Annotated in this window: 95 protein-coding genes, 10 tRNA genes and 4 pseudogenes (1 of these 109 running past the window's edge); 40 read left to right on the forward strand and 69 right to left on the reverse strand. The window is 59.5% G+C overall.

Annotated elements, in window-relative coordinates; all coding sequences use genetic code 11:
* The 3 genes from CAG47_RS00245 to CAG47_RS00255 form a co-directional block, all read right to left on the reverse strand.
* Positions 1-1,114 carry the 5' portion of a DUF1538 domain-containing protein gene (locus CAG47_RS00245; RefSeq protein WP_085722940.1) on the reverse strand. Its footprint begins 671 nt before the window's first position, so 1,114 of the gene's 1,785 nt are visible here — the first part of the coding sequence; its start codon is at positions 1,112-1,114; its stop codon lies beyond the left edge, outside the window.
* Positions 1,115-1,247: 133 nt separating this feature from the next.
* Positions 1,248-1,637 (reverse strand): antiterminator Q family protein, encoded by a 390-nt coding sequence (locus CAG47_RS00250; RefSeq protein ID WP_085722941.1) that lies wholly within the window; start codon positions 1,635-1,637, stop codon positions 1,248-1,250.
* 4 nt (positions 1,638-1,641) lie between these two features.
* Positions 1,642-1,962, reverse strand: coding sequence for a hypothetical protein (locus CAG47_RS00255; RefSeq protein ID WP_085722942.1), 321 nt, complete (start codon positions 1,960-1,962; stop codon positions 1,642-1,644).
* A 107-nt stretch (positions 1,963-2,069) separates the two neighbouring features.
* Between CAG47_RS00255 and CAG47_RS00260 the strand changes: the two are divergent.
* Positions 2,070-2,561: pseudogene (locus CAG47_RS00260) on the forward strand (major capsid protein); the annotation flags it as partial.
* 43 nt (positions 2,562-2,604) lie between these two features.
* A pseudogene (locus CAG47_RS00265) lies at positions 2,605-2,781 on the forward strand (site-specific integrase); the annotation flags it as partial.
* A 79-nt stretch (positions 2,782-2,860) separates the two neighbouring features.
* Here the strand turns inward: CAG47_RS00265 and CAG47_RS00270 are convergent.
* From CAG47_RS00270 to thrS, 9 genes are all read right to left on the reverse strand, one after another.
* Positions 2,861-2,937, reverse strand: a tRNA-Pro gene (locus CAG47_RS00270).
* 89 nt (positions 2,938-3,026) lie between these two features.
* On the reverse strand, positions 3,027-3,383 hold the full coding sequence (locus CAG47_RS00275; protein ID WP_085722944.1) for a MerR family transcriptional regulator: 357 nt from the start codon (positions 3,381-3,383) through the stop codon (positions 3,027-3,029).
* Complete coding sequence (gene ihfA, locus CAG47_RS00280) at positions 3,364-3,666, reverse strand: integration host factor subunit alpha (RefSeq protein WP_002553164.1); 303 nt, start codon at positions 3,664-3,666, stop codon at positions 3,364-3,366. The genes CAG47_RS00275 and ihfA overlap by 20 nt, the downstream gene beginning before the upstream one ends.
* 3 nt (positions 3,667-3,669) lie before the next feature.
* Positions 3,670-6,048: a phenylalanine--tRNA ligase subunit beta gene (gene pheT, locus CAG47_RS00285; RefSeq protein ID WP_085722945.1), complete on the reverse strand. Its 2,379-nt coding sequence runs from the start codon at positions 6,046-6,048 to the stop codon at positions 3,670-3,672.
* Positions 6,049-6,074: 26 nt separating this feature from the next.
* Positions 6,075-7,091, reverse strand: coding sequence for a phenylalanine--tRNA ligase subunit alpha (pheS, locus tag CAG47_RS00290; protein ID WP_007992477.1), 1,017 nt, complete (start codon positions 7,089-7,091; stop codon positions 6,075-6,077).
* Between the two features lie 109 nt (positions 7,092-7,200).
* Positions 7,201-7,557, reverse strand: coding sequence for a 50S ribosomal protein L20 (gene rplT, locus CAG47_RS00295; protein ID WP_007905879.1), 357 nt, complete (start codon positions 7,555-7,557; stop codon positions 7,201-7,203).
* Positions 7,558-7,585: 28 nt separating this feature from the next.
* Positions 7,586-7,780 (reverse strand): 50S ribosomal protein L35, encoded by a 195-nt coding sequence (gene rpmI / locus CAG47_RS00300; RefSeq protein ID WP_002553160.1) that lies wholly within the window; start codon positions 7,778-7,780, stop codon positions 7,586-7,588.
* Positions 7,781-7,840: 60 nt separating this feature from the next.
* Positions 7,841-8,392, reverse strand: coding sequence for a translation initiation factor IF-3 (gene infC, locus CAG47_RS00305; RefSeq protein WP_175377598.1), 552 nt, complete (start codon positions 8,390-8,392; stop codon positions 7,841-7,843).
* Complete coding sequence (gene thrS, locus CAG47_RS00310; RefSeq protein WP_085722947.1) at positions 8,392-10,314, reverse strand: threonine--tRNA ligase; 1,923 nt, start codon at positions 10,312-10,314, stop codon at positions 8,392-8,394. Before thrS ends, infC begins: the two co-directional genes overlap by 1 nt.
* Before the next feature lie 383 nt (positions 10,315-10,697).
* Here thrS and CAG47_RS00315 point away from each other — a divergent pair, with 383 nt between their 5' ends.
* Positions 10,698-10,997 (forward strand): hypothetical protein, encoded by a 300-nt coding sequence (locus CAG47_RS00315; protein WP_085722948.1) that lies wholly within the window; start codon positions 10,698-10,700, stop codon positions 10,995-10,997.
* Positions 10,998-11,289: 292 nt separating this feature from the next.
* Entirely contained in the window at positions 11,290-11,502 is a 213-nt protein-coding gene (locus tag CAG47_RS00320; RefSeq protein WP_003179963.1) for a cold-shock protein, read from the forward strand.
* Between the two features lie 69 nt (positions 11,503-11,571).
* Here CAG47_RS00320 and CAG47_RS00325 read toward each other — a convergent pair whose 3' ends face one another.
* Together CAG47_RS00325 and CAG47_RS00330 are read right to left on the reverse strand one after the other, a co-directional pair.
* Complete coding sequence (locus CAG47_RS00325) at positions 11,572-11,892, reverse strand: I78 family peptidase inhibitor (RefSeq protein WP_085722949.1); 321 nt, start codon at positions 11,890-11,892, stop codon at positions 11,572-11,574.
* Between the two features lie 166 nt (positions 11,893-12,058).
* A complete protein-coding gene (locus CAG47_RS00330) occupies positions 12,059-12,364 on the reverse strand; it encodes a hypothetical protein (RefSeq protein ID WP_085722950.1) in 306 nt (101 codons plus the stop codon).
* Positions 12,365-12,496: 132 nt separating this feature from the next.
* Between CAG47_RS00330 and CAG47_RS00335 the strand changes: the two genes are divergently transcribed.
* Positions 12,497-12,688: a hypothetical protein gene (locus CAG47_RS00335; protein WP_085722951.1), complete on the forward strand. Its 192-nt coding sequence runs from the start codon at positions 12,497-12,499 to the stop codon at positions 12,686-12,688.
* 40 nt (positions 12,689-12,728) lie between these two features.
* Here the strand turns inward: CAG47_RS00335 and CAG47_RS00340 are convergent, their stop codons facing one another.
* The 8 genes from CAG47_RS00340 to CAG47_RS00375 form a co-directional block, all read right to left on the reverse strand.
* Entirely contained in the window at positions 12,729-13,736 is a 1,008-nt protein-coding gene (locus CAG47_RS00340; protein WP_143515787.1) for a nucleoside hydrolase, read from the reverse strand.
* Between the two features lie 36 nt (positions 13,737-13,772).
* Entirely contained in the window at positions 13,773-14,177 is a 405-nt protein-coding gene (rbsD, locus tag CAG47_RS00345; protein ID WP_085722953.1) for a D-ribose pyranase, read from the reverse strand.
* Complete coding sequence (gene rbsK / locus CAG47_RS00350) at positions 14,174-15,091, reverse strand: ribokinase (protein ID WP_085722954.1); 918 nt, start codon at positions 15,089-15,091, stop codon at positions 14,174-14,176. Before rbsK ends, rbsD begins: the two co-directional genes overlap by 4 nt.
* Before the next feature lie 57 nt (positions 15,092-15,148).
* Positions 15,149-16,168, reverse strand: coding sequence for a LacI family DNA-binding transcriptional regulator (locus CAG47_RS00355; protein WP_085722955.1), 1,020 nt, complete (start codon positions 16,166-16,168; stop codon positions 15,149-15,151).
* A gap of 3 nt (positions 16,169-16,171) precedes the next feature.
* Positions 16,172-17,149, reverse strand: coding sequence for an ABC transporter permease (locus tag CAG47_RS00360; RefSeq protein WP_085722956.1), 978 nt, complete (start codon positions 17,147-17,149; stop codon positions 16,172-16,174).
* On the reverse strand, positions 17,146-18,699 hold the full coding sequence (locus CAG47_RS00365) for a sugar ABC transporter ATP-binding protein (protein ID WP_085722957.1): 1,554 nt from the start codon (positions 18,697-18,699) through the stop codon (positions 17,146-17,148). The genes CAG47_RS00360 and CAG47_RS00365 overlap by 4 nt, the downstream gene beginning before the upstream one ends.
* A 55-nt stretch (positions 18,700-18,754) precedes the next feature.
* Positions 18,755-19,726 carry a sugar ABC transporter substrate-binding protein gene (locus CAG47_RS00370; protein WP_085722958.1) on the reverse strand — a complete coding sequence of 324 codons (972 nt, stop codon included), beginning with the start codon at positions 19,724-19,726 and terminating at the stop codon, positions 18,755-18,757.
* A gap of 194 nt (positions 19,727-19,920) precedes the next feature.
* Complete coding sequence (locus tag CAG47_RS00375; RefSeq protein ID WP_085722959.1) at positions 19,921-20,382, reverse strand: hypothetical protein; 462 nt, start codon at positions 20,380-20,382, stop codon at positions 19,921-19,923.
* 352 nt (positions 20,383-20,734) lie between these two features.
* On the opposite strand from CAG47_RS00375, the gene CAG47_RS00380 reads away from it, so the two are divergent.
* From CAG47_RS00380 to CAG47_RS00390, 3 genes are all read left to right on the forward strand, one after another.
* Positions 20,735-21,823 (forward strand): asparaginase, encoded by a 1,089-nt coding sequence (locus CAG47_RS00380; protein WP_085722960.1) that lies wholly within the window; start codon positions 20,735-20,737, stop codon positions 21,821-21,823.
* A gap of 210 nt (positions 21,824-22,033) precedes the next feature.
* Positions 22,034-22,273, forward strand: a complete 240-nt coding sequence (locus tag CAG47_RS00385; protein ID WP_085722961.1) for a DUF1654 domain-containing protein — start codon at positions 22,034-22,036, stop codon at positions 22,271-22,273.
* A 4-nt stretch (positions 22,274-22,277) separates the two neighbouring features.
* Positions 22,278-22,967, forward strand: coding sequence for an endonuclease (locus tag CAG47_RS00390; protein ID WP_085722962.1), 690 nt, complete (start codon positions 22,278-22,280; stop codon positions 22,965-22,967).
* 82 nt (positions 22,968-23,049) lie between these two features.
* Here the strand turns inward: CAG47_RS00390 and CAG47_RS00395 are convergent, their stop codons facing one another.
* A complete protein-coding gene (locus CAG47_RS00395; RefSeq protein WP_085722963.1) occupies positions 23,050-23,415 on the reverse strand; it encodes a penicillin-binding protein activator LpoB in 366 nt (121 codons plus the stop codon).
* Between the two features lie 250 nt (positions 23,416-23,665).
* On the opposite strand from CAG47_RS00395, the gene csrA reads away from it, so the two are divergent.
* The gene (gene csrA / locus CAG47_RS00400; protein WP_007975691.1) at positions 23,666-23,857 is read left to right on the forward strand and encodes a carbon storage regulator CsrA; all 192 of its coding nucleotides are present in this window, start codon (positions 23,666-23,668) and stop codon (positions 23,855-23,857) included.
* A 151-nt stretch (positions 23,858-24,008) separates the two neighbouring features.
* Here csrA and CAG47_RS00405 read toward each other — a convergent pair whose 3' ends face one another.
* Positions 24,009-24,464: a DUF2214 family protein gene (locus CAG47_RS00405; protein WP_085722964.1), complete on the reverse strand. Its 456-nt coding sequence runs from the start codon at positions 24,462-24,464 to the stop codon at positions 24,009-24,011.
* 203 nt (positions 24,465-24,667) lie between these two features.
* Between CAG47_RS00405 and CAG47_RS00410 the strand changes: the two genes are divergently transcribed.
* Positions 24,668-25,420, forward strand: coding sequence for a carbonic anhydrase (locus tag CAG47_RS00410; RefSeq protein ID WP_085722965.1), 753 nt, complete (start codon positions 24,668-24,670; stop codon positions 25,418-25,420).
* 75 nt (positions 25,421-25,495) lie between these two features.
* Here CAG47_RS00410 and CAG47_RS00415 read toward each other — a convergent pair whose 3' ends face one another.
* A complete protein-coding gene (locus CAG47_RS00415; RefSeq protein ID WP_085722966.1) occupies positions 25,496-25,690 on the reverse strand; it encodes a hypothetical protein in 195 nt (64 codons plus the stop codon).
* A 247-nt stretch (positions 25,691-25,937) separates the two neighbouring features.
* Between CAG47_RS00415 and CAG47_RS00420 the strand changes: the two genes are divergently transcribed.
* Entirely contained in the window at positions 25,938-26,144 is a 207-nt protein-coding gene (locus CAG47_RS00420) for a hypothetical protein (RefSeq protein ID WP_085722967.1), read from the forward strand.
* 194 nt (positions 26,145-26,338) lie between these two features.
* Positions 26,339-26,908, forward strand: coding sequence for a hypothetical protein (locus CAG47_RS00425; RefSeq protein WP_085723433.1), 570 nt, complete (start codon positions 26,339-26,341; stop codon positions 26,906-26,908).
* Between the two features lie 120 nt (positions 26,909-27,028).
* Here CAG47_RS00425 and merR read toward each other — a convergent pair whose 3' ends face one another.
* Positions 27,029-27,427: an Hg(II)-responsive transcriptional regulator gene (merR, locus tag CAG47_RS00430; RefSeq protein ID WP_085722968.1), complete on the reverse strand. Its 399-nt coding sequence runs from the start codon at positions 27,425-27,427 to the stop codon at positions 27,029-27,031.
* A gap of 165 nt (positions 27,428-27,592) precedes the next feature.
* On the opposite strand from merR, the gene CAG47_RS28850 reads away from it, so the two are divergent.
* The 3 genes and pseudogenes from CAG47_RS28850 (at position 27,593) to CAG47_RS00445 (ending at position 30,495) form a co-directional block, all read left to right on the forward strand.
* The gene (locus CAG47_RS28850) at positions 27,593-27,823 is read left to right on the forward strand and encodes a GDCCVxC domain-containing (seleno)protein (RefSeq protein WP_085722969.1); all 231 of its coding nucleotides are present in this window, start codon (positions 27,593-27,595) and stop codon (positions 27,821-27,823) included.
* A 196-nt stretch (positions 27,824-28,019) separates the two neighbouring features.
* A pseudogene (locus CAG47_RS28855) lies at positions 28,020-28,210 on the forward strand (hypothetical protein); the annotation flags it as partial.
* A 257-nt stretch (positions 28,211-28,467) separates the two neighbouring features.
* A complete protein-coding gene (locus CAG47_RS00445; protein ID WP_256577364.1) occupies positions 28,468-30,495 on the forward strand; it encodes an acyltransferase family protein in 2,028 nt (675 codons plus the stop codon).
* Between the two features lie 181 nt (positions 30,496-30,676).
* Here CAG47_RS00445 and CAG47_RS28550 read toward each other — a convergent pair whose 3' ends face one another.
* Complete coding sequence (locus tag CAG47_RS28550) at positions 30,677-30,826, reverse strand: hypothetical protein (RefSeq protein ID WP_158091303.1); 150 nt, start codon at positions 30,824-30,826, stop codon at positions 30,677-30,679.
* 608 nt (positions 30,827-31,434) lie between these two features.
* Positions 31,435-31,511, reverse strand: a tRNA-Val gene (locus CAG47_RS00450).
* A gap of 184 nt (positions 31,512-31,695) precedes the next feature.
* Here CAG47_RS00450 and CAG47_RS00455 point away from each other — a divergent pair.
* On the forward strand, positions 31,696-32,979 hold the full coding sequence (locus CAG47_RS00455; protein ID WP_085722971.1) for an FAD-binding oxidoreductase: 1,284 nt from the start codon (positions 31,696-31,698) through the stop codon (positions 32,977-32,979).
* A 69-nt stretch (positions 32,980-33,048) separates the two neighbouring features.
* On the opposite strand, the gene CAG47_RS00460 is transcribed toward CAG47_RS00455, so the two are convergent.
* The 23 genes from CAG47_RS00460 to leuC form a co-directional block, all read right to left on the reverse strand.
* Entirely contained in the window at positions 33,049-34,020 is a 972-nt protein-coding gene (locus CAG47_RS00460; RefSeq protein ID WP_085722972.1) for an XdhC family protein, read from the reverse strand.
* Between the two features lies 1 nt (position 34,021).
* Positions 34,022-35,260, reverse strand: coding sequence for a cytochrome c (locus tag CAG47_RS00465; protein ID WP_085722973.1), 1,239 nt, complete (start codon positions 35,258-35,260; stop codon positions 34,022-34,024).
* Between the two features lie 2 nt (positions 35,261-35,262).
* Positions 35,263-35,802: a (2Fe-2S)-binding protein gene (locus tag CAG47_RS00470; RefSeq protein WP_085722974.1), complete on the reverse strand. Its 540-nt coding sequence runs from the start codon at positions 35,800-35,802 to the stop codon at positions 35,263-35,265.
* Positions 35,795-38,626 carry a xanthine dehydrogenase family protein molybdopterin-binding subunit gene (locus CAG47_RS00475; RefSeq protein WP_085722975.1) on the reverse strand — a complete coding sequence of 944 codons (2,832 nt, stop codon included), beginning with the start codon at positions 38,624-38,626 and terminating at the stop codon, positions 35,795-35,797. The genes CAG47_RS00470 and CAG47_RS00475 overlap by 8 nt, the downstream gene beginning before the upstream one ends.
* Before the next feature lie 453 nt (positions 38,627-39,079).
* Positions 39,080-39,156: transfer RNA gene (locus tag CAG47_RS00480), tRNA-Asp, on the reverse strand.
* 93 nt (positions 39,157-39,249) lie between these two features.
* A tRNA-Asp gene (locus CAG47_RS00485) sits at positions 39,250-39,326 on the reverse strand.
* 53 nt (positions 39,327-39,379) lie between these two features.
* A tRNA-Val gene (locus CAG47_RS00490) sits at positions 39,380-39,455 on the reverse strand.
* A 184-nt stretch (positions 39,456-39,639) separates the two neighbouring features.
* Positions 39,640-40,416, reverse strand: a complete 777-nt coding sequence (locus CAG47_RS00495) for an SDR family oxidoreductase (protein ID WP_085722976.1) — start codon at positions 40,414-40,416, stop codon at positions 39,640-39,642.
* Positions 40,413-41,624 carry an O-succinylhomoserine sulfhydrylase gene (locus tag CAG47_RS00500; protein WP_085722977.1) on the reverse strand — a complete coding sequence of 404 codons (1,212 nt, stop codon included), beginning with the start codon at positions 41,622-41,624 and terminating at the stop codon, positions 40,413-40,415. Before CAG47_RS00500 ends, CAG47_RS00495 begins: the two co-directional genes overlap by 4 nt.
* A 73-nt stretch (positions 41,625-41,697) precedes the next feature.
* On the reverse strand, positions 41,698-43,203 hold the full coding sequence (gene purF / locus CAG47_RS00505; RefSeq protein WP_008016246.1) for an amidophosphoribosyltransferase: 1,506 nt from the start codon (positions 43,201-43,203) through the stop codon (positions 41,698-41,700).
* Between the two features lie 41 nt (positions 43,204-43,244).
* Positions 43,245-43,805 carry a CvpA family protein gene (locus CAG47_RS00510; protein ID WP_085722978.1) on the reverse strand — a complete coding sequence of 187 codons (561 nt, stop codon included), beginning with the start codon at positions 43,803-43,805 and terminating at the stop codon, positions 43,245-43,247.
* Between the two features lie 98 nt (positions 43,806-43,903).
* Positions 43,904-44,587 (reverse strand): SPOR domain-containing protein, encoded by a 684-nt coding sequence (locus CAG47_RS00515; protein WP_085722979.1) that lies wholly within the window; start codon positions 44,585-44,587, stop codon positions 43,904-43,906.
* Entirely contained in the window at positions 44,571-45,878 is a 1,308-nt protein-coding gene (folC, locus tag CAG47_RS00520) for a bifunctional tetrahydrofolate synthase/dihydrofolate synthase (RefSeq protein WP_085722980.1), read from the reverse strand. Before folC ends, CAG47_RS00515 begins: the two co-directional genes overlap by 17 nt.
* On the reverse strand, positions 45,875-46,795 hold the full coding sequence (accD, locus tag CAG47_RS00525; RefSeq protein ID WP_085722981.1) for an acetyl-CoA carboxylase, carboxyltransferase subunit beta: 921 nt from the start codon (positions 46,793-46,795) through the stop codon (positions 45,875-45,877). Before accD ends, folC begins: the two co-directional genes overlap by 4 nt.
* Before the next feature lie 217 nt (positions 46,796-47,012).
* Complete coding sequence (locus tag CAG47_RS00530; protein ID WP_085722982.1) at positions 47,013-47,639, reverse strand: phosphoribosylanthranilate isomerase; 627 nt, start codon at positions 47,637-47,639, stop codon at positions 47,013-47,015.
* Between the two features lie 63 nt (positions 47,640-47,702).
* Positions 47,703-48,527, reverse strand: a complete 825-nt coding sequence (gene truA / locus CAG47_RS00535) for a tRNA pseudouridine(38-40) synthase TruA (protein ID WP_085722983.1) — start codon at positions 48,525-48,527, stop codon at positions 47,703-47,705.
* Positions 48,528-48,786: 259 nt separating this feature from the next.
* Positions 48,787-51,411, reverse strand: a complete 2,625-nt coding sequence (locus tag CAG47_RS00540; protein ID WP_085722984.1) for a FimV/HubP family polar landmark protein — start codon at positions 51,409-51,411, stop codon at positions 48,787-48,789.
* Between the two features lie 204 nt (positions 51,412-51,615).
* Complete coding sequence (locus CAG47_RS00545) at positions 51,616-52,626, reverse strand: aspartate-semialdehyde dehydrogenase (protein ID WP_085722985.1); 1,011 nt, start codon at positions 52,624-52,626, stop codon at positions 51,616-51,618.
* A 239-nt stretch (positions 52,627-52,865) separates the two neighbouring features.
* Complete coding sequence (gene asd, locus CAG47_RS00550) at positions 52,866-53,978, reverse strand: aspartate-semialdehyde dehydrogenase (RefSeq protein ID WP_007986960.1); 1,113 nt, start codon at positions 53,976-53,978, stop codon at positions 52,866-52,868.
* Between the two features lie 66 nt (positions 53,979-54,044).
* Positions 54,045-55,127 carry a 3-isopropylmalate dehydrogenase gene (gene leuB / locus CAG47_RS00555; RefSeq protein ID WP_085722986.1) on the reverse strand — a complete coding sequence of 361 codons (1,083 nt, stop codon included), beginning with the start codon at positions 55,125-55,127 and terminating at the stop codon, positions 54,045-54,047.
* Between the two features lie 65 nt (positions 55,128-55,192).
* Positions 55,193-55,963 (reverse strand): class I SAM-dependent methyltransferase, encoded by a 771-nt coding sequence (locus CAG47_RS00560; RefSeq protein WP_085722987.1) that lies wholly within the window; start codon positions 55,961-55,963, stop codon positions 55,193-55,195.
* Between the two features lie 156 nt (positions 55,964-56,119).
* Positions 56,120-56,764: a 3-isopropylmalate dehydratase small subunit gene (leuD, locus tag CAG47_RS00565; protein WP_085722988.1), complete on the reverse strand. Its 645-nt coding sequence runs from the start codon at positions 56,762-56,764 to the stop codon at positions 56,120-56,122.
* An 11-nt stretch (positions 56,765-56,775) separates the two neighbouring features.
* Positions 56,776-58,194, reverse strand: a complete 1,419-nt coding sequence (gene leuC, locus CAG47_RS00570) for a 3-isopropylmalate dehydratase large subunit (protein ID WP_085722989.1) — start codon at positions 58,192-58,194, stop codon at positions 56,776-56,778.
* 148 nt (positions 58,195-58,342) lie between these two features.
* Here leuC and CAG47_RS00575 point away from each other — a divergent pair, with 148 nt between their 5' ends.
* The 9 genes from CAG47_RS00575 (at position 58,343) to CAG47_RS00615 (ending at position 68,862) form a co-directional block, all read left to right on the forward strand.
* Positions 58,343-59,233 (forward strand): LysR family transcriptional regulator, encoded by an 891-nt coding sequence (locus tag CAG47_RS00575; protein WP_085722990.1) that lies wholly within the window; start codon positions 58,343-58,345, stop codon positions 59,231-59,233.
* A 65-nt stretch (positions 59,234-59,298) separates the two neighbouring features.
* Positions 59,299-62,577, forward strand: a complete 3,279-nt coding sequence (locus CAG47_RS00580; RefSeq protein ID WP_085722991.1) for a PAS domain S-box protein — start codon at positions 59,299-59,301, stop codon at positions 62,575-62,577.
* A 149-nt stretch (positions 62,578-62,726) separates the two neighbouring features.
* The gene (locus tag CAG47_RS00585; RefSeq protein WP_085722992.1) at positions 62,727-62,993 is read left to right on the forward strand and encodes a PAAR domain-containing protein; all 267 of its coding nucleotides are present in this window, start codon (positions 62,727-62,729) and stop codon (positions 62,991-62,993) included.
* Positions 62,994-63,121: 128 nt separating this feature from the next.
* The gene (locus CAG47_RS00590; RefSeq protein WP_085722993.1) at positions 63,122-63,745 is read left to right on the forward strand and encodes a CDP-alcohol phosphatidyltransferase family protein; all 624 of its coding nucleotides are present in this window, start codon (positions 63,122-63,124) and stop codon (positions 63,743-63,745) included.
* Positions 63,746-63,755: 10 nt separating this feature from the next.
* Positions 63,756-65,510, forward strand: a complete 1,755-nt coding sequence (locus tag CAG47_RS00595) for a bifunctional alpha/beta hydrolase/class I SAM-dependent methyltransferase (protein ID WP_085722994.1) — start codon at positions 63,756-63,758, stop codon at positions 65,508-65,510.
* A complete protein-coding gene (locus CAG47_RS00600; RefSeq protein ID WP_085722995.1) occupies positions 65,510-66,853 on the forward strand; it encodes a phosphatase PAP2/dual specificity phosphatase family protein in 1,344 nt (447 codons plus the stop codon). Before CAG47_RS00595 ends, CAG47_RS00600 begins: the two co-directional genes overlap by 1 nt.
* Positions 66,843-67,298, forward strand: coding sequence for a hypothetical protein (locus CAG47_RS00605; RefSeq protein WP_085722996.1), 456 nt, complete (start codon positions 66,843-66,845; stop codon positions 67,296-67,298). The genes CAG47_RS00600 and CAG47_RS00605 overlap by 11 nt, the downstream gene beginning before the upstream one ends.
* A 9-nt stretch (positions 67,299-67,307) precedes the next feature.
* Complete coding sequence (locus tag CAG47_RS00610; RefSeq protein WP_085722997.1) at positions 67,308-67,928, forward strand: 1-acyl-sn-glycerol-3-phosphate acyltransferase; 621 nt, start codon at positions 67,308-67,310, stop codon at positions 67,926-67,928.
* Position 67,929: 1 nt separating this feature from the next.
* Positions 67,930-68,862, forward strand: coding sequence for a phosphatidate cytidylyltransferase (locus CAG47_RS00615; RefSeq protein WP_085722998.1), 933 nt, complete (start codon positions 67,930-67,932; stop codon positions 68,860-68,862).
* Between the two features lie 84 nt (positions 68,863-68,946).
* Here CAG47_RS00615 and CAG47_RS00620 read toward each other — a convergent pair whose 3' ends face one another.
* The 10 genes from CAG47_RS00620 to gltX form a co-directional block, all read right to left on the reverse strand.
* Entirely contained in the window at positions 68,947-69,393 is a 447-nt protein-coding gene (locus CAG47_RS00620) for an Hsp20 family protein (protein ID WP_085722999.1), read from the reverse strand.
* 130 nt (positions 69,394-69,523) lie between these two features.
* On the reverse strand, positions 69,524-70,483 hold the full coding sequence (locus CAG47_RS00625) for a tRNA-dihydrouridine synthase (RefSeq protein WP_085723000.1): 960 nt from the start codon (positions 70,481-70,483) through the stop codon (positions 69,524-69,526).
* 73 nt (positions 70,484-70,556) lie between these two features.
* A complete protein-coding gene (locus CAG47_RS00630) occupies positions 70,557-70,994 on the reverse strand; it encodes a thioesterase family protein (protein WP_085723001.1) in 438 nt (145 codons plus the stop codon).
* A 48-nt stretch (positions 70,995-71,042) separates the two neighbouring features.
* The gene (locus tag CAG47_RS00635; protein ID WP_085723002.1) at positions 71,043-71,876 is read right to left on the reverse strand and encodes an alpha/beta fold hydrolase; all 834 of its coding nucleotides are present in this window, start codon (positions 71,874-71,876) and stop codon (positions 71,043-71,045) included.
* A gap of 29 nt (positions 71,877-71,905) precedes the next feature.
* On the reverse strand, positions 71,906-72,445 hold the full coding sequence (locus tag CAG47_RS00640) for a TetR/AcrR family transcriptional regulator (RefSeq protein ID WP_085723003.1): 540 nt from the start codon (positions 72,443-72,445) through the stop codon (positions 71,906-71,908).
* A gap of 185 nt (positions 72,446-72,630) precedes the next feature.
* Positions 72,631-72,706, reverse strand: a tRNA-Glu gene (locus CAG47_RS00645).
* 79 nt (positions 72,707-72,785) lie between these two features.
* Positions 72,786-72,861 (reverse strand) — tRNA-Ala (locus CAG47_RS00650).
* 53 nt (positions 72,862-72,914) lie between these two features.
* Positions 72,915-72,990, reverse strand: a tRNA-Glu gene (locus CAG47_RS00655).
* Between the two features lie 79 nt (positions 72,991-73,069).
* Positions 73,070-73,145 (reverse strand) — tRNA-Ala (locus tag CAG47_RS00660).
* 214 nt (positions 73,146-73,359) lie between these two features.
* Complete coding sequence (gene gltX / locus CAG47_RS00665) at positions 73,360-74,841, reverse strand: glutamate--tRNA ligase (protein WP_085723004.1); 1,482 nt, start codon at positions 74,839-74,841, stop codon at positions 73,360-73,362.
* Positions 74,842-75,084: 243 nt separating this feature from the next.
* On the opposite strand from gltX, the gene CAG47_RS00670 reads away from it, so the two are divergent.
* The gene (locus CAG47_RS00670; protein ID WP_085723005.1) at positions 75,085-76,173 is read left to right on the forward strand and encodes an HlyD family secretion protein; all 1,089 of its coding nucleotides are present in this window, start codon (positions 75,085-75,087) and stop codon (positions 76,171-76,173) included.
* A 49-nt stretch (positions 76,174-76,222) separates the two neighbouring features.
* Positions 76,223-77,713, forward strand: a complete 1,491-nt coding sequence (locus CAG47_RS00675; protein ID WP_177408905.1) for an MDR family MFS transporter — start codon at positions 76,223-76,225, stop codon at positions 77,711-77,713.
* A 60-nt stretch (positions 77,714-77,773) separates the two neighbouring features.
* Here CAG47_RS00675 and uvrB read toward each other — a convergent pair whose 3' ends face one another.
* Positions 77,774-79,789 carry an excinuclease ABC subunit UvrB gene (uvrB, locus tag CAG47_RS00680; protein WP_085723007.1) on the reverse strand — a complete coding sequence of 672 codons (2,016 nt, stop codon included), beginning with the start codon at positions 79,787-79,789 and terminating at the stop codon, positions 77,774-77,776.
* Positions 79,790-80,107: 318 nt separating this feature from the next.
* Here uvrB and CAG47_RS00685 point away from each other — a divergent pair, with 318 nt between their 5' ends.
* The 3 genes from CAG47_RS00685 (at position 80,108) to CAG47_RS00695 (ending at position 81,800) form a co-directional block, all read left to right on the forward strand.
* On the forward strand, positions 80,108-81,304 hold the full coding sequence (locus CAG47_RS00685; RefSeq protein ID WP_085723008.1) for an amino acid aminotransferase: 1,197 nt from the start codon (positions 80,108-80,110) through the stop codon (positions 81,302-81,304).
* A gap of 139 nt (positions 81,305-81,443) precedes the next feature.
* Positions 81,444-81,656 (forward strand): hypothetical protein, encoded by a 213-nt coding sequence (locus tag CAG47_RS00690; RefSeq protein WP_085723009.1) that lies wholly within the window; start codon positions 81,444-81,446, stop codon positions 81,654-81,656.
* 68 nt (positions 81,657-81,724) lie between these two features.
* A tRNA-Asn gene (locus tag CAG47_RS00695) sits at positions 81,725-81,800 on the forward strand.
* 133 nt (positions 81,801-81,933) lie between these two features.
* On the opposite strand, the gene CAG47_RS00700 is transcribed toward CAG47_RS00695, so the two are convergent.
* Positions 81,934-83,451 (reverse strand): nucleobase:cation symporter-2 family protein, encoded by a 1,518-nt coding sequence (locus tag CAG47_RS00700; protein ID WP_085723010.1) that lies wholly within the window; start codon positions 83,449-83,451, stop codon positions 81,934-81,936.
* 254 nt (positions 83,452-83,705) lie between these two features.
* On the opposite strand from CAG47_RS00700, the gene CAG47_RS00705 reads away from it, so the two are divergent.
* Together CAG47_RS00705 and CAG47_RS00710 are read left to right on the forward strand one after the other, a co-directional pair.
* Positions 83,706-83,987 (forward strand): BrnT family toxin, encoded by a 282-nt coding sequence (locus CAG47_RS00705; RefSeq protein ID WP_085723011.1) that lies wholly within the window; start codon positions 83,706-83,708, stop codon positions 83,985-83,987.
* A gap of 3 nt (positions 83,988-83,990) precedes the next feature.
* The gene (locus CAG47_RS00710) at positions 83,991-84,296 is read left to right on the forward strand and encodes a BrnA antitoxin family protein (protein ID WP_085723012.1); all 306 of its coding nucleotides are present in this window, start codon (positions 83,991-83,993) and stop codon (positions 84,294-84,296) included.
* A gap of 41 nt (positions 84,297-84,337) precedes the next feature.
* Here the strand turns inward: CAG47_RS00710 and CAG47_RS00715 are convergent, their stop codons facing one another.
* On the reverse strand, positions 84,338-85,168 hold the full coding sequence (locus CAG47_RS00715) for an arylamine N-acetyltransferase (protein ID WP_085723013.1): 831 nt from the start codon (positions 85,166-85,168) through the stop codon (positions 84,338-84,340).
* Between the two features lie 106 nt (positions 85,169-85,274).
* On the opposite strand from CAG47_RS00715, the pseudogene CAG47_RS29270 reads away from it, so the two are divergent.
* Both CAG47_RS29270 and CAG47_RS28625 read left to right on the forward strand, forming a co-directional pair.
* Positions 85,275-85,388 (forward strand): annotated as a pseudogene (locus tag CAG47_RS29270) (GNAT family N-acetyltransferase); the annotation flags it as partial.
* 62 nt (positions 85,389-85,450) lie between these two features.
* A complete protein-coding gene (locus CAG47_RS28625; RefSeq protein ID WP_177408899.1) occupies positions 85,451-85,777 on the forward strand; it encodes a hypothetical protein in 327 nt (108 codons plus the stop codon).
* 35 nt (positions 85,778-85,812) lie between these two features.
* Here the strand turns inward: CAG47_RS28625 and CAG47_RS00720 are convergent, their stop codons facing one another.
* A complete protein-coding gene (locus CAG47_RS00720) occupies positions 85,813-87,219 on the reverse strand; it encodes a DUF1254 domain-containing protein (protein ID WP_085723014.1) in 1,407 nt (468 codons plus the stop codon).
* Between the two features lie 198 nt (positions 87,220-87,417).
* Here CAG47_RS00720 and CAG47_RS00725 point away from each other — a divergent pair, with 198 nt between their 5' ends.
* A complete protein-coding gene (locus CAG47_RS00725; RefSeq protein WP_085723015.1) occupies positions 87,418-87,885 on the forward strand; it encodes a hypothetical protein in 468 nt (155 codons plus the stop codon).
* A gap of 141 nt (positions 87,886-88,026) precedes the next feature.
* On the opposite strand, the gene CAG47_RS00730 is transcribed toward CAG47_RS00725, so the two are convergent.
* Positions 88,027-89,784, reverse strand: coding sequence for a murein L,D-transpeptidase (locus CAG47_RS00730; RefSeq protein WP_085723016.1), 1,758 nt, complete (start codon positions 89,782-89,784; stop codon positions 88,027-88,029).
* Between the two features lie 85 nt (positions 89,785-89,869).
* Here CAG47_RS00730 and CAG47_RS00735 point away from each other — a divergent pair, with 85 nt between their 5' ends.
* From CAG47_RS00735 to copD, 5 genes are all read left to right on the forward strand, one after another.
* Positions 89,870-90,571, forward strand: coding sequence for a murein L,D-transpeptidase catalytic domain family protein (locus tag CAG47_RS00735; RefSeq protein ID WP_085723017.1), 702 nt, complete (start codon positions 89,870-89,872; stop codon positions 90,569-90,571).
* Positions 90,572-90,678: 107 nt separating this feature from the next.
* Positions 90,679-92,385, forward strand: coding sequence for a copper resistance system multicopper oxidase (locus CAG47_RS00740; protein ID WP_085723018.1), 1,707 nt, complete (start codon positions 90,679-90,681; stop codon positions 92,383-92,385).
* A 10-nt stretch (positions 92,386-92,395) separates the two neighbouring features.
* Positions 92,396-93,259 carry a copper resistance protein B gene (locus CAG47_RS00745; protein WP_085723019.1) on the forward strand — a complete coding sequence of 288 codons (864 nt, stop codon included), beginning with the start codon at positions 92,396-92,398 and terminating at the stop codon, positions 93,257-93,259.
* Between the two features lie 56 nt (positions 93,260-93,315).
* Positions 93,316-93,699: a copper homeostasis periplasmic binding protein CopC gene (copC, locus tag CAG47_RS00750; RefSeq protein WP_085723020.1), complete on the forward strand. Its 384-nt coding sequence runs from the start codon at positions 93,316-93,318 to the stop codon at positions 93,697-93,699.
* Between the two features lie 3 nt (positions 93,700-93,702).
* Positions 93,703-94,626 carry a copper homeostasis membrane protein CopD gene (gene copD, locus CAG47_RS00755; protein ID WP_085723021.1) on the forward strand — a complete coding sequence of 308 codons (924 nt, stop codon included), beginning with the start codon at positions 93,703-93,705 and terminating at the stop codon, positions 94,624-94,626.
* An 82-nt stretch (positions 94,627-94,708) separates the two neighbouring features.
* Here the strand turns inward: copD and CAG47_RS00760 are convergent, their stop codons facing one another.
* The 3 genes from CAG47_RS00760 to CAG47_RS00770 form a co-directional block, all read right to left on the reverse strand.
* Positions 94,709-94,930: a hypothetical protein gene (locus CAG47_RS00760; RefSeq protein ID WP_085723022.1), complete on the reverse strand. Its 222-nt coding sequence runs from the start codon at positions 94,928-94,930 to the stop codon at positions 94,709-94,711.
* 165 nt (positions 94,931-95,095) lie between these two features.
* Positions 95,096-98,242 (reverse strand): calcium-binding protein, encoded by a 3,147-nt coding sequence (locus CAG47_RS29210; RefSeq protein WP_085723023.1) that lies wholly within the window; start codon positions 98,240-98,242, stop codon positions 95,096-95,098.
* Positions 98,243-98,521: 279 nt separating this feature from the next.
* On the reverse strand, positions 98,522-98,884 hold the full coding sequence (locus CAG47_RS00770) for a DUF6124 family protein (protein WP_085723024.1): 363 nt from the start codon (positions 98,882-98,884) through the stop codon (positions 98,522-98,524).
* Positions 98,885-99,268 lie beyond the last annotated feature (384 nt).

Consider the following 99,268-nt stretch of genomic DNA (forward strand, 5'->3'; position numbering starts at 1 on the left):
CGATGCCGAGAAAGATCTCATTCCGCCGTGGCAAGCTTTGACGCAGTAGTAGCTTCAATACGATCAGTAGAAAAATAACCAAAGGCACAATGGCTCGTAGCCCCGAAACTATCTCAAGTCCTGGGCTAATCGTGTACCAATTTGAAGCCTGAAGTCCGATGCTATTCGCGGTGTGGGCAGCGGCGATGATTTCCGCTGGCGTGGAGATAGCAGCCACAAAGAGGGCCAACAGCATTACCCCTATGACAGGAAACAATGAGGCCAATGTGACAATACCGAATCCGGATAGCCCTGAGCCGCCTTTGCCCGCAGCAGCCGCAATGCCAATACCCAACGCTAACACCAGAGGCACAGTGACTGGCCCGGTGGTGACCGCGCCTGCGTCCCATGCCAGACCGATAACCTTGGCAAGTTCAGGATCGCTAGCCATATAAACCGTCAACAACAAAACCGGCACCAGCGAAAAATAGATAAACGGCTTCAGGCTCCAGCCGTAAATGAATCGGAGCGTGCCTGTAACAGCGGCCAGACCGACACTAGCCCCCACAACCAAAACCAGTTCGCTGGTCCATTGGTTGAGGATCGCCCAGAGGTACGGCGCGCGCTCCGCAGAGACGTTCTGCCCGGCGGCACGTAGTGCACCAATAGCCGGTTCAGCGAAAGTCACCCCGATTCCTAACAGCAAAGTAATCAGCAGAACAACGGGCAAGGATGACTTGCGTGGAAGGTTGCTGCCGATGATACCGCCGAAAGGCATTAGGCCAAGTTTCAGCCCTTCCATAAACAGCATCAAACCGACGATCACAGCGAACAAGCCACCAGCCACCAGCAGTGAATCGTCTACTAGCTGACGCAGGATAATGATCTGGAAAAGCGCCAGATACAGTGCCAATGGCACCACGGCGCGAACCTGCTCCATTAGTCGGACTTTGAGGTAGGGTTTGAGGATGGCGGCAATCTCGCCCCACCGCAATTTCGCAGTTCGATGAGGAGCAGCCTGCCAGCAGCCATCGGCATTGCGAACTGGGGCTGATACCAGTTCACGCATAGGTATCTCGCGGCGACCCGCGCCAATCACGTGCAAATAGTCGGCATAACGAGTGGAGTCTTTCATAAGGTCATCTGCTCAAATTTATCTGCCAGTGGATGACCAAACGGTCTAGTGGTGTCGCGATACGAAAAAGACGGGAAAGAGTAGTGTATTTTTTTTAGCGCCGTCGCCACTTCAGCTGTTTCCCGATGTTGCATCAGGCGGCCTGTCTGATGCCGTCAATAGCACGATCAATCCAGGCAACCCCTGCCCTAGCCAGCTCCCTCGTTTTGCCCTCACTGATCCCGTAATACTTGCCCACACGCACCATTGGCCACTTGGCACCGTAGTACAACCAAATAATTTCCCTCATTTGCTGATCACGATGTAAAAGCCTAGCCACAGCCTCATCGATGGCAAGCGCCCAGTCATCGGTAATGCAATAGCCTCTGGTTGCAGTGGCTTGTGGTGTGAACAGTCGCATAAGTGCAAGCGTCGGAGATACATGCCCGGGAACACCCATCCCATCCACACGCCACCATCCCCACTGCTCCAACAGATATTCAGTATCGTCCAAAGCTCGGTCTGCCGGCTTGCGAGTGTTCATGTGTTCAATCCCCTGTGAAGTTGGTTCCGCCTGCACCGCGACGGTTGTTATGTTGGTACTGTGCAGCCCGGCCAGACACTGTCGGCACACTTTTCAATGCTTCGATCTGCTGCTGGACCTGCTGTAGTTTCAGGCTCACTTGAAAGACCAGGTCTTCAAGCGGTAACGCTTCCCCAGTGTCGATCGACACCCAGCCGGAGACACTGCGTTTCATGCAAGGCCGAGGGCCGTAGAGCCCATTCATGGTGGCCGAACCCCGGCACTCATTGCAGACGGCCATCGGGATTGGCTGGCGGGAGAACTCAGGGCGAAGAGTCTTTTTCATGCGTTTGAATCCTCTCCTATGGTTGTTTCTTGAAGGTCATCGCAGGCCTTGTTCTGTAAGGCCTCCATCGCTATACCGGGATCTCCGGATCTAACACCGGTCAACATATGAGTCTGGTCAAAACCCTTTCCGTGTCTTCGCTGACGGCGGCGATCAACGACCAGGAGTACCTGCCGGGTCGCATCAGCAGCCTGGGCCTGTTTCAGGAAGAGGGCATCACCACTCTGACGGTGCAAATCGAAAAGGACGGCGACACCCTGGCCCTGGTACCGACGGGTGAACGGGGTACTTCGGGTCTGGTGACCGGTGCCAGCAAGCGGCAGTTGATTCCGTTCAACACCATGCACCTGCCGCAGCGCTTCACCATCAAGGCCGCCGAAATTCAGGGCATTCGTGCCTTTGGTCAGGCGTCGGAGTTGCAGGCAGCACAGGGCGTGGTCAATGCCCGCTTGAGCAAAGCACGGCGACAACTCGACGCCCCCCATGAACTCCAGCGCATGGGCGCCCTCAACGGCCTGGCGCTGGACGCGGATGGCTCGACGGTCCTCCTGAACATCTACCAGGCGTTCGGCGTGGAGCAACAAGTATTGTCCAACGGTGCGTGCACCGAGGATTCATCAGGCCCGGCCGCCACAAAATCGGCGCAGAGCTCAGGTAGCCGAGGAGGACCGCAAGGCGCTTCTGGATCACAAGAACGGCAGCATCACCAGTCACTACTCGGGCGCTGAGCTGGGGCATCTGATTGAGGCTGCGAACATGGTATCAGCCACCGATTCGCGTGGACCGGTCCTGACGATCTTGAAGAGGAAACAAGCGTGAAAAATCGAGGAGTCACGCAAAAGTCACGCACATGAAAAAGGCCAATGCTGTGAACATTGGCCTAAGTCATTGAAAAATATGGTCGGGACGGAGTGATTCGAACACTCGACCCCTAGCACCCCATGCTAGTGCGCTACCGGACTGCGCTACGCCCCGACTAGGCGTGTAACCTGTTCCTCATCTCGAGGAACGCTCAAGAATATATCGCAAGCTTTTGAAAACTGGAAGTATTTAAAAGCAGGAATTTATTTCTTGAGCACCATCAGTACATCTTCGAGCTCGGCGATCATCTGGCGGATCATTTGTTTGTATTGGGTGGTGTCGTCTTTGGCTTCATCACCGGACAAACGCAGGCGCGCTCCGCCGATGGTGAACCCCTGATCATAAAGAAGCGCGCGGATCTGCCGGATCATCAGCACGTCCTGGCGCTGATAATACCGGCGGTTTCCGCGGCGTTTGACAGGGTTGAGCTGAGGAAACTCCTGCTCCCAGTAGCGCAGCACGTGCGGTTTTACCGCACACAGCTCGCTGACTTCACCAATGGTGAAGTAGCGTTTGCCCGGGATGACGGGGAGCTCGTCGTTATGACTTGGTTCCAGCATAAGCCTCAACTCGGGCCTTCAACTTCTGCCCTGGACGAAAGGTGACCACACGGCGAGCCGTGATCGGGATTTCTTCCCCCGTTTTCGGATTGCGGCCAGGCCGCTGGCGTTTGTCCCGAAGGTCGAAATTGCCGAAACCGGACAATTTGACTTGTTCGTTGTCTTCGAGCGCGTGCCTGATTTCTTCAAAAAACAGTTCGACCAATTCCTTGGCCTCCCGCTTATTCAGGCCCAGCTCTTCATACAGACGTTCCGCCATCTCAGCTTTCGTCAGAGCCCCCATACGTCACTTCCTTAACGTGGCGTTCAACCTTTGTTCGAGCGAGGTGAGGATGTTTTGCGTTGCGGTATTCACCTCATCGTCATTAAGAGTGCGCGATGGATGCTGCCAGGTCAAGCCGACTGCGAGGCTTTTTCTATCAGGATCAATGCCTTTACCCTGATACACGTCAAATAGCCTGAGGTCTGTCAGCCATTCGCCTGCATTTTCACGGATTACATCCAGTACAGCCGTGGCTGCAACGTCTTTGTGCGCAATCAGTGCAAGGTCACGACGCACTTCAGGAAAGCGCGATAACTCGTGGAATTCCGGCATTTTGCCCGACGCGACTTCCGCCAGCACCAGTTCGAAGACAAAGACCGGACGGTCGAGACCGAGGGTTTTCGACAATTCCGGATGGATCGCGCCAATGAATCCAACCAGACGACCATCACGCTCGATGCGCGCGGTTTGACCTGGGTGCAACGCCGGGTGTTTGCCTGGCACAAAAGTGAACGCATCCAGCGCACCGGCAAAGCCCAGCACCGCCTCCACATCTGCCTTGACGTCGAAGAAGTCGACAGTATCGCGGCCCTGCGCCCAACCTTCCGGCAGACGGCTGCCGCAAACCACACCGGCCAGCATCGGCTCTTGCTTCAGGCCTTCGAGCTGACCAACAAAACGCAGGCCACTTTCGAACAGACGCACGCGATCTTGCTGGCGGTTCAGGTTGTGCTGAAGCGCCTTGACCAGACCTGGCCACAAGGACGAACGCATGGCGGCCATGTCGTTGGAAATCGGATTGGCCAGCAGCAATGGCTCCACACCCGGATTGAACAACTCGAACTGTTTCGGATCGATGAAGCTGTAGGTGATGGCTTCCTGGAAGCCACGGGCAACCAGCAGACGGCGCAGCTCAGGCAGCTCGCTGCGTGCCTCTGCCTTGGCTTGCGGCGCCAGACGCGCTTGCGGATAACGAACCGGCAAACGGTTGTAGCCGTACAGGCGTGCCAGTTCTTCGATCAGGTCGACTTCCAGGCTGATATCGAAACGATGGCTTGGCACGTCTACACGCCACTGCCCTGCCCCGTCAGCGGTAATGGTCAGGCCCAAAGCGCTGAGCAAACGCTCCACTTCAGCCGAATCCATTTCCATACCCAGCATCTGGGTAATGCGCTGGGCACGCAGGGTGACCGGGGCAATTTTCGGCAGGTGCTGTTCGCTGACGGTCTCGATGATCGGACCCGCTTCACCACCGGTGATGTCCAGCAGCAAGCCAGTCGCGCGCTCCATGGCTTCGCGCGCCAGTTGCCAGTCCACGCCACGCTCATAGCGATGCGATGCATCGGTGTGCAGGCCATAGGAGCGGGCCTTGCCTGCTACGGCGATCTGGTCGAAGAAGGCACTTTCCAGGAACACATCACGTGTGGTCGAGGAAACACCGCTGTGCTCGCCACCCATGACGCCGGCAATTGCCAGTGCGCGGGAATGGTCGGCAATCACCAGCGTATCGCTACGCAGGCTGACTTCCTGACCGTCGAGCAGCACCAGCTTCTCGCCCTCTTCGGCCATGCGCACACGGATGCCGCCGTTGATTTCGGCGAGATCGAAGGCGTGCAGCGGCTGACCCAGCTCCAGCATCACGTAGTTGGTGATGTCGACGGCAGCGTCAATGCTGCGCACATCCGCGCGACGCAGACGCTCTACCATCCACAGCGGCGTTGGCTTGGACAGGTCGACGTTACGAATCACACGACCCAGGTAGCGCGGGCACGCGTTTGGCGCCAGAACTTCTACCGAGCGCACTTCGTCATGCGCGGCAGGCACCGACGCCACCACCGGGCGAACCACCGGAGTGGCGTAGAGCGCGCCGACTTCACGGGCCAGACCAGCGAGGGACAGGCAGTCGCCACGGTTCGGGGTCAGGTCGACCTCGATGCTGGCATCTTCCAGGTCCAGATAAACGCGGAAGTCTTCGCCCACCGGCGCGTCGGCCGGCAGCTCCATCAAACCGTCATTACCTTCACCCACCTGAAGCTCGGATTGCGAGCACAGCATGCCGTTGGACTCAACGCCACGCAGTTTGGCCTTCTTGATCTTGAAGTCGCCCGGCAGTTCGGCGCCGATCATGGCGAAAGGAATCTTCAGGCCCGGGCGCACGTTTGGCGCACCGCAAACCACCTGGAAGGTTTCCGAGCCGTTGCTGACCTGGCATACGCGCAGTTTGTCGGCGTCCGGGTGCTGTTCGGTGCTCAGAACCTCGCCCACTACCACGCCACTGAAAACACCGGCGGCCGGCGTAACGCTATCGACCTCAAGACCGGCCATCGACAGACGAGCAACCAGCTCGTCGCGACTTACCTGCGGGCTAACCCAGCCACGCAGCCATTGTTCACTGAATTTCATCCTGCTCTCCTAAGAATTCGTTACGACTAGCGAAATTGCGCGAGGAACCGCAAGTCGTTGTCGAAGAACAGACGCAAGTCGTTCACGCCGTAACGCAGCATGGCCAGACGCTCAACGCCCATGCCGAAGGCAAAGCCCGAGAACTCTTCCGGATCGATACCGGACATGCGCAGCACGTTCGGGTGAACCATGCCGCAGCCCATCACTTCCAGCCAGCCGGTCTGCTTGCAGACGCGGCAACCTTTACCGCTGCACATCACGCATTCCATGTCGACTTCAGCGGATGGCTCGGTGAACGGGAAGTACGAAGGACGGAAACGCACGGCCAGTTCTTTTTCGAAAAACACCCGCAGGAACTCTTCGATGGTGCCCTTGAGGTCGGCGAAATTGATGTCGCGATCGACCAGCAGGCCTTCGACCTGGTGGAACATCGGCGAGTGGGTGATATCGGAGTCGCTGCGGTATACCCGGCCCGGGCAGACGATGCGGATCGGCGGCTGCTTCGACTCCATGGTGCGGACCTGTACCGGCGAGGTATGGGTACGCAACAGCATGTTCGCATTGAAATAGAAGGTGTCATGCATCGACCGGGCCGGGTGATGGCCTGGGATGTTGAGGGCTTCGAAGTTGTGATAATCGTCTTCGACCTCAGGGCCTTCGGCGATGCCGTAGCCAATACGGGTGAAGAACTGTTCCACGCGTTCCAGAGTGCGGGTGACCGGATGCAGACCACCGGAGGTCTGACCACGGCCAGGCAGGGTCACGTCAATGGACTCGGCGGAGAGTTTGGCAGCCAGATCGGCTTCTTCAAACAATGCCTTGCGCGCATTAAGGACCTCTGTGACACGCTCCTTGGCAACGTTGATCAGCGCACCGACCTGCGGACGCTCTTCTGCCGGCAAATTCCCCAGGGTCTTCATCACCTGAGTCAATTCACCCTTCTTGCCAAGGTAGTGAACCCGGATTTGCTCCAGGGCATTGATATCTTCCGCGCTTTGCACAGCCTCTAGAGCTTGCGAGACGAGCGCATCCAGGTTTTCCATGTACAGACTCCAGATACAAAATAGGGGAAGAGCTTGAAGGCTCTTCCCCTATTTATGACGTTTAACACCTGACCCCACAGATGCGAGGCCGGGTGACTGTCGGGGGTACTTAAGCCAAGGTGGCTTTAGCTTTCTCGACAATCGCAGCAAACGCCGCTTTTTCGTTCACTGCCAGATCAGCCAGAACCTTACGGTCGATCTCGATGGACGCTTTTTTCAGGCCGGCGATGAAACGGCTGTAGGACAGACCGTTGATACGAGCACCAGCGTTGATACGAGCGATCCACAGAGCGCGGAACTGACGTTTTTTCTGACGACGGTCACGGTAGGCGTATTGGCCAGCCTTGATTACCGCTTGCTTGGCAACACGGAATACGCGGGAGCGTGCGCCGTAGTAGCCTTTAGCAAGTTTCAGAATTTTTTTGTGACGCTTACGGGCAATGACGCCACGCTTTACACGAGCCATGAGTTACTTCCTCTATTCTTGACTAAAATTAACGAAGGCGCAGCATGCGCTCGACTTTTGCCACGTCGGACGGGTGCAGCAGGCTGCTACCACGCAGTTGACGCTTACGCTTGGTCGACATTTTGGTCAGGATGTGGCTCTTGAAAGCGTGTTTGTGCTTGATGCCGTTAGCAGTTTTCAGAAACCGCTTGGCAGCACCACTTTTGGTTTTCATCTTTGGCATGTTCGGATACTCCGCATTCAATTGATAAACATAATCAGAAGGCCTGCCGTGCCCTGTTGATTACTTCTTCTTTTTCGGGGCGATGACCATGATCAGCTGGCGTCCTTCCATCTTCGGATGCTGTTCGACCGAACCGTACTCTTGCAAGTCAACTTCAACTCGCTTGAGGAGTTCCATCCCCAGCTCCTGGTGGGCCATCTCACGGCCGCGGAATCGCAAGGATACCTTGGCCCTGTCCCCGTCACTCAGGAAACGTACCAGGTTGCGTAGTTTTACCTGGTAATCCCCTTCCTCCGTCCCTGGACGAAACTTGATTTCTTTTACCTGAATCTGCTTCTGGTTCTTCTTCGCCGCAGCAATCTGCTTCTTCTTTTCGAAGATCGATTTGCCGTAGTCCATCACCCGGCAAACAGGCGGGACTGCGTCAGCGGAAATTTCTACCAGATCAAGCTTGGCTTCTTCAGCAATACGAAGCGCTTCATCAATCGAGACGATGCCAATCTGCTCGCCGTCAGCGCCAATTAACCGAACCTCGCGTGCCGAGATATTCTCGTTGATCGGGGCTTTCGGTGCAGTTCGTTTATCTTGTCTCATATCACGCTTAATAATAATTACTCCGAATCTTGGCGACCACGCCGGGAAACCGCTTGCGCGAGGAACTCGGAGAACTGGGCGACGGGCATCGAGCCCAGGTCAGCACCTTCACGAGTGCGCACAGCGACAGTCTGCGTCTCGACTTCCTTATCCCCAATAACCAAGAGGAATGGAACCTTGAGCAAAGTATGCTCGCGGATTTTAAAGCCGATCTTTTCATTTCTCAAGTCAGACTTGGCACGAAACCCGCTTTCGTTGAGAGTTTTTTCCACCTGAGTGACAAAATCTGCCTGTTTATCAGTGATATTCATCACCACAGCCTGAGTCGGCGCCAGCCAGGCAGGGAATGCACCCTCATAGTGCTCGATCAGAATTCCGACGAAACGCTCGAACGAACCCAGAATCGCCCGGTGCAACATCACCGGATGCTTGCGGCTGTTATCCTCGGAGACGAACTCGGCACCCAGACGGACAGGCAGGTTGAAATCGAGCTGCAAGGTACCACATTGCCAGACTCGACCGAGACAATCTTTCAGCGAGAACTCGATCTTCGGACCGTAGAACGCGCCTTCGCCCGGCTGCAGATCGTACGGCAGGCCCGCGCTATCAAGGGCTGCGGCCAATGCGGCTTCAGCGCGATCCCACAGCTCGTCGGAACCAACGCGCTTTTCCGGACGAGTGGACAGCTTCATTTCGATGTCCTTGAAGCCGAAGTCGGCGTAGACATCCATGGTCAGCTTGATGAATGCGGCGGACTCGGCCTGCATCTGCTCTTCGGTGCAGAAGATGTGGGCATCGTCCTGAGTGAACGCACGCACGCGCATGATGCCGTGCAATGCACCCGATGGCTCGTTACGGTGGCAGGCACCGAATTCGGCCAGGCGCATCGGCAGCTCACGGTAGCTCTTCAAGCCCTGGTTGAACACTTGCACGTGGCAAGGGCAGTTCATCGGCTTGATGGCATAGTCGCGGCTTTCCGACTCGGTGGTGAACATGTTGTCGGCGTAGTTGGCCCAGTGGCCGGACTTTTCCCAAAGACTGCGATCAACGACCTGAGGCGTCTTGATCTCGAGATAGCCGTTTTCGCGCTGCACCTTGCGCATGTACTGCTCGAGCACCTGGTACAGGGTCCAACCGTTCGGGTGCCAGAACACCATGCCCGGCGCTTCTTCCTGGGTGTGGAACAGGCCCAGGCGCTTGCCGATCTTGCGGTGATCGCGCTTTTCGGCTTCCTCGATGCGCTGGATATAGGCAGCCAGTTGCTTCTTGTCCGCCCATGCGGTGCCGTAGACGCGCTGCAATTGCTCGTTCTTGGCATCACCGCGCCAGTAGGCGCCGGAAAGCTTGGTCAGCTTGAAGGATTTCAGGAAACGCGTGTTCGGCACGTGCGGGCCACGGCACATGTCGACGTATTCTTCGTGATAGTACAGGCCCATGGCCTGCTCGTTCGGCATGTCTTCGACCAGGCGCAACTTGTAGTCTTCGCCACGGGCCTTGAACACTTCGATCACTTCGGCGCGCGGAGTGACTTTCTTGATCACGTCGTAATCTTTCTCGATCAGCTGCTGCATGCGCTGCTCGATGGCCGCCATGTCGTCCGGGGTAAAAGGACGCTCGTAGGCGATATCGTAGTAGAAACCTTCGTCGATGACCGGACCGATGACCATCCTGGCGGTCGGGTACAGCTGCTTGACCGCGTGGCCAACCAGGTGGGCGCAAGAGTGGCGAATGATCTCCAGCCCCTCTTCATCCTTTGGCGTGATGATTTGCAGCGACGCGTCGCTGTCGATGATGTCGCTGGCGTCGACCAGCTTGCCATTGACCTTGCCGGCAACGGTGGCCTTGGCCAGGCCTGCACCGATGGATGCGGCGACCTCGGCTACGGAAACCGGGTGATCGAATGAACGTTGACTGCCGTCGGGAAGAGTAATAGTTGGCATGGCGCCTCCTCTCCTAGTGGTGACCCCTACCAAAGGTCACGTGGGTTGGGATGAGCCAGTACAAGATCCGATCCAGGCCATTCAATGACGAACGCCTGCCTTACAGCGGCAGGAGCCTTGCGGCCAACCGGAAAACCGAACCAGAGTGACTGGGATTCAAATCAGGGTTAATCGCGCATCTGCCGCTACCGGGACTGAAGGTCCGTCGGAGCCTGCAAACGCCCGAGCGGGGCATGCTAGCACAGATGAACGGTTATCGGCCCGCACGCAATCAGACGGTGAAAAAATCCTCACTTTTATGGCGCAGAGTGAACTTGCGATGTACGGGCCGCCTCAAATTGACAGAGAATCGCCACAGATATCGACCCCAAGGAGTTCCTGTCATGCGCCTGATCCGTCTTTTTGCCATCGCTGCCCCGCTGGCCCTGCTGCTGCCACTGAGCGCCCACGCCGCCTGGCCAGCAGGCGTGAAAGAGCAATACATGGGCGATTGCACAAAAGCTGCGAGCCAAAGCATTAATCCGGCCGAAGCCAAGAAACACTGCGCATGCGGCGCCGACGTGCTGGAGAAGAAATTCACCACGAAAGAGATCGCGCAACTGATGGACTCGAAAACACCGCCACCACAGGAATTGGCGCAGCGCGCACTGACCGAAATCTCCGCGTGCAAAGCCAAGAAGTAACGCGCTCAAGAAGAGGTTTTGAAGGTTTCGAAGGCCAAAGACAGCCCAAAAACCGCTGAACCACATAATTTATGCAGCTTTTATGGCTTTTTTTAATCGCCCCTTTTCCGGCGCAAACCCCCTTAAACCGGGGCCTTCAGCCATTCTCGACAACGAAAAGCGTGCGATAGCAGAGCAAACTGCTCGCCCGGGGGGGTCCCAAACCGAACATTTCGACTATGATACCCGGGTGTGCCCAGTTGGCCTGAGCAGCACAGTACTACTGAAAATATATGTTTCTTGGAGATACACCATGTCTAATCGCCAAACCGGCACCGTTAAATGGTTCAACGATGAAAAAGGCTTCGGCTTCATCACTCCTCAAGGTGGCGGTGACGACCTGTTCGTACACTTCAAAGCTATCGAAAGCGACGGTTTCAAAAGCCTGAAAGAAGGCCAGACTGTTTCCTTCGTGGCTGAGAAAGGCCAAAAGGGTATGCAAGCTGCTCAAGTTCGCCCAGAGTAATTTCCAGGCGCACTAAAAAAACCCCGTCCATGTGACGGGGTTTTTTATCGCTGAAACAAAAGCGAACGATCAGCCGCAGTTCACGCGGGTCACCACCCGCCCGGCATCAGTGTTCAGGTTCAGGCGATCGGAACGGTATTCCAGCGTCAGCCTATCGGTTGGCAGCAGGAACCGTGCGCTTTGCGCCCCTGCGCGGGTACGGGCCTGCTCAAGCAACTGCGGCGATGCCTGTTTGCCGATAGTGAACTCGGCAGCTTTCGCCTCACAGCGACTGTAACCCGTGTCAGTCGTCGCAACATCAGCGGTTGCCGACTCCGTAGAGGTAGTGCTGCAACCTGCCAGCGTGGCAACGGCCAGCAAAGCACCCAATGACGCGAGCTTCCAAGGCATGAAGCCTCCTTATTTCAATGATTAAGCCGAGATCGTGCGACAACCAGACTCGCGTTTGGTTTCACAGGCAGCGCCAGCGCCCTGCCCGCATTCCGGACGAGCCGCGATTTTGCCTGAGCTCCGCCCTCCCCTTAACCACTGAATCGTGACTGAATATGAACGACGCTCAATAGACGTCGATGTAATCGTAAGGTGGATTGGGCCAGTTATCCTTCAAGGCATTGAAGATTTGCATCACCCAGACTTCATCGCTGGCCGCTACTCGCCCGACATAACCGGACCCCTTGGCCCAGGTTTCGAGTCGAAACAACAGTCCCTCGATATCGGTGCCGCCGACGACACCCGAGGAAATGTAGGCAATACCTCCCTTGGTAACCCGCAACTGGGTGTGCTCATCGTCACTGGCGCCAGCCAGCAACTGACGCACAGCTTCGAGCGTCAGGCCATCTGGAGAGTTCAAATCGATCGGCACGGCGCATTCCTTGAAAAGTTGTCAGAGACCAAGTGTCGCATAGCCCTCCCATGCTGCCTAAGCCGACGTGTCAAAAGCCATGCAAAATGGTTAACTCGATACTCAGACTTCTTCGACTTCACGAGCGCCATCATGACCACCGTAAGCATCGACGCCGACATCAAGGCCAAGTGGCAGGACGGCCACAGCTCTTACAGTCCAAGCAGCACGGAAGAGCTTGCCATCATCGGTATCGACCTGTTGGTCAGGGATATTGGAACCGAAGCCGCCCAGTTGTTCATCGAGCAGATTTTCGAGAAACACCTGTCGGACCAGAAGGCCTGAGCCGTCAGCGGGCGGGAGTGAACCCTGCAGGGCACGACGCTTACTTCAGGCGAGCCAGGCGCTCGGTCAGCAGATCGAAGAAGCCCTGGGCATCACCGCTCTCAACCCAGAAGGCATTCTTTGGCGCTTTCAAGCCGTCATGCCAGTCAACGATGGTTTGTCCAAGGGTCGGCCCTTCGCGGCTATCGATCACCACGTTGACCGAGCGACCGCTGAACAATTGCGGCTTGAGCAGATAAGCTACAACCGTGGCGTCATGCACCGGGCCACCCGGGATACCGTAGTGTTCCATGTCGCCTTTGATGTATTCATTGAGAATGTCGCCCACCAGCCGGCTGGCGTTGTTGTTCAGCGCGGCAATTTGTTTCAGGCGCGCTTCGCTGGTAAGGATCTTGTGGGTCACATCCAGCGGCAGATAGGTCAGCTTCACGCCACTCCTGAGTACCACTTCGGCGGCATTCGGGTCAGCGAACAGGTTGAACTCGGCCACCGGCGTGATGTTGCCGCCGTTGAAGTGCGCGCCACCCATGACCACCACTTCCTTGATGCCCTGGACGATACCCGGCTCCTGGATCAGCGCCAGAGCCAGGTTGGTCTGCGGGCCAAGCATGGCGATAGTAATGCTGTGGGGCCTGGCCGCTTTCAGGGTATCGATCAGGTAAGTGACCGCACTGCCCTCGGCCAGGCCTTGAGCTGGCTCATGCACGGCAATGCCCGAGAGCCCTTCCATGCCATGAATATCCTCGGCGTAGATGGGCGCTCGCACCAGAGGCCCAGGCGCCCCCGCATAGACCGGCACCTCCTCGCGCCCCGCCCACTCCCGGGCCAGTCGCGCATTGCGTGAGGTCTTGTCCAGGCGAACGTTGCCCGCAACAGTGGTCAATGCCAGGACATTCAGTTCGTCCGGCGATGCCAGGGCGAACAACAAGGCAACAACGTCGTCAGCCCCCGGATCGGTGTCGATGATCAGGTCGATTTTTTGTGTCGCCTGGGCGTTCGTTGCAGTAATCAGGGACAAAAGCAGCAGGCTCCGGTGCAGTGGGTACAGTTACTGTGCATGGGACATCAAAACGCGGACAGCGAGTTAAAACGTTACGCCAGCGACCAGCACAATGTTGCAATACGGCTGGCACTCGCCTGTACGAACAATCGCTCTGGCTTGTCGGCTCAGGACCTTGAATTGTTCATGGGTGAGCACTTCACGTCGGCCCAGAGCACCCTTGCCATTCAGCTCATCCAGCGCGACCAGGGTCGACGGCTTTTTATCGAAGACTTCCTGAGCCAGCACATGGCTTTCGACCTGCATCTCACTGAGCAACACCTTCAAGGTGCTGACAAAGTCCGGAATACCTTGGGTCAAGGCCAGGTCGATCAATTCAACGCCCGGAGGAACCGGCAAACCGGCGTCCCCGATGACGACCATGTCGCCATGCCCCAATGAGGCAATCAGCCGCGACAAGGCAATGTTGAGCAGCGGTGTCTTTTTCATGGGGTTTTAAACGCCTGCACATCGCTCAAGGCGGGAATCGACGGTTGCGCACCCGCTCGGGTGACAGACAGCGCCGCAGCCACCTGACCAAAGCGGATTGCCTGCGCTTCATCCTGACCCGCGGCCAACGCCGCAGCGAAACCGCCAACGAACGTATCGCCGGCCGCCGTGGTATCGACAGCCTTCACGACGGGCGCGGGAAAATGTTCGAAGCGCTGGCCATCGGCAAACAGCGAACCTTGCGCGCCGAGGGTGATGATCACCTTGCCGGCGCCCAAGGCAATCAGAGCGGTCGCCGCGGCTTGCGCGGATCCCAGGGAGTCCACGGACACTCCGCTCAGGGCCGCCGCTTCGCTCTCGTTGGGAATCAGGTAATCGATGGACGCGTACCAGTCCGCTGGCAAGGGACGGCTGACCGGTGCCGGGTTGAGGATGACCGTCTTGCCCAATTCGCGACCGCGCTTGAGCGCATGGCCAACGGAGGCATCAGGTACTTCCAGCTGACAGATGAGCACGTCCGCCGCCTGTATCACCGAGTCAAAACGGTCGATGGCTGCAGCAGTCAACTCACCGTTGGCACCGGGGACGATCACGATCGTGTTCTGACTGTTGTCGTCGACCACAATCAACGCAACGCCGCTGGAACCCTCAACGATGCTGACCGCCTGACAATCGATTTGCTCGGCCAAAAGTGCCCCACGCAATGCCTCACCATAAGCGTCGCCACCTACGCAGCCGATCATCGACACCTGCGCTCCCAGCCGTGCCGCAGCCACGGCCTGATTGGCGCCCTTGCCGCCGCAGACGGTGGAAAACGAGTGGCCGATCAGCGTTTCGCCAGCCTTGGGCAAGCGTGGCGCCCGGGTCACCAGATCCATGTTCAAACTGCCAATCACCACTACTTTTGCTGACATAGATTGCTACTCATCGATTCTGTTCCGACGCACTGTTGGTTTAGCGGCGCTCTGATTTCAACGGTACCGGGTAAATACGCCGGCCAGCGGCGCCGTCGATTCACGAATGACGATACTCGGCGTCACGATGCGCTGATCGGTCACCAGTTCTGGCCTGGCGATCCGTCGCAAAAGCACTTCGGCGGCCATTTCACCGAGCTGCAAGATCGATTGCCCGACCGTGGTCAACGACGGATAGACATAGCGACTCATCTGGATATCGTCGAAGCCGATCACCGACAACTCGCTCGGTACGCGAATATTGCGCTCGGCGGCGGCCCGCAGCACGCCGATGCCGATCATGTCGTTGGCGGCAAAAATGGCGGTAGGCGGATGGCTTTCGAGCAAAGTCGCGGCAGCGCTGTAACCGCCGGTGCTGGTGAAATCGCTGGCCAGCACGCGCCCGGAAGAGACCTCGATGCCCGCCTCTTTCAGGGCCCGGCAATAACCCGCCAGACGCATCTGCGCCACACTGGTGTTTTGTGGCCCGCTGATCGTGGCGATGTCCCGGTGACCCAGCTCCAGCAGGTGTCGGGTCGCCAGATACGCGCCGTATTCATGGTCGATGCGCACCATGTCCGCATCGACTCCCTCCAGTCCACGGTCGACGATCACCATGGGCGTGCGGACGCCCTTCAGGCCTTGAGCCAGACTGCTGTCACCGCCGGCCGAGGCGACAATCAGGCCATCGATGCGTTTTTCCAGCAGCACACGCAGGTAACTGCGCTGCTTGTCCGGATTGTCGTCGGAGTTGCACAGAATGACGCAGTAACCGTTTCGCTCGCAGTAATCCTCGATACCCCGGGCCAGCTCGGCGAAATACGGGTTGAGGCTATTGGGCACCAACAGGCCGATGGTCGCCGTGGTCCTGGCCTTGAGCGAGCGGGCCACCGCACTGGGGACGTAATCGAGGTCTTTGATCGCCGCTTCGACCTTGATCCGGACCTCTTCACTGACCGGACGGGTCTTGTTCACCACATGGGATACCGTGGTGTAGGAAATGCCGGCAAGGGCTGCCACATCTTTGATAGTCGCCATGACTCAGGTCCGCCGGCTTGCGCGTTGACTGCGATAAGTGTCCAGCACCACCGCCACCACAATCACGGCGCCGGTAATGATGCGTTTGGTCGGTTCGGTTGCCCCGATCTGCGCCAGTCCCGCGGCCAGCACGGAAATGATCAGGACACCAAAAAACGTGCTGATCACCGAACCACGCCCGCCCATCAGGCTGGTCCCACCGATCACCACGGCCGCGATCACCTGCAACTCAAGACCGGAGCCTGCATTCGGGTCGGCGGCTTCCAGGCGAGAAATCTGGAACAGCGCGGCAATACCGGCCAGCAATCCCATCAGGCTGAAGACCAGGATTTTATAGGGCTTCGGATTGATCCCCGCCAGCCGCACAGCCTCCTCGTTGGTGCCGATACCGATCAGGTAACGACCGAACACCGTGCGAGTCAACACGGCCTGGGCGATGAAAATGATCAGCAAGGCGATGATGAACGACGGCGAAATGCCGAAGGCGATCGGATTGGACAACCAGGCGAACGCATCGCCGATGTAGGCCGTACGCGAACCGGTCATCTGGTAAGCCACCCCGCGAGCCATTTCCAACACGCCCAGGGACACGATGAACGACGGTATCCGCCATGCCACCGTGATCGAACCGGTGATGGTGCCTGCGAACGCCGCGACAGCCATCCCCAGCAACGCCGCGGGCAGAACGCTCCAGCCCCAGCCGAGTATTGCCACACTGACGGTCGAGGCCGCCAGGGCCAGCACCGAGCCTACCGACAGGTCGATGCCGCCGATGATCAACACAAAGGTCATGCCGACCGCCAGCACCATCAGATCCGGAATCTGATTGGCCAGGGTGCTGAATGTGTCGTACGACAGGAAGTGACTGCTCAGCACCGAGAACAGCACGATCATTGCCAGCAAGGCACCCGCCAGGCCCGGGTAAGTGCCCAGGCCGTAGAAGTTGCCACTGTGTTTTCCGGCGGAGGAAGCGGTTTTCATGAAAGATCCCCGGGCGCGGCTTCAAAGAGCTGCGCATCACGTTTTTGGTAGCCGGCAAAAGCAGCGGCGAGCAACTCATCCTGGGTCCAGCTGTCGCGTTCGAAGGTATCGATCAGGCGTCCCGCCGAGAGCACACCGATCCGGTCACAGATCAGCATCAGCTCGCGCAAGTCGCTGGAGACCACCACCAGCGCCTTGCCCTGGCGGGTCAACTCACCGAGCAGGTTGTAGATATCGAACTTGGCGCCGACGTCGATGCCGCGGGTCGGCTCATCGAACAGCAGCACCGAGCAATCGCGCTCCAGCCAGCGACCAATGACGACTTTCTGCTGGTTGCCACCGGACAGCTCGGACACCCGTTGTGCCGGCCCGGAGCTGCGGATGCGCATGGCATCGATCTGACGCCGGGCCAGGGCGCTCTCCCCAGCGTTGTCGACAACGCCAGCGCTGGAGATGCCGGGCATGTTGCCCAAGGCGATATTGGCGCCGATCGACTGCGTCAACAAAAGGCCCTCACCCTTGCGATCCTCAGTGATCAGCGCGATGCCGTGACCCACCGCGTCGACCGGCGAACGGATGCCAACGATCTGCGCCGGCGTGCCCAGGGCAATCGTGCCGCTGTCGGCGACATCCGCACCGAAGATCAGACGCAGCAACTCGGTGCGCCCCGCGCCAATCAAACCGGAAATCCCGAAAATCTCTCCGGCACGGACTTCGAACGACACATCACGGACCTTGTCGGCACGGCTCAGCCCCTTGACCGTCAATACCGGAGCGCCAATCTTGCGCGCGCCCATATCGATGTGTTCGCCGAGCTCGCGCCCGACCATCAAGGTGACCAACTGCTCGCTGTTGTAGTTGGCCATCGGCTCGACACAGACCAGATCGCCATCGCGCAACACGGCAATGCGTTGTGCGACCCGCGCCAGCTCTTCGAGGCGATGGGAGATGTAGATGATCGATACGCCGCGCGCCTGCAGGCGGGTGATTTGCTCGAACAGCATTTCAACTTCGCGGGCAGTGAGCATCGCCGTCGGTTCATCGAGAATCAGAACGTGACAATCGCCAATCAGATTGCGGGCGATTTCCACCATTTGCTGGTGGCCGATTCCCAGTTCGCCAACCAGGGTGTCCGGATCAATGGCGTCGAGCCCGACTTGAGCCATGGCCTCGATGGCCGCCTTGCGCAACTGTTTGCGATTGATCCAGCCGACACGGCCGGGCAGGTTGTGAAGAAACAGGTTTTCCGCCACCGACAGCGTCGGCAGCAGATTGAGCTCCTGCATGACCATGCGGATACCGAGGCCTTCAGCCTGAGCTCGACTGCCCGGGCAATAGTCCTGCCCCTGAAACTGCATCTGGCCGGTGGTCGGCGCGACCAGCCCGCCAATGATTTTCGAAAGCGTGCTTTTGCCTGCACCGTTCTCACCGGTCAACGCCAGCACTTCACCGCGCATGAGCGTCAGATCGATGCCGGTCAATACCGGCTGGGCGTAGGTCTTGCCGATACCGCTGACCGAGAGGACCGCGTTCGCAGCGCGAGCTGACATAAAAACTCTCCATGCGCCCGTCCGGCTGGACGAGCACCGTTGCGTCGCCAGTAGGTTACTGTTTGACCTGCTCTTTGGTGACCAACTCTACCGGCGTTTCGATCACGCCATTGGCGCCGCCGTCGACCTTCTCGCCCTTGAGAACCTTCAATGCCGTCTCGATGCCGAACACCGCTTGCCTGGCGGCAAACTGATCCGCCGTGGCCAACACGCGACCATCCTTGAGCATTGGCTGGATGGCGTTGATGTTGTCGTAGCCGACCACTTGCACCTTGCCAGCCTTGCCTGCGGCACGCACCGCAGACACCGCACCGACCGCCATGCTGTCGTTGCCGGCCAACAGGGCCTTGGTTTGCGGGTATTCACTGAGAATCGACGCGGCAACCTTGTTACCCTTGTCGATCTCCCAGTCACCGGATTGCAGGGACACGACCTTGACCTGCGCCGCCTCCATCGCCTCCTTGAAACCTGCGGTGCGCTGCTGGGCATTGGTGGTGGTGGACACGCCTTCGATGATGCCGACTTCATCACCGGCCTTCAGTTGTTTGGCCAGGTAGTCACCCACCAGCCGCGCGCCCTTGCGGTTGTCCGGGCCTACGAACGGAACATTGATGTTTTTGCTTTTGACGACGGCGGGATCCAGCTGGTTGTCGATGTTGATCACGGTGATACCGGCATCGATGGCCTTCTTGATCACCGGCACCATGGCCTTGGAGTCTGCCGGTGCAATCACCAGCGCATTGACCTTGGCCAGGATCATCTGCTCGACGATCCGCGTCTGGCCGGCGGTGTCGGTTTCATCCTTGATGCCGTTGGAAATCAGCTCGAATTCGTCGGAGTGATCTTTCTGATAGGCCTTGGCGCCGTCCTCCATGGTCAGGAAGAACTCGTTGGCCAGGGATTTCATGACCAGGGCGACTTTCGGTTTTCCAGGGGTTTCAGCGAAGGCCGAAGAGACAGGCAATGCGGTGGATACGGCAGCCAGCACAGCGGCAGCGAGAAGACGTCCGGCGAATGGCAGCTTCATGGGTTCACTCCGATCTTATGATTATTGTGAGCAACGCTTGCGCTGGCGTAAGCTTCACGACCCACAGCGATGGAGTGCCATCAACGCGGGTCGCGCAAACGTTTGCGTGAACCAAACTATGCGAATCCTGCCGGTATTTGTCAACGACCTGAAACCGTGCCTTCAGAGGTGTTCAGCGAAAGACGGCATTGATTTCATGCCGTGGTGTTGACCACCGATCCCGTGCCAGAACCCTTGGTCAGCTCTTTGATCAGACTCGCGCTCACTTGCAGGATGGCACCGTTGGTTTCGGCAACCTGCCCCTGAATCGCTGATACCGCGGCGGTCTTGGCTTCCGGAGTCGGGTAGGACGCGGCCTGGGCCTGCGCCAGTTGCTGCTGTTGCTCACGCAGCTGCTGTTGCAGTTCCTTCAGGCGCTTGAGCAAGATCTTCACCGCCACACTGGTGTTATCGCTCGCTTGCGAATCGGCCTGTGCGCCGGCACTCTCTCCCAAGCCTACCGGGCCGGTTTTAACCTGGTTGCCGTCGCCTTCCTTTACACCCAGCGCCCTGGCTGCCCCATCCTCTGCCCCATCGCCCAAAGCGCGAATGGTCGCCGCAGACTTACCCCCGATGGTGATGCCCGCGGCATTCGGAAAGCCAATCGATAACGACATGTGAACTCCTGCAGAAAAAGATCCCTTGAAGGAGCATCGACCGACGAGCGTTTTTCTTTAGTCGTCAACGACGATTTGACGCGTTGAAACCTTAAACAGGACCGCCATCCGTTTCGGAGAGCCGAACGCAAAAGACAAACATGTTCGGCAAACCGGACGCCCAACCCCGGCCCCGCCTCCGGACACGACCTAAAATACCTTTACAAATCATATTGTTAGGTGCCATTTCCGATTCAGAGTGCTACTGGTACAGATCCTGCTCTTCTCCTCGCACCTCCGGCGCTCGGATTCGCCCGGAGCGTATCCAGATGAACCTGCATCTGCACCGTTTCACAATTAGAAGAGAAAAATAATGACATCTGCATTCAAGACCTTTGTTCCGGGCGCCTTGGCCCTGCTGTTGCTTCTACCCACTGCCCTTCAGGCCAAAGAAGCCGAAACCCAACAGAAACTGGCCAACGTGGTGATCCTCGCCACCGGTGGCACCATTGCCGGCGCAGGCGCCAGCGCCGCCAACAGCGCGACCTATCAAGCGGCGAAAGTCGGTGTTGAAAAGCTGATCGCAGGCGTTCCGGAACTGAGCCAACTGGCTAACGTTCGCGGCGAACAGGTCATGCAAATCGCCTCCGAAAGCATCACCAACGAAAACCTGCTGCAATTGGGCCGCCGCGTAGCCGAACTGGCCGACAGCAAAGACGTCGATGGCATCGTGATCACCCACGGCACCGACACCCTGGAAGAAACCGCCTACTTCCTGAACCTGGTGGAAAAAACCGACAAGCCGATCATCGTTGTGGGCTCCATGCGCCCGGGCACCGCGATGTCCGCCGATGGCATGCTCAACCTGTACAACGCGGTGGCCGTGGCCAGCAGCAAAGATGCGCGGGGCAAAGGCGTACTGGTGACCATGAACGATGAAATCCAGTCGGGTCGCGACGTCAGCAAAATGATCAACATCAAGACCGAAGCGTTCAAAAGCGCCTGGGGTCCGCTGGGCATGGTGGTAGAAGGCAAATCCTACTGGTTCCGTTTGCCAGCCAAGCGCCACACCATGGATTCCGAATTCGACATCAAGACCATCAAGAGCCTGCCTGACGTCGAGATCGCCTACTCCTACGGCAACGTCAGCGATACCGCCTACAAGGCCCTCGCTCAATCAGGCGCCAAAGCCATCATCCACGCCGGTACCGGCAATGGCTCGGTATCGTCGCGGGTAGTCCCTGCCCTGCAAGCCCTGCGCAAGGATGGCGTGCAGATCATTCGCTCCTCCCATGTCAACGCTGGTGGCTTTGTATTGCGCAACGCCGAACAGCCTGACGATAAATACGACTGGGTCGTGGCCCACGATCTGAACCCGCAAAAGGCGCGCATCCTGGCGATGGTCGCACTGACCAAAACCAATGACAGCAAAGAGCTGCAGCGGATGTTCTGGGAATACTGATTCGCCCTCGCCCGACCGATCCGGTCGGGCACCCCGTGCGCCATTCGCCAGCCCTGACGAGTGGCGCCGCTCGAACCGACAAAAAAACTTCCTTCGCCTGATGCCAAATGCAGTAAACCGCTGTCAGAGGATTCTTCTGAATTTTAAGCAGTTGCGAAATTGCCCACAGTTAAATACTGTATGCACGTACAGCTTAATAAGGATAATTCCATGGACACCACCTCTGCCTCTCCCGACACCTATGTACGCATGGGCCTGCGCGTTCAGAAAATCATCAACTCCCCCACCGCGCAAAAGGCCAGGGCAGCACTGATTTTCCGCCTTCCCGACGAGCCGGCGGATGAATGGGAACGCTTGCTGGAAGAAATCGACGAGAACGACAACGTCACCCTCGCCTATCGCGACGATGGCGGCGTGCAGATTTTCTGGGTTGTGCCGAAGGAAGATTGAGTCGATGAGTGCCCGCTGGTTTGCTCTGTTGTTTCTGTTTTTTGTCATGGGCGCGCAAGCCGATGCTCCTCGCACCTTCACTGAAGCCAAAAAGGTCGCATGGAAGCTCTACGCCCCTCAATCCACCGAGTTTTACTGTGGCTGCAAGTACACTGGCAATCGGGTGGACCTGGCCGCCTGCGGTTATGTGCCACGTAAAAATGCCAAACGCGCGTCCCGCATCGAGTGGGAACATATCGTTCCGGCCTGGCAGATCGGCCATCAACGCCAGTGCTGGCAGGAGGGCGGTCGCAAGAACTGCACCCGCTACGATCCGGTTTACCAGAAGGCCGAAGCTGACTTGCACAACCTGGTGCCCAGCATTGGGGAGGTCAATGGCGATCGCAGCAACTTCAGTTTCGGTTGGCTGCCCGAACAATCGGGACAGTATGGGTCGTGCCTCACCCAGATCGACTTCAAGGCCAAGAAAGTCATGCCCCGCCCTTCCATTCGCGGCATGATCGCCCGGACCTACTTCTACATGAGCAAGCAGTATGGCTTGCGCCTGTCGAAACAGGATCGGCAACTCTACGAAGCCTGGGACAAAACCTATCCGGTCCAGGCCTGGGAACGCCAACGCAACCAGAGCGTGGGGTGCGTCATGGGGCGCGGCAACGAGTTCGTCGGGCCGGTAGACATGAAGGCCTGCGGCTGAATCCAGAACGGAACACCTGAAACGACAAAGGCCCCGTGGCTGAACCCCCGGGGCCTTTTTGTTTCTTCAACACTACCGAACGTTATTGCGCGACCGGACGCTCAAGCACCAGCAGTTCGATGTTCTGTTTCTTGGAGCGAGTGAGCGCCGCACGGACTTCATCCTGTTTGGCTTCGGCCTCGGCCTTCGAATTGAACGGCCCCATCAGGATTCGCGTATTGCCATTTTCCTTGACGATACTTGACATGAAACTGTGCTCGATCAGCCAGCCACTCAAATCGCTGACCGCCTGAGGGGTTTCACCTCGCACTTCAAGATCCCATTGCGGGCCGGACACCGGCGCGGGCACGGCGGCCATGGCCGGTTTAGGCTTCGGAGCATCCACACTGTTGCCCTCACCACATCCCGCCAGTGCCAATATCGCGAATACCAAGACCAGTTTGCGCACGGCGTTTCCCTCTGAATGCTTAAAGCGGGGATTTTAACATCCATGATTACTTCACGAGTGCCGTAAAATGGGCTCAAAACAACGAGAATCATGGTTGCGGCCTCTGTATAGTTACGCCTTGGGAATTAATGCCACCTCTGCGCGTCAGAAAGAGGCACCCAAACTCTGAGACTTCGCACTAATCTATACATACCACCGACCTCTGCACTGTCCGAATCAGGTGCCCCACATAGCAATCAAGGAGAAGACCATGCTGATACTCACCCGCAAAGTCGGTGAAAGCATAAACATCGGTGATGACATTACGATCACCATCCTGGGCGTAAGCGGCCAGCAAGTCAGGATCGGCATCAACGCCCCGAAGGACGTTGCAGTGCATCGCGAGGAAATTTATCAGCGTATTCAGGCCGGCCTGACCGCTCCGGAAAAGCCACAATCCTGAATCCTGCCGCAGTCAGTAGCCAGCCCGTTCAGTCTGGAACCACGGCTGGCTAAAGATTCAGCATCGCCTCTCCCCTGCAAGCGTCAAGGGGTTCGCCCTGGCTGTCAGACTTTTCGTGTTTATCCCAAGGAAGGATGCGCTCGCTGCGTGATCAATCAAACATCACGCCACGCGCCATGCCTGTCGCCGCCACCACAATCAACAGCACCAGCAGCGCCTCGACATGACTGATCCGTGCAAACAATATCGCACGGCCGGTATCGACAGGCACTTTGCGGGCAAGCGCCATTCGCCATTTGATCAGCGTCACCATTGGCGCAATCTCCAGCAGCAGGATCAGGACGAACAGCGTCATCTTCAAATGGAACAGCGGCTGATGCAGGTAATAGTCGGAGCCCTTCTCGTACCCGCCAAAGGCACGCATCCCCCCGCTGATCAGCAAAACGACAGCTGAAATACCCCAGATATTGTCCGCCAGCAAAACACTGCGCACTGCTGCGGCCCCATCGGCTAGACGCCGAAAAGCCGTACCTCGAACCAGCACCGCCCAAAACCCCAAGGCCAATGCCAGAAGATGAACCGCCGCCAGAAACCAGTGAGTGAGCATCGAGTAACCCCTGCCTAGTCGAATGTCTGTGAGCCAGTCAGTAGTAGCCCATGAAGCGGCCGCTTGCACGGCGCCTGCGGACAATGTCCGGTACACAATATGACAGACCGACTAGACTCCATTGCGCTGGTTTTGAGTGTCCGTGGCAACGCCAGCCCCAACCGCAACTCACTCTCACCCCATTGAACTGAGTAAACAAAATCATGTGTAAATCATGTGATTCAAGCTCTGCTTCAAACACAACAGGCCGTCGTCGTTTTCTTCAATTTGCCGGATTGAGCGCAGGCGCCCTGCTGCTGACCGGCACACTGCCCGGCAAGATCATCCAGGCAGCCGAAAAAGCGACAGCCCCACCCAAACCACAAAATGTAATCAGTCCCGATATGGCACTGAAAAGACTGATGGAAGGCAATGAGCGATACGTAAACGGCACTTCCACGACTCACGACTTCAAGGCTGAGCGAGAGGCCCTGGTGTCCGGTCAAAATCCTTTCGTGGCAGTACTGAGCTGCTCTGACTCGCGGATCGCCCCGGAATATGCGTTTGATACCGCGCGAGGCGATCTTTTCTCCATCCGCGTCGCGGGCAACTTCGTGACCCCGGAAGGCCTGGCCAGTCTTGAATACGGGGTTGCCGTGCTTGGCGCACCGTTGATTCTCGTACTCGGCCATGAGAGCTGCGGCGCCATCGAGGCCAGTATCAAGGCCGTCAAGGATCAGACGATTTTCCCCGGCCATATCCCGAAACTGACCGACGCACTCAAGTCAGCTGTCGAAACAGTGCTGAAGCAAACCGGGAACCTGATGGAAAACGCTACCGCGCAGAACGTCAAAAACTCTGTCAACAGCCTGAAACAGGCCTCGCCCTTGCTGACCGATGCGCAGAGCAAGGGCAAGCTGAAAATTGTGGGAGGTATCTATCGCCTGGCGAGTGGCAAGGTAGAGCTGATCGCTTGATCTGCAACACGCACATAACCCGCATCGGAGCACAACCCCGCATGCGAAGAGCCCAGCGCGATGGCTGGGCTCTGGTTACTTCCGGTTTTCCATCATCTTGTCGGCCAGGACCCTGGCCCTCTCGATCAACAGGTTCTGCCTGTCTTCGTGCGTAGCACCACCCACAACCGGGGCTGTCAGATTGCTTTCGGCAATCAATGCAGCACAGAAGTATTGATCCCAGACAACCTTGTCCACAGGTGCCTGCTTGCAGATTTGATCGACGTTCATAGGCGGCTCCTTTCAATGAGGCAGCCCAATTAGTTTACGCCTGAATGGCAAAGAATCCGGACCATCATTCACCGTTGTCCACCATTCGTCGCCTGCGAAACATCACGAGGAATCCAAGCGCATCCGTGGCTTGAGGATTGCAGATATCGCGCCTGACGTCGGAACGACAAAGTCCTGACGCGGCAGCCATTCAATCAATGCTTAAGGACTCCAGCGATACGCTTGGTCAGTCACCGGGAGATGTAACGTGTCAACGCTCAATGAAATCGCAATGAATCACGCGCGAATGGCTAAGGAGAAGGCAGCAGAGTCGACCGAACTGAGCGAACGACACCTCCATATTGTAGGAAGCTTCGAAGTACCGTCCATCGATGCACAACAGAGTATTCCACTGCACCTGATCGCTGGCGCACAGGACGGGCACCATGGCCTTGCGGCGACCTTTGCCCTCTGACTTCTACTGAGGCAGGCGACGATCTGAACGATTGACCTGGCAGCCACTGCTGGCCTGACTTCCGCTGAAGAATCGTCGCTTCTTGGACTCGATGATTTTGAAACTTGCTGTTACAAGTGCTAATCAATATCATTGATATTCAAATTCAAGGACGCAGGGAGCGCATTGTCCATACCAAAAAGGTCATAACAATAATGCTGAAAATGCTCCTCGTGTATGTTCATCTGCTCGCCACCTGTATCGCCCTGGGCAGGGTATTGCTGGCCGATCACAAACTTTGGAGCTGGCGCAAGAAAGCGCTGGATCAGGCGAAACAAGAGTATCTGGAAGAAACCAGGAAAATTGCCACCCTCGCGTTACTGGCCCTTTGGGGCAGCGGCCTATTGTTGGTACTTCAGGGGTATCTCCTCGAGGGCGCCGCCTACTTGCTCAACCAGAAACTCTGGGCCAAGGCGGCGGTTGTCGCACTGCTGACTCTGAACGGCGGTCTGCTGCATCGCGTCGGCTTCCCATTGTTGCAAAAAGCCCCTTTCGTCTTGTTGCCGGGCTCCGACCGCGGTCGCCTCGCACTCCTGGGGGCGTTCTCCATGAGTGGCTGGCTGTTTGCCGCTTTCCTGGGGGTCGCTCGAGCCTGGAATCATGTCATGCCATGCATGCATGTGATGGGGGTGTTCACGGCATTCGCGTTGGCGGCTTGTACCGTGGCGCTTGTGGTCGCCAGCACGGCGGGCACGCTACGCGGTGAGGAGCCTACGGTCTCATAGCGGGTGTAGCACAACTCAAGCATGGATAGCCTGACACCTCCCTCGGCGCAGGCGCCAACCATCGCATTCATGCTTGAAGTTGGGGCCTGACGCCTGTGCATGACGCCCTGCAACCAGGCATCACTCCCTGTCCAGCGCATCGATGATAGGGCAAGCGGCCCCGCCGCCGCTTGCATCACACTCCTGCACCAGACCGCCCAGCACCTGCCGAATTGCAGCAAGGTCGGCCATCTTTTGCTCGATCAGGGCCAGTTTGCGCACGGCCAGCGCTCGAGTCTCGCGACAAGTACAGGCCGCATCCAGTGTCAGCAGCGCGCCCACCTCATCCAGCGTGAACCCCAGCGCCTGCGCTCTCTTGATGAAGCGCAACCGTTTGACTTGCTCCGGTAGATAGCACCGATAACCGCTGAGCGGCTTTGGCGGCTCATCCAGCAAGCCGCGTCGCTGGTAATAGCGAATAGTCTCGATATTCACCCCGGCAGCTTGCGCCAACTTGCCGATACTCAGCCCTGTCGCCATCAAACGCCCCTTGATTCTGTACCCGGGTACGGAGTGTAGAGTGACTCTAGGTTAGATCGATTCAATGGAGAAAACGATGGTTCAACAGATCGGCGGGTCCTGAGGCATTGGCCAAGGCGACGATGAATGCGGGTTATCCCTCCACTGTGCACAAATGAGGCAGCCATGAGCACCATCATCCTCGAGTCCGTGTTGACCTGCCCACATTGCGGTTTCGCCAAGCAGGAAGCCATGCCCACGGACGCCTGCCAGTTTTTCTACGAGTGTGGCAATTGCAAAACCCTGCTACGCCCGAACCCCGGCGACTGCTGTGTGTTCTGTTCGTTTGGAACGGTGAAGTGCCCGCCACTTCAAGAGCAACCCGGATGCTGTAGTGTGCGGATCGACCCGTGTTGATTCGGTTTGCCAGACGCCCCCGAAGCGCCTCGAACCGTGGTTATGGGAGGTCAGTATCATGTGGAGTCACTCCCTGATGCTCGTGATTGTCTACCTGACTATCACCCTCTGCATCGGCTGGTTGTATACCATTGCTCTCCTGTATTGGTTTTAACCCGATGAATGACGATCGGTTGATCGGCATTGGGTGCCGTTTCTTGAGGCCGCCATCGCTGAACTCACGAACTGGATCGAGCGGCATGGCAGCAACGAGGTCGCCGAAAATGTGCACGCCATCCTGGAAACCTCGACGGGAATGAAGAGTTCATCAAACTGACGCTCGCGGTGATGATGACGCCTCCATGGCGATGCGCGTCATGGAGGGTTGTGCGGATTTGCTGGCATTAGCAGTCTCCCCACCAGGACTTGGCCTTTCTATCGAACACTCGGTTACGAATGGTCCAGGCAACAGCGATCTGTCCGAGTATCTCTTCGCCGCGCGCCTCGTCCCCGATGGTTCGGGCGAGGATGTCGCGGCTTTTTCGGTAACTGCCATGACTTTTCTCCAAGCGAAAAACCGCTCGATGGCGGGAAGGGTTTGTGGTGCTGGTATGATGCTCGGCGCTCAAGTATGGCGTTCAATTAAAACGGATCTACGAAAACCAATGACCTCCTTATCTGAATCGCCGCAATCAACGGTCGATAAGCACCTGAGTCACCCTAAATATCGGCCGGATATTGACGGGTTGCGCGCGATCGCAGTCCTGTCTGTCGTCGCGTTCCATGCGTTTCCATCCCTGATTCCGGGTGGGTTCGTTGGTGTCGATGTCTTTTTCGTTATTTCCGGCTTCCTGATTTCCAGCATCATTTTCGGAAGCCTCGAGAGAAACAGTTTCAGTTTCGTGGAATTCTACAGCCGTCGGGTAAGTCGGATTTTTCCCGCGCTCTTGCTCATGCTTGCCGCCACTTGGGCATTCGGCTGGTTCGCTCTCCTTGCTGATGAATATATGCAACTTGGAAAACACATTGCCGGAGGCTCTGTTTTCATATCAAATTTCGTGCTACGTGCAGAATCTGGTTACTTCGACAATAGCGCAGACACAAAACCGCTCCTGCATTTATGGTCCTTGGGTATTGAAGAGCAATTTTATCTGCTTTGGCCATTGATACTCTGGGCCGCATTTAAAATAAGACTGAACACCCTGATACTACTCATCTTGATTGGCGGCACATCGTTCGCCTTAAACTTAATGAGCGTGCAGCCAGATCCCGTTGGTACTTTCTACTCACCGCAAACCAGATTTTGGGAGCTTCTAATTGGATCATATCTTGCCTATGTGACCATGTATAAAAGCCAGACATTCCCGAAATGGAGAGGGGTCGGTGGCCCAGTTATTCGAAACACCCAATCATTTCTTGGATTTACATGCCTTGCAGTGGCGTTTTCTCTAACCACCAGGAACAACCAGTTTCCAGGCTGGTGGGCACTATTGCCAACTGTGGGCGCATCTCTCATTATCGCGGGAGGTCCACATGCATGGTTCAACAGAACAGTACTATCCAATCGAATATTCGTCTGGTTCGGACTTATCAGTTTCCCATTGTATCTTTGGCATTGGCCTCTTCTATCATTCGCTCATATCCTGGAGGGGAGCACAGCCTCACCAACAACATTGAGCCTAGCTGTTGTGACTTCCGTACTCCTGTCTTGGCTCACATATAAGTTTGTCGAGCGCCCATTGCGCCTTAGCGCTTACAAAAAAACAAAAACAATTGCACTCACCGCTCTCATGTTATTTTTCGGGATGACTGGATACGCTACATATGTGAATGACGGCTTCAAATCTCGCTTAAATGACAGAGAGGAATTCGCGGAGTATTTTGAAAACTCTTTACCAGAGCGAAAATACTTCGCAAAACTTGAACTATTCAAGAATTATCGTGGCGAGTGCAATTTTCAGGACACAGCCCAGTACGTCAAAGGGAACTCAACAAATGTACCAGTCACTGAAATAAACAGCAGTTGCTACACAAAGCAACTCCCAAAAGGCAAGACACTATTTATTTGGGGGGACTCTCACGCTCAACAACTTTACTCAGGATTAAGAAAAGAACTGCCTGAAAACTGGGATATCCTACAAGTCGCCAGTTCAGGATGCGTGGCGTCTCCCGACGTCAAGAACCCTTCAACCACAGATTTCTGTACGCAGTCGAACTGGTTTGCTCTGAAGCAAATAAAGCAAGTCATTCCAGACGTAGTAATTGTTGGCCAAAATGAAAACCACGACGCGGCGAATCTTCACCGTATTTTCCTGGCATTGAAAGATGCTGGAGTCAAGCGCGTTATTTTTACAGGGCCTACACCACACTGGACAGTTGAACTTCCTAAAACGATCATGAAAACGCTGTGGATTAACACGCCAAGGCGCACTTTTTTAGGGCTAAACATGGTAGTTATGGATCAAAACACCGAGCTGAAAAAAAGCCTGGCCAACTCGGGAGCAATTTATGCCGATATAATAAACGCACTCTGCAACAAAGATGGCTGCATGACCTACCTGGGAGATGACATTAAAGCAGGCATCACAAGCTGGGACTATGGACACCTGACGCCAATAGCGTCTGAATACCTGGCAAAAAAACTACTTGTAGACCTTGTCACTAACGAACATTCAAAGACCGATCAAAACTAGAGCTCCAGCAGCGACTGCTTTTACGCATTTTCCAGCGCACAATAAAATGATTCACGGACTTTCCGGCCAGTTTATAACGACCGGAAAGTCTGACCGCTGATCGTTTTGGGCAAGCGGCTATCAGCCAGGCAGCAGGTAGCGCTCTATGATTGCAACCTCGGCAGCGAGCCACGCCGCGTGGTCATGCGGCGCGGCGCAGCACCACAATGCGCTCAACTGCCCAGCCGCCAATCCCCGACCAGCGCACGAGGAATGCACCGCCGCAGATACTGGAGATTGTGGTGCTGATCGTTGCCACGACGAACTCTCGGACAGTTTTTGGCAACGTCATCACCACCCCACTACCCTGACTGCAGCTACTGGGATCCGGACAAGCCAGACGGCGAAGGCTGGTTCTGCCTGGCGATCCACGACACCGACGATGGCCCGGTTTGCTGGTCGGCGCGACGCGAGGTGACACCATGATCACCCTCGCCTGGTTCGCTTACGTGTACTGCTACAAGGGGATGAAGTGACGGCCGCGAAGCTCACCTCCCCCTCTGCAGCCAGCCTGCCAACATAAAAGCAAGACCTTGAATTAAAAGGCCTAACGCCGAGAAACTAACCATTTCACCATCAAGCAGGTTGGCTATACCAGCACTAACCCCTAATAAGGCCAACGGAATCCCAATGAGGAACAACGGATTTCGTGTCGCCCTATGCATAGTTCCACCCCACTAATTAATTCTCCAAATTAAAGCACAGAGCCTGCCGGTGTACGGCGGACGAGGATTTCCTATGCCCGCAGTTCAGCGTTTCCACGAAGCAGCCAACGACGCTCCGGTCAAACTCATGAACGAACCCAATATTTTGTGAACGTTCTGCATGAAATCCAGACAACAAAAAAGGGCCCACCTTTCGGTGAGCCCTTTCAGACCGCCCAGCAGAGCGGATTTTGTTTGGTAGGCGCGATTGGACTCGAACCAACGACCCCCACCATGTCAAGGTGGTGCTCTAACCAACTGAGCTACGTGCCTGCTGTGAGGCGGCATTCTACGGAATTCCGGAGGGGTGTCAACACCTTTTTTCGCGCTAACCCTATGAATATGCAAAATATTTAATTTTGCCGGTGCAAAGAAGATTTTCCGGGTGGCTGGCGGGCGATTTTCAACTCGGGTAGGATCAACGCATTCGTAAAATATATTAAACAGAGGCTGCCGAATGGCTAACACTCCCTACCCAGAGTCCTACTACGCCGCATCGGCCAATGCGGTTCCTCCGCGCCCGGCGTTGCAGGATGATGTCGAGACCGATGTCTGTGTGATTGGCGCCGGTTATACGGGGTTGTCCTCTGCCCTGTTTCTGCTGGAGAACGGTTTCAAGGTCACGGTGCTCGAAGCCGCCAGGGTGGGTTTCGGAGCGTCGGGACGCAATGGCGGCCAGATCGTTAACAGCTATAGCCGCGACATCGATGTCATCGAGCGCAGCGTTGGCCCCAAACAAGCCCAGTTGCTGGGACAGATGGCCTTTGAAGGTGGCCGGATCATTCGTGAGCGGGTCGCCAGGTACAACATCCAGTGCGATCTGAAGGACGGTGGCGTATTCGCTGCCATGACCGCCAAGCAGATGGGTCACCTGGAGTCACAGAAGCGCCTGTGGGAGCGTTTCGGTCATACCCGGCTCGAGTTGATGGATCAACGCCGCATCCGCGATGTCGTTGCCTGCGATCAATACGTCGGCGGCATGCTCGACATGAGTGGTGGCCACATCCATCCGCTCAACCTGGCGCTGGGTGAAGCAGCGGCGGTCGAATCCCTGGGCGGGACGATCCATGAGCAGTCACCGGCCATACGCATCGAACGCGGTACCAATCCGGTCGTGCACACACCACAAGGCAAGGTCAGGGCCAAGTTCGTCATCGTCGCCGGCAACGCTTACCTGGGCAATCTGGTGCCGGAGCTGGCCGCCAAATCGATGCCTTGCGGCACTCAAGTGATTACCACCGAGCCACTGGGCGAAGAATTGGCCAGGTCCCTGCTGCCTCAGGACTACTGCGTCGAAGACTGTAACTACCTGCTCGACTACTACCGCCTCAGCGGCGACAAGCGTCTGATCTTCGGTGGTGGCGTGGTGTACGGTGCGCGGGATCCGGCGAACATCGAGGCGATCATTCGACCGAAGATGCTCAAGGCATTCCCGCAGCTCAAGAACGTGAAGATCGATTACGCCTGGACCGGGAACTTCCTGCTGACGCTGTCGCGCTTGCCCCAGGTCGGGCGCCTGGGCGACAACATCTACTATTCCCAGGGCTGCAGCGGCCATGGCGTGACCTACACGCACCTGGCGGGCAAGGTGCTGGCCGAAGCATTGCGCGGCCAGGCCGAGCGTTTTGACGCCTTTGCCGACCTGCCCCACTACCCGTTCCCCGGCGGACAAATGCTGCGTACGCCGTTCGCGGCGCTGGGCGCCTGGTATTACGGATTGCGCGACAGGTTCGGGTACTGAGGGCACTGCATTTCATTGTGGGAGCAAGCTCGCTCCCACAATGTTTGCTGGAGGCCCGCTGATGTTGGACTACAGGCGGTCCCGCGCGATACCGCTGCGAATCCGCAGGATATCGGCCAGTACCGCCAGAGCGATTTCCGCCGGCGTCTTGCTGCCCAGGTTCAGCCCGATCGGCGCGTGAATCCGCCCCAACTCGACGTCCCCCAGGCCACCAATGCGCCGCAAGCGCTCGAAACGCTTTTGCGAGGTCTGCATGGAGCCCATCACGCCGATATAGAACGCATCGGTGCGAACAGCCTCCATCATCGCCAGGTCATCGATACGTGGATCGTGGGTCAACGCCACCACCGCCGTATCGCTGTGACAACCACCCTCGGCGATGAACACCGACGGCAGCTGGCGACGAATCTCTACGTTTTCCAGCACGACGCCTTCCAGCACGTCGTCCCGCGGGTCACATAGAATCACCTCGAAGCCCAGGCCCACGGCAAACTCCGCACAGGCCTGAGCGACACTGGAGTACCCGGCCAGCAGCAAACGCTGGGCCGCGCCGACGCGCACACGCACCCGGTCGATTTCACGCTCGATACGCACACCCTGCTCACGATCGTCGAACAGGCTGCGCGCACCACTCTGCAGATCGACTTCGCGGATCAACCGACGCCGGCCCAACAGGGCCGACTCCAGCTCCCGAAGATGCGCCTGCACGTCACAGTCGGCATCCAGCTTCTCGACCAGCACGTCGAGCACCCCGCCGCATGGCAGGCTGACGCGCGAGCGCGGATCGTCGCCTTCGCCGTAACGAACAACGTTGACCGGGTCCAGAAACGCGCCTTCGGCGACTCGCTCGAGAAAGTCTTCCTCGACACAGCCACCGGACAGCGAGCCAATCCAGTGCCCCTGCGTATTCACCGCCAGCAGCGAACCCGGTGCGCGCGGCGCCGAGCCGTAAGTGGCCAGCACCGTACACAGCCAGATACGCTGGCCGGCCGTCGACCACTCCAGCGCCCGGCGCACCACTTGCAGATCCAGATGCTGCATATCAGTGGGCCTTGTGCTCGAGCGGCGGCGCATCGGCCCGCAACTTCTGCACGTCGTTCACAGCCAGATCCTTCGGCTGACCGCCCCAGCCCTGACGCAGGTAGTTCAGCAGATCCGTGAGCTGCTCGTCGCTCAACTTGCTGGCGAACCCTGGCATCGGCTGCATGTGCTCGAACCCGGAGAACTTCTGCTCACCAATCCCGTCGTCGATGACCCGTACCAGGTTGCGTGGATCTTCCAGACGCAGCGTGGTGTTGCCACGCATGGCCACGGCAATGTGCGGCTTGCCTTCGCCATCTGGAGCGTGGCAACCGGCGCAGACATTCAAATATTCCTGACGGCCGCGCTGGGCACTCGGGCTCAGTTTGTCCAACGGCACTTCAGTGAGCACTTTCGCCACGGGCGGCTGATCGCCGAGCAGGAAAGTCGCCATCGCCGCCAGATCCGGATCGCTGAGGCCCTGGGTGCTGTTGTGGAACACCGGGAACATCTCGTTGAACATCGTGCCCTGGGCGCTCATGCCGTGCTTGAGGAACGAGCTCAGGTCCTGATGATTCCAGCCACGGGCCGCCAGGTCAGTGGCCAGCAGGCTCGGTGCCAGATAGCCATTGAGAATGCCGCCAGTCATGCGTTTGTCCTGCTGCATCGCACCCGGCAGGCCACGTGGTGTATGGCATTCGCCACAGTGACCGAGCACGTCGACCATGTACTGGCCGCGTTTCCAGGCCTCGCTCCTGCCCTCGGCAGGTTCCAGCTTCACGTCCTTGCCGTACATCATGTTCCAGGCCATCAGGCCCGGACGCACGTTGAACGGGAAACTCAGGCTGGTGACCGGTGCCGCACGCTCGATGGGCTCGACGGTTTTCAGGTAGGCATGAATCGCGTCGGAATCTGCTCGCGGCATCAGGTGATACGAGGTGTAGGGCATCGCCGGATACAGGTTCGCGCCATCACGGCGCTTGCCTTCGGTCAGCGCGGCGAAGAATTCGTCATCGCTGTACAGGCCGATGCCGTGCTCTTTGCTCGGGGTAATGTTGGTGCCATAGATCGTGCCGAACGGCGACACGATCGGCAGGCCGCCCGCATAGGGCGCGCCGCCCGGTGCGGTGTGGCAGGCCATGCAGTCGGCGGCGCGGGCGAGGTATTCGCCTTGCTTGACCTGCGCATCATCCGCGTAAGCCGCCACCACAGGCGCAGCCAGACCAACCGCCAATGCCAGGCGGCCAAGTAGAAACTTCATGCTTAACCCTCCTTGACCAGGCCGAGATCGGTCAGCACGTTGCGCGTGGCGCTGTAGTAACGCACGTATCCGGTGCAACGGCAGATGTGATGACCAAGGCTGTCCTCGATGACTTTTTCCAGCTGGCTTTGGACGATCGGCTGACGCTGCAGCTTTTCCACCAGTACGGTCGCGGCGTTGACGAAACCCGGTGCGCAGTAACTGCACTGAAAAGCGAACTCATCGACGAAACGCTGCTGGATCGGGTTCAGCTCGGTGACCTTGCCCTGCTCGTCGCGGGTGGCATGGCCTTCGATGGTCCGCACTTTCTTGCCTTCGAAATAGTGCGCGCCGGTGATGCAGGTACGCACTTCCTCGCTGGTGCCGTCGGGGTTGTCGACGATCACCACGCAAGCGTGGCAGATGCCCTGGCCGCAGCCCAGGCGCGAACCGGTGAGGTTCTTGTACTCGTGCAGGTAGTCGATCATCGGCAGGTCATCAGGGATGTCCACCGGGCCGACGGATTGACCGTTGAGGGTCAGTTGAAGCGGACGGTTAGCCATTGAGGGCCTCCTTGATGCGTGCAGAAGTGATAGGCAGGTCGCGGACACGTTTACCGATGGCATGGGCCACGGCGTTACCGATGGCGCCGACCACCGGGATCATCACCACTTCGGCGATGCCCTTGGACGGGTCGCTTGGCGACAGTGGCGGCAGGATGTCCGCCGTCTGTTTCCACACCGCAACGTGACGCGCCATTGGCAGGCGGTAACGGTTGAAGTTCCAGTCACCCTCCCCCGGACCACCTTCGTACAGTGGCATCTCTTCCATCAACGCATGACCGATGCCCATGGCAATGCCGCCTTCGATCTGGCCCTTGACCAATTCTTCCACCAGCACCCGACCGCACTCGACCCACGAGTGATGATTGAGCACCGACACTTCCGCCGAACCCTTGTTGACCTTCACTTCCACCAGCGTCGCGACCGGGCTGTAGTACGTCACCGCCGCGTTGTTCAGCTGGGTTGCCGGGTAGGCGATGTTCTGCCGATCCAGCAAATGGAAACCGGCGCTCTTCATTTGCGCCTTCTTCGCACTCGGGGCACCGTCGCCGTACTTGACCGCCAGGCCATCGAGCGGCAGACGCTCACGCACGCCGTCGATGCTGAACTCGGCCTCGGCCCAGCTCCAGCGGTTGAACCCGTGCACGGTGGCACCGCTCACCAGACCACGCTCATGAACGCGCTTGGCCAGCATGGCGAATGGCAGTGGCTCCATGCCGTTGGCCGTGAGCTTGCCGTCGACCCAATGGGCATCTTCGCGGCGCACCACGTAAGGGTTGGCCTGGCCGCCGTAAGGGCCTTGTCGCCAGATCTCCATGGCCGCCGGCCACAGGCCGTGGTTGAACAGCACACGCGCCGCTTCACGGGTGGCGTGGCTGAAGTAGTACGCCGAGTTGGTGGCCGACGAAGCCGAGGCCACCTTGCCGACCCAGCGCGGATTGCGCAGGAAGTTGTCCTGCTCGGCCTGGCTCATGATGTACGGGTTGCCGCCACTGATCAGTTGCAACTCCTTCCATTCGGTTTCGCCGGTCTTCACTTCGTGCGCCGGGATGCCGAGGAAATCAGCCACGACCATGGCCTGGGAGGTGGACATGCCGGTGCCGATTTCGATACCGATGTGGCGCAGGCTGATGCGGCCTTCGGCCGTGAACTCGATGCTGGCCATCGGCGCTTCGGAACCGGTACCGAAGTCTTTCTGGCAAATGGCGAAACCCACCCCGTACCAGTTGTCCGGATCGGCAGCTTCGCGCTGCTTCTTGATCGCGTCGCGGTTTTTCCAGGTGTCGTGGGCCGCCGCCTTGTCGAGAATCTCGTGCAGGCGCAAGGCACCGGCCGGGATTGCGCCCTGGGTGTTCTTCATGCCCGAGCGCAGTGCGTTTTTACGGCGCAGCTCAATGGCATCGACACCGAGGCGATCAGCGATTTCGTCGACCATCATTTCGGTCGACGCCATGCTCTGCAGGGTGCCGTAGCCACGCATCGACCCGGCTTCTACCGCGCGGGAATGGTAAGCCGTGACCTGCAGGTCGTTCTGCGGCATGTAGTAGATCGATTGCGCGGCCGTGGCGCCCACCGCAGCCACCGACGGGCTGTAGTTGATTCGCCCGCCACCGTCGACGCTCATTTCAGCGCGGAAGATCTTGAAGCTGTGGTCGTTCTTGTCCACTGCCAATTGGTAGCGAATGTCGAACGGGTGACGCTTGATGCCGCTCTGGAACTGCTCATAGCGGTCGTTGGCCAGGCGTACCGGCACGCCGGCGCCGTACAGCGCCGCCAGCGCAGCGTAGTAGACGAAAATGTTGTGGTCTTTGGAGCCGTAACCGACGGTATAGCCCGGGTGCATGTTCAGGTTGGCCAGGCCGAAACGCGAAGGTGCGATCATTTTCGCGGTTTCGGTCGCGGCTTCCAGCGGACACTGGGTGGCAACGACAAAATGCAGGGTCTTGGTGGCCGGGTCGTACCAGCCGTTGCCGTTGTCCGGTTCCAGGGCGGCCGGTTCGATCGACGGGGTCTTGTAGCGCTCATCGAACACCAGCCAGTTGTCCGGCGGCGTATCGATCTGCTGCTTCATGCGATCGGCGTAGAACAGCCCACGCTCGGTCAGGTTGCCGTGCAGGTTCGGTTGCGCATTCCACACCGGACGACGGTTGCGCAGCATCGGGAACAGGATCGAATCCTTGAGGCTGGCGAATTCGTCTTCGTCAGCCGAAGTCGCGCCGCCCACGCGCACGTAGCGGAAGCTGCCGTACGGATCGCCTTCATAGAACGGCACCTGGGCGCCGTAGCGGATCGCCTTATCATTGAATTTGAGCTGGGCCTTGGCCTTGCGGAAACGTTCGAAGTCATTCCAGATCAGGATCGCCACCGGGTGACCGATGAACATCGGCACCTTGCCGGCCGGCAGCAGCGGGTCAGGCGCGTGCTCTTCCGGGAACACGATGCCGTCCTTGACCAGGTCTTCGGCGGTAACGATGCGATCCGGTTGCAGATCGGCACCGAGCCACGACAGGTCATACCCGTCATAAATGCGGTCGGCCTTGATGGTTTTCAGCAGCATGGCGTGGCCTTGTTGCTGCGGCCAGCCCGGCATGTCCTTGGCACGAATGTCGCGGGCAAAGACCTTGCTGCCGCAGACCTTGGACAAGGCATCGTTACGGGCGCGCGCCTTGCCATTGTTGCCGAGCCACTGCTCGGACGGCACGGTCACGCTGTTCTCCATCAAGGCAGCCAGCGCCTGGCTGCTCAATGGCGTGAGCGTCACGCTCACGCCCGCTACCAGCCCGCCCTGAAGGAACGAGCGCCGGGATATATCACGGTTGGACATGGATCATCCTCTGGGCGGTCATGGGGTCCACCCTTCTGGTTATGTACTGGGAATCTCGAGTCTTGCTGAAGCCCTTTTCGACGATACAAAGGGCCATTGTTGACAGTTCAAAGCTGACCGAAAGGTTAAGTTTATAGGCTTATGGCCTGACGGAAAACTAAAAACTGACCAGAAAATCAAAAAAACGCGACTATTCGACGCAGTACATCAAGCGTAGCCATGAATCTCGGTAGCGTGAGGCTGGAGGGGAGGCGACGGCGTCGCTAAAGTGCCCGACCGACCACTCCTGCACGAGGCTTGCAGGAAGGTCCGCCAGGAAAAGGCGAGATGAATAAAACCTGAATTCCAGAAACAAAAAACCCCGGCCTTTCGACCAGGGTCTTTGCTATCGACTCGAAGTAACCTGTGGCTTCTTCGTAGCTCCAAGGCGTTCAGTTGGCCTTGAGGCGGATATGGCGCAGCGGACGGGACTCGAACCCGCGACCCCCGGCGTGACAGGCCGGTATTCTAACCGACTGAACTACCGCTGCGTATCGCTTTGAGCAGATGCTCAGGTAACTCGTCTGATTGAAAACTCAGTAGCTTTTCAATCTCGAACCAGGACAAGCCTGACTCGGAAAATATGGCGCAGCGGACGGGACTCGAACCCGCGACCCCCGGCGTGACAGGCCGGTATTCTAACCGACTGAACTACCGCTGCGCGTCGGTGGAGGCATTTCAGCCTACCTCTTGCTTTCGCAAGTATCTCGGGAGTGGTGGGTGATGACGGGATCGAACCGCCGACATTCTGCTTGTAAGGCAGACGCTCTCCCAGCTGAGCTAATCACCCGTTTGCATCTCCGAGGCCGCGAAATTTACGCAGGTAGAGAACCTAAGTCAATAGCAGGATTGAAGTTTTTTTCAAAAACAGCTTTTAGCGGCAAGCTTCAAGCTGCAAGTAAAAGCGGTTACACATCCCGCAAGGCACACCACCGTCACGCTTTAACTTGCAGCTTGCAGCTCGAAGCTGCCTTTCACTGCTCATAAATCATCTTCTTGGTCATGCCGCCATCGACCACGAATTCCTGGCCGGTGACAAATCCGGCATTCCTCGACAGCAGCCAGGCCACCATCGCCGCCACATCCTCGACCGTCCCCACCCTGCCCGTCGGATGCTGGGCATGATCGGCCTCGGTCAAAGGCTCGGCACGCCGCACCGAAGGGTCGCGCGCATCAATCCAGCCAGGACTGACGGCGTTGACCCGGATCTCCGGACCAAGGCTGATGGCCAATGCATGAGTCAGGGCCAACAAGCCACCCTTGCTCGCCGCATAGGCCTCGGAGTCGGGTTCGGACTGCCCGGCGCGGGTCGAAGCCAGATTGACGATGGCACCGTTGTGAGCACGCAAGTACGGCGCACAGTGCTTGGCCAACAACATCGGCCCGCTGAGGTTCACCGCCAACACCCGATTCCAGTGCGCCAGATCCAGGCTTTCCAGCGTGATGTTGTGCGGATCGGCCACTGCGGCATTGCAGACCAGCGCATCCAGGCGCCCGAACTGACCGAGCACCTCGGCCACGCCCAGCGCGACCTGGCCCTCATTCGAGACATCCATGGCGATGAACCAGGCGCTGTCGCCCAGCACCTTCGCCACTTTCGAACCGCGCTCCCGGTCCAGATCCGTCAGCACGACCTGCCAGCCCTCGCTGATCAACCAGGCCGAGATCCCCAGGCCGATACCGCGCGCAGCACCGGTCACCAATGCTACTCGGCCATTTGAGCCGCTAGCCGGCACCGACAACTCGATCACAACGCAGCCAGACCGCGCGCCAGATCGGCTTGCAGGTCCACCACGTCTTCCAGACCGACCGCAATGCGGATCAAACTGTCACGAATGCCCGCTGCTTCACGCTCTTGCGGTGCCAAGCGGCCATGGGACGTAGTGCTCGGATGCGTGATGGTGGTTTTGCTGTCGCCCAGGTTGGCGGTGATCGAAATCAGGCGCGTGGCATCGATAAAGCGCCAGGCGCCCTCTTTACCACCCTTCACCTCAAAACTGACGACCGCACCGAAGCCCTTCTGCTGGCGCAGCGCCAATTCGTGCTGCGGATGGCTCTTGAGGCCGGCGTAATGGACTTTCTCGATGCCCTCCTGCTGCTCCAGCCATTCGGCCAGTTGCTGGGCGTTGGCGCAATGCGCCCTCATCCGCAGGTTCAGGGTTTCCAGGCCCTTGAGGAAAATCCAGGCGTTGAACGGGCTCAGGGTCGGCCCTGCGGTACGCAGGAAGCCCACCACCTCTTTCATCTGCTCGCTGCGACCGGCGACCACGCCCCCCATGCAACGACCCTGGCCGTCGATGAACTTGGTGGCCGAGTGCACGACGATGTCCGCACCCATTTTCAGTGGCTGCTGCAATGCCGGGGTGCAGAAGCAGTTGTCGACCACCAGCATCGCGCCCTTGGCGTGAGCGATTTTCGCCAGTTCGGCGATGTCGACCAACTCGGCCAGCGGGTTGGACGGCGACTCGACGAAGAGCAGTTTGGTGTTGGCCTTGATCGCCGCGTCCCAGCCGGACAAATCCGCCAGGGCCACGTAATCGACTTCGATGCCGAAACGCTTGAAGTACTTCTCGAACAGGCTGATGGTCGAACCGAACACGCTACGCGACACCAATACGTGATCGCCGGCGCTGCACAGGCTCATCACCACCGCCATGATGGCCGCCATGCCAGTGGCCGTGGCCACGGCCTGCTCGGCGCTTTCCAGCGCGGCGATGCGCTCTTCGAAGGCGCGTACGGTCGGGTTGGTGTAGCGCGAGTAGACGTTGCCCGGCACTTCCCCGGCAAAACGCGCGGCGGCGTCGGCGGCAGTGCGGAATACATAGCTGGAAGTGAAGAACATCGGATCACCGTGTTCGCCTTCCGGCGTACGGTGCTGACCGGCACGTACGGCCAGGGTATCGAACGCTACGCCTTCGAGGTCGCTGTCCAACCGACCGGCATCCCAATCCTGACTCATGCTGTCACTCCTTTCCCTATTCTCGTAAATAAAAAGCCGGATACAAAACCGGCCCCTCAGGGCCGGTGGAAACTCAGTTGTTGTACAGATCGATGATCGCACTGACTGCCTGCGTCTTGACCTTGGAGGCATCGTTGCGTGCCTGCTCGATCTTGTTCAGGTAAGCCTCGTCGACGTCGCCGGTCACATACTGGCCATCGAACACCGCACAATCGAACTTGTCGATCTTGATCTTGCCGCCGCCGACCGCTTCGATCAAGTCAGGCAGGTCCTGATAGACCAGCCAGTCGGCACCGATCAGGTCCGCCACGTCCTGGGTCGAACGGTTGTGGGCGATCAGCTCGTGAGCGCTCGGCATGTCGATGCCGTAGACGTTCGGGTAGCGCACCGCTGGCGCCGCGGAGCAGAAGTAAACGTTCTTGGCGCCGGCTTCGCGGGCCATCTGGATGATCTGCTTGCAAGTGGTACCGCGAACGATGGAGTCGTCCACCAGCATCACGTTCTTGCCGCGGAATTCCAGCTCGATGGCGTTGAGCTTCTGGCGTACGGATTTTTTCCGCGCAGCCTGGCCCGGCATGATGAAGGTCCGGCCGATGTAGCGGTTCTTCACAAAGCCTTCGCGGAACTTCACGCCCAGGTGGTTCGCCAGCTCCAGCGCGGCGGTACGGCTGGTGTCCGGGATCGGGATGACCACGTCGATGTCGTGATCCGGACGCTCGCGCTGGATCTTCTCGGCCAGTTTTTCGCCCATGCGCAGACGCGCCTTGTAGACCGACACGCCGTCGATGATCGAATCCGGACGCGCCAGGTAGACGTGTTCGAAGATGCACGGGGTCAGGGACGGGTTGGTCGCGCACTGACGGGTGTACAGCTTGCCCTCTTCAGTGATGTAGACCGCCTCGCCCGGCGCCAGGTCGCGAATCAGGGTGAAGCCAAGCACGTCCAGGGAAACGCTTTCCGAGGCGATCATGTACTCGACGCCTTCGTCGGTGTGACGCTGACCGAAAACGATCGGGCGGATGCCGTGCGGGTCGCGGAAGCCGACGATGCCGTAGCCGGTGATCATCGCTACGACGGCATAACCACCGACACAACGGTTGTGCACGTCGGTGACGGCGGCGAACACGTCTTCTTCGGTCGGCTGCAACTTGCCACGCTGGGCCAGTTCGTGGGCGAACACGTTGAGCAGCACTTCCGAGTCGGAACTGGTGTTGACGTGGCGCAGGTCGGATTCGTAAATCTCCTTGGCCAGTTGTTCAACGTTGGTCAGGTTACCGTTGTGCGCCAGGGTGATGCCGTAAGGCGAGTTGACGTAAAACGGTTGAGCTTCGGCCGAAGTCGAGCTGCCCGCGGTCGGATAACGCACATGGCCAATGCCCATGTGACCGACCAGGCGCTGCATGTGACGCTGCTGGAACACGTCACGCACCAGGCCGTTGTCCTTGCGCAGGAATAACCGGCCATCATGGCTGGTCACAATACCGGCAGCGTCCTGGCCGCGGTGCTGGAGGACGGTTAGCGCGTCATACAGCGCCTGATTGACGTTCGACTTACCGACGATACCGACGATGCCACACATGCGACGCAACCCCTACTTAATGGATCTGAACTGAGCACTACTCACTGAGGCGTTTTGGCCGTCGGCAAGAGTTGCTCCTTGAACGGAATATCAGCGGGTACGCTGATTCCGCTGGCAAGCCACTGACTGCTCCACCCGAGAATCAGGTTTTTGGACCAATCGGCGACCAATAGAAATCTTGGCACGAGCTGTGACTCTTTCCACCACCCGTCCTGCTGTACCGGCCCCAGGCTCAACAGCCCGACGGCGATAACCACCAGCAACCCGCCACGCGCGGCGCCGAAGGCCATGCCGAGGAATCGGTCGGTCCCGGAGAGCCCGGTGACGCGAACCAGTTCGCCGATAAGATAATTGATCATTGCGCCTACGATTAAAGTGGCGACAAACATGATGGCACAGCCTGTGATTATACGGGCTGATGGCGTTTGAATGTACCCGCCGAGGTACTCGGACAGTGAACCACCGAACATCCAGGCAACGACTCCTGCGATGATCCAGGTCAGCAGCGACAGCGCTTCTTTGACGAAGCCGCGGCTCAGACTGATCAATGCGGAGATGGCGATGATAGCTACGATCGCCCAGTCAACCCAGGTAAATGGCACAGTGCAGCCTACAGACGGATAAGGCGGCGCATTTTAGCAGAGCCCATGCTTGTCGGTAAGCTGCGATTGTCAGTGCATTTCATATCGGGGCGATAGTTTTAGCCGCGCTCCGGTTGAAAGCGTACGACAAATCCCTTGAGGTTCTGCTGGCGGTTCAACAAGTCACGCAGCCGGTCGGCTTCGGCACGCTCGATCAGCGGCCCGACAAACACCCGGTTTTTGCCGTCGGCGGTACGGATGTAGGCGTTGTAACCCTGGCTGCGCAGGGTTTTCTGAAGTTTTTCCGCGCTTTCACGGCTCGACAGGCTGGCCAGTTGCACCGACCAACTGACAGACAGGCCATTGGCGTCGACACGGCTTTGCGTGGTGTCCGGCTTGCCAGGTGCCGCCGCGATAGGCTGCGCAGGCGCGGTCGCAGGCTTGGCGGCCAGAGCCGGAACCGGCGCTGGCGCAGGCGCAGGCGCAGGCGCAGGTGGCGGTGTAACCGGCTTGGCGGCAGGCGCAGGAGCCACCGGCACAACTGGCGTCGTCGATTCCTGCTGGGCGATTTCGTCATCGCTCGGCACAGGCTCCTGAGGCAAGGCTTGCGGCTCGGGCACCGCCACGGGCTCGACCTGCACCTGAGGCATCGCCGGCGCTTGCGGAGCCGCCGGCGCTTCGACCGTCACCTGCCGCTGCTCGTCCTGGCGGGAAAACAGCATCGGCAGAAAAATCACCGCCAGCGCGACCAACACCAGAGCGCCAACCATGCGCTGCTTGTATGCCTTATCCAGCAATGCCATTTGCCGCGTCCTCCGTGGAGCGCCGATCCAGCCATTCAAGGGCCTCGGCGACACAATAAAATGATCCGAACAACAGGATTTCGTCGTCGCTCGTAGCCTGAGCGCACTGCCCTTCCAGGGCAGCCGCCACACTTTCGTAGGACGTGACCGAAGCGCCCAGCCCTTGCAACGCACCGTGCAGGTCCGCAACCGGACGCGCCCGAGGCGAATCCAGCGGCGCGACAGCCCAATGCTGGACACTGGCATTCAATTCGCCGACGACACCGCCCAGGTCCTTGTCCGCCAGCAGCCCGAACACCGCCAGACGCTTGACGACCGGTGGACGACTGGCCAGACGACGGGCCAGATACTCCGCCGCATGCGGGTTATGCCCCACATCCAGCAATAAATTCAAACGCTTGCCTTGCCACTCGAACTCGCGGCGATCCAGGCGACCGACCACCTTCGTTGCCCGCAGCGCTTCGACAATCTGCGCATCCACCCAAGGCAGGCCGAGCAGCAAGTAAGCCTGCAACGCCAGCGCAGCGTTTTCCATCGGCAGATCAAGCAGCGGCAGATCGCGCAACTCGACTGCACGCCCTTGCGAATCGACACCGCGCCACTGCCAGTTGTGATCGGTGATGCCGAGATCGAAATCACGCCCACGCAGGAAAAACGGGCAGTTGAGCTCGCGCGCCTTGTCCAGCAGGGGTTGCGGAGGATTCAGATCACCGCAGAGCGCCGGAGCGCCCCGACGGAAAATACCGGCCTTCTCGAAAGCCACGGACTCTCGGGTATTACCGAGGTAGTCCGCATGATCGACGCCGATACTGGTGACCAACGCCATGTCGGCGTCCACTACATTGACCGTATCCAGGCGACCGCCCAGACCGACTTCCAGCACCACCGCATCGAGCCCGGAGCGCTGGAACAGCCAGAACGCCGCCAGGGTGCCCATTTCGAAGTAAGTCAGGGAAGTTTCACCGCGCCCGGCCTCTACCGCAGCAAAGGCCTCGCACAGTTCGGCATCCGAGGCTTCGACACCATTGACCGTTACACGCTCGTTGTAGCGCAGCAGGTGCGGGGAGTTGTAAACCCCGACCTTCAAGCCCTGGGCGCGCAGCAAGGACGCCACGAACGCACAGGTGGAACCCTTGCCGTTGGTCCCGGTGACCGTAATCACCCGTGGCGCCGGCTTGCCCAGCCCCATGCGGGACGCTACCTGCTGCGACCGCTCCAGCCCCATGTCGATGGCTGAAGGGTGCAACTGCTCAAGGTAGGCGAGCCATTCGCCGAGGGTACGCTGGGTCATACGCTGGCAGGTACCGGTGGAACCACGATCGGCTCGACAGGGGCAGCCACGAACTTCGGCGTCGGCAAGCCCATCATTTGCGCCAGCAGGTTGCCCAGACGCGGACGCAGTTCCTGACGGTCGATGATCATGTCGATGGCACCGTGCTCCAGCAGGAACTCGCTGCGCTGGAAGCCTTCCGGCAGTTTTTCGCGCACGGTCTGCTCGATCACACGCGGACCGGCAAAACCGATCAACGCCTTCGGCTCGCCGACAATCACGTCGCCCAGCATCGCCAGACTGGCGGAAACGCCACCGTAGACCGGGTCGGTCAGCACGGAGATGAACGGGATGCCCTCTTCGCGCAGGCGCGCCAGCACCGCGGAGGTCTTGGCCATCTGCATCAGGGAGATCAGCGCTTCCTGCATCCGCGCACCACCGGAGGCGGAGAAGCAGACCATCGGGCAACGTTTTTCCAGGGCGTAGTTGGCGGCACGAACGAAGCGCTCACCGACGATGGCGCCCATCGAACCGCCCATGAAGGAAAACTCGAACGCCGAAACCACAATCGGCATACCCAGCAAAGTACCGCTCATGGAAACCAGCGCGTCCTTTTCACCGGTCTGCTTTTGCGCAGCGGTCAGGCGGTCCTTGTACTTCTTGCCGTCGCGGAACTTCAGGCGGTCGACCGGCTCCAGGTCAGCACCCAGCTCGGTACGGCCTTCAACGTCGAGGAAGATGTCGATACGGGCGCGAGCGCCGATGCGCATGTGATGATTGCACTTGGGGCAAACGTCCAGGGTCTTTTCCAACTCCGGACGATACAGCACAGCCTCGCAAGAAGGGCATTTGTGCCAAAGACCTTCAGGCACCGAGCTCTTCTTGACCTCGGAACGCATGATCGAAGGGATCAGTTTGTCTACTAACCAGTTGCTCATGCTTTCTTTCTCCAGTACCGGCGGCTCGAACGCTCTGGTTCGCAGCCCCGTGTATGCCCTAGCGCTAAATTCATGTGTGCGGCGACGGTCGATGGACTGCCACGGTCAGCGCGAAACATGACCTGCGTGCAACCACAAACCCTCGGATCTGCCTGCTGCATGCAGTGCATCCGCTTTGTACAGTGCAGTGGACGGCGGCAGTCTGCCAGCCGTCACATCAACAGGTGCTACCGCGTACCGCTTTGATAAATGCCTGAATCTTTGCGTGATCCTTGATGCCCTTGCTCGCCTCTACCCCGCCACTGACATCCACCGCATATGGCCGAACGCGTGCAACCGCTTCGGCGACGTTATCCGGCGTCAGACCTCCGGCGAGAATGATCGGTTTGCTCAAGTTCGGCGGTATCAGTGACCAGTCAAATGCCTCGCCGGTTCCTCCAGGAACGCCTTCGACATAGGTATCGAGCAAGATTCCGCTGGCACTTGCATAGGCATCACAGGCCGCGGCGATGTCATCGCCCGCCTTGACCCGCAGGGCCTTGATGTACGGGCGGTGCCAACCCTCACAATCCGCCGCGCTTTCATCACCGTGAAACTGCAGCAAGTCCAGGGGCACCGCATCGAGCAGTTCACCCAGCTCGCAACGGCTGGCATTGACGAACAGGCCCACGGTTGTCACGAACGGCGGCAGCGCCTGGATAATCGAGCGCGCCTGCTGGAACGTCACCGCACGAGGGCTTTTGGCGTAGAACACCAATCCGATGGCATCGGCCCCGGCCTCGACGGCTGCCAACGCATCCTCTATGCGGGTAATCCCACAGATCTTGCTGCGAACGGCTGACATGTCGATACAACTCCAAGACAAATCCGGGAAAGTCCCGGATGGTAACAAAAGCATTCGAGGGCGTCAGCCGCCAAGTTCCGAGAAGCCGGTCAGGAAGTGTGGACCGATGTAACGCTCGGGCAATTCGAACTCGTCACGGTACTCGACCTGCACCAGATACAGACCGAATGGATGCGCCGTCACGCCACCGGTCCGGCGAATCCGGCTCTCAAGCACCTCTTTCATCCACTCCACCGGACGCTCGCCGGCGCCGATGGTCATCAGCACGCCGGCAATGTTGCGCACCATGTGATGCAGAAAGGCGTTGGCGCGAATATCCAGCACGATCATCTTGCCGTGGCGGGTGACGCGCAGGTGATGCAACTCCTTGATTGGCGACTTGGCCTGGCACTGGCCAGCGCGGAATGCGCTGAAATCATGGATACCGAGCAGGTACTGGGCGGCCTCGGCCATGCGTTCGACGTCCAGCGGGCGGTGGTTCCAGGTCACCTCTTCGTTCAGGTGCGCCGGGCGGATCTGATCGTTGTAGATCACGTAGCGATAACGCCGGGCAATGGCCTTGAACCGCGCGTGGAAATGCGCCGGCATGACCTTGGCCCAGCTGACGCTGACGTCGTGGGGCAAGTTGATGTTGGCGCCCATGGTCCAGGCCTTCATCGAACGCTCGACCTGGGTATCGAAATGCACCACCTGCCCGCAGGCATGCACCCCGGCGTCGGTACGCCCGGCGCACATCAGCGAAACGGGTGAGTCAGCGACTTTGGACAAGGCGTTTTCGAGGGTTTCCTGCACGGTGAGGACCCCGGACGCCTGGCGCTGCCAGCCGCGGTAGCGCGAGCCTTTGTATTCGACGCCCAGCGCGATCCGGAAAAAGCCGTCGGCTGCCATTTCGGCGGCCGGGTTATCTATATTTGCCAAGGAAGGACAGCCTGCTGTGTACCAAAGGCGGGCATTATAAGGCCGCCGGGCGGGGATGCCAGAGAGATCTCCTTTGACTGTTCCGCCCTCATCGCGGGCAAGCCCGCTCCCACAGGGTTCTGTGGCGCTCAAAAAGCCTGCGAAGCCACGACAGGCGACATCGACTCATCGACCAAACAAAAACGGCAGCCTCAATGGACTGCCGTTCTGTTCACAACATACCGATCACTCAAGCCAGGCGCGAAAGCATCTCCCTGGCTTCGCTCTTCTGCTCGGCATTGCCTTCGCTCACGACCTCATTGAGGATGTCGCGGGCGCCATCGCTGTCGCCCATGTCGATATAGGCCTGAGCCAGGTCGAGCTTGGTGGCCGCTTCGTCGGTACCCGAGAGGAAGTCGAAGTCATCGTCGCCATCGAGTGCGGCATCAGCCTCGGTAAACGTCGGCTCGCCGAGACTGCTGGACAGGCTCTCCAGCTCGGCGTGGACGTCCTCCAGCTCCGCCGCGAACGCGTCCGGCACATCCGGCACTTGCATTTCGTCGGCCAGCGACAGATCGAAATCGGCCGGCAGCTCCAGATCATCCAGAGCGATCTCGGGAACGACTGGGGGTTGGGCGGCAGGAAAATCCTTCACGCCCTCATCCAGATCCAGCAGGAAATCGTCTTCAGCCAGCATCGCCGGTGACGGCTCCGCACCGAGATCCAGGTCCAGATCGAAGTCCGACAGATCGTCGAGGCTTTCCTTGATTTCAGTCTGTTGCTGCAACACCGAGCCGAAACTCAGATCGTCGTCCAGCGGGAACTCGTCCAGATCCGCCAGCGCGGTCACTTCAGGCTCCGGCGCAGGTGCAGGCGCCACCGGCGTAATCGAGTCCAGATCATCCAGGCTCAGGTCGAAGGCGCTGTCGAGATCGTCCTCCAGCGGCGCGGAAGCTGGCTCCGGCACTTGCGGCTCGTCAAGCAGCAGATCCTTGACGTATTGCGCGTCCAGCTCGGCAGCAACGGCGGCCGCGGCAATGCCGCCGGCAGCCACCAGCGCCATGGCCGGGAAACGACTTTTGAGTTTTTCAACCTGGGCGTAGTTGTCGCCATTGGCCACCAGCTTACGCTCCTGGCCGACAAAGGCATCGCGGTCGCCTTGCTGGCCGTAGACTTCCATCAGTTTCAGGCGCAAGTCGCTGCGCTGAGGCTCTTGCTTGACACCGTCCTCCAGCAACGCGGCGGCCTGGTTCAAACGACCGGCATTGATGTGCGACTGAGCCTGGCCCAGCACGTCGTCGGAACGCTCGGCAGCCGGCGCCACCAATGGCGCGGCAATCGGCGTGGTCATCACCACCGGAGCAACCACCGGCGCGGGTGCGGGAGCTGGCGTCGGTGCAGTTGCCAGCTTCACGCTCGGCGGTGGCACTTCCAGGCCTTCGAAGCTGCTTTCCGGCAGATCGAGATCGGCCGAGAACGGCGGCTCTTCAGCCAGGGCACGGGCCATGCGCAGATGCTTCTCGGCTTCTTGCTGGGCCTTGCGACGACGCGCCAGCAACAGCAGCAGGAGCAACAGCACCACCACACCGCCGCCCATCAGCCCCAACAGCACCGGATTGGTCAGCAACTCATTGAATTTCTGATCGTCGGATGCCGTGGGGGTCGCTTCGAGAGGCTTCTCGGCCGGCGCCGGAGTAGCCTCGGGCGCTGGCGCAGGGGCAACCGGTGCCGCTTCTGTCGGAGCAGGCGTTGCCGGATTGGGTGTCAGCTCGGCCGACATCGCCGGAGCCGTCGCGGCAGCTGGCGCAGCATTGGCGCCCTCGGCCTGCAACTTGGCCAGCTGGTTGTTCTTCAGCTCGATCAGGCGTTGCAGCTTGTCCATCTGGCTTTGCAGATCGGCTACGCGACTTTTCAGCTCGGCGTTATCACGACGACTGGCATCGAGGCTCTCCTGGGTTACCGCCAACTTGTTGCTCAGGGCCTTGGCATCGCCGGCAGCTCCTTTGCCACGGTTCTTGCCAGACTCGGCAGAAACCAGGCTCAGCTTGTCACTGGACGCTTGCGCCGGAGCACCCTCGGTACGAGCGCGATTGGTGGCATCAAGCTGTTGCTGCCCTGCCCCTGGTTTCGCCACATAACGGCGACCCTGACGCCAGGCCTTGTTCTGCGCGGCTACTTCGGCAATGGCCTTGGGCTGCGACAGGCCGGTGCTTTGCACCTGATCCGGCAGACGCAACACCTGGCCGGTTTTCAGGCGGTTGATGTTGCCGTCAATGAAGGCGTCCGGGTTCAGCGCCTGGATGGCCAGCATGGTTTGCTGGATCGAACCGCCATTACGCGCCTTCGCGGCGATTTCCCACAGGGTATCGCGCGGCGTGGTGGTGTACTGGGACGGCTTGGTCGCACCGGTCACCGGCGCGGCAACCGTTGAAGTCGGTGCGGGCTGCGCAGCCGCCTCGGCGGTTTGCGTTGAGAATTTCGATGGATCGAGCAGCACACTGTAGTCACGCAGCAAACGACCATTGGGCCACATGACCTGAACCAGGAACTTCACCATGGGCTCAGAGAGTGGCTTGCTGGAAGTCACGCGCAGGATGCTTTTACCGCTGGCGTTCAGCACCGGGGTGAAGGTCAAGTCATTGAGAAACGCCTGGCGGTCGACACCGGCCTTGGCGAAATCTTCCGGCGAAGCCAGGCTCGGCACCACTTCGGCAGCCGTGAGATCCTTGACATCGAGCAGCTCGATTTCTGCCACCAGAGGCTGGTTGAGCGTCGATTTCAGGGTCAACTCCCCGAGCCCGAGGGCATGCGCCATACCGGAGGACAGCGCCGAGGCGGCCGCTATTGCTAACACCAGTTTGCGAACTTGAACCATTAGCTCATCCTTAGTTTGAACATTCCTCGGCCAGCGAGAAGGTATTGATAACCGCTGCCGCAAGGCATTGCGCACAACGGCGAGGGTCGTCGCGCGCGGTCTATTCATTAATGCCCGGAAAGCCCCGCAGAGTGGCTCGCCTTCAGCACTCCGGCAAGCATAGGCTCGCCCGGAATCATTCGACAAATTGTTGCGAAGTATCTTTTACAGCAGGTCTTTTATCAACAACTCGGCCAGCTGCACAGCGTTGAGCGCAGTGCCTTTGCGTACGTTATCTGACGTCAGCCACAAATTAAGTTCCGACAGGTCGTCGATCCCATGGCGAACCCGACCGATGTAGACCACATCCTGCCCTACAGCATCGCCCACCGGCGTCGGGTAATCGCCAGCCTCTACCAACTCGATGCCGGGTGCGTCCTCCAGCGCCGCATTGATTTTCGCCAGGTCGATTTCACTCGCGGCCTGCAGGGTCACGCTATAGCTATCGCCAAAAAACACCGGGGCTTGAATGCACGTGACGGAAATCTTCAATGAAGGCAGCGCCATGACCTGGCGCAATTCACGCACCAGGCGTTTTTCCAGCAGCGTGTGACCTTGTTCGTCCGGTTTGCCGACTTCCGCCAGCAGGTTGAAGGTCATCTGCCGATCAAAGAATTTCGGCTCCAACGGACGCATGTTGAGCAGTTCAGCAGTCTGTCGCGCCAACTCGGTCACGGCTTCACGGCCCAGGGTGGACACCGCCAGGTTCGCCGTCAGGCTGATGCGCTGCAGATCGAGCAAGCCCAGCAATGGTGCGAGGACCACCGCCAGCGTGGTGGCCGACGGGCTTGGACTGCTGACCAGAAAGGGCTTTTTCAAGCCTGCCAGCACTTGGGCGTTGGCCTCGGGCACGACCTGCGGCGCCTTTTCCGCCGGCAAGGCACCGGAAAGATCGATCACCGAGCAACCGGCATCTGTCGCGCGGGAAGCAAAACTCAAGGAAACCGCCGGGCCGGCGGCAAAAAAAGCTAATTGCACTTTGCTGAAGTCGAACTCATCGACTTCCCGCACTCGCACGTTCTTGCCACGAAACAGCACCGAACTGCCAGCGGATTCACTGCTGGCCAGCAGGTGCAGAGCGCCGATCGGGAAATCGCGCTCTTCGAGAATCTGCACGAGCGTTTCGCCGACAGTACCGGTGGCGCCGATCACGGCAATATCAATGGACTGGCTCATGGTTTGACCTCTGGCGAAACGGCGGGAGCGGCACTTTACCGGGTGGGTGGCATGCAGGCAATTCTGCCGGGCCTTGTGGCGCAAGTAATGGCCCCTTCGCGAGCAGGCTCGCTCCCACAAGGAAATGCGATCAATGTGGGAGCGAGCCTGCTCGCGAAGGCGTCGGGCCTGACAACATTTTTTCCATAAAAAAACCCGCACCTCTTTCAAGGCGCGGGTTCTTTCATTGCTTCAATCGATCAACGCTCGAGCAGGATCCGCAGCATGCGACGCAGCGGCTCTGCCGCGCCCCACAGCAACTGGTCGCCGACGGTAAACGCGCCGACAAACTGCGAACCCATGTTCAGCTTGCGCAGACGGCCAACCGGGATGTTCAGGGTGCCGGTGACCTTGTTCGGGCTCAGTTCCTGAATGCTGGTCTCACGGTTGTTTGGCACCAGCTTGACCCAAGGGTTGTGCTGGCTGATCAGCCCTTCGATATCGGCGATCGGTACGTCTTTGTTCAGCTTGATGGTCAGTGCCTGGCTGTGGCACCGCATGGCGCCGATGCGCACGCAGATACCGTCGACCGGGATCGGGCTCTTGAAGCGACCGAGGATCTTGTTGGTCTCGGCCTGGGCCTTCCACTCTTCGCGGCTCTGGCCGTTCGGCAGTTCCTTGTCGATCCACGGGATCAGGCTGCCGGCCAGCGGTACGCCGAAGTTTTCGGTCGGGTACGCGTCGCTGCGCATGGCTTCGGCAACACGACGGTCGATGTCGAGGATCGCGCTGGCCGGATCGGCCAGTTGATCGGCGACAGAAGCGTGGGTCGCGCCCATTTGCTTGATCAGTTCACGCATGTTCTGCGCGCCGGCACCGGAGGCCGCCTGATAAGTCATGGCGCTCATCCACTCCACCAGGCCAGCTTCGAACAGGCCACCCAGGCCCATCAGCATCAGGCTGACGGTGCAGTTGCCGCCGATGTAGTTCTTGGTACCGGCGTCCAGTTGCTGGTCGATGACCTTGCGGTTCACCGGATCCAGAACGATCACCGCGTCATCCTGCATGCGCAGGCTGGAAGCGGCGTCGATCCAGTAACCCTGCCAGCCGGCTTCGCGCAGTTTGGGGAAGACTTCGCTGGTGTAGTCGCCACCCTGGCAGGTCAGAATCACGTCGAGGGTTTTCAGCTCTTCAATGCTGTAAGCGTCCTTGAGCGGAGCAATGTCCTTGCCCACGGACGGGCCTTGGCCACCGACATTGGAAGTGGTGAAAAACACCGGCTCGATGAGATCAAAATCCTGCTCTTCCAGCATCCGCTGCATGAGCACGGAACCGACCATACCGCGCCAACCGATCAGACCTACACGTTTCATCGCAACTACACCTTCTTGAAATGTGGGCCGCTGCCTTGTCTTGAATTTGGCAGCGGGCCCGAGAGATTACAGATTCCGCAGCGCGGCGACTACTGCGTCGCCCATTTCCTGCGTACCGACTTTAGTGCAACCGGCCGACCAGATGTCACCGGTACGCAAGCCCTGATCCAGCACCAGGCTGACGGCTTTCTCGATGGCATCGGCCGCAGCCTGCTGGTTGAAGCTGTAACGCAACATCATCGACACCGACAAAATGGTCGCCAGCGGGTTGGCAATGCCCTTGCCCGCGATGTCCGGCGCCGAACCGTGGCACGGCTCGTACATGCCTTTATTGTTGGTGTCCAGGGACGCCGACGGCAACATGCCGATGGAACCGGTGAGCATCGAGGCCTGGTCGGACAGGATGTCGCCGAACATGTTGTCGGTGACGATCACGTCGAACTGCTTCGGTGCGCGCACCAACTGCATGGCGGCGTTGTCGACGTACATGTGGCTCAGTTCGACTTGCGGGTAATCCTTGGCCACTTCCTCGACGATTTCACGCCACAACTGGCTGGAGGCCAGTACGTTGGCCTTGTCCACCGAGCACAGCTTCTTGCCGCGGACCATGGCCATGTCGAAACCGACACGGGCAATACGGCGGATTTCGCTTTCGCTGTAGGGCAGCGTGTCGTAGGACTGACGCTCGCCGTTTTCCAAGGTACGGGTGCCGCGTGGCGCGCCGAAGTAGATGCCGCCAGTCAGCTCGCGAACGATGAGGATATCCAGGCCGGAAACGATTTCCGCTTTCAGGCTGGAAGCCTCGGCCAGCTGCGGATACAGGATCGCCGGACGCAGATTGCCGAACAAGCCCAGTTGTGCACGGATTTTCAGCAGGCCGCGCTCAGGGCGAATGTCACGCTCGATGGCATCCCATTTCGGACCGCCAACGGCCCCCAGCAATACGGCATCGGCCGCGCGGGCACGCTCCAGGGTCTCGTCAGCCAGCGGTACGCCGTGCTTGTCGATGGCGGCGCCACCGATTACGTCGTGGCTCAGCTCGAAGCCCAGGGCGAACTTGTCGCTGGCCAATTCCAGTACCTTGACCGCTTCGGCCATGATTTCCGGGCCAATACCGTCACCTGGGAGAATCAGAATCTGCTTGCTCATGCTTTCCTCATGTCATCAGTCGGTGCGCCCGTGGGCGCGCCCGGAAAAAGTCTTTCTTGAAACCCTTATCGCTCAGCCATCAGCACCAGTACATCGGTACTGAACGAACCATCGGCCTCAATCTCAAAATATTCGCGTACTTCGTTGCCCATGGACTGCTGCAAAGCGCGGATCGCGGCGCGCATCACTTCTGGCGTGCGCATGCGCTCGACCCAACTGCTGTACTCCAACCGCAGGCGCTGACGGATGGTGCTGCGCGTGTGCAACCCCGCCTCGCTGACCTGGCGCAACCACTCGCCAGCGGAATAATCGCGCACATGGCTGGTGTCGCGCAGCACTTCGACACTTTGCAGGTAAGTGTCGAACAGCGGGCTGCCCGGCGACAACACATCGATGAACGCCGCGACACCACCGGGCTTCAACACCCGGCGCACTTCCCGCAACGCCACACCCAGATCGCTCCAATGATGCGCCGAATAACGGCTGAAGACGAAATCGAACTCGCCATCGGCGAACGGCAGGCGCTCGGCGGCGCCGTTGACCGTGGTGACGTTGCTCAGGCCACGATCGACAGCCGCAGCGGTTACGACATCGAGCATCTGCTGCGACAGGTCATAGGCCACCACTTCCTTGACCAGCGGCGCCACATGAAAACTCACGTGACCGGCGCCGCAACCAAGGTCCAGGACCCGGGCACCGCCCTGCCCCGCCAGCTCAGCCTGGAGCAGCGCGAATTCAGTGCCTTGAGCGTGTACGGCGCTGCTCAGATAGGCCGCGGCCTGTTCACCGAATTGCTTCTGGACTACCTGGGTGTGCTGGGCGGTGCTGGTGGTCATGGGGACTTCCTTATTGGGTTTAGCCGTGTGTCGTCCGAGCTGCCGTCTTCGCGAGCAAGCCCGCTCCCACAGGGGTTTTGTATACGCCACAAATCCAATGTGGGAGCGGGCTTGCCCGCGAAGAGGCCGGCCCTGACTACATCAATCTCGGATCATTCAAGCGTCGCGAAACAACCACGGCTGGCTCGCGCGGTGCCTGGCTTCAAACGCCGCGATCGCATCGCCATCCTGCAAGGTCAGGCCGATATCATCCAGGCCATTGAGCAGGCAATGCTTGCGGAAGGCATCGATTTCAAAGCTCAACACCTTGCCGTCAGGACGGGTGACGGTCTGGGCTTGCAGATCGATCTGCAACTGATAACCCGGATCGGCCTCGACCTGCTTGAACAGCTCATCGACTTCTTCATCGCTCAAGATGATCGGCAGCAAGCCGTTCTTGAAGCTGTTGTTGAAGAAGATGTCGGCATAGCTCGGCGCGATGATGCTGCGGAAACCGTACTCTTCCAGCGCCCACGGCGCGTGCTCGCGACTGGAACCGCAACCGAAGTTCTCGCGGGCCAGCAATACGCTGGCGCCCTGGTAACGTTCGGCGTTGAGCACGAAGTCCTTGTTCAGCGGACGCTTGGAGTTGTCCTGATAAGGCTGCCCCACATCCAGGTAGCGCCATTCATCGAACAGGTTCGGACCGAAACCGGTGCGCTTGATCGATTTCAAGAACTGCTTGGGGATGATCTGGTCAGTGTCGACGTTGGCACGATCCAAAGGCGCGACAAGACCAGTGTGCTGGGTGAAAGCTTTCATGCTGCGCTCCTTTAAATCAATTCACGGACGTCGACGAAACGACCGTTCACAGCGGCGGCGGCGGCCATGGCCGGGCTGACGAGGTGGGTACGACCACCGGCGCCCTGACGGCCTTCGAAGTTACGGTTGGAGGTCGACGCGCAATGCTCGCCGGACTCCAAACGGTCCGGGTTCATCGCCAGACACATCGAGCAACCTGGCTCCCGCCATTCGAAACCGGCCTCGAGGAAAATCTTGTCCAGGCCTTCAGATTCGGCCTGCGCCTTCACCAGACCCGAACCCGGCACCACGATCGCCTGTTTGATGGTCGAGGCTACTTTGCGGCCCTTGGCGATCACGGCTGCGGCACGCAGGTCTTCGATCCGCGAGTTGGTGCAGGAACCGATGAACACGCGGTCAAGCTGAATGTCGGTAATCGCCTGATTGGCGGTCAACCCCATGTACTTCAAGGCACGAACGATGGAGTCGCGCTTGACCAGGTCCATTTCCTGCGCAGGATCCGGCACGTTCTGATCGACCGCCAGGACCATTTCCGGCGAGGTGCCCCAGCTGACTTGCGGCTTGATTTGCGCGGCATCGAGCTCGACCACGGTATCAAACACGGCATCAGCGTCAGAAACCAGGTCTTTCCAGGCTTCGACAGCCAGGTCCCATTCCGCGCCTTTCGGAGCGAACGGACGGCCCTTGACGTATTCCACGGTTTTTTCGTCCGCCGCCACCAGGCCTACGCGAGCGCCGGCTTCGATGGACATGTTGCAGATGGTCATGCGGCCTTCGACGGACAGCTCGCGAATCGCGCTGCCGGCAAACTCGATGGCGTGGCCGTTACCGCCGGCGGTACCGATCTTGCCGATCACGGCGAGCACGATGTCCTTGGCGGTCACGCCGAACGGCAATTGGCCCTCGACGCGCACCAACATGTTTTTCATCTTTTTGGCGACCAGGCACTGGGTAGCGAGCACATGCTCGACCTCGGAGGTGCCGATACCGTGAGCCAATGCGCCGAATGCGCCATGGGTCGAGGTGTGGGAATCGCCGCAGACCACGGTCATGCCCGGCAAGGTGGCGCCCTGCTCCGGGCCGATGACGTGGACGATGCCCTGGCGAACGTCGTTCATCTTGAATTCGACGATGCCGTATTCGTCACAGTTGTCATCGAGGGTTTGCACTTGCAGACGCGAAACCTGGTCGACGATGGCATCGATGCCACCCTTGCGTTCCGGCGTGGTCGGTACGTTGTGGTCCGGGGTCGCGATGTTGGCATCGATACGCCATGGCTTGCGCCCGGCCAGACGCAGGCCTTCGAAGGCTTGCGGCGAGGTCACTTCGTGAATGATGTGACGATCGATGTAGATCAGCGCAGAGCCATCGTCGCGCTGCTTGACCAAATGCGAATCCCAGAGCTTGTCGTAGAGCGTTTTGCCGGCCATCAGACGGTTTCCTCATCAGCTTGTTTCTATGCCCTGGGTCTTGAGTGACTCAATAACCCTTTGGCTTGTGAGGCTGATCCTATGGGGTTACATTAAATAACTCAAATTCATATTTTTTATGCTTTGAATAACTAACTGGAATGCAACCATGGACCTGGCCAACCTCAATGCATTTATTGCCATCGCCGAGACCGGAAGCTTCTCCGGCGCCGGGGAACGGCTGCACCTGACCCAGCCAGCCATCAGCAAGCGCATCGCCGGGCTGGAGCAGCAATTGAAGGTGCGACTGTTCGATCGCCTGGGTCGTGAAGTGGGCCTGACCGAGGCCGGGCGCGCCCTGCTGCCGCGGGCCTACCAGATTCTGAATGTCCTCGATGATACGCGCCGCGCCCTGACCAACCTCACCGGCGAAGTGACCGGCCGTCTGACCCTGGCCACCAGTCACCACATCGGCCTGCATCGTTTGCCCCCCTTGTTGAGGGAATTCACCCGACGCTACCCACAAGTGGCGCTGGATATTCAGTTCCTCGATTCGGAAGTGGCCTACGAGGAAATTCTCCATGGCCGCGCCGAACTGGCGGTCATCACCCTGGCGCCGGAGCCCCATGCGCTGGTCAAGGCCACCCCGGTGTGGGACGACCCGCTGGATTTCGTGGTCGCCCCGGAGCACTCACTGCTCAACAACGGCAAGGTCAGCCTGGCGGACATTGCCCGACACCCGGCGGTATTCCCCGGCGGCAATACCTTTACCCACCATATTGTGCAGCGGCTGTTCGAGGCCCAGGGCCTCACCCCCAACATCGCCATGAGCACCAACTACCTGGAAACCATCAAGATGATGGTCTCGATCGGCCTGGCCTGGAGTGTTTTGCCGCGCACCATGCTCGACGATCAGGTGGCGCGCATACCTTTGCCGGGCATACAGCTCACTCGCCAGCTAGGCTATATCCTGCACACGGAAAGGACGCTGTCGAATGCTGCCCGGGCCTTCATGGCCCTGCTGGACGCTCAACTCGATTCGCCAGGGACTCAAGGCTGACTTGTGCTACTCCTATAGAGCCGCGAACTCCTGTGCAAAACGCCCATTCAGCCTAAGGCTTGCCAATGCCCAAATCTGTTGATCGTATTCCACCCATGCCGCGCATACAGGCACTTGACCCGCAACACTCCGAACAGAGCTGGGAGAGTGCCTCGCAATTGTTGGCCGCGCTCAACGGCGCGCGCCTGGGTGCCTGGTATTGGGACATCGAGCGCGGGCAGATCAGCTGGTCGCGGGGTACGCAGGCGCTGTTCGGCTTCGACCCCCACAAACCGTTGCCAGCGGACCTGGAATACATCGACCTGTTGCCTCCGGAAGATCGCGCGAAAACCATTCGCGCGTTCCACGCGGTCATCGCTGGCGCGCCGCTGGAACAAATGATGCACCACCGCATTCGCTGGCCCGATGGCAGCCTGCACTGGCTGGAGATCAGCGGCAGCCTGTTGCCGGACAAGCACGGCAGGCCACGGATGATCGGTGTGATCCGTGAAATTACCCACCAGCGCCAGCGTGAACAAGCACTGAGCAGTTCCGAAAAACGCTTCGCCACCCTGTTTCACCTGTGCCCGAACATGGTCCTGCTGACCCGCCAGGAAGACGGCCTGATCTCCGAAGCCAACCAGTATTTCGAAAGCCTGTTCGGCTGGCCGGTGCAAAACGCCATTGGTCGCACCACCCTGGAACTGGGGCTGTGGGTGCACCCCGAACAACGGGCCGAACTGATCAAGGCCACCAAAGCCAAAGGCGACCTGGTCAGCATGGAAGTGCAATTTCGTGCCAGCAACGGCCAGATCCACGATGGCATCCTCAGTGCGCAAAAGGTCGAGCTCGAAGGCCAGCCCTATCTGCTGAGTACCTTCCTTGACACCACCGAACGCAAAATCGCCGAACAGGCCCTCAAGGACAGCCAGGAACGCCTCGACCTGGCCCTGGACTCGGCGCAACTCGGCACCTGGGACTGGCACATTCCCAGCGGCATGCTCTACGGATCGGCACGGGCCGCCCAACTGCACGGCCTGGACGCCAAACCCTTTCACGAATCCTTCGACGAATTCTTCGAAGGCGTGCCCGACGAAGAACGCGACACCATGCGCGACGCGTACCGCAGCCTGCGTGAAGGCCCGGCCGGCAACTACCAATTGACCTATCGCGTGCAATTGCCCGACGGCAGTTCGCGCTACCTGGAAAGCCGTGCCCGTCTCTACCGCGATGACAACGGTGTGCCGGTGCGCATGGCCGGCACCTTGCTGGACATCACCGACCAGGTGGAGCGCGAACAACGATTGGTTGCCTCCGAAGAAAAATTCGCCACGCTGTTTCAGGTCAGTCCCGATCCGATCTGCGTCACCCGCCAGGACTCTGGCCAGTTCATTGAAATCAACTCCAGCTTCACCCAGATCTTCGGCTGGAGTACCGCCGATGTGATTGGCCGCAGCGCCGACGAAATCGGCCTGTGGGACGCCTCGGCGAAAAGCCTGCGACGGATCGAACAAGTGATCCGCGAACAAGGCCTGAACAACGTGGCCATTCTCGTCCGCCACAAGGACGGACAGGTTCTGACCTGCGTGATTTCCAGCCGCCAGATCAGCGTCGGCGACCAGTCCTGCATCGTCACCACGCTGCGCGACATCACCCAGCAACAGCGCTCGGAAGCGGCGCTCAAGGCCAGTGAAGAGAAATTCGCCAAGGCCTTCCACTCCAGCCCCGACGCCATCACCATCACCGAGCGCGACACCGGACGCTATCTGGAGGTCAACGATGGTTTCTGCCGTCTGACCGGTTACCGCGCAGAGGAAGTGGTAGGCCGCACGGTGTACCAGGTCGGGATCTGGGCCGAAGAAAAACAACGCTCGGCGCTGCTGGCGGAATTGCAGATCAAGGGGCGGGTTCATCACCTGGAAATGCTCGGGCGCAACAAGCGCGGCGAACTGCTCACCGTCGAAGTGTCGGTGGAGCCGATCACCCTCAACGAAACCGCCTGCCTGCTGCTGACCGCGCGAGATGTCAGCCTGCTGAAAAACGCCGAAGCGCAGATTCGCCACCTGGCCTACCACGACCCACTGACCAATCTGCCCAACCGCGCCCTGCTGATGGATCGCCTGAGCCAGCAAATCGCCCTGCTCAAGCGGCATAACCTGCGCGGCGCACTGATGTTCCTCGACCTCGACCATTTCAAGCACATCAACGACTCCCTCGGGCACCCGGTGGGCGATACCGTGCTGAAAATCATCACAGCGCGCCTGGAGGCCAGCGTACGCATGGAGGACACCGTCGCGCGCCTGGGCGGTGACGAATTCGTGGTGCTGCTCAGCGGCCTCGAAGGTTCGCGCAGCGAGGTCAGCGATCAGGTTCGCGAATTGGCCGACACCATCCGCGAACTGCTGTCCGAACCGATGTTCCTCGACGGCCAGCGCCTGCAGGTGACGCCAAGTATCGGTATCGCACTGATTCCCGATCACGGCTCGACCCCGACCGACCTGCTCAAGCGCGCCGACATCGCGCTCTATCGCGCCAAGGACTCGGGCCGCAATACCGCACAGATGTACCAAAAGACCATGCAGAAGGCCGCGAGCGAACGCCTGCGCATGGAAACCGACTTGCGCCTTGCGCTTTCCCGGGGTGAATTTCGCGTGCATTACCAACCTCAGGTCGACGCCCGGGGTGACCGCATCGTCGGTGCCGAAGCCCTGGTGCGATGGAATCACCCAGACCTCGGTGCGCAGTCACCCGCCGAGTTCATCAAGGTACTGGAAGACAGCGGACTGATTCTGGAAGTCGGCACCTGGATCCTCGACGAAGCCTGCCAGGCCTTCAGGCAATTGATCGACGACGGCCTGGTCAATCCATACAAATTCAGCCTGTGCGTGAACATCAGCCCGCGCCAGTTCCGCCAGAACGATTTCGTCGAACGGGTCGAAAACAGCCTCGCCACCCACGGGCTGCCCTGCACGTTGCTGAAACTGGAAATCACCGAAGGCATCGTGATCCATAACCTGGAAGACACCATCAACAAAATGCGCCGCCTGAAAAAACTCGGCGTGAGCTTCGCCATGGACGACTTCGGCACCGGCTATTCCTCCCTGACCCACCTCAAGCGTTTGCCGGTCGACACCCTGAAAATCGACCAGTCATTCATCCGCGACGCCACCAGCGACCCGAACGACGCCGAAATCATCCGCGCCATCGTCGCCATGGCCCACAGCCTGGACTTGAAGGTGATTGCCGAAGGGGTGGAAACAGCAGAGCAACTGGAGTTCTTGCAGGGCTTGGACTGCCACTTCTACCAGGGGTATTTGCACAGTCAGCCGTTGCCGGTTGAGGCGTTTCAGTTATTGCTCAAATAGCCGGTGGGGGGGATCATTTTCACTCGCCAATCATCAGGTGACTTGATGACAGAGCAAACCTACACCGGATAAAGAAACGTCTGATTTATCTCCCTTATCGCCTCACCTAGCGTGCTCGTCCCTGCAGATCACACAAGGACAGATCAGGCATGAGGCGCCATCACATCACCGTCGGAGCCAACACCACTGCTGGCGGCACCGTGCGTACGGGCTGGGACTGCAGCACGACCAATGGCCAGGCCATGACCCGCGAAGGCGATGAGGTCGATTGCCCGAAATGCGCCAGCACCTGGACGATTGTCTGCGACGGCCCGCGTCTGATGGGTCTGTTGGAGGAGCGTAACTCCGCTCTGGACGGTGACCTGTGCAAGTGCGACTGGCCACGCCATGGACGAACCCTTGATCTTGCGCCATGACGACAGACGCACGTGCAATGACCCTGCCGCACTGTTCGAGCGGCTGCCCAGCCTCACTCCTGTCTCGCAAGATGCCATCTACACTCAATCACCGTTCCCTCACTGCCACTGGCCGAGACCCCATCAACGTGCCCAGCATCTACCAGATCAAACCTGCCTTCCAAAACCTCCTGCGCCCTCTGGTCCGACGCTTGTTCGACAACGGCACCACCGCCAACCAGATCACAGTGCTGGCGGGCATTGGCTCGGTGCTGGCGGGCGCGGTGATCGCCGGGTTCGTGCATCACCCCTGGGTGTTTGTACTGGTTCCCGTCTGGATGATCGTGCGCATGGCGCTCAACGCCATCGACGGCATGCTGGCGAGGGAATTCGGCCAACAGTCGCGCCTGGGAGCCTACCTCAATGAGCTTTGGGATATCGCCGCCGACTGTGCGCTGATCCTGCCTTTCGCCCTGGTACCGGATGTCAGCCTGGGGCTGGTACTGCTGGTGACACTGCTTGCTTTATTCAGCGAGTACAGCGGCGTGCTGGGGCCGATGATCGGCGCTTCGCGGCGCTACGACGGGCCCATGGGCAAGAGTGACCGGGCTTTCGTGCTGGGGGTCGTGGCCGCCGGCATCGCCATGGGCTGGATCAACGCTTTCTGGATCAATGGGGTGTTCGCGATCATCGCAGTGCTGTTGCTCTGCACCCTGGTAAACCGGGTCCGCCAGGGCCTCAAGGAAGTACAACAAGACGGCTCTTCAGCCTAAGGAATTGGCAATGCGCGAAGCTCGCCAACAGACATTCACCACCCATGATGGCGTGGAACTGTTTTATCGACACTGGCCTGGCATCCTTGCGCCGGACGAACCGCGCAAGGCCGTGCTGTTGTTTCATCGCGGCCATGAACACTCGGGGCGCATTGCCCACCTCGTGGATGAACTGGACTTGCCCGGCTACGACTTCTTTGCCTGGGATGCTCGGGGCCATGGCCTCTCGCCGGGCACTCGCGGCGACAGCCCGAGCTTTGCTTCCAGCGTGCGCGACGTGCAGACCTTCTGCGAGCACATTAAAACGACTTACCAGATAGACGAGGAAAATCTCGCAGTGATTGCCCAGAGCGTCGGCGCGGTGATAGTCGCCACCTGGGCCCACGATTACGCACCACGCATACGCTCGCTGGTGCTGGCGTCGCCAGCGTTCAAGGTCAAGCTCTATGTGCCCTTCGCCCGCCAGGGGCTGGCGCTGATGCGCAAGTGGCGCGGCAACTTTTTCGTCAACAGCTACGTCAAGGCGCAGTTCCTCAGTCACGACCCGCAACGCGTCGCCAGCTACGACAATGATCCGCTGATCACCAAAGCCATTTCCGTGAATGTCCTGCTCGGTCTCTATGAAGCCGCCGAACGGGTCGTGGCCGATGCGCAGGCGATTCAGTTACCCGTTCAGTTGCTGATCTCCGGTGCCGATTTCGTCGTGCATCGCCATCCCCAGGAACAGTTCTTCGATCGCCTGGGCAGCCTGCACAAGGAAAAACATGTGCTGCCGGGGTTCTTCCACGACACCCTGGGTGAAAAGCATCGCGGACCCGCCGTCGCCAGCGCACGCCGCTTCATCCTGCAGAACTTCGCCCAACCGAATGCCCGCCCTTCCCTGCTGGCCGCCGATCGCCTGGGCCTGACCTGCGCCGAATCCGAATCATTGGCCGCACCGCTGCCGCACAACTCCCTGCGCGATCTGTACTGGCGCATGACCCGCGCCAGCATGCGCCTGGGCAGTCAGTTGTCGTCGGGGATCAAGCTGGGGTTCGACACCGGGTTCGACTCCGGCAGTACCCTGGACTATGTCTACCGCAACACGCCCACAGGTACGTCCGCGGTCGGCCGCCTGATTGATCGCAACTACCTGAACTCCATCGGCTGGCGCGGCATTCGCCAACGCAAACTACATGTAGAAGAGTTGCTGCGCCTGACCATGCAGCAACTACGCGACCGGGGAAGCGAGGTGCGCATCGTCGACATCGCCGCCGGACACGGGCGCTACATTCTCGAAGCCTTGCAGGGTGTCAGCCCGCTGCCCGAGTCGATTCTGTTGCGCGACTACAGCGACATCAATGTGCGCGACGGCAGTGCGCTGATCCGCGAAAAAGGTCTGGAAGGGATCGCACGATTCGTCAAAGGCGATGCTTTCGACCGCACCGACCTGGCTGCACTGGAGCCCAGGCCGACGCTGGCGGTGGTTTCAGGTCTGTACGAGTTGTTCGCTGACAACCAAATGGTCAGCGCATCCCTCTCCGGCCTGGCCGACGCTGTGGAACCCGGCGGCTATCTGGTCTATACCGGTCAACCCTGGCACCCGCAGCTGGAGCTGATAGCCCGCGCCCTGACCAGCCACCGTGAAGGCCAGGCCTGGGTCATGCGCCGCCGCACCCAGGCGGAAATGGACCAATTGGTGGAGGCCGCCGGCTTTCGCAGGATCGATCTGCGCGTCGATGAGTGGGGCATCTTCAGCGTGGCCCTCGCGCAACGGGTGTCGTGATGCAGCACACTGCAACGGCGGCACGCGAGCCTGGCTTGCTCAAACCGGCAGTGCTCTGGCTATTGCTGCTGGCGCCGCTGTTCTTCAGCACCTATGGTTTCGCCACTTGGGTCACAGACCAACGCGACGATGTCGGCAGCCTGGTGTTCGATTGGGAAAACCACATGCCATTCTGGGCCTGGACCATTGTCCCTTACTGGTCCATCGACCTGTTGTACGGCTTGTCCCTGCTGCTACCCCGCAGCCGCGAGGAATTGAAACGCCATGCCTTGCGCCTGTTGACCGCGCAGGTGATTGCCGTCAGTTGTTTTCTGATATGGCCGCTGCGCTTCACTTTCGCCCGACCGGAACTGGATGGCGTTTTTGGCTGGTTGTTCGATGTCCTCGCCAGCTTTGACAAGCCGTTCAATCAGGCGCCTTCGCTGCACATCGCCTTGCTGGTGATCCTCTGGGCCTGCTATCAGCGGCACTTGCAGGGCATCTGGCGCACGGTGATGCATGGCTGGTTCGCCCTGATCGGGATCTCGGTACTGACCACTTACCAGCACCACTTCATCGATCTGCCCACCGGCGCGATGCTCGGCTGGCTGTGTGTCTGGCTATGGCCGCTGGAGGGTCCCTCTCTCCTGCAAACCGCGCGTCTTGCACCCCGGGGGAAACGCTGGAACCTGGCGTTGTATTACCTGCTGGGGGCTGCGGCTTTCACCGTCCCGGCTTTTTCCTTGGGGGGAGCCTGGCTCTGGCTGCTCTGGCCGGCGCTGGCGCTGCTGCTGGTGGCACTCAATTACGCCGTGCTGGACGCAGGAGGCTTTCAGAAGCACACCAATGGACGCCTGTCAGCCGCCGCCCGCTGGCTACTGGCCCCCTATCTGGTCGCCGCCTGGGTCAACTCGCGCCTGTGGACCCGCAAGGATCCAGATCCCGATCTAGTACTCGACAACGTCTGGCTCGGGCGCATACCGACTCGCCAGGAACTCAAGGACAGCGCCTTTACTGCAGTGTTCGACCTGTGTGCCGAACTCTCGTTCATCCCAGGTTCCGTCGCCTACCGCTCATTGCCCGTCCTGGACCTTACGGCACCAGACTCCGCGCAATGCGAAGAAGCAGCACTGGCCATCGAAAGCCTGCGCCAGCAAGGGCCGTTGCTGGTCTGCTGCGCCCTGGGTTATTCGCGCAGTGCCACTGCGCTGGCTGCCTGGCTGCTGCAGACCGGGCGGGCCGCCAGTATCGAGGAAGCCGTTACGCTGATCCAGCGTGCACGTCCAGGGATTGTCCTCGGTGCCCGTCATCGCCAGGTACTGGAACAACTATCGCCCAGCAGGGAGGACAGCCGTGTCTATTGATATGCAGTTGCAGGCAGCAGCCAGCCTGTTGCGTTGTGGTGGCTCGCTGGATCGACTCTCCAACGGCTTCACCTTGCTGGGCGCCTTGCTCGGTCTGAGCCAATACGTGGTGGCTACTCCAGGTAGTTGGCCTCTGGTTTGCAGCAGCGGACTACTGCTGCTCGGCCTTTGGCAGAAGTACTGGGCACTGCGGGTCGCTTTCGATGCCGATCTGTTCCAACGCCTTGCCCAGAGCCCAGCAGATCTTGGCGAGCGCACCCAGGCTCTGGACCAGACCCTGACTGCGCTTCACCTGCTGCCCGCCGAGCGCGCCGGCCGCCCCTGGAGCCAACGCGTCGCTGGCGCCCTCATGCTGTTGCGTCGCCAGGCATTGCTGGTGGCGGCGCAAGTCCTGTTGACCCTGGTGTTCATCATTGCCGGCCCCTGGTTGGCCGTTGCGGGATAAGGAGTTCTCATGCTGGAGCCCGTGGTTGCCACCCTCATCATCTCTGCCGCACGCCTCCTCACCGGCACGCGCAGCCTGTGGCTAGGTTGCGCACCGCAAGCGGTACAGCGCATCTATTTCGCCAACCACAGCAGCCATGGCGATTTCGTGCTGCTATGGGCCTCACTACCACCGAGCTTGCGTCGCATCACTCGCCCCGTCGCCGGGGCCGATTACTGGCTCAAAAGACCCCTGCGCCGGTACATCATCAACCGCGTATTCAATGGTGTGCTCATAGACCGTGAGCACAAGGATACTGCCGTCAACCCGTTACAGCCGATGCTCGATGCCCTGGCAAACGGCGATTCGCTGATCATCTTCCCGGAGGGCACGCGCAATCCAGAAGACGGCCTGCTGCCGTTCAAAAGCGGGCTGTATCACCTGGCGAAAAAGTACCCCCAGGCGCAATTGATCCCGGTGTGGATCGCCAACCTCAACCGCGTCATGCCCAAGGGGCGTGTGCTGCCGCTACCGCTGTTGTGCACCATCAGCTTTGGTACCGCGCTGAAACTGGACGCAGAAGAAAGCAAGGCGCAGTTTCTCGAGCGCAGTCGCGAAGCGCTGCTGAGCCTGGCTGAGGAGCATGCCTGACATGGACAGACAAACATTGATGTTGTTTGCCGGTATTGGCGCGTTTCTGCTTCTGGCCTCGCTGATCGGTTCCCTACTCAAACGACGCACCCAGGGCGTATCTAACCCGGTGATCGACAACCTCAACACCCGGATCAACGCCTGGTGGGTGATGGTACTGGTAATCGGGGCTGCCTTCTGGCTCGGTACCACTGCAGTGATCCTGTTGTTCTACACCGTGTCGTTCTATGCCCTGCGCGAATTCATGACCCTCATGCCGACCCGACGCAGCGACTATCCGGCACTGGTGGCGGCCTTCTACCTGGCGCTGCCGCTGCAGTACCTGTTGATTTACTACGATTGGTACGGGTTGTTTTCGATCTTCATCCCGGTCTACGTGTTTTTGCTGCTACCGATCCTGGCGTCCCTGGGCGGCGATAGCACGCACTTCCTCGAGCGCGCCTCGAAGGTCCAGTGGGGCCTGATGATCGCCGTGTTCTGCGTGTCTCACGTGCCCGCCCTGCTGACCCTGGACATTGCCGGTTATGAAGGTCGAAACCTGCTGTTGATCGCCTATCTGGTGATCGTGGTGCAAATGTCGGATGTGCTGCAGTACGTGTGCGGCAAGCTGTTCGGCAAACGCAAGATCGCACCAAAGCTGTCGCCTTCCAAAACTGTGGAAGGCTTTGTCGGCGGCATTCTGCTGGCCTCGCTGATCGGCTGCGCTTTGTGGTGGATCACGCCGTTCACTGCCTGGCAATCACTGCTCATCGCCTTGCTGATCAACTTGCTGGGGTTCGCCGGTGGCATCGTGATGTCGGCGATCAAGCGTGATCGCGGCGTGAAGGATTGGGGACACATGATTGAAGGCCATGGCGGCATGCTCGACCGACTGGACTCGGTGTGTTTTGCGGCGCCGATCTTCTTTCATCTAGTGCGCTACGGCTGGACTTGAGTCAAAAAAAGACCCCGACAAGTCGGGGTCTTTTGATGTCAGTCAACTGGGTAACGCTCACTCAGTCCGACCCCTGGCCATGACTCAGTGTTGCAAAGCCGGTTTCTGCGCCCCATTGATCGGGATGCGCTTGGCTTTCGCCTCTTCCGGAATCACCCGCAGCAGGTCGATGCTCAACAGACCGTTGCTCAGGCCGGCAGCCTTGATCTCGATGTGATCGGCCAGGCGGAAGGACAGCTTGAATGCACGCTGGGCAATGCCCTGGTGCAGGAAGGTCACGCCTTCGTTGGCATCACGTTTGCCACCACTGATGGTCAGCACACCCTTCTCGACTTGCAGTTCCAGGTCATCTTCCTGGAAACCGGCGGCCGCTACGACGATGCGGTATTGATCGTCACCGTGTTTTTCCACGTTATAAGGTGGGTAGGTGCTGCCTGGCTCATTGCGCAGGGCGGTTTCGAACAGGTCGTTGAAACGGTCGAAACCTACAGAGGAACGGAACAGTGGGGCCAGGGAAAATGCAGTACTCATAGTTCAAATCTCCTGAAAACAATCAGCAAGGTTTTTTGTCTCCGCGACCCGAATTCGGCATCGCGTACCCCTTAGATAGGGACAGCTGATTGCATTTCAAGAGATTGTTTTCTGCTTTTTTACAAAAGCTTCAGGCCGCTTCCGCCACCGGCAGCCCCAGCAAACGCGAGACATTATCCAGTTCGGTCTCACGACGCAGGACGGTGAAGAGCTCTACCGCCTCGGAATAATTGCGGGTCAGCATCGCCAACCATTGCTTCAGGCGACCCGGCGACTGGCGTGGCGTCATCTGCGCCTTGGCCTGCAACCAGAAATCCTGGATCAGTGGCAGTAGCTCGCTCCAGGTCATTTCCACGACCTCTTCACCGGCCCGGGCAGCGGCGATCTGCTTCGCCAGATCGGGGCGCGAAACCAGACCACGGCCAAGCATGATGTCATCCACGCCACTGATCTCGCGGCAACGACGCCAGTCTTCGACACTCCAGATATCACCATTGGCGAACACCGGCACCTTGACCACGTCCTGCACCCGTGGGATCCACTCCCAGTGCGCCGGGGGCTTGTAGCCGTCGACCTTGGTCCGGGCGTGCACCACGATATGTTCCGCTCCGCCTTCGGCCAGGGCCGTGGCACACACCAGCGAACCGTCCGGGCTGTCGAAGCCCAGGCGCATCTTGGCGGTGACCGGAATGTGCGCGGGGACGGCACGGCGGACGTGCTCGACGATCCGGTTGAGCAGCTCGGGCTCCTTGAGCAGGACCGCGCCACCACGGGATTTGTTGACGGTCTTGGCCGGGCAGCCGAAGTTCAGGTCGATCACCTCGGAACCCAGCTCGCAGGCCAGCGCGGCATTTTCCGCCAGGCACACTGGATCGGAACCGAGCAGTTGCACACGCAGCGGCACGCCGGAGGCCGTCCGGGCGCCGTTGAGCAACTCCGGGCCGAACTTGTGGAAATAGGCAGGTGTCAGCAACTGGTCGTTGACCCGAATGAACTCGGTCACGCACCAGTCAATACCACCCACGCGGGTCAGCACATCGCGCAGGATGTCGTCGACCAACCCCTCCATGGGCGCCAAAGCAATTTGCATGAAAAACACACTCGAGGAAAAACGTGCGGCAGTTTACTGGATTATCGAGTGAAAGACTCGCCACAGGGTCGTGTCATGCCGGAACTTGCAACGCCGAACCATAACCCTCGATGAACTCGGCCGGCATGCGCCTGGGTTTGCCGGAAGACAGCTCGATGCAGACGAACGTGGTTTGTGCGCGCAGCAATGTTGCATTGTCGCTGGGGCGAATCAGTTGGAAGTGTCGGGTCATTCTCAGACGCTGATCCCAATCGACGATCCAAGTCGCCAGCTGCAACTCATCGCCTTCGTAGGCCGCTGCCAGGTAATCGATCTCGTGGCGCACCACCGCCATTGCCCGGTCCAGCCGCCGATATTCGACCAGATCCAGGCCAAGGCGTTGGGAGTGGCGCCAGGCACAGCGCTCGAGCCAGGTCACGTAGACCGCGTTGTTCGCGTGCCCCAACCCGTCAATGTCCTCGGCGTCCACTTGCAGATCAATGATGAATGGCGTTTCCCGATCCCAGCCCATGCCCCACTCCCGGTCATATCGATTCGACCGGGGCAGTGTAACGGAAGCTCAGGCCGATTGGCGCGATTGCAGTCGGCGACCGGCCAGCAGTGATAACACGCCATCAATCACTCTGGGGTCAGCCAGTACCCGCTGATGCCCGCCTTCTTGCAGGCGCAGCAAACGACTGTCGAACCAGGCTTCGTGGATCAGCTGCGACTCTTTGACCGATACCATGTTGTCATCTTCGGCGTGGACAACCAGGCCCGGCATATCGAGCTGATAGTGAGCGACATCCAGCGTCGAGGCGCGCATGCCGACGTCTCTCTCGACCTGACGAATAAACGCCGAACGGGCCTTGGGGGGCAGCCCGACATAGCGGGCGAAGCCGCGCAACACGCCCAGTATCCGCGCCGGTGCAGCGATACTGACCAGCGTTTCCGTGCGCAGGCCCAACTGCACGGCAAGCATGGCGCTGGCACCTCCCATGGAGTGGCCGATGACCGCTTGCAGTGGCGGCAATTCGGCAGCGGCTTCAAGCATGGCACGGGCAAAGAGCACCACATTCGCCTCGCTGCCCGGCGAGCGACCGTGAGCCGGACCGTCCAGGGCGACCACGGAGTAACCGGCATCGACCAATGCCGTGATCAGGCTGGCAAACTGCGTTGGCCGCCCTTCCCAACCGTGCATCAGCAACACTGCCGGGCCCTGGCCCCAACGCAACGCCGAGAGACCGAAACGCAAGGTGATCCGCTCGGACTTCGCCAACAGCGGCAGCTCCCAGTCACGGGGCGGCAGATCCCGCGGTGTCATGAAGGCCGATCGCATTTTGCTGGCGACCAGTTGCGGGGCAACCCAGCCCAAGGTGCCATTAACGCCGCGAACCCACTTTAACGCGCTCATCGCATTCTCCTCAGGCCGCAGCCTTCAGGTCAACGCACTGCCGATTTGGCGGCGCGCAGTAATCGATCGGACAATTCTCCCGACCCCAGCGCCCGCGCCAGAGCCAGCCCACCCACCATCAAGGCCAGATCGGCCAGGGCTTTATCGGTTTCCTCAGGACTGGACGCCAACTGCGCGACCATGATTTCCACATGCTCATTCAGCGCGACACGAAACGCGTCCGGCAGCCGCCCCAACTCGCCGACCGAAGCCGGGATCGGACACGCCGATTCGGAGGAATCACGGTGCTTGCGCGACAGGTAAAACGCCGCCACCAACGCGCGACGCTCCTCGCCGGTCAATTGCGCGTCCATATCGGCAATCAGGTCGCGCCGATGACCGAGCAATTGCTTGAACGCCTCGAGCATCATCGCGTCCTTGCTTTCGAAGTGCGCGTAGAAGCCACCAACGGTCAGGCCCGCCGCCCCCATCACTTCGCCCACACTTGGCTCGGCCGGGCCGCGCTGAATCAGCGCGGCACTGGCAGCCTTGAGGATGCGTTCGCGGGTCTGAGCTTTTTTGTCGTTCATCGTTGCCTCCGAATATTACGATTGAAATATTATTCTCATAATAAATTTTAGCAAGTCATGGCCGTGACCGCTGGTCTGAAGAACAGTTTTTTTGGAAATGGAGGAATCTGGCCAAACGCCAGACAAACAAAAGGGCCATTCAATAAATGAATGACCCTTATAAAATCCCGCAGAGCGGGTAATCGTGGCGTCCCCTAGGGGACTCGAACCCCTGTTACCGCCGTGAAAGGGCGGTGTCCTAGGCCACTAGACGAAGGGGACACAAACCCTTCTATACAACTGATCAGTGCTGAGAGCTGATCGATTCAAGGCCGGTGTGGCCAGACCTTGAACTGTAAATTGGTGGAGCTAAGCGGGATCGAACCGCTGACCTCCTGCATGCCATGCAGGCGCTCTCCCAGCTGAGCTATAGCCCCGGATTTTTCGCCTCTCGGCGGAGCGACATCTTGCAACATCGCTTCTGTAAAACTGGCGTCCCCTAGGGGACTCGAACCCCTGTTACCGCCGTGAAAGGGCGGTGTCCTAGGCCACTAGACGAAGGGGACGCAAACCCTTCTGTACATCTGATCAACGCTGAGTGTTGATCGCTTCAAGGCCGGTGTGGCCAGACCTTGAAGTGTAAATTGGTGGAGCTAGACGGGATCGAACCGTCGACCTCTTGCATGCCATGCAAGCGCTCTCCCAGCTGAGCTATAGCCCCTCATCGTTGATGTTGCCGTTGGCTTCATCGCTGAGGACGGGGCGAATCTTAAGGGCGTATCGAAAGCCTGTCAAACTTATTTTTCAAAAAATTTAAAATTTTTTGCCGACATAACAATCACTTACCGCCCTCTCCCCGGAAAATCGGGGCCTGAGGACCACGGCGCGCCCAACGCCGGGCACGCACAATGGCCATCAGCCCTTCATCAAGCGTGTCAGGCAATAGCGCCCAACAGCTTTTCCCACTCTTTGTTTTCTTTCTTCGACACACCGCCCAGCAGGTCGATCGCCTGGCGCAGACGGAAACGGGTCAGGTCCGGCCCGAGGATTTCCATTGCATCGAGTACCGACACAGAACTTGCCTGCCCCGTGATCGCCGCGAACATCAGCGGCATGGCGTCACGCAGCTTCAACTCCATGGACTCGACCACCGCCTGGATGGTCGCGGTAATGCTGTCCTTCTCCCACTGACGCAGGCTTTCGAGCTTCCACAGGATCAACTGCATCAGCTGACGAACCTGATCGCCCGAGAGTTTCTTCGACTCGAACAGCCTGGCATCGGGGTTCACGCCACCGGCAAAGAAGAACCCGGCCAGCGGTGCGACCTGGCTGAAGGTTTCGACCCGGCCCTGTACGTGTGGGGCGATCTTCATCATGTATTCGGAATTGAACGCCCACTTCTGCACCCGTGCAGCGAACTCTTCCACCGGAAGGTCACGCAGCCACTGGCCATTGAGCCACGACAGTTTTTCGATGTCGAAGATCGGCCCGCCGAGGGACACGCGCTTGAGATCGAAATTCTCGACCATTTCCTGCAACGAGAACTTCTCGCGCTCGTCCGGCATCGACCAGCCCATGCGGCCCAGGTAGTTGAGCATCGCTTCAGGCATGAAGCCCATGCGCTCGTAGAACGTCACCGAGGTCGGGTTCTTGCGCTTGGACAGCTTGCTCTTGTCCGGGTTGCGCAGCAGCGGCATGTAGCACAGCTCCGGTTGTTCCCAGCCAAAGTACTCGTAAAGCAGGATCAGCTTCGGTGCCGATGGCAGCCACTCTTCGCCGCGCAATACGTGGGTGATGCCCATCAGGTGATCGTCGACCACGTTGGCCAGGAAGTACGTCGGCAGGCCGTCGGTCTTCATCAGGACTTGCATGTCCATGCGGTCCCACGGGATCTCGACATCGCCACGCAGCATGTCCGGCACCACGCAGACACCTTCGCTCGGCACCTTCATGCGGATCACGTGGGGTTCGCCAGCGGCCAGGCGCCGCGCGACCTCTTCCTTGGACAGCAGCAACGCGCGACCGTCGTAGCGTGGGGTTTCGCCACGGGCCATCTGTTCGGCGCGCATCTGGTCCAGCTCTTCGGCGGTGCAGAAGCACGGGAAGGCATGCCCCATGTCGACCAGTTGCTGGCAGTACTTCTGGTAAATGTCACCGCGCTCGCTTTGACGGTATGGACCGTGCGGACCGCCGACGTCCGGGCCTTCGCTCCAGTCGATCCCCAGCCAGCGCAGCGCATCGAAGATCTGCTGTTCGGACTCGCGGGTCGAACGCAGTTGATCGGTGTCTTCGATCCGCAGGATGAACTCACCGCCGTGCTGCTTGGCAAAGCAGTAGTTGAACAAGGCGATGTAGGCGGTACCTACGTGGGGATCCCCGGTAGGCGATGGCGCGATGCGAGTGCGGACGGTGGTCATGGCATGTCTCGAAAAGAATGAAAAGCGAAGTTCAAACAGAACATCAAACAAGAGCGGAATGGTAACAGGCGACACCCGCCCCGCTCCAGTGAGCAGGGCATTTAAGCCAAGGTTGCGTCTGGAACGCCCGTATGAGGGGGTGAATGGGCGAATATCAGCCGATGGCATTTACCGTTTATCGGCTGTATGCCAGATTTGCCTGCTGATAACTTCCCTTGCAATTTCTCGACTACAGTTTGCCCCATGCCTGCCCAACTCAAGCGTCGCCTGTCCATTTTCCTGTTGATCGTCCTGCTGATTGCCGGGGGTCTGTTTGCCCATTGGTTCTTCAAGGGGCGGTTTTATGAAAGCACTGACAACGCTTATGTCCAGGGCGAGATCACCCGCGTGTCGAGCCAATTGGGCGCACGCATCGATCAGGTGCTGGTGCAGGACAACCAGCATGTCGAGAAAGGTCAGTTGCTGATCAAACTCGAAGGCGACGACTTTCGCCTCGCTGTCGACCGCGCCAACGCCACCCTCGCCACCCGCGAGGCCGAACGGCTGCAAGCCCAGAGCAAACTGACCCAGCAGGCCAGCCTGATTGCCGCCAGCGAAGCGCAAGTCGCGTCCAGCCTGGCCAGCCTGGACCGCTCGCAGATTGATTTGAACCGCGCCGAGACCTTGCGCAAGCCTGGTTATGTCTCGGAAGAGCGGGTGACCACCCTCTCCGCCGACAACCACATTGCCCGTTCGCAATTGGCCAAGGCCCAGGCGGATGCCCAGGGCCAGCGCCAGCAAGTCAACGCGCTGACCGCCGAAGTAAAGCGCCTGGATGCGCAGATCGCCAATGCCAGAACCGACCTCGCCCAGGCCGAACTGAACCTGACCCGCAGCGAAATCCACGCCCCCATCAGCGGCCTGATCGGCCAGCGTGCAGCCCGCGAAGGCCAATACGTGCAAGCCGGCGCCTACCTGATGTCGATCGTGCCCGATGAAGACATCTGGATTCAGGCCAACTTCAAGGAGACCCAGATCGGCCACATGAAGCCCGGGCAGAAAGCCGAGCTGATCTTCGACGCTTACGGCGACACCCCCATCGAAGCCTGGGTCGACAGCCTGTTCGCTGCCTCGGGCGCACAGTTCAGCCTGTTGCCGCCGGACAACGCCACCGGCAACTTCACCAAGGTCGTGCAGCGGATTCCGGTAAAGCTGACCTTCGCCGCCGACAACCCGCTGCGCGGCAGGATCCGCCCGGGCATGTCGGTGACCGCCAAAGTGAACATCAAGGACGCCCCTGAAGATGTCACCACTAAATTGAGCAGCCAAGACGCCGCCGACGATGGCCGGTGATCAACTGATCCGCCCGGTCGGCGAACCGACCCGGCGGGACTGGATCGCGGTGATGAGCGTGATGCTCGGCGCCTTCATGGCGGTGCTCGACATCCAGATCACCAACTCCTCGCTCAAGGATATCCAGGGCGCGCTGTCGGCCACCCTGGAAGAAGGCTCGTGGATTTCCACCTCGTACCTGGTGGCGGAAATCATCATGATCCCCCTGACTGCCTGGCTGGTGCAGTTGCTTTCGGCACGACGCCTGGCCGTATGGGTATCCCTCGGATTCCTCGTCGCGTCCCTGCTCTGCTCCATGGCCTGGAGCCTGGAGAGCATGATCGTGTTCCGCGCCCTGCAAGGGTTTACCGGTGGCGCGCTGATTCCGCTGGCCTTTACCCTGACCCTGATCAAACTGCCGGAACACCACCGCGCCAAGGGCATGGCCATGTTTGCCATGACCGCCACCTTCGCCCCCTCCATCGGCCCGACACTCGGCGGCTGGCTGACGGAAAACTGGGGCTGGGAATACATCTTCTACATCAACATCCCGCCCGGGCTGATCATGATCGCCGGCCTGATGTACGGCCTGGAGAAGAAAGCAGCGCACTGGGAATTGCTCAAAAGCACCGACTACGCCGGCATTCTCACCCTCGGCGTCGGGCTCGGCTGCCTGCAGGTATTCCTGGAGGAAGGCCACCGCAAGGACTGGCTGGAATCGAACCTGATAGTGACCCTGGGCAGCATCGCGCTGGTCAGCCTGATCACCTTTGTGATCGTGCAATTTTCCAAACCCAATCCGTTGATCAACCTCGGCATCTTAGGCAACCGCAACTTCGGTTTATCCAGTATTTCCAGCGTCGGGATGGGAGTCGGGTTGTACGGCTCGATCTATCTGTTGCCGCTGTACCTGGCGCAGATCCAGAACTACAACGCCTTGCAGATTGGCGAAGTGATCATGTGGATGGGCGTGCCGCAGCTGTTTCTGATTCCTCTGGTGCCCAAGCTGATGAAGGTCATCTCGCCGAAATGGCTGTGCACCCTGGGCTTTGGACTGTTCGGCCTGGCGAGTTTCTCCTCTGGGGTACTGAACCCGGACTTTGCCGGGCCGCAGTTCAACCAGATCCAGATCATCCGCGCCCTGGGACAGCCGCTGATCATGGTCACCATCTCGCTGATCGCTACCGCCTATATCCTGCCTCAGGATGCGGGCTCGGCATCGAGCCTGTTCAATATCCTGCGCAACCTCGGCGGCGCCATAGGCATCGCCCTGCTCGCCACGCTGCTGGATGAACGGACCAAGGTTTACTTTGACTACCTGCGCGAATCCATCGTGCCGAACAATCCGCAGGTGGCTGAACGCATCGCCTCGCTGGCCGATCGACTGGGCAGTGAAACGGCGGCACTGGGCAAACTCAGCGAGATCGCCCATCAACAGGCGTCGATCATGGCCTATAACGATGCGTTTCATTTTGTCGGGATTGCGCTGGGGATCAGCATGGTAGCGGTGTTGCTGACCCGGAAGTTGCCGGAGGGGTTGAAGGCTGGCGAGGCGCACTAGTTGATATTTACTGCGCCCTGACTGGCCTGCTCGCGATGAGGCCAGTTCAGGCGCTAAAGATCAAACCGTCAGCAGGCGCTCGCGCAACTTGGCAATCTCGTCGCGCAACTGCGCCGCCGCTTCGAACTCCAGATCGCGAGCGAGCTGGTACATCTTCTCTTCCAGCCCACGAATCCGCTTGCTGATCTCGCTCGGTGAGCGCAATTCGGCCTCGTACCTGGCGCTTTCCTCGGCGGCCTTGGCCATGCCTTTGCGCTTCTTGCTGCGCGAACCGGGCACGGTGGCGCCTTCCATGATGTCGGCAACGTCCTTGAACACGCCTTTTGGCGTGATGCCGTTGGCCAGGTTGAAGGCGATTTGCTTGTCACGACGACGCTCGGTTTCACCGATCGCGCGCTCCATGGAACCGGTGATGCGGTCGGCATACAGAATCGCCCGGCCATTGAGGTTACGCGCCGCCCGGCCGATGGTCTGGATCAGCGAACGCTCTGAACGCAGGAAGCCTTCCTTGTCGGCATCGAGGATCGCTACCAGCGAGACTTCCGGCATGTCCAGGCCTTCACGCAACAGGTTGATGCCCACCAACACGTCGAAGGTACCGAGGCGCAGGTCGCGGATGATCTCCACCCGCTCCACGGTGTCGATGTCCGAGTGCAGGTAGCGCACGCGCACGCCGTGGTCGGCCAGGTAATCGGTCAGATCCTCGGCCATGCGCTTGGTCAGCGTAGTGACCAGCACCCGCTCCTCGGCGGCGACGCGCTTGGTGATTTCCGAGAGCAAATCATCGACCTGGGTCAAGGCCGGACGGATTTCCACTTGCGGATCCACCAGTCCGGTCGGCCTCACCACCTGCTCGACCACGCGCCCGGCGTGTTCGGCTTCGTAGTTGCCGGGGGTCGCCGAGACGAAAATCGTCTGCGGGCTGATGCTTTCCCACTCATCGAAACGCATCGGCCGGTTGTCCAGGGCCGACGGCAAACGGAAACCGTACTCGACCAAGGTCTCTTTACGCGAGCGGTCGCCTTTGTACATGGCGCCAACCTGCGGCACGCTGACGTGTGATTCATCGATCACCAGCAAGGCATCCGGCGGCAGATAGTCATACAGCGTTGGCGGCGGTGCGCCGGCTTCGCGACCGGACAGATAGCGCGAGTAGTTTTCGATACCGTTGCAGTAGCCCAGCTCAAGGATCATCTCCAGGTCGAAACGAGTGCGCTGTTCCAGGCGCTGGGCCTCCACCAGCTTGTTGTTGGAGCGCAGGTATTCCAGGCGCTCCTGCAATTCGACCTTGATGCCTTCGACCGCCTCCATCAGGGTTTCCCGTGGCGTCACGTAATGGCTTTTCGGGTAGAAGGTGAAGCGCGGCAATTTGCGGATGACCTCGCCGGTCAGCGGATCGAATGCCGACAGACTTTCCACTTCATCGTCGAAAAGCTCGATGCGGATCGCTTCAAAATCGGATTCCGCCGGGTGGATATCAATCACATCGCCGCGCACGCGGAAGGTCGCGCGGGCAAAATCCACATCGTTGCGGGTGTATTGCAGGTCGGCCAGGCGTCGCAGCAATTCACGCTGATCGAGCCGGTCGCCGCGATCCACGTGCAAGACCATCTTCAAATAGGTTTCCGGACTGCCCAGGCCGTAGATGCAGGACACTGTGGTGACGATGATCGCGTCCTTGCGCTCAAGTAATGCCTTGGTCGCGGACAATCGCATCTGTTCGATATGGTCGTTGATCGAGGCGTCTTTCTCGATGAAGGTGTCCGAGGACGGTACGTAGGCTTCGGGCTGGTAGTAGTCGTAGTAGGAAACGAAATATTCCACCGCGTTGTTCGGGAAGAACGCCTTGAACTCTCCGTATAGCTGCGCCGCCAGGGTCTTGTTCGGCGCCAGCACCAGGGTTGGGCGCTGCACCTGGGCGATCACGTTGGCGATGCTGAACGTCTTGCCCGAGCCGGTCACACCGAGCAGCGTCTGGTGCGCCAGCCCGCCCTCGATGCCCTCGACCATCAGGCGGATGGCTTCCGGCTGATCGCCGGCGGGCTCGAAACGGGTGACTAGCTGGAATTCAGACATGAAAAACCTCTGGATCACGCACGAACGAGAAAGACCGCAAACGACCGATGTCGCCCGAAGAAAAAACTGGATTGTGCTCAATGTGGAGCCGATTGCCAGCGCTTTCAAGGCAAACGTCCTACAACCCCTAAAGCTTTTGACGACGTCAATCGACTAACGGTCGAAAAATATTCGGAAAAACTTACCCTAAAAGCCGAATCGCCTGTCGCCATTGATCGCGGATGGCCTCTATACTAGCTCCCCGTTTGTGCACCGCTCTAGTGCATCCGGCTGGAGCGCGACACGTCCCTCCACTCTCCATTCAGAGCCGCCGCAATAATGAGCCTGTTCTCCGCTGTCGAAATGGCACCACGCGATCCAATCCTGGGCCTCAACGAAGCATTCAACGCCGATACCCGCACCAACAAAGTCAACCTGGGAGTCGGTGTTTACTGCAACGAGGAGGGGCGAATTCCACTCCTGCGCGCCGTTGTCGAAGCCGAAACGATTCGTGCCGCTCAACACGTTTCCCGTGGCTACCTGCCTATCGACGGTATCGCCGCCTACGACCAGGCCGTGCAAAAGCTGCTGTTCGGCAATGATTCGCCACTGCTCGCCGCCGGCCGCGTCGTCACCACTCAGGCCGTTGGCGGTACCGGCGCTCTGAAAATCGGTGCCGACTTCCTCAAGCAACTGCTGCCGAACGCCGTTGTGGCAATCAGCGACCCAAGCTGGGAAAACCACCGCGCCCTGTTCGAAACCGCCGGTTTCCCGGTGCAGAACTACCGCTACTACGATGCCGCGACCCACGACGTGAATCGTACCGGCATGCTGGAAGACCTGAACGCGCTGCCGAACGGCTCGATCATTGTGCTGCACGCCTGCTGCCACAACCCGACCGGCGTGGACCTGAGCCCGGCGGACTGGAAAAACGTCCTGGAAGTCGTCAAAGCCAAAGGCCACGTGCCGTTCCTTGACATGGCCTACCAGGGCTTTGGCGATGGCATCGACGAAGACGCCGCTGCCGTGCGCCTGTTCGCCGAGTCGGGCCTGACCTTCTTCGCCTCCAGCTCGTTCTCCAAATCGTTCTCGCTGTATGGCGAGCGCGTAGGTGCCCTGTCGATCGTCAGCGAGTCGAAAGAAGAAAGCGCGCGCGTGCTGTCGCAAGTCAAACGCGTGATCCGTACCAACTACTCCAACCCGCCGACCCACGGTGCCAGCGTCGTCGCCGCGGTGCTGAACAGCCCGGAACTGCGCGCCCAGTGGGAAGCCGAACTGGCCGAAATGCGCCTGCGCATTCGTGGCATGCGTACCCAGATGGTCGACCTGCTGGCCCAGAAAGCGCCTCAGCACGACTTCAGCTTCGTCGGTCGTCAATGCGGCATGTTCTCCTACTCCGGCCTGAGCGTTGAGCAGGTTCACCGCCTGCGCAACGAGTTCGGCATCTACGCCCTGGACACCGGCCGCATCTGCGTGGCCGCGCTGAACCAGAGCAACATCAAGGTTGTGACGGATGCCATTGTTCAGGTCATCTGATTTCACCTTGAGATGAGAAAACGGGAAGCCAATGGCTTCCCGTTTTTTTATTTGTTGCAGATAATTCTCCAGGCAGTGGCTCTGCCCTCTAAACTCCACACAGGTTTGTGTACACCTTGGAATTCCTGTGAGAACCAACATGAAAAACGATGACCTGCGCGCCGACCGCGATGATCTGGACGATCTGGATGATTACATTCGCCGTACCCCGGCAAAGCGCGGAAACAGCAGCCTGGTGATGCAAGTGGCGGTCGGGGTGTTTCTCGGTGGATTGGCCTTGTGGCTGGTGCAACTGGGAGCCACCGCGCTGTATGCCAAGCTGTCGATGGGCACCCTGACGTTTGGCGGCTGAACCATCATCTTGAAAAATTGCACGTCAACGCTTGACTTCCCCTTTTTAATCAGTAAGATACGCGCCATTCCGCGATAGCTCAGTTGGTAGAGCAAGTGACTGTTAATCACTGGGTCCCTGGTTCGAGTCCAGGTCGTGGAGCCAGACAGCAACATCGAAAAGCCCCTGAATCGAAAGACTCAGGGGCTTTTTTGTGGCCGATTGAAAAGCCGTCTCCTGAAAGCAAAAGGCCGACCTGTCTATTCGACAGATCGGCCCTTTTCAGTCGCCGTGAGCGTCAGACATGCTCACTGCTTTTTGCGTGCACCGCCCGTGGCTCTGCCACGCCATGTTCCGACTCGATCACCGGAATCTCCTTGCCATCGCAATCGTGCAGTTTACCGTCGCTGAAATAGTCCCCTTCACGCAACGCCGCCAGATCCTGATAACGCAGTACCCGCTCGGTACCCGCCGCAAACACCGATTGCTGATCGGAGTTACCGGCGGTGAGATGGTTGAAGGTCAGGTTGAGCACGATAGCCATGATCGCCGACGAGCTGATGCCCGAATGGAAAATGGTCGCGAACCAGCTCGGGAAGTGGTCGTAGAAGTTGGGTGCCGCGATCGGGATCATGCCGAAGCCAATGGAGGTGGCGACGATGATCAGATTGACGTTGTTGCGGTAGTCGACCTTGGAAAGCGTACGAATGCCACTGGCTGCGACCGTGCCGAATAGTACGATGCCGGCGCCACCCAGTACCGAGGTCGGCACTGCGGCGATGACCCGGCCCATGAATGGCAGCAGGCCGAGGAGTACCAGGAACAGGCCGCCAGTGGCCACCACGTAGCGGCTCTTGATGCCGGTAACCGCCACCAGCCCGACGTTTTGGGCGAAGGCACTTTGGGTGAAGGAACCGAAGATCGGCGCGAACATGCTCGACAGCATGTCGGCACGCAGACCGTTGCCCAGGCGCTTGGAATCAACCTTGGTGCCGATGATTTCACCCACAGCCAGAATGTCGGCCGAGGTTTCCACCAGCGTCACCATCACCACGATGCACATCGACAGGATCGCTGCGAAGTGGAAAGTCGGCATGCCAAAGTGGAAGGGTGTCGGGAAGCCGAACATCGGGCCCTGGGTCACGGACGAGAAGTCGGCCATGCCGAGGAACAACGCGATCACCGTGCCGACGACCATGGCCAGCAGAATCGACAGGCGGGAGATGGTCGCACTGCCGATTTTGCTCAGCAGCAGCACCAGCACCAGCGTCACCGCCGCCAGACCGATGTTCGCCATGCTGCCGAAATCCGGCGCGTGACTGTTACCACCCATGGCCCAGCGCGCGGCTACCGGCATCAGCGTCAGGCCGATGGTGGTAATCACGATGCCGGTCACCAGCGGTGGAAAGAACTTGGTAATACGCGAGAACACCGGGGTTATCAGCAGTCCGATCAGGGACGCCGCTATCACCGCGCCCAGCACCGATTGAAACCCGCCCTCCCCGCCACTGCTGACAATCGCCACCATGGTCGCGACGCCGGAGAAGGACACACCCTGTACCAGCGGCAATTGACAACCAAAAAACGGTAAACCCAGGGTTTGCAGCAGCGTTGCCAGCCCCCCCGCAAACAATGAAGCAGCAATCAACAATCCGATGTCCGCCGGCGATAGCCCGGCCGCCTGGCCGATGATCAATGGCACCGCGACGATACCGCCATACATGGTCAGAACATGTTGCAGGCCATAAGCCATATTCGCGCCGATCCCTAGGTTTTCGTCCTCGGGCCGTTGGTGTGAAACATGGGGCGTTTTCATGGTAGGGGGTTCCCTGGTTTTTGTTATGCGCACACTGTATGCAATAGTCAGGACAAATGTCCATAGAGTTGTATACAACTTGTCAGTCACAAAATGGATGCGCGTCCATTTCCCCCCGCCACCCACAAGCGCAGCCCCCAATAAACCTTGAAATACATCCCTCGCTGCCCAACTCCCGGTGCTGACTAGTCTTTCGAATTCCTGGCGACCATCGGTATGGCTCGCCACTTTCACATACATATAAAGTATGCATAATGAAGCCATTCGAAATTCAGTTCCACAAGGCAAAGAACGCAGCCAACAAACTCAAGCACCAAGGCATCAGCCTCGCAGAGACCGAGCCGGTGCTCCATGACGAACGAGCGCTGACCATCGAGGACAACCACCATGATGAACAACGCTGGATCACCATGGGGCTGGATGCCAGAGGCCGGTTGCTGGTCGTCGCGTACACCTGGCGCGATCCGAATTTCGTTCGAATCATTTCCGCGCGCATCGCCACCAAAAGCGAGCGCCGTCAGTATCTGGAGGCATGACCGATGAAAGACGAATACGACTTCAGCAGCGCCGAGCGCGGGGCCGTGGCGCCCGCCAAAGGCAAGACCCGCATCACCATCATGCTCGATGACGCGGTCATCGAGGCCGCCCGGGCCCTGGCAGAAAACGAGGGGTACGGCTACCAGACGGCGATCAACAATACGTTGCGCCGGGCTCTGCTCAACGAAGGCAAGACCGCAAAACTCAAACACCCCCCCACCCCTGCCGAACTCAAGGGCCTGGAGCAGAAACTGGCAGAGGCCTTGCGCGAAATCCAACGGGTGATGGAGCCGGGTGTTCGGCCCTGAAACACAAAGGGCCGAACAATCGGGTGTCGACGATCAGCCCGCTACTGCGGCGCTGTGATCAATCGTTCCAGCGTCCGCGCCAACTGCGCCCGTTGCGGTACGCGGATGCCAAACTCGCGCTCCAGCAAAGCAATCAATTCCTGCACCTGCGTCACCTCACGCCGCTCGCTGTCATGGCCAATCCGGTGGATCGCGAAGCTGCCATTGTTCAGCGTACGGCGCCAACCCTCCCCGGTGCGCGCCACCATCAACTGCTTGACGAAAGATGACTCTGGGTAGGTCGAGACGTACCAGTTACCGACGGCAAAATCGATATCCTCCTGGCGCTGCAGGTCGAAGATGTACATCGCTCGCCACTCGCCCGCAACGTTGGCGCGCAGGGTAAAGCCGTCGACGTGCAGGTCGATGCGATACGACTCGTGGGGGGTGAGTTGTTCGGCGCGGTAGTCGAGCAGCAGTGGCGCGGTCGGCACCATGCCACCGAAACCGACGTCGGTGATGTAGCGCACGTCGCCGAGGTTGACCAGGCTCAGGCGATGGGTACGGGCAGTCCAGGCGCCCTCCGGCTGCCCCATCACCACCCGGCCGCTGATGGCGCGAGCGTCGAAACCCAGGTCTTGAAGCAAGGCCAGAAACAGGTTGTTGAGTTCGTAGCAATAACCGCCACGACCGCCCTGCAAGACTTTCTGCTCGATGGACGGCAAGTCGATCAGCACCGGCTCGCCAGATAGCGTGGTGAGGTTTTCAAACGGGAAAACGCCGGTATGGCGCAACTGCAGTTGGCGCAAGGTTTCCAGGGTAGGTGCCGGAGGTGCATCGAAGCCCAGGCGGCGCAGGTACAAAGCACGGTCAGTCAGGCGTGGCTCGCTCATCGCTCAATCCTTTTGCACGGTCGCTGCGGATCACTCCGCCGATGGCCGCTATGTATAAGGGATGTACCGCCACTGCCGACAATTGATTTCGCCAATCGCCCATGCGTCGACGCGCTTCTGGAAAATTGGCTGGATCAATCGCAAACTCGAAATCGGCAGCAGCTGGATCGCGACAGGCTGGCGGAAAACCTTCGTCAACACCAAGGCCAGGTACCTGCTACGCCTGCGAGGTGCTGGCCCTTCACTCCAACATCAGGTAACGACTCACCCCCGGAGACGACCATGATGAACATCAGAATGACTTCGCTGCTATTGGCGGGACTGTTATCGATGGTACCCCTGGGCATCCTGGCGGCATCCGGCGATGGCCCTGGAACGACCGGTACGGCACCCGGCGCCACCCGCAGCTCAACCCAGCCGTCAGGCAACTACGGGCCCAGCGCACCCTCGGGCACCAACAGCGGCAGTCACGGCACCGGCTCTTCAATCGGCAGCACCGGCGTCAATGGTCCGGGCAGCGGCGCGGGCGGAGGCACCGGCGCCCCCGGAGGTGGAACCGGGGGCGCCGGCGGCGGGACGGGGAGCTGGACAGGCAAAAGCAACCCGTGACATGCGGCCATTGGCTGCTTTTTGTCGCCTGAAACCTACATCGGCTTGATTGCCGGCGGGTTCCATTTGCCATTCAGCGCCTCGGCTTTCGGGCCGTACAAACGCATGGTCAGGTTGAATGGGCCTTTGGGCGCTGGCAGCCAGTTGGCCTCCAGATCCTTGCCGGGGCTTTCGTTCTGGAAATAGAGGTCCAGCGAGCCATCGGCGTTGGTCTTGAACGGCATCCAGCTACTGACCGCAAAACGATTGAGTGAGTTGCCGACCTGGAAACCTTCCGGGTCATACAAGGTGATTGACCAGAAGGCGTTCACCGGCGGCGTCTCGCCCTTGTTGAAATGCAGCACGTACTTGTTCGCACCGTCGAGCGGCTTCCCATTGCTGTCGCCGATGTTCAGCGGGTAGATCGCGTCTTCGGGCAGGTTGGCTCCGAGCCCCACCTGCGTAACGATGGCACGCTTGAGGTAGTAGTTGCCGTAGACCCCCATGGTGTCGGTGTTCATCGACCAACCGTTGACCACTCGCGCCAGGGTCGGCACTTTCCAGGCCATCAAGGCTTGAGCGTCCTCAGGCACTGTCTGCAGCGCTGCTTTGATTTGCGGGTCCAGCGCGTCCATGTTGAACGACTTGCCGGCTTCGATTCCGATCCGCTTGAGCTGCGCCAGCATTGGCTGATCGGTGCTGTGCGGCGGGTTCACCTTCAACAGTTCAGCCGCGTAGGCGAAATAGTTGGCGGCTGACATCGTGTCGACCTGAACTTTCGGTGGCGTTTTCATGTCCACCGCCGGGTCGACTTTCACGGTGACGGCTTGAGGCTCCTTGCCCAACCGTGACAACGGCGTCACCGTATAGCCGGCCTGGATCCTGTGAACCGCCGGGTAATCCGCCGCACCGTCCGTCTTGGTACGACCGATGACCCAGACAAACGGGGTTGGCGCCGGCAGATGACTCATCCCGGCGGGCACCGTGCCAGTCCACCCCGGCGGCGTCACCAGGAATTGCCCGGCCTCGGTGCCCGTGGTGCGCCAGCCCGGCGAAGCGAACACGTCACTCCACATATCAAGCATCGGCAGCAGGTAGAAACGCCCGTCGGTATCCGGCGCGGCGACCACCAGCGGTTCCTTGGTCAAGTCCAGCCAGGCAATCGAATACAAGGTGTCGAAATTGGAGCGCACCACCCCTTTGAAATCGGCTGGCGGGTACTGCGGCACACTCACAAACATGTTCATCGGGCCTTTGCCGAACTCCTTGCCCGGCTCGATGTTGGTGAATTGCTTGCGGGTGACGTCCATGCTCAGCAGCGGGTAAAAATAAATGTAGGCGTCCACACCGATCGCATGAGCTTCTTCGGCGGTGATTTTCGATTGCGCCTGGCTGGCCAGCGGGAAAATGGCGGCGGCTGCGACGGCCAAAGAAACGGCTGTCAACGCATGAGGTAGCAACATATTGGTGATCGTCCTTGCGTAGTGGAGCCTGTCGGGATTCGACAGAGCTAACGGAACTCTAGACGATCAATGCCGACTGCCCCGAAAGCCAGACCACCGGCCATTGGCACCCTGCCTGTGCTGAAAACATGATCCAGGGCAGGGCTGCCTGCTCGCCAACGAGCTACGATTAGACTGACCTCCATACAGGGAATCGACATGAGCAAGGCAGACGAGCTCGCCGCAAAATTGAAAAAGACACAGCTGACCGGCGCGGATCAGGCGATCGATGGTTGGCCCGGCCAGGTCTACGAACTGTATCGACGGATAGAGACCTGGCTGCTGCCCTTGACCGAAGCGGGCCTGGTCCTGCGGCGCAATCCCACTCACGTGTTCGAGAGTTGCCCCGATGGCGACGCTTACGATTACGCCATCGACCAGTTGGTGATCACTGGCAACGAACGCAGCCTGACCTTTGACCCGATTGCACGCTTCACGGCGGATGGAGAGGGACGGATCGAGATCCACACAACAGGCAACGAACTCGCCCTGTTGCGTACCGTGGACGAACACGGCGAGACACACTGGTGGCTACAAACGATCGAGCAGGCCACCACGCAGCTGGATGCGGTGGCGCTGACGGAAAGCGATCTGCTTGTCGTGGTGCAGCAAGGATTGGCGCTTTAGTGGATTAGCTGAATGCCGTAAACCCTGTAGGAGCGGGTGCCCGCTTGCGGCCTGCTCGCGATAGCGGACTGTCGGTCGATTCACTCCTGAATGTGCCTCCGTCATCGCGAGCAGGCTCGCTCCTACAGTGTCCGGGTTTAGTCATTGCGGATGGTTCCGCCCCGTCACCACCAGCGGCTCCTCAGCCCCACGCAAGTCCAGCGCAGGCAACTTGGCAGGCAGGCTCAAGCCCTGCAGCACCTTGGCATCGTAATCGTAAATATCAGGCTTGAACGTCACCCGCCCATCATTGCTCAGGTCCACGGTCCAATAGGCCAACAGCACCGGCACTTTCACCGGCAGCGGGACGTTCTCGGTCCTGCCATTGGCCAACTGCTTTTGAATACCGGCACTGTTCCAGCGCACCGGGTCGTTGAACAACAACTCGACCAGTTGCAGCGGGTTTTCCACGCGGATGCAGCCTGAACTGGTGGCCCGAACCGTTTTCGCAAACAGCTCGCGGTGCGGCGTGTCATGCAAGTAAATCGCATAGTCGTTGGGGAAGCGGATCACCACCTGCCCCAGCGAACTGTCGGGCCCGGCATCCTGACGCAGGTGAATGCCCCGCGGATTGCTCCAGTCAACGCTCGACGGATCAAGCACATTGCCTTCGCGGTCCAGCACGCGAATCCGGTTGGCCGCCAGGTAACCCGGATCGTTCTGGACTTTTGGAATCACGTCCTGCTTGAGGATGGTCGGGGGCACGGTCCAGGTCGGGTTGAACGTGATGTAAGTGATTTCGGCCTGGAACACCGGCGTGCTGCGCACCGGCTTACCGACCTGCACCCGCGAATGCCAGATCGGCAGACCGTCGCGGTACATCGCCACCTTGTACCCGGCGATATCGACGATCACGAACGTGCCCTGGAGCTTGTACAACAGCCAGCGGGCGCGCTCCATGTTGACCCGCACCTGATCGATCCGCGCCTCGACAGGCACGTTCAACGCCGCCAGCGTCGCCGCCCCGGCCACGCCATCGGCCCCCAGGTATTGCTCGGTCTGATACTTCTTCACCGCGGCAATGACCTTGTCGTCATAACCGGTCTTTTTCGACAGGTGCGGGTCCAGGTAACCGCCCGCCACCAGACGCGCACGCAATTGTGCGACCGCCACCCCATCCATGCCGGGCTTGAGCGATTGCCCCGCCGTGACTTGCGGCCAGCCGCCCGTATCACGGATCTGGCGCAATCGGGCCAGGCCCTCACGCAAATTGCGATATATCGCTTCTTGAGGAGGCGCATCGGCGAAAGCACGCGCCACATCATGATCATAAAGGGCGGCGAACAGGGTGTTCATGTCCTCGCGGGCACCGCCGCCGGCAGGCTCGAAATTCCAGTGAATGTCCAGGCGCGCCGGATCGACCTTGCCCCGCCGCAACTGCAGCAGTGCGGTGATGAACGTGCGGGTCGCCGCCATGTCGAACATCGCCCGCTGCGCCGTGGAAGGCATGCCGGCTACCAGCGACTGATGGGCCTGGGCCAGTTCGGAGATGCGAAAATCCGCCGGGTTCAGCCCGTCGATCCGGGTGTCTTCGAGGCTCTTGAGCAACTGGGCCACATCACGATCGTCTGTCCACGCGGCGCGATAGTTGCGATGCATATAGAAATCCAGCACCACCCGGCTGACATCCACCCGCTGATGGCGCCTGGCTGTGAGCAACGGCGGAAAGGCCGAGCGCAGCGGTTCCAGCGCTGCCTGAATCGCCTGGCCGACCGCATCGTCGGGCGCTGCGGCATCGATAGTGCTGCTTGCCGCAGATACCGGCTCGATCGGCGACGTTTGCCCAAGCGCTGCACCGCTGATCAGAAAGCCCATAAAAAATATGCGGCTTATGACGAATGACCTTGTTAAATGCACCATGGATAATCCTTAATCCCCCGTTTCAAACGCCTGGCTTTCCGCTCACTGCTGGCTAGACTCGAAATTATCATGATGAGACCCGACTATGGCGCTAAACCGCTCTGGCCTTTTATTTGCCATCTTACTGACGTGCCTTGCAGTACCGTCAGCCTACGCCGATTCGCTTGAAAACGCCCTGATCAAAGCCGCACCGGACGCCGACGCCAACGTGATTGCCCTGGCCGTTCGCGCAACCCAATGCAGCCGAGCCCAAGGTATCGCCCCAGCCCAAAGACTGGCGGTGATCGATTATTCCCTGCCCTCGACCGAACAACGCCTGTGGGTTTTCGACCTTAAACGACGCAAGTTGCTGTTTCACGAACTGGTCGCCCATGGCCGCAACAGCGGCGAAAACATGGCCACGCTGTTCTCCAACCAGAATGAAAGCCACGCCACCAGCCTCGGCCTGTTCCGCACACAAGAGAGCTACCGCGGCCAGAACGGTTACTCCTTGCGCATGGAAGGCCTGGAGCCCGGCTTCAACGACAACGCCTATGACCGTGCCATCGTCATTCACGGCGCGCCCTATGTCAGCCCGGTACTGGCCCGCGCCAATGGCCGGATCGGCCGCAGCCTGGGTTGCCCGGCCGTCAGACCGGCGATTGCCCATCGGTTGATCGATTCGATGAAGGACGGGCAGTTGCTGTTTTCCTACTACCCGGACCAGCGCTGGTTGAAGTCGTCCTCCTACATCAACTGCGGCGGCGACACCGTGGCCTCAAGGGAAAAGTCCGTTTCACGCCGCTAGGCAACGCCCCCACCTGTCAAAACTGTAATCCCCGCCTCAGCTTGCTGAAAGGCACCGCCCTCTAGCCTCGTCGACAAGTTCAACAGGCTGACGGCGGAACAGACGGCATGCACTCCCACACTTCAAGACGCACCTTCGTCAAAGGGCTGGCCATCGGCGGGCTCTTCGGCGGCCTCGGGTTATGGCGCACACCGGTCTGGGCGATCACCAGCCCTGGCGAACCACAGGTGTTGGCCGGTAAAGATTTCGACTTGTTCATCGGCGAATCTGCGGTCAACTTCACCGGCAGCCCACGCACCGCGATGACCATCAACGGCGGCATTCCCGGCCCACTGCTGCGCTGGCGCGAAGGCGATACGGTGACGCTGCGGGTACGCAACAGACTCAAGGACAGCACCTCCATCCACTGGCACGGCATCTTGCTGCCTGCCAACATGGACGGCGTGCCGGGCCTGAGTTTCAAGGGCATCGAACCGGGCGGCATGTACGTCTACCAGTTCACCCTGAAGCAAAACGGCACCTACTGGTATCACAGCCATTCGGGGTTTCAGGAGCAATCCGGCGTCTATGGCCCGCTAGTGATCGACGCCAAAGATCCGGAGCCGTTCCAGTACGACCGCGACTACGTGGTGATGCTCAGCGACTGGACCGACGAAGACCCGGTCGGCCTGATGAAGACGCTGAAAAAACAGTCCGATTACTACAACTTCAACAAGCGTACCGTGGGCGACTTCATCCACGACGTCAGCGAAAAAGGCTGGGGGCCGACCGTCGCCGATCGCACGATGTGGGCCGAGATGAAGATGAATCCCACCGACCTGGCGGACGTCGGCGGCGCCACTTACACCTACCTGTTGAACGGCCAGGCGCCGGACATGAACTGGACCGGGGTGTTCCGCCCGGGGGAAAAGCTGCGGCTGCGCTTCATCAACGGCTCGGCCATGACTTACTTCGACGTGCGCATCCCCGGCCTGAAAATGACCGTGGTCGCCGCCGATGGCCTCCACGTCAAACCGGTGAGCGTCGACGAGTTTCGCATCGCCGTGGCGGAAACCTTCGACGTTATCGTCGAACCGACCGAAGCGGCCTACACCTTGTTCGCCCAAGCGATGGATCGCACCGGCTACGCGCGCGGCACCCTCGCGGTGAAGGCCGGGCTGGTAGCGCCGCTGCCGCCACTGGACCCGCGCCCCCTGGTGACCATGGATGACATGGGCATGGGCGGCATGGACCACGGCAACATGGCGGGCATGGATCACAGCAACATGGCCATGGGCGACATGCCCGGCATGCAGGCCCACCCCGCCTCGGAAACCGACAACCCTCTGGTGGACATGCAAGCGATGTCCACCTCACCGAAACTCGACGACCCCGGCATGGGCCTGCGCAACAACGGGCGCCGCGTGCTCAGCTACTCCGACCTGCGCAGCACTTTCGAAGACCCGGACGGCCGCGAACCTGGCCGCACCCTCGAACTGCACCTGACCGGACACATGGAAAAATTCGCCTGGTCATTCAACGGTGTGAAGTTCTCCGATGCAGAACCGCTGCGCCTCACGTACGGCGAGCGGCTGCGGATCGTGCTGGTCAACGACACGATGATGATGCACCCCATCCACTTGCATGGTCTGTGGAGCGACCTCGAAGACGAGAACGGCCAGTTCATGGTGCGCAAGCACACCATCGACATGCCACCCGGTTCCCGGCGCAGCTATCGGGTCACTGCCGATGCGCTCGGCCGCTGGGCCTATCACTGCCATCTCCTGTACCACATGGAAATGGGCATGTTCCGTGAAGTTCGCGTGGAAGAATGAGGTGCACCCCATGACTCGATTCACCCCGTTTTTTTTCGCACTCGTGACTTCTACGGCGATGGCCGCCAGCGATGACATGCAGGGCATGGATCACAGCCAGATGGACCACGGCCAGATGCAAAGCATGGACGAAGGCCAGATGCAGCCCGCCGCGCCTGGCGAAAGCCGTACGCCGACCCCGGTGCTGACCGATGCCGATCGCGCTGCGGTGTATGTCGATCCCGCCGGTCACCGTGTACATGACAGCACGCTCAACAGCTTTTTCCTCGCCGACAAACTGGAATGGCAAGACGCCGATGACGGCAGCACCCTGGCCTGGGATTTGTCCGGCTGGATCGGCGGTGACATTGATCGCCTGTGGCTGCGCTCCGAAGGCGAACGCAGCAACGGCGTGACCGAAGACGCGGAAATCCAGGCCCTGTGGGGCCACGCCATTTCCCCATGGTGGGATGTCGTCAGCGGCGTGCGCCAGGACTTCAAACCCGGCGCCCCGCAAACCTGGGCCGCCTTCGGCGTGCAAGGCATGGCCCTGTACAACTTCGAAGCCGAAGCCACCGCCTTCATCGGCGAAGGCGGACAGAGCGCCGTGCGGCTGGAAGGCGACTACGACATCCTGCTGACCAATCGGCTGATCCTGCAGCCGACCGTCGAACTCAACGCCTACGGCAAAAACGACCCGCAACGAGGCATCGGTGCGGGGCTGTCCAACACCGAAGCCGGCCTGCGCCTGCGCTATGAAATCCGCCGGGAATTCGCGCCCTACCTCGGCGTGAGCTGGAACCGCACCTACGGCAACACCGCCGACTACGCCAACGACGAAGGCGAGGACCACAGCGAAGCACGCCTGGTGCTCGGTGTCCGGCTGTGGTTCTGAACAGACTTCCCCCCCAAAAACCAACAACAACCGCTTCAAGCGGTAAAGGACCTTGCATGCGCCTCATCCAACCCACCGCTGCCGTCATCGTATTGCTCAGCGGCCTGCTCATGAGCAGCCTCGCTCAAGCCCATCCCAAATTACTGTCCTCCGCTCCGGCAGAAGGCATGGAAGATCTGACACCCGCCAGGATCGAACTGCACTTTTCCGAAAACCTCGTCACCCAATTTTCCGGGGCAAAACTGCTGATGACCGAAATGCCCGGCATGGCCCACGCCCCGATGCCGGTCAAGGCCAAAGTCAGCGGCGGCAGTGATCCGAAGACCATGTTCATCACGCCTGCAGCGCCCTTGACCGCCGGCACCTACAAGGTCGAATGGCGCGCGGTGTCGTCGGACACCCACCCGATCACCGGCAACGTCACATTCAAAGTGAAATGATCGATGAGCGACTCGGCCAACGTCGTGCTGCGATTTGTGTTGTATATCGATTTGATGCTGTTGTTTGGCATGGCGCTGTTCGGGCTTTACAGCCTTAAAGGACAGGAACGGATATCCGGGAGGGTGTTGCCCTTTCGCCGATTGCTGACGGGAACTGTCGGCCTCGGTGCGCTGCTGTCCATCGCCGGCATGGTCCTGATGGTCCGCGCCATGAGTGGCGAACCGGAGGTTACCGAACTGCGCCCTCACCTCGAGATGATGTTGTTCGAGACAGATGTCGGGATGGCCTGGGCCGTGCGAATGATTGCGCTGGCGCTCGCAGGATTGGCGGCGATGTCAAACCCACGCGCCCCCGGCATCAGCCTGGTGATCGCCGCCACGGCTGGCGGCATCGCCCTCGCCAGCCTGGCCTGGAGCGGGCATGGTGCCATGGACGAAGGCAGCCGCCGTTACTGGCACTTCACGGCGGACATCCTGCACCTGCTGATGGCGGGTGCCTGGCTCGGCGCGTTGCTTGCGTTTGGATTGATGGCGCAAAACCGCGTGCTGCGATCCGAAGCGCACATTCGCTTGCTGGCACGTGCCGTTAAACGATTCGAACTTGTCGGTGCGCTGATCGTAGTGATCATCACTGTGACTGGGGTGGTGAACTACCTGTTCATCGTCGGACCGCGGCTGGATGACGTTCTGCTCAGCCACTACGGAATACTGCTGGCGATCAAAATGCTGCTGTTTGCCGGGATGCTCGTACTGGCAGCGTTGAACCGCTTTCATCTTGGGCCATTGCTGGAGCGGTCGCTGGGAGAAGGTCAACATCAGGTGGCGGCCCGTGCACTTCGGCGCAGTGTGGTGGTGGAAATGCTCGCGGCGGTATTGATTGTGGGATTGGTGGCGTGGTTGGGGACGTTGAGCCCGGAAGTGGAATGAGTCATCTTCAGGGGGCGTGATTATTCATGCCGGTGAAAAGGGCGCTCCCACAGGAGCGCCCTTCTTCATTGCCGACCGCGTATCAGTCGTCGTGCAACAAACCGGAACTGTACTCGCCAAAGCTGTTGCCCAACGCGCTGCCATGGAAACTCATCCTGTTGGCGTTGCTGTTGGCAGGCCCTGGGCCAAAGCCGGACGGCTGCACGGAGTCGACCGGATAATCGCGGGGAGAACTCACACTCGAACAGGCGCTCAACAGCATGGCACCCGCTATCAACGAGACCTTGATCAGGTTTGCGATCATCTTTTTATTCCTGTGGATTGAGGTGAGGAGGACATGACATTCAGTTGCCATCCTATGCCTCGCCCGTGCCGGACATCATGAAGTTTTGCGGGGCGACAGCGTTGGTTCAGGAACGCTGTGCGCCCGGTGATATCCGCCCCTTCCACAGAGCTGCGGCGAGGACAATCAGGCAACAATGTCTGCGCTGACGAGTGTCGTAACACCGACCAGGGAAATCTCGAACTCCGCCGCCGTGTCGGCATCGGTGCTGCCGAACAGGATGCCGCCAGCGAAGCGCACCTGCCCGGTCGCATTACTGCTGAAGGCACTCGCCCCGATAAAACTGAAAGCTTCATTGACGGCGGTGGCCACGTTCGCGTCCAGGGTCGACAGGTCGATTTTGTCGCCCTCGGCGGTTTTGAAATCCCCGATCACATCGCGCAATGTACCCAGGCCCATTTCGCTCAAGGCATCGAAGTCGAAACGATCGGCTCCGACACCGCCATTGAGCTGGTCAACACCCACCCCGCCTATCAGCAGGTCGTTACCGGCACCGCCATTGAGGACATCATTGCCCGCGCCCCCACTGAGGGTGTTGGCGGCAACGTTGCCGGTCAGGGTGTCGTTGAAGTTACTACCGGCCAGGCTTTCGAAACCCAGCAGCGTATCGCTGCCCGAGCCGCCCGTGACCTGGACGGTGGTCACAGCCAGACTGGCCGCCACCGCACTCGTGGCAAAGGCATAGGACGCGGTATCGACGCCGTCGCCGCCATTGAGGATGTTGTTGCCGGCCCCGGCAAACAGCGTGTTGTTCAAGGTATTGCCGGTGCCGTTGGCGGCCGTGGTTGCCAGCAGCCGCAGGTTCTCCACGTTGGCGCCCAGCGTATAACCGGCCAGGGAGCTGTAGACCGAATCCGTGCCGCCGGTGGCGACGACCGCACTGGTTTCACTGACCACATCACCGACGTTATCGACAACGTAGATGTCCGAACCGTCACCCCCCACCATGGTGTCTACACCGGCACCACCATCGAGGGTGTCATTGCCGGCACCGCCATTGAGGGCATCATTGCCCGCACCCCCACTGAGGGTGTTGGCGGCGGCATTGCCGGTCAGGGTGTCGTTGAAGTTACTACCGGCCAGGCTTTCGAAGCCCAGCAGCGTATCGCTGCCCGAGCCGCCCGTGGCCTGGGCGGTGGTGACAGCCAGGCTGGCCACCACTGCACTGGCGGCAAAGGCATAGGACGCGGTGTCGATACCGTCGCCGCCATTGAGGATGTTGTTGCCGGCGCCGGCAAACAGTGTGTTGTTCAAGGCATTGCCGGTACCGTTGGCGGCCGTGGTTGCCAACAGGCGCAGGTTTTCCACATTGGCGCCCAGGATGTAACCACCCAGGGAGCTGTAGACCGCATCCGTACCGCCGGTGGCGACGACCGCATTGGTTTCACTGACCACATCGCTGACGCTATTGACGATGTAGATGTCCGAACCGTCGCTCCCCACCATGGTGTCATTGCCGGCACCCCCATCGAGGGTGTCATTACCGGCACCGCCATTGAGGACATCATTGCCCGCACCCCCACTGAGGGTATTGGCGGCGGTATTGCCAGTCAGGGTGTCGTTGAAGTTACTGCCGGTCAGGTTTTCAAAAGCCAGCAGCGTATCGCTGCCTGAGCCGCCCGTAGCCTGGGCGGTGGTGACAGCCAGACTGGCCACCACTGCACTGGCGGCAAAGGCATAGGACGCGGTATCGATACCGTCGCCGCCATTGAGGATATTGTTGCCGGCCCCGGCAAAGATCGTGTTGTTCAAGGCATTGCCGGTACCGTTGGCCGCCGTCGTTGCCAGCAAGCGCAGGTTTTCCACGTTGGCGCCAAGGACGTGGGTCGCCAGGGTACTGTTGACCGTATCGATGCCACCGGTAGCGGCAACGGCATTGGTTTCGCTGACGACATCGAACTGGTTATCGACGAAGTAGGTGTCAGAGCCGTCGCCGCCAATCATCCTGTCTGCGCCGGCACCACCATTGAGGGTGTCGTTGCCGGCATCGCCATTGAGATGGTCGTTTGCGCTGCCGCCCGTGAGGGAGTCGTCACCCGCGCCGGCATCGATGACGACGCTTCCGACACCCGCCCAGGTCAGCACATTGGCCGCGGCATCGCCCGTCAGGCCGGTGAGTTTATTGCCGCTTGCATCGAACCGCTGGAAGTAAGTGCCTGAACCTGCCCCGTCCTGGCCGATGGATTCCCAGACAACCACATAACCACCATCAGCCAGGGTGGTCACCCGCGTGATGACCTGGTCGCCCACTACCGTCGTATTGATACGGGTTTCAGCACCGACCGGAGCGCCACTGGCATTAAGCCGCTGGGTGAACACACCAGAAGCATCGCCAGGACCGTTACCCACCCAGGTGACCAGGTAGCCACCATCGAACAACGCCGAGACATGAGGCTCCGACTGATCACCGGCGATCGTCGTGTTGACCCGGGTCTGCACACCCACCTTGGTGCCGGCGGAGTTATAGAGCTGGGCAAATACGTCTATCTGGCCCGGGCCGTTGATGGTTTCAGGGTAAGACTCCCAGACGACCAGGTAATTGCCGTTGGCCTGCACCGCGACCATATGCTCGGTCTGGGTATCCACTGACGGTGTATTGACCAGGGTTTCCGAACCCACCTTGACGCCAGCAGAGTTAAAGCGCTGGGTGACGATGCCATAGTCATCACCCGGGCCATTCCCTTCCCACACCGCCAGGTAACCACCGTCGGGAACACCAAAAATCTGCGGAAAATCCTGTGCCCCCAGGGTAGTGGTGTTGACGTGAACTTCCCCACCGACCTTGACCCCGCTGGCATTGAAGCGCTGCAGAAAAGACCCGAAGTTGCCACTGGCTTCCTCGGCCCCCCATGCCACCACATAACCACCGTCGGCCAGGGCAGTTATTTCAGGGGAATCGCGCAAGCCCGCCAGGGTTGTATTGACAACAGTTTCGCCACCAAGCCTGGTGCCGTTGGCGTTGTACTGCTGAGTAAAAATGCATTGCTGCCCCCCGGTATTGAGGCCGGACCAGGTCACAACGTAGCCGCCGTTGAGCAGCCCGACCACCGAAGGCTGAAACTGCTCGCCCGCAAGCGTGGTGTTGACCAGCGTCTCACCCCCCACCTTGGCACCGCTGGCGTTATAGCGCTGGGTAAATACTCCAGTGGTCTCGCCAAGACCATTGCCCTGCCAGGCGATGACAAAACCACCGTCGATCAACCCATAGATATTCGGATCCTCCTGATTGCCTGCAGTCGTGGTGTTAATCAGCGTTTCACCAAAATTTGGCATGACACAGTCCTTCTGCAAGATGACGAGGCGAGACCGGGAGACTTGTGAGTCTGAGAATATCTGCGCGCCATCAAAACGCTAGCTCGTCCGTCGGATGAGTGGCCGGTTGATTGGTGATACGGGGAGACAGGCGGCAGGCTCGCCGCGCTTTGTGCACTACATCGGTGATGTCGCCTGCGCCAGTCAAATCGAGCCCTGGTGAAGACACGAATTCAGATTCCGCCCTCGAGAACGCTAGCTAAAACCATGGAACCCAGAATCTCCTACCAACCTCCTTCCTCAATTGACCTTCACACCCCCACCGGGCGGATCAACGTTATCCAGCGCCCGATTCACCAATAACTCCCCCACCACCGCCAACTGTTGTATCGACAGCGCCAGACTGCGTGGCGAGCCTTCGAGCTTGCAGGCCAGGTCGGTTGTCAGGACGTTCAGCGACGCGAGGGTTTCGCAGGCGTGGCATAGCAAGGTTTCGATATCGACGTCGGGAAGGATGGTAAAGACGTGGCAGATGGGGTCAGGGTGGTTGGGGTCGCGCAGGCGTTTGCTGACAATGCGATGACTGGCTTGGGAAAGCTGGTCAAGATCAAGAGGATCGCAAGCGGTTGAAGCAACCGGAGGATCTGGCGTGATTTTTTTCATGGTTGTCGTTCCTAGAATTGAATGAAGGAACTGCCAGCATCACTTCCACATGATGGGGTGGCAGCTGTGCGCAGGTGTGGAAGACCGGGGATCTAGGAACCCGGCGCACCCGAAAGTGCCCCGCGCACAGCCGCCATAATTTAACAGCAGACATGAAAAAAGCGCCTGCCTAAATTCAGGTGGCGCCTGTGCGCCTAGATCTTGTGAAGGGCTTCCACACCCTTGTCGCTGAATTTGCAGCGACGCAAAAAAGGCTATCCGGGTGGTTGAGGGAGTGCAATGTGGGCGATGGGGACGTGAGTTGCGGGATATCTCTGACATTTTCGTGGCGATTTAAACAGGACTGACTGCTCATACTCGGACTCCCGAGCCCCACCCTCCCAA

It is taken from the genome of Pseudomonas sp. R37(2017), assembly GCF_002113375.1.
GTDB lineage: Bacteria > Pseudomonadota > Gammaproteobacteria > Pseudomonadales > Pseudomonadaceae > Aquipseudomonas.

Excerpts from the sequence above, each read along its gene's own strand:
- pheS (WP_007992477.1), bottom strand. The coding sequence starts at position 7,091 with ATGGAAAACCTGGATGCGCTCGTCTCGCAAGCTCTAGAGGCTGTGCAA.
- CAG47_RS00610 (WP_085722997.1), top strand. The coding sequence starts at position 67,308 with ATGCTGGAGCCCGTGGTTGCCACCCTCATCATCTCTGCCGCACGCCTC.
- CAG47_RS00355 (WP_085722955.1), bottom strand. The coding sequence starts at position 16,168 with ATGGCGACTATCAAAGATGTGGCAGCCCTTGCCGGCATTTCCTACACC.
- CAG47_RS00625 (WP_085723000.1), bottom strand. The coding sequence starts at position 70,483 with ATGCAAATTGCTTTGGCGCCCATGGAGGGGTTGGTCGACGACATCCTG.
- rbsD (WP_085722953.1), bottom strand. The coding sequence starts at position 14,177 with ATGAAAAAGACACCGCTGCTCAACATTGCCTTGTCGCGGCTGATTGCC.
- leuC (WP_085722989.1), bottom strand. The coding sequence starts at position 58,194 with ATGGCCGGCAAAACGCTCTACGACAAGCTCTGGGATTCGCATTTGGTC.
- CAG47_RS00745 (WP_085723019.1), top strand. The coding sequence starts at position 92,396 with ATGACTCGATTCACCCCGTTTTTTTTCGCACTCGTGACTTCTACGGCG.
- CAG47_RS00635 (WP_085723002.1), bottom strand. The coding sequence starts at position 71,876 with ATGAGCGCGTTAAAGTGGGTTCGCGGCGTTAATGGCACCTTGGGCTGG.
- CAG47_RS00770 (WP_085723024.1), bottom strand. The coding sequence starts at position 98,884 with ATGAAAAAAATCACGCCAGATCCTCCGGTTGCTTCAACCGCTTGCGAT.
- CAG47_RS28850 (WP_085722969.1), top strand. The coding sequence starts at position 27,593 with ATGAGCACCATCATCCTCGAGTCCGTGTTGACCTGCCCACATTGCGGT.
- CAG47_RS00700 (WP_085723010.1), bottom strand. The coding sequence starts at position 83,451 with ATGAAAACGCCCCATGTTTCACACCAACGGCCCGAGGACGAAAACCTA.
- CAG47_RS00385 (WP_085722961.1), top strand. The coding sequence starts at position 22,034 with ATGGACACCACCTCTGCCTCTCCCGACACCTATGTACGCATGGGCCTG.
- ihfA (WP_002553164.1), bottom strand. The coding sequence starts at position 3,666 with ATGGGGGCTCTGACGAAAGCTGAGATGGCGGAACGTCTGTATGAAGAG.
- copD (WP_085723021.1), top strand. The coding sequence starts at position 93,703 with ATGAGCGACTCGGCCAACGTCGTGCTGCGATTTGTGTTGTATATCGAT.
- asd (WP_007986960.1), bottom strand. The coding sequence starts at position 53,978 with ATGAAACGTGTAGGTCTGATCGGTTGGCGCGGTATGGTCGGTTCCGTG.
- rpmI (WP_002553160.1), bottom strand. The coding sequence starts at position 7,780 with ATGCCAAAGATGAAAACCAAAAGTGGTGCTGCCAAGCGGTTTCTGAAA.
- leuB (WP_085722986.1), bottom strand. The coding sequence starts at position 55,127 with ATGAGCAAGCAGATTCTGATTCTCCCAGGTGACGGTATTGGCCCGGAA.
- CAG47_RS00455 (WP_085722971.1), top strand. The coding sequence starts at position 31,696 with ATGGCTAACACTCCCTACCCAGAGTCCTACTACGCCGCATCGGCCAAT.
- CAG47_RS00705 (WP_085723011.1), top strand. The coding sequence starts at position 83,706 with ATGAAGCCATTCGAAATTCAGTTCCACAAGGCAAAGAACGCAGCCAAC.
- leuD (WP_085722988.1), bottom strand. The coding sequence starts at position 56,764 with ATGAAAGCTTTCACCCAGCACACTGGTCTTGTCGCGCCTTTGGATCGT.
- CAG47_RS00365 (WP_085722957.1), bottom strand. The coding sequence starts at position 18,699 with ATGTCAGCTCGCGCTGCGAACGCGGTCCTCTCGGTCAGCGGTATCGGC.
- CAG47_RS00470 (WP_085722974.1), bottom strand. The coding sequence starts at position 35,802 with ATGGCTAACCGTCCGCTTCAACTGACCCTCAACGGTCAATCCGTCGGC.
- CAG47_RS00375 (WP_085722959.1), bottom strand. The coding sequence starts at position 20,382 with ATGTCGTTATCGATTGGCTTTCCGAATGCCGCGGGCATCACCATCGGG.
- CAG47_RS00685 (WP_085723008.1), top strand. The coding sequence starts at position 80,108 with ATGAGCCTGTTCTCCGCTGTCGAAATGGCACCACGCGATCCAATCCTG.
- CAG47_RS00360 (WP_085722956.1), bottom strand. The coding sequence starts at position 17,149 with ATGAAAACCGCTTCCTCCGCCGGAAAACACAGTGGCAACTTCTACGGC.
- CAG47_RS29210 (WP_085723023.1), bottom strand. The coding sequence starts at position 98,242 with ATGCCAAATTTTGGTGAAACGCTGATTAACACCACGACTGCAGGCAAT.
- CAG47_RS28625 (WP_177408899.1), top strand. The coding sequence starts at position 85,451 with ATGATGAACATCAGAATGACTTCGCTGCTATTGGCGGGACTGTTATCG.
- CAG47_RS00740 (WP_085723018.1), top strand. The coding sequence starts at position 90,679 with ATGCACTCCCACACTTCAAGACGCACCTTCGTCAAAGGGCTGGCCATC.
- folC (WP_085722980.1), bottom strand. The coding sequence starts at position 45,878 with ATGACCCAGCGTACCCTCGGCGAATGGCTCGCCTACCTTGAGCAGTTG.
- CAG47_RS00445 (WP_256577364.1), top strand. The coding sequence starts at position 28,468 with ATGACCTCCTTATCTGAATCGCCGCAATCAACGGTCGATAAGCACCTG.
- CAG47_RS00580 (WP_085722991.1), top strand. The coding sequence starts at position 59,299 with ATGCCCAAATCTGTTGATCGTATTCCACCCATGCCGCGCATACAGGCA.
- CAG47_RS00475 (WP_085722975.1), bottom strand. The coding sequence starts at position 38,626 with ATGTCCAACCGTGATATATCCCGGCGCTCGTTCCTTCAGGGCGGGCTG.
- CAG47_RS00500 (WP_085722977.1), bottom strand. The coding sequence starts at position 41,624 with ATGAGTCAGGATTGGGATGCCGGTCGGTTGGACAGCGACCTCGAAGGC.
- pheT (WP_085722945.1), bottom strand. The coding sequence starts at position 6,048 with ATGAAATTCAGTGAACAATGGCTGCGTGGCTGGGTTAGCCCGCAGGTA.
- CAG47_RS00560 (WP_085722987.1), bottom strand. The coding sequence starts at position 55,963 with ATGACCACCAGCACCGCCCAGCACACCCAGGTAGTCCAGAAGCAATTC.
- CAG47_RS00320 (WP_003179963.1), top strand. The coding sequence starts at position 11,290 with ATGTCTAATCGCCAAACCGGCACCGTTAAATGGTTCAACGATGAAAAA.
- rplT (WP_007905879.1), bottom strand. The coding sequence starts at position 7,557 with ATGGCTCGTGTAAAGCGTGGCGTCATTGCCCGTAAGCGTCACAAAAAA.
- CAG47_RS00690 (WP_085723009.1), top strand. The coding sequence starts at position 81,444 with ATGAAAAACGATGACCTGCGCGCCGACCGCGATGATCTGGACGATCTG.
- CAG47_RS00380 (WP_085722960.1), top strand. The coding sequence starts at position 20,735 with ATGACATCTGCATTCAAGACCTTTGTTCCGGGCGCCTTGGCCCTGCTG.
- CAG47_RS00530 (WP_085722982.1), bottom strand. The coding sequence starts at position 47,639 with ATGTCAGCCGTTCGCAGCAAGATCTGTGGGATTACCCGCATAGAGGAT.
- purF (WP_008016246.1), bottom strand. The coding sequence starts at position 43,203 with ATGTGTGGCATCGTCGGTATCGTCGGTAAGTCGAACGTCAATCAGGCG.
- CAG47_RS00390 (WP_085722962.1), top strand. The coding sequence starts at position 22,278 with ATGAGTGCCCGCTGGTTTGCTCTGTTGTTTCTGTTTTTTGTCATGGGC.
- CAG47_RS00715 (WP_085723013.1), bottom strand. The coding sequence starts at position 85,168 with ATGAGCGAGCCACGCCTGACTGACCGTGCTTTGTACCTGCGCCGCCTG.
- CAG47_RS00735 (WP_085723017.1), top strand. The coding sequence starts at position 89,870 with ATGGCGCTAAACCGCTCTGGCCTTTTATTTGCCATCTTACTGACGTGC.
- CAG47_RS00410 (WP_085722965.1), top strand. The coding sequence starts at position 24,668 with ATGTGTAAATCATGTGATTCAAGCTCTGCTTCAAACACAACAGGCCGT.
- CAG47_RS00315 (WP_085722948.1), top strand. The coding sequence starts at position 10,698 with ATGCGCCTGATCCGTCTTTTTGCCATCGCTGCCCCGCTGGCCCTGCTG.
- CAG47_RS00620 (WP_085722999.1), bottom strand. The coding sequence starts at position 69,393 with ATGAGTACTGCATTTTCCCTGGCCCCACTGTTCCGTTCCTCTGTAGGT.
- rbsK (WP_085722954.1), bottom strand. The coding sequence starts at position 15,091 with ATGTCAGCAAAAGTAGTGGTGATTGGCAGTTTGAACATGGATCTGGTG.
- CAG47_RS00460 (WP_085722972.1), bottom strand. The coding sequence starts at position 34,020 with ATGCAGCATCTGGATCTGCAAGTGGTGCGCCGGGCGCTGGAGTGGTCG.
- CAG47_RS00370 (WP_085722958.1), bottom strand. The coding sequence starts at position 19,726 with ATGAAGCTGCCATTCGCCGGACGTCTTCTCGCTGCCGCTGTGCTGGCT.
- CAG47_RS00760 (WP_085723022.1), bottom strand. The coding sequence starts at position 94,930 with ATGATCGCAAACCTGATCAAGGTCTCGTTGATAGCGGGTGCCATGCTG.
- CAG47_RS00545 (WP_085722985.1), bottom strand. The coding sequence starts at position 52,626 with ATGAGCCAGTCCATTGATATTGCCGTGATCGGCGCCACCGGTACTGTC.
- CAG47_RS00630 (WP_085723001.1), bottom strand. The coding sequence starts at position 70,994 with ATGGGCTGGGATCGGGAAACGCCATTCATCATTGATCTGCAAGTGGAC.
- CAG47_RS00725 (WP_085723015.1), top strand. The coding sequence starts at position 87,418 with ATGAGCAAGGCAGACGAGCTCGCCGCAAAATTGAAAAAGACACAGCTG.
- CAG47_RS00515 (WP_085722979.1), bottom strand. The coding sequence starts at position 44,587 with ATGGCATTGCTGGATAAGGCATACAAGCAGCGCATGGTTGGCGCTCTG.
- CAG47_RS00425 (WP_085723433.1), top strand. The coding sequence starts at position 26,339 with ATGCTGAAAATGCTCCTCGTGTATGTTCATCTGCTCGCCACCTGTATC.
- CAG47_RS00600 (WP_085722995.1), top strand. The coding sequence starts at position 65,510 with ATGCAGCACACTGCAACGGCGGCACGCGAGCCTGGCTTGCTCAAACCG.
- CAG47_RS00335 (WP_085722951.1), top strand. The coding sequence starts at position 12,497 with ATGACCACCGTAAGCATCGACGCCGACATCAAGGCCAAGTGGCAGGAC.
- csrA (WP_007975691.1), top strand. The coding sequence starts at position 23,666 with ATGCTGATACTCACCCGCAAAGTCGGTGAAAGCATAAACATCGGTGAT.
- uvrB (WP_085723007.1), bottom strand. The coding sequence starts at position 79,789 with ATGTCTGAATTCCAGCTAGTCACCCGTTTCGAGCCCGCCGGCGATCAG.
- CAG47_RS00415 (WP_085722966.1), bottom strand. The coding sequence starts at position 25,690 with ATGAACGTCGATCAAATCTGCAAGCAGGCACCTGTGGACAAGGTTGTC.
- CAG47_RS00615 (WP_085722998.1), top strand. The coding sequence starts at position 67,930 with ATGGACAGACAAACATTGATGTTGTTTGCCGGTATTGGCGCGTTTCTG.
- CAG47_RS00325 (WP_085722949.1), bottom strand. The coding sequence starts at position 11,892 with ATGCCTTGGAAGCTCGCGTCATTGGGTGCTTTGCTGGCCGTTGCCACG.
- thrS (WP_085722947.1), bottom strand. The coding sequence starts at position 10,314 with ATGCCAACTATTACTCTTCCCGACGGCAGTCAACGTTCATTCGATCAC.
- CAG47_RS28550 (WP_158091303.1), bottom strand. The coding sequence starts at position 30,826 with ATGACGTTGCCAAAAACTGTCCGAGAGTTCGTCGTGGCAACGATCAGC.
- gltX (WP_085723004.1), bottom strand. The coding sequence starts at position 74,841 with ATGACCACCGTCCGCACTCGCATCGCGCCATCGCCTACCGGGGATCCC.
- CAG47_RS00730 (WP_085723016.1), bottom strand. The coding sequence starts at position 89,784 with ATGGTGCATTTAACAAGGTCATTCGTCATAAGCCGCATATTTTTTATG.
- CAG47_RS00640 (WP_085723003.1), bottom strand. The coding sequence starts at position 72,445 with ATGAACGACAAAAAAGCTCAGACCCGCGAACGCATCCTCAAGGCTGCC.
- CAG47_RS00710 (WP_085723012.1), top strand. The coding sequence starts at position 83,991 with ATGAAAGACGAATACGACTTCAGCAGCGCCGAGCGCGGGGCCGTGGCG.
- CAG47_RS00250 (WP_085722941.1), bottom strand. The coding sequence starts at position 1,637 with ATGAACACTCGCAAGCCGGCAGACCGAGCTTTGGACGATACTGAATAT.
- merR (WP_085722968.1), bottom strand. The coding sequence starts at position 27,427 with ATGGCGACAGGGCTGAGTATCGGCAAGTTGGCGCAAGCTGCCGGGGTG.
- CAG47_RS00405 (WP_085722964.1), bottom strand. The coding sequence starts at position 24,464 with ATGCTCACTCACTGGTTTCTGGCGGCGGTTCATCTTCTGGCATTGGCC.
- CAG47_RS00585 (WP_085722992.1), top strand. The coding sequence starts at position 62,727 with ATGAGGCGCCATCACATCACCGTCGGAGCCAACACCACTGCTGGCGGC.
- CAG47_RS00275 (WP_085722944.1), bottom strand. The coding sequence starts at position 3,383 with ATGCTGGAACCAAGTCATAACGACGAGCTCCCCGTCATCCCGGGCAAA.
- CAG47_RS00670 (WP_085723005.1), top strand. The coding sequence starts at position 75,085 with ATGCCTGCCCAACTCAAGCGTCGCCTGTCCATTTTCCTGTTGATCGTC.
- truA (WP_085722983.1), bottom strand. The coding sequence starts at position 48,527 with ATGGCAGCCGACGGCTTTTTCCGGATCGCGCTGGGCGTCGAATACAAA.
- copC (WP_085723020.1), top strand. The coding sequence starts at position 93,316 with ATGCGCCTCATCCAACCCACCGCTGCCGTCATCGTATTGCTCAGCGGC.
- CAG47_RS00255 (WP_085722942.1), bottom strand. The coding sequence starts at position 1,962 with ATGAAAAAGACTCTTCGCCCTGAGTTCTCCCGCCAGCCAATCCCGATG.
- CAG47_RS00595 (WP_085722994.1), top strand. The coding sequence starts at position 63,756 with ATGCGCGAAGCTCGCCAACAGACATTCACCACCCATGATGGCGTGGAA.
- CAG47_RS00465 (WP_085722973.1), bottom strand. The coding sequence starts at position 35,260 with ATGAAGTTTCTACTTGGCCGCCTGGCATTGGCGGTTGGTCTGGCTGCG.
- CAG47_RS00575 (WP_085722990.1), top strand. The coding sequence starts at position 58,343 with ATGGACCTGGCCAACCTCAATGCATTTATTGCCATCGCCGAGACCGGA.
- CAG47_RS00540 (WP_085722984.1), bottom strand. The coding sequence starts at position 51,411 with ATGGTTCAAGTTCGCAAACTGGTGTTAGCAATAGCGGCCGCCTCGGCG.
- CAG47_RS00720 (WP_085723014.1), bottom strand. The coding sequence starts at position 87,219 with ATGTTGCTACCTCATGCGTTGACAGCCGTTTCTTTGGCCGTCGCAGCC.
- accD (WP_085722981.1), bottom strand. The coding sequence starts at position 46,795 with ATGAGCAACTGGTTAGTAGACAAACTGATCCCTTCGATCATGCGTTCC.